This window comes from Bacillus cereus group sp. Bc031 (assembly GCF_027716265.1).
Lineage (GTDB): Bacteria > Bacillota > Bacilli > Bacillales > Bacillaceae_G > Bacillus_A > Bacillus_A paranthracis.
In genome coordinates this window covers 1-104,413 of sequence record NZ_JAQFUL010000008.1, presented here as the reverse complement: position 1 = coordinate 104,413, position 104,413 = coordinate 1, and the positions used below count along the sequence as shown (strand labels likewise).

The window sequence follows — 104,413 nt, the reverse complement described above, 5'->3', positions numbered from 1 at the left end:
CCCAAACAACGATTTAGCCGTTCATAATGGGGAATTTCATTTCGTTGAAATTGGGGAAATTTGAATCGTTGTTGACAACATATTCTTTTCTAACGTAATATAAACAACTGCGTACAAAAGAACAAAAATCGGGATTAATAGTCCAACGATTCCAAACACCATATTTCTTTTTAAAGACATACCATCACCACTTAACAATCCAGTTTATAGCCAACGCCATAAATTGTCTTAATATATTCCCCGCTACTCCCTAACTTCTTCCGCAATCTTTGCACCATAATATCAACCGCTCTCGTATTTCCGATATACTCAAATCCCCATACTTTCTCAAGTAACTCATCTCTCATAAATACACGTTGCGGATTTGAAACAAACAACTGACATAAATTAAACTCTCTGTACGTTAACTGAACCTCTTGTCCACTCACATGCACTTTTCTTTCCTTAGGACAAATCGTTATCTCTCCCGCCCCGATTACTTCATGGCTTACCGTTACCTCTTTCTTCTTCACGCGGCGCGTCATATTCTTAACCCGAAGAATAAGCTCCGCATAATTAAACGGCTTCGTCACATAATCATCTGCACCAAGTTGCAAGCCAAGCAATTTATCATTCATCTGACTCTTCGCAGTTAACATGAGCACTGGAATATCCCGATCCTTCTCCCGGAACAAACGAAGTAACTCATACCCATCTGTATCTGGAAGCATAACATCCAAAATCAAAACATCCGGCCCTTCCTTCCATCTCTCTAAAGCTTCTCTCCCGTCAGCCGCCGTAAGCACTTCATATCCTTCCATCTCAAGCTGCATCCGAATCAAATTACGAATACTCGACTCATCATCCACTACAAGTATTTTCATTGTTCTCCTCCTTCCATCCTGTATTATAGTACAGTTTAGTATAGCAAAAATCTTATAAAAAAAGAGAGGGTATTGTCGAACATATGTTGAACGACAATACCCTCTCCTTCACTTATTAGTCTTACTTATCATACCCATTAGGTTTCTTCTGATGCCAATTCCAAGCATGCTCAATGATTGTCTTCACATTTACATACTGAGGATCCCAACCTAACTTCTCTTTCGCTTTCTGAGAAGAAGCAACTAAACGTGCTGGATCTCCCGCACGGCGCGGTGCTACTTCAGCTGGAATTTCATGATTTGTAACTTCACGAACTGCATCAACGATTTCTTTTACACTGAAACCATTACCATTTCCTAAGTTATAGAAATCACTTTCTCCGCCGTTCTGCAAGTCTTTAAGACCTAAGAAGTGAGCCGCTACTAAATCTTCAACATGAATATAATCACGGATACAAGTACCGTCTGGTGTATGATAATCATCACCAAACATCATAATTTTCTCACGTTGACCTAACGCCACTTGCAATACAAGAGGAATTAAATGCGTCTCTGGACGGTGATCTTCCCCAATAATACCATTTGGAGTTGCACCAGCCACATTAAAGTACCTGAAAATCTTATAACGTAAATTAGAAGCTTGGCTATACCAATGAAGCATCTTCTCGATTGCTAACTTCGTCTCTCCATACGTATTCGTTGGATTTGTCATCGTTTCCTCAGTAATAAGGTCTACATCTACCTCACCATACGTCGCCGCAGTAGAAGAGAAAATAAACTTATCTACCTTAAACTCATCCATTACCTCTAATAAGCAAAGTGCACCATACACGTTATTATTATAATATTGCAGAGGCTTCTCCATACTAACTCCAACTAAAGAATCAGCCGCGAAATGCATAACCGCCTCAATATTTTCTTGTGTAAACACATCTCTTAAAAATGCTTTATCACGAAGGTCGCCATTATAAAACTTTGCACCTTCCGTAATTGCATCTTCATGACCCGTTTGTAAGTTATCTACTACTACTACAGATAAACCTTCGTCTACTAATTTTTTCACAGCGTGAGAACCGATGTATCCAGCTCCGCCGCAAATTAGGATTGAACTCATTGTCTTCCTCCTACTATATATTAGGATTTCTTATTCACTCTCTTATTATAAAAGGTATACGATTGCTCGTATACCTTTTGTGTACCTTTACTTAGCAACGAAATAATCCGTTACATATTGTGCCCAAACTTCGTGGCCTTTAGCACTTGGGAAACCAAACTCTTCTGTTAAGTACGGCAGGATAGCCTTCGTTGATGCATCAGGCCATGCTCCCCAATGATCCACATATGTATAACCATTTTGTGTCGCAAATTGCTTTAACGCCTCAATTGCTTTTGGATAATTCTTCGCACCATACACTGGGTTTGGTGGTTGAATCATAATTGTAGCACCCTTTGCGCTAGTAGAAAGTGCTTGTACAAACTTCTGTGTACTCGCAACAGAGTTTCCATTACCAGTTTTACCATTGTCAGTAATAAACGGTGGCTCAAATAAGATCACATCTGGCTTTTCTTTCGCAATCTCTTTATCACGTTTATTCGCAATCAACTCGTCTGTACTTTCACCCTTATATTCTTTTACCGTCACATTCCATAAACCTTTACCATAAGAAGCATCTAGGTTAGCCGTTAACTTAGCTGCCCAAGCATCTTTTGCAGATGAAGAAGCTTCATCACCAACAATAACAAGGTTTACTGCCTTTTTATCCTCAGCGGCTTTCTTTAACTTCTCTTTCACTTCATCTGGTAAATTCTTCGCATATGCTTCATTAAAAGATGCTTTCGCATCTTGTTTCTTCTCTGATTTCTTCGTTCCACTATCTTTAACTTCAGACTTCGTTTTCGTTACTTCACTCGTCTGTCCTGTTGCATTCGCAACCTTCTTATTCCAGTATAATTTACCGCTCACAACCGAAGCGACAAACAATACAAAAATAACTAGGACAAGTACTGCTTTCTTATTCATCGATTCACCTCATCTATTATTCTCACAACATATAATACTAATATAAATTCACGCAAAAATAAACCCAACTCCTACCAAAGGAGTTGGGTTATTACATATTACTTAGTCACTTCAAGATGCGCTCTTAACTTATTCGTAATATCTTGTTTCGCTGCATCTGGAACATAGTAATACCAAATACCATCAGCGGCTTTGTGGCCGTCACCTGGGATTTGGATTTCTTCACTATTCTCCATGCAGTCTTTATAGTTCTTTTGAATCTCAAACATTTGATCCTGAGTTAAACTTGTTTTAACGTTTTTCTCAATCGCTTTTAACACATCACCGTAACTAGCTAGAGAAGATACACTTGCACCTTTTTTAATTACAGCTTGGATGACTTGGCGTTGGCGCATTTGACGACCAAAGTCACCGCGTGGGTCTTCGTAACGCATACGAGTATATTTTAATGCTGTTTCACCATTTAAATGGATATTACCTTTAGCAAAATGTTGATCTCTCGATGTAAACTCCAAATCGTTATTTACATCAACACCTCCAACAGCATCTACAATATCTTTGAACCCAGCCATGTTTACCTCAATATAATGATCAACTGGTACATTAAGAAAATTCTCTACTGTTTTTACAGACATATCAACGCCACCAAAAGCGTACGCATGATTGATCTTGTCCTTTTTATCCTTACCAATAATCTCTGTATAAGTATCACGAGGAATACTTGTTATCTTCATTGATTTTGTTTTCGGATTCAATGTAAATAACATTAAAGAATCCGATCTAGAAGTTTCACTTTCTCGTTGATCAGTTCCCATTAGTAAAATTGAAATTGGTTTCTGATCAGAAATATCTACCTGTTTATCACGTTTTTCAGATTTATTACGATCCAATGGTTTGTGTACTGCATCTAAAGTATTAGATACATTAGAGTAAACAGTATATGCATAGACACCGCCAGCAATAACAAGAACACCAATGATACCTAGAATCCAAAATAGAATCTTTTTCTTCATCGTTTTTCCTTCTTTCGGGTAACAATTTCAACATTATAAATTTCATTCCATATAATACTATACGGATATACACATAACTTGTAAATGACTTGTAAACTAAATGCTACTCTACTATTTCATTAATAGAAGGCATACATGTTTATATATCAAGAATTTAAAAATAAACTCTCATAATCATTTACTATTTTCTCCCATGAATATTCATGATTAATTCGATCTTTAGCTTTGTTACTTAAATTATCAATTTTATCTCCAGAATAAGCCTCTACTTCTTGAATTAAATTAGCTAAAGAGCCTTCTTCTTTAGAGAAATAAACCGCACCTTCTTCGCCAACTTCTTTATTGAATACTACATCCAAAAGCAGATTCAACTTCGTAGACGCTAACGCCTCTAATAATGATGGGTTTGTCCCACCCACTTCATGTCCATGGAAATAAGCAAATGCATCTTCACGAATTTTTCTTAACAAATCTTGGTCATATACAGTACCAACGAATTTAATGCGAGGATCTTTATTAAAATTCGTTTTTGTTAATAATTCTTGATAAAATTGGTTTTCTTCAACATTAGAAATAATAACAAAATCCTTTTTAGAATTGGATTTCATAAATTCACGAACCATTAACTCATAGTTATTCTCTCGAACAAAACGACCAACTACTAAATAATATTCACCCGCAGCTACATCATGTTTCTTATACCATTCAATTAATGTGCTGTCATCTTCATTTAAAGAAGAAGTTGTAACATCTGCACCATAAGCAATAAATGTTGTCTTTGGTTCATGCTTTTTATAATCCTCTTGAATATAAGACTCAATACCTTTAGAATCACATACCAGTAAATCAGCATGCTTGACCATTAGATTTTCAGATATTTTCCAATAAGCTCTAATAGCTGGACTCCATTTACTTCTTTTCCATTCGTGCCCATCTGGATTTACAAAAACTTGAACACCCATTTTTTCTAATTTCCTTTTATAGAAAGAGAAAAATGGACCAATACGACATGCGAGTATATATACAATACAGTTTTTAAGATTATTTTTTTTTATATAACTAATACACTCTCTTAAACTCAATATATCATATGCTACAGCTTTCGCACTCCCAATTTCAGGTGTCTTCACATTGAAGCATCTCGCCTTATTATGCTCAAATTCTTCATTGTTATCCGCTAAGCAAGACACATGATACTGAATATCCTTACTTTGCCTACGTTCTGTTAAATACTCTACAAATGTTTCAAATCCCCCATACTTAGCTGGGATTCCTTTCGATCCAATAATAAATACGTGTTTCATCTATTCTTCTCCCGCTCTTACCTCTTGATACAGGTTTATTATTTCTTTAGTATGTTGCTTCATTAAATGAGGAAAATCCAATTTCAATAAATTTCTATTTACATAATCTAATAATGAAGTGTCGTCAAGAATCATTGATAATTTATCAATAAAATCGTGCTTATTTACTTTATATATAAAGCCAGTTTCTCCATCTTGTACTAAGTCCTTGAAACCAACATATTCAGAAACCATAATTGGAACACCATACGATTGTGCTTCTAAACCAATAAACCCAAAAGTTTCTTTCCAAATACTAGGGATAATTAATAAATCAACTTCATTAAAAATATCTTTTAACTGACTATAAGTATAACGACCATAAAAAGTATAATATTTAGGATTATATGTGTCTGGATCATTTACAAAATCACCATAAACTCCTAGGTGCCAATTAGTATATCCCTTTTCCTTTAAAGAATCCAATTGATCTTTTAAAGAGTAAAATCCTTTATAGGTATCTATGGGTCCTAAATATCCTAATCTAACTACTTCATTTCCTCTTTGTTTAACATTACGCTCTTGACGATAGTCAGAAATATCTTGATGACTAATAGAGACTATCTTCCCATTTACCTCAAGATATTTTTCAAATTGCTCTTTTGCTATAGAGCTATTGAAATGGAAATAGTCTATCAATCTGAATATTGTTAAATAATAGTCGCGTAATTCTATATAATGCGTTGCTAAATTCACATCTACTTCTTCGATTTCTCGTTCTACACTAGTACCTATAGTATTATTTTTAGTCTGATTTTTTTTAATTTTTCTAAGCGATTTTACGATACTACTATCTTTTAAATAACGATATGGATACGATTGCATCACATGAACCATCGGAAGACTTAATGCATTCACATTACATTCTATACAGCTTTTCCCATCATCAAAATCATTACAAACGTTACCTTTTGAGTCCATCAAATTTACTTTTGGACAAAGACCAAAATAATCATGTGTAGTAAATACAATTTTTATATCTAATTTCTTTGCCGTTTCAAAAAATTCTTTGTGTATCCCCATCAAGGTATGTACATGAATTATCTCTGGTTTTAATTCTATTAAAAATTCCTCATATACCTTATGATCTATTTCCTTCATAAAATGTTCAGGTTGATTAATCCCATTTAATAAAGGAATCGGTAAAGGGTTAACTAATTCATATACCGATATACTTCCATATGGTTTATTTTTCTTAATAGCTGTCTTTTTCGAAAAGGTAAATTTTCCCGGATACAAAAGAAACACTTGATGCTCTTGTCCTTGTGAATGCATTAAATCTACTGAGTATTTCGTTAAGCCACCTGTGCGATAAGGTGGTAAACCCAGTGAAATATGCAATATTTTCAATTTGTTCCCTCCCCATTCTCTATTCGATTTTTTACAATCTTGACAGGGTTCCCCACAGCAACACTAAAAGGTGGAATATCTTTATTTACTAAAGTATTAGCACCTATCACAGAGCCCTCTCCCACTTTAACTCCATCTAAGAAAACTGCCCCGGATCCTATCCAGCAATCATCTCCAACGATTATACCCTTATTAGTAACGCCCTGTTCTTTAATAGGAATATCTAATCTATCAAAATTATGATTTTCTGAATGAAATCTCACATTTTGTCCCATAATAACATTCTTCCCAATTCTAATTCCACCTGCTGCTCCAAAAAAGCTAAAATCTCCAATACCACTATTATCTCCGATAGTCATACCTTTTCCAAGGTGCTTCAGACTCCCTGAGCATGCAATAATTGTATAAGAACCAATATTCACGTTATTACCAATCTTAAGTCCTTCTTTAGATAATCCATCTAAAGATACATAATTACCTAAAGTTACTCCATTCCCTAACTCAATTGCATTTTTATTTTTTAAAATTACCCTTCTCCCTATAAATAACACCTTTCCACACTTCTTTAAGCCAATACGTTTAAAAAAACCGCGCCATAAGCTTATTGTTCTAGAAGAAACAATACCTAGTATATTAATAGTTGTTATACTACTATCTAACTTATATTCTGTTTTCTTTAATTTACTTATGAGAAAATTTAAAAGTGAAATCATACGTAATTATAATCCTCTTATTTCTAATTTTTTAATATCAATATCCCAAAATAGAAACTAACATAAATTTTTACACAATAAAAAAATAAAAGAGATAAGTTATTCAAAACTTATCTCTTTTACTTAATAAACTGTTTAATTCAATTTTTTATAATGATGAATATTGCTTAGCAAAATACCCCTGATACTCACCGGATACAATTGCTTTCCACCATTCTTCATTATCTAAATACCACTGAATTGTTTGAGCAATTCCTGTTTCAAATGTGTAAGTTGGTTTCCAACCTAATTTCTCTAATTTTGTTGGATCAATTGCGTAGCGCTTATCATGACCTAGTCGATCTTGAACAAACTCAATTAGTTCTTCCGATTTGCCAAGTGTACTAATGATAGTTTTGACTACCTCTAAATTTGTACGCTCATTATGTCCACCAACATTATAAACATCTCCATTTGCACCCTCATGCATAACTAAATCAATTGCGGCACAATGATCAATAACGTGTAACCAGTCGCGAATATTTTTACCGTCCCCATATACAGGAACTTTTTCATCATTCAATACACGTGAAATTGTTAATGGAATTAATTTTTCTGGGAAATGGAATGGTCCATAGTTGTTTGAGCAACGTGTAATGTTAACTGGTAAACCAAATGTCTCATGATATGCTCGAACTAATAGGTCAGAAGAAGCCTTACTTGCACTATATGGGCTATTTGGTTGTAAAGGTGTATCTTCTGTGAAGAATGTAGTTGGATCAAAATCTAATTCACCGTATACTTCGTCTGTTGATACGTGAACGAATTTAGTAATACCATATGCCTTTACTGCATCTAATAACACTTGTGTCCCTAATACATTTGTGCTAATAAATACTTCAGGTTCAGTAATTGAACGATCAACATGGCTCTCTGCAGCAAAATGAACAACATAATCGAATTTTTCTTGTTCAAATAGTTGGTTTACCGCTTGACGGTCTACGATATCAACCTTAGCAAATGAATAGTTATCTTTATTCTCAATATCTTTATGCTTTGTTAAATCTCCAGCATATGTCAGTACATCTAAATTAATAATATGATATTGAGGATATTTATTTACCATATATTGAACAAAATTACCCCCAATAAAGCCTGCGCCACCTGTAACTAATACTTTCTTTTTTTCCAACTTATTTCACCTCTTGTTGTAATTGTTTAATATAATGTTTTGTCGCTTTTTTCCAATCTTGTAATGGCTCAAATCCATTATCAATTAATTTCTGCTTAGACATACGTGAATTTTTAGGACGTACTGCACGAGTAGGATATTCTTCTGTTGTAATACTATTTACTTTTACATCTTGTCCTGCAATCTCAAAAATTTCTTGTGCAAATTCAGCCCAACTGCAAAAACCTTCATTTGTAGCATGATATGTACCATATTTCTCTGTTACGACCATATCAACTAACAAACGAGCTAAGTCATATGTGTAAGTTGGTGATCCTATTTGATCGCCCACAACGTTCAGTTCGTTACGTGTTTCACCTAAACGAAGCATTGTTTTAATAAAGTTATTTCCATTAATACCGAATACCCATGAAATACGCACAATAAAGTTTTTATCTATTAGGCTTCTAACTACTTTTTCTCCCTCATACTTTGTTAAACCATAGTATCCAACCGGATTAGGTGTGTCATTTTCTACAAATGCATGAGTTCCTTCTCCATCGAATACATAATCCGTACTAATATAAACAAATTTAGCATTTAATTTTTTTGCTGCTGTAGCAAGGTATTTTGTACCTTCTACATTCACATTCCAACAAAGATACTTATCATCTTCAGATTTATCAACAGCCGTATATGCCGCACAATGAATAATTGCATCTGGTTTTACTTTATCTACAAATTCATAAACCGCAGCTTCGTTTGTAATATCTAAGTCTTCTATTCCAATACCTTGCATTTCTAGTCCTTGCTTCTCTCCACGTTTTACTACGTCATATCCAAGCTGACCATTATAACCGGTTACTAAAATTTTCATTTTTTTTACTCCCCGTATACAAAGTTAGTTTCTGCTTCTTTTAATGAAGGTGCTTTTTCATCTTTTTCAGATAACACTGGTTGAATTTCCATTGGCCAATCAACACCAATTTCAGCGTCGTTCCAAACAATGCCTCGATCACATTCCGGAGCATATAATTCATCAACTTTATACTGAACCTCAACATCGTCTGTTAATGTCATAAATCCATGTGCAAATCCTTTTGGAACTAATAACTGTTTTTTATTTTCTGCACTTAGCTCAATACCGAACCATTGACCGTATGTAGGACTTCCCTTACGAATATCGACCGCTACATCAAAAATTGATCCGCGTGTACAACGTACAAGCTTAGTTTGTGCTTTAGGATTTAACTGATAGTGTAAACCACGAAGTGTTCCTTTTGTTGCAGAAAAGGATTGATTGTCTTGTACAAATTGCAGATCAATTCCAGCTTCTTTCATTGCCTTATCGCTATAAGTTTCCATAAACCAACCACGATGATCTCCAAATACTTTTGGCTCAATTACTTTTACACCTAATAGATTCGTATCTAACACTTTCATTACATTCACTCCAAATTAGTATTTAATGCTACCGTTTGCTACTTTTAATAAATATTGACCATAACCATTTTTAGAGCACTGATCACCTGATTCAATTAAAGTTTCTTTATTAATCCAACCATTAATAAAGCCAATTTCTTCAAGTGCTGCAATTTTAATTCCTTGATGATCTTCAACTGTTTTTACAAAGTTTGTTGCATCCACAAGACTTTGATGTGTACCTGTATCTAACCATGTGTAACCACGGCCTAATAATTCAACTTCTAACTCACCATTATTTAAATATGCTTCATTTATAGATGTAATTTCTAATTCTCCACGTGCCGATGGTTTAACATTTTTCGCAATTTCAACTACGCGATTATCATAGAAATATAAACCAGTAATTGCGTAATTTGATTTCGGCTCTTTCGGTTTTTCTTCTACACTCAATACTTTCCCGTTCTCATCAAATTCAACTACACCAAAACGCTCTGGATCATGTACATGATAACCAAACACTGTAGCTCCACTTTCCTTCTGAGCTGCACGCTGTAACATTTTGCGCATTCCGCTACCATAATAAATGTTGTCCCCTAGTACCATCGCTACAGAATCATCACCAATAAATTCTTCACCAATAATAAATGCTTGTGCTAATCCATCTGGACTTGGTTGTACTTTATATTGAAGAGAAATACCAAATTGAGATCCATCTCCTAACAAAGATTCAAAACGTGGTGTATCCTCTGCTGTTGAAATAATTAAAATTTCACGAATTCCCGCTAACATCAGTGTAGATAGTGGGTAATAAATCATTGGTTTATCGTATATAGGTAACAATTGTTTACTTGTCACCATTGTTAATGGATATAATCTTGTTCCACTTCCACCTGCTAAAATAATGCCTTTCATGTTCACTTTCCTCTCTTAACCAATTTACTATTAATAACATTTACTAATTTACCAATCATTGAATCTCTAATTATCAGTAATCCAGCAAGATAAAATGCCCCACCAACAAGCAATTGTATTACCGTAATTAAAAGAGGTGAGCAACTCATAATATTACCGATTAAGATAACTAAAATATAAACTCCTATACTCAAAACGAAGTATCTACAAAATAATTTCATGAAATAACTCATAATAAAATATTCTCTAGCATAAAACATTAAAATTAGCGCTCCTATTACCTCTGCCACCAATAGGGCTACTACTGTGCCGATACCTCCATAAGAAGGTACTAGTATTAAGTTTACTATTAAACTTAATACAGCTCCGACAGTCACAGCTATAGAATATTTATTTGACTGATTGGTTGGGATTAATATTTGAAGTCCAAAGATATTTGCTAAACCTACAAATAGAATTACTGGGCTCATCAAAATAATTAATGTAGCTACTTCCGAATACCCTTCACCAAAAAACCAATTTACAAAATTAGGTGCTATCGACATCATTCCAAAAGTCATTGGCAGTGTTATCATTAATACAAATTGTAATGTATACTTTGTATACATCTTTATTTGAGATATATTTCCTTTAGAAAATTCTAATGCCATTCTAGGTAATAACACTGTCCCTAACGACGTTATTACACCTAAGGCTAATTTTATGATTTTATTAGCTTGATTATAATAACCCACTTCTGTTTCACCAGATATATTTCCAAGTACAACCTTATTAGCTAGTACATATACTTGAATCAATAATTGTGGTATGAACAAGGTAATTATCGGTAAAATATGAGGCTTTATATTTAAAAAAGTAATTTTCACATACCTAATCTCTTTTAATAATGGAATCCACATTATTAGTTGTCCTGCAAATAATGTTGTAGTATTAATTATTATATACAACGATAAATCATTATAATCTTTTACTAACGCAAAGACTAAAAATATTCCTAGTAATCTAATCAAAATATTTCTTATTGTAATTTTTTTTATTTGTTCTTTCCCAATAAAATACCATGAAATATCTATAGCAGCAGCTACTAAGCTAAAAATATGAATAAAAAATAGTTCCTTATAATCAGTAGTTACACTAATAAATAAAAAATACATAATACAAGTAAATAATGAAACTATTATTTGAATTATATAAATAGACCAGAATTCTTTTGATGTTTCTGTTATATTTTCTTTTGTTGCAACTTGCCTACTCCCATATAAGGGTATACTTAAAATAGCAAATACCAAAAAAAGTTGAACAACCGACATTACATATGCATCAATCCCAATTCCTTGTGGCTTTAAAACCCGTGAAACATATGGTGTCGTAATAAATGGTGTTATCATCAAAAGTAACTGGTACGTTACTGTGAACAAATAATTTGATACAAGTTTACCCATAAACTAATTACAACCCTTTTATAAGATTTTTCATCTTGTATTTTCGATGTTGTAACTCGCATTTAAGATACGCGAAAATTAAGCTTTTACGTTTATTCAAACATTCATATGTCAATTTTTTCCTGATTTTCTTGATTTCATTATCTGACTTTTCGAAGTGGTTCAATTCATTATAAAAATGAGGATACCTCTCCTTTATAATTTTCGTGGCATTTTTTCTTAAAATTTCCTTTTCTGCACCAAATGAAACTCCCCCGATATGAAAGACATATGATTTAGGGGTAACTATTAATTTATACCCCTGCTTTCGCGCACGTCCACACCAATCCGTTTCTTCTCCGTATCCTCTTGGAAAAGATTCTTCATCTAATAATCCGACTTTATTTAATATTTCTCTTTTAAAATACATACAGAATCCGACCAAGCATGGGACTTCTATATAATCTGGAATATTATCCATTAATGCCAATAATTCCACTACATTTTGGTAATCCATCCCTAAATTAAACCCCTCAAACTTAGTGGGTATGGAAGAAAACTGTCCATAATTACTAAATGGATTTACCGCAGCTATCCAATCGTCTTTATATGCTACTTGTTCTAATTTTTCCAACCATCCTAATGTTACAATTGTATCGCTGTTTAAAATCACTACATCATTTTTGGTATTTTTCAATCCAAAATTCACATTTTTAGTGAAACCCATATTCTCTTCTTGGTGATAAGTAATAATATTTTCACTAGCATAACTATCTAATGTCTCTTTTACCAATGAATCCGTGCTACAATCATTTAAAATATGCAATACATATTTATCTTTAGGAGTATTTTTTACAATACTTTCAATACATTGAATTGTTTCTTGTATTGAATTAAATACAGGTAAAAGTATATCTATTTTATTCATTTGAAACTCCTCGAAAAATTTATTTTTCAACTATCTCTAATAATTTTTCAATCTGTCTATTCCAACTAAAATTTTCTAAGCAAAACTCTCTTATTTCAGAGCCCTGACTAGTGATTGAATTATAGAACTTAACCACTTGTTCTAAGTCTATAGGATTCCCATTACTAGGTATATCAAGAACAAACTCCTTACCTAAATAGTATTTCTCATTCTCATCAACTATTATAGGTAGTCCTGCCAACATATACTCTTTTGCTTTTAGAGAATCCCCAGCCCCGCCTTTTTTAAATAACCCTAGGCTTGAAACTCCAATATCAGATTCCCCATAAATTTCTTCTAATTCATCACCGTTTTTATAGCCATAGAAATAGATAAATTCATTCAGTGATAAATCATTGGTTAAATTCTCTAGATTATTTCGTTCTGGCCCCTCCCCCACAAAATGTAGCTTTATAGTATATTCATTAAGTCCCTTATCTTTATATTCATTTAATCCTAGAATCAATCTGTCATATGCATGCCAAGAAACTAACGTAGATACAGCTAGAATATTTATTTCTTTTAAGTTTGATTTTTCCTTTTTAATTAGTGGCATCTGACTTTCACTAATACCATTTACTAATTTAATATTTTCGATACCAAACACCGTATCTTCAAAGTAATTAAATGTAACAATATGATCAATATACTGTGAAATCAACTTACTAAAACAAAATTGATCCAAATAGAAGTTAAGCTTATTCTTCACGCTTTGTGCATTACTTCTTTCTCCGTAATATGGAAAAGTTGGAATTTCGAGAATAACCTTTAAATTCGGGTTCTTTTTGATCCCTCGTAAAAAATTAAAATAAGAAAAACTCATCGGTGGAAGATGTCTGATATAACACAAATCATATTCTGAAAGAAAGCTAGAATTTAAAATATAATTATATATATCTTTATAATTCAAAAAATCTAATACTTTTTCTTGATTTAAATATAAACCATTTGCCCTAACATATAACAAATCGCATTTTCCTAAAAAATTGAGTGCTTCTTTTTGACCCATTACTTTCTTTTTTATGCCTACGAATTCTTTAGCATCTAAATCTACCAATGCTAAATACAGTACTTTTCTAATCGCTACTCAATCCCCTCATGAAACTTATGAATCCACAATTAAAGAGTCATTATTTATAGAGAACTCATTAATCTCCATAATTTTTAAACTATTATCTTCTAAAGCTATTAATTGGATCATAAATATTTTGTAATGATTTTATAAATCATATAGACTTTCGCTTACTGCCATAAAAAATTATATTATAATGCATAATAGTTTTTTATATTATATTCTTGCCATATCCCTTTGACGTCTATGATATTTTGATTAATATCGATTTCATCTTCTTTAAAAATTTCATGTGCCACAGCGTAAATAATTACATCTACATCATCATTATATTCCTTTAGCGCTTCAAATCCGTAATACTGCTTTAAGTCTTTGTTATCCACTATCGGATCAACAACAATGACCTCTGCACCACTTTTCTTCAAGGCTTCAACAATGGTAACAGTTTTACTATTACGAACATCTGGGCAATTCTCCTTAAACGTAATCCCTTTGACTAAAATTTTTGAAGTTGATAGGGCCTTCCCACTCTTATTTAACAATTCCATTGTTTTAACAACAATATGGCGCGGTACTTCTTCATTAATATAACGTGCTTCTTCTAATAATGTGAATTTATTCCCTCTACTACGTGTTTTATGAATTAAATATTGAGGATCTTCAGCAATGCAATGTCCACCAACTAATCCACTTGTAAAGCCTAATGCATTCCATTTTGTATTCATAGCTTTTACAACCGCATTCGTATCAATTTCTGGGTATAACATTGCAAACTGATTAATTAATGCTATATTCAAATCACGCTGCGAGTTTTCCAAAACTTTACAAGCCTCTGCTGCTTCTAATGTATCCACGGGATAAACTTTTTCAATAACACTTCTGTAAAATTCCCCTAACTTATACGTTGTTTCTTCATCATAGCCAGCGACAACTTTTGTAATATTCTTGATTGTATTTTTTTTATCCCCTGGATTGACACGCTCTGGAGAGTAGCCAACAGAAAAGTCTACTCCGCATTCTTTCCCACTATATTTCTCTAGAATTGGAATGCACTCTTCACGTGTGAAGAATGGATATACCGTACTTTCATATACAACTATAGCTCCTTGTTTCATATAAGGTGCTATCATTTCAGATGCTTTTTTAACATAAGATGCATCAATTGTTCCAGCTACTGTTGGTGTTGGTACAGTTACCAAAATAATATCTGCTTCTTGTATATCTTCAATTTTAGTTGTAAAGTCAATTCCTAATTGATTAACCCTTTTTCCAATTTCTTCAGTTCTATCAATGCCTAATTTATATTCTTCAACTTTTTCTTTATTCACATCAAATCCAATAATATGATGCTTCTCTGAAAAATATCCTGCTAAAGAAATACCTACATATCCTAACCCAATTACAGCTACCTTCATTTTCTATTCTCCTTAAGCCTTTTATTCTCTCCCATATTGTTAAAAATAAAATCTCGTATTCCCCATAAAGTGCTCTTTAATTTCGAAATTTTATTTCTTTCAAATAGAATGATAAAAAAGGTTTCTTTTATAAAAGCTTTTAACTCTAAAAAGCAATATTTTTTATCAAAGTCAATATAATCTTTGACCATCCTTAAGCGGTTTCTTGAAATGTAATATCTACGAATATAACTATGATTTGTTGGATATACTATCTGCTTTAAAAATTTTTTAGGCGTTATATTACCTAATTCATGTATTAGATAAATCTTATTTATTTGAACAATTTTATATCCATGTTTTCGAAGTCTCAAACAAAACTCGTGATCAACGTTATCAATAAAATAATCCTCCCTAAAAACACCTACTGACTCTATAACAGATAGTTTGAGAAAGTTTCCCGAAGTCATAACCGCTTTCTTGTACTCGAAATCCTCATCTTTATGCAACAAATCGAACTTTGTCTTATGATAAGGTGTAAAAAGTGCTACATCTGATTTCTTATCCTCAAATTCCCCAATATAATTTATATATTCTTTAAAACTATCTCCTTGAAATAAACTATCCTGATCCATTGTTAATAGCCAATCAGAATTATACTTTTTTGCCAATTTAATTCCTTGATTTAAAGCATGAGCAATTCCAAAGTTCCCATTTTGAAATATATATTGAATATTACAATCTGATTTTTGCTCTTCACAAAAAGAGATTAACGATTGGCTGGGCTTTTCAGAGTTATCTACTAAAAATAAATAATCAAGCTGTCCATAAAAAGTTTTTATATTTTCTACAAGGTTTTCGACATCTGGATTGTATAAAACCACTACCCCTGAATAAATCAATTCTTCACCTCTTTAATTCTTGCAAAAGATAAATAACAAGTAAAATAAATAAAAACTAACATAGCAACAACATAATGATCTCTAAATGGTTGTGTAGCGTACGAAACAATTAGCATTGTTACAAAAACAATTATATACATGACAAATTTTGTAACCCGCTTATTTATAGAAATTAAATCTAATATAATCAATGTATAAAAATTAACTATAGCAAAGAAATACACTAGACCGCCTTGCATCATAATAAACGATGAACTACTAATCCCTAAATGTTGATGAATTGACTGGTTATTTAAATCAATACTATTTAATCCTATACCGGAGGTTGCTGCATTATATACCTCAAATGCCAAGTAATTTAAATACGCTCTCTCATTATGATGATCGGGAATATCGTTAGATATAAAATCTTTTAATAAATTAAAAACATTATTTATTTCGTTTGCTATATTTTCATTTAAAATATACAAAATAAAAAATCCTAAAATTGAGAAACAGACCACCTGAAAAAATCGCCTAAAATGTTTCGCGCCTATCCCTACTCTTACTAATTGAATAAAGAAGAATAACAGTAAATATATAATTACTGTTACAAAAAACATTTTATTTTCATTTACAACAGAAAGCCCCATCATAGTTATCATTTCTACTAAAATTATAATTAGTCTTTTTACAGATTTTTTATCAAAGTAAAAATAAAGATTAAAGAGGAGCGTCGCAATCCATAAAAAATTTAAGATATTGCCCCCACTCATTCCAATAAAACCTGTCATATGATCTTCAATTAACGGATTAATTTTAAAAAATTGTACCATCATAAAACTTCCAGTAAGATACTGTACAACGATAATGCTAGAATTAAATAAAAAATAGATATTTAAAAACTTAGTAAACCGAAATGCTTCTGCGTGAAGTACTTCATATCCATAAACTGTTTTTAAATATATTGCATAAAAAATTATTGTTAATGGCATAAAAGTCATTAGCAAGTTATCTATTGCTACTGCCCCTATCCCAAATTTCATAATATTAATACAAACAATCAAGACTAAAAAATAGAAAGACAACACAATACTTAACTTTAATTTAAATTTAAACTTCAATAATCTCATGCACAGATAAATCATAATCAAGAAATCAATTCTATACCATTCTGGATAAAGAACCTTAAAATATCTCGCAAAAAAAGTCGTAATAATTAGCCCAACTATTATTAATGTGTCTATTTTTTTTAATTTGTTCATTTCAAACCTCTACATTTCTTTTTGAATCCTCTTACATATATTTTTCACTTTTTTATTAAAATACAAAAAGACCCTCACATTAATTGGGTACCACCAATGATTTTTTAAGAGCTTCTTCTTATTTTCAAAAATCAGTTGTGCTTTTTCATCTTTAAATGAAGTACTTCCGTAATGAAAGATGAATGTATCGTCTGCTAAAATATTTTTGTACCCTTTTCTAATTAAACGACAAGAAAAATCCATTTCTTCCCCATATCCCATTCCAAAAGAATCCTCATCAAAAAAACCAATCTCATTAATCATGCTTCTTTTAATGTACATCGCATGCCCCACAGCTGTAGGTATAGTTGGATAAGCCCTTTCCGAGACCCTCTCCACCAAATTTGCAAATCCTTCTATTGTATATCCTTTGGGCAGTTCGTTGTCTTGATTAAAATACGGAACTGAAGCAATCGTGCCATTATTAGTTAATGCCGTCACTGTACCAACTTTTTCATTAGAATAAGCGGCCTTATACATTTTATCAATCCAATTTTCTGTAACAACAGTATCCGAATTTAGGAGAATCACATCATTCTCCGATGCACTCATTCCTCTATTAACTGTTTTAACAAACCCTAAGTTTTCCTCATTATTTAAAAGCGTAACACGGCCATCATCAATACTATTTAATAATTTCAAAATATCCTCATTTGGTGACTTATCATTTATAAAAACAAATCGATGCGCTATCTTATTATTAGATTTCAATAACGCTTCAATGCATTCTCTTGTTTCTTCATACCCATTATATATAGGTATAATCACATCTATCATTCTACACCTCTGGATTATCATTTTAATTTTTTATCCATTATCATTATTTACGATTACATATAAGTTTTATATTGAAAATCTCTTCTATAATGAATAAAATATTTATTAATATGCTTCTTTACTACAAAATACTTCTTTCACTGTCTTGAAAATAATAATAATATCAAATAGGATCGACCTTTTTTTTATATATTGTAAATCTAATTGAACCATCTCTTTAAATCCAAGGTTATTTCTACCACTTACTTGCCATAGCCCCGTACATCCTGGAATTACTAGCAATCTTTGCTTATCATATGTTGTATATTCCTTTACCTCCCGTGGTAAAGGCGGCCTTGGTCCTACAAGACTCATTTCACCTTTTAAAACATTAATTAGCTGAGGTAGTTCGTCTAGGCTTGTTTTCCTAATAAACTTTCCAATTTTTGTGATCCTCGGATCTTCTTTCATTTTAAACATAGCACCGTTCACTTCATTATATTGCAGTAAATCTTTAAGCCTTTCTTCCGCATCTGCAACCATAGAGCGAAATTTATACATATGAAACTCTTTTCCATCTTTACCTACACGAATTTGCTTAAAAAGTACTGTTCCATTTGGATCCTCATATTTAATAATTAACGCTATAATTAAAAAGAGTGGTGATAATAATATCAATCCACATAAAGCTCCTATAAAATCCATGCAACGCTTAGCAAACAAATACCCTTTACGAGCATTTACCGCTTCCCAATCTATTTTTTTCTCATTTACCTCTGTGACATCCCCATCAGATAATTTTACCAAGGTCAAAACCCTTCCACCCCACTTTTATATATGTATATTTTCTTTTTCAACAAGCCCACTCATATATTTCATTAATTCATCTTTCAAATCTTCATTCTGAAGTGCCATTTCAATCGTTGTCTTAATAAAGCCAAACTTCTCACCAACATCATAACGAGTACCTTCAAAATCATAAGCAAATACACGTTGAATTTCATTTAACCTTTGAATTGCATCTGTTAACTGAATTTCCCCACCAGCACCTGTTTGTTGATCTTCCAAGAACATAAAGATTTCTGGTGTTAATACATAGCGTCCCATAATTGCTAAATTAGACGGTGCAGTACCTTCTACTGGCTTTTCAACAAACTGGCGCACTTGATAACGACGTTCATTTTGTTCAACTGGATCGATAATACCGTAACGATGTGTTTCATTTTCAGGCACCGTTTGTACACCAATTACAGATGATTGTGTTCCTTCATATTGATCCATTAGTTGTCGTAAACATGGTGTCTCTGCTTGTACAATATCATCACCAAGTAATACCGCAAATGGTTCATTTCCAATAAACTTACGTGCACACCATACTGCGTGCCCGAGCCCTTTTGGTTCCTTTTGTCTTATGTAATGAATGTTAATTCTTGAAGAAGCTCGTACCTTTTCAAGCATTTCATACTTTCCTTTTTCTAAAAGGTTTTGTTCTAACTCAAAAGAATGATCAAAATGATCTTCAATTGCACGCTTTCCTTTTCCAGTAACAATAATAATATCTTCAATTCCTGATTCTATCGCTTCTTCTATTATGTATTGAATCGTTGGTTTATCGACGATAGGTAACATTTCTTTTGGCATTGCTTTCGTTGCTGGTAAAAACCTCGTCCCAAGACCAGCCGCTGGAATAATCGCTTTTCTTACTTTTTTCAATTGTAGACCCCCAATATCGTTTTATTTATATGTAACAATAACAAAAACCCTACCTATAAAGTCATGTTTATAACTCCATAGGTAGAGTTTCTATTACAAATAAATTATGGGCATCTAACCCATCCTCACGTCATACTCCCGACGACAAGCGTCTAAGGTAGGTTCGAAATAAAAATTTCTACCCACAGCACGACCGAGTGCCTCCGCTGATAACGGTTAGGAGACATCACCAGTTCTTTATTTAAAAAATACCGAACAATTTTTTACGACGGATTTGTTCTGGATCTTCTTTATAAATTGCTTTCCCGCTAATTATTAAATACGGATTCTCTCTTAAATCATACATAACACTTGCGCCGAATTCTTTCTCTATTAGTTCATAACTTTCTGCTAAATGAAATCCTCTTGACGTTGTATTATGTGCATCTGATGCGATCATATGGGTTAAGTTATGTTCGACAAGTTGTAGTGAAAACTTTTTGATTTTTTTACCAAACTTACCTAGTAAACAACATGCCGTTACTTGTGTTAATGCGCCTTTATTTACAAGATTATATAACTTATCTGGCCGCTCGATTAACTCGGCATTACGTTCCGGATGAACGATAATTGGAATCATTCCTTTTACACGTAATTCATAAAATAATTGTTCTGCATAACGAGGTACATGATTAGATGGAAATTCAATAAATATGTATTTGTTTGTTTCATTTAAAGTAACGATTTTATCAGCTTCATAGTCTTCTAATATGTCACCATATAACCTGACCTCTTGCCCCGGTAAAATGGTAAGTGGAATATTATGTTGTTGTAGTTCATCATTTAGTTGTTTTACTTGATGAATAATTGAGGTACGTTCATTTATATATTTTCCATTTTGATGGTGTGGTGTTGCGACAATTGTATGAATACCTTCCTCTATTGCCTTTTGTGCCATTACTAAACTATCTGTTACTGTCTGTGCACCGTCATCGATACCAGGTAAAATGTGACAGTGTAAATCTATCATTTGTTTCATCCTCCCTCTCTCATATAAATCTTTTTTCCCTTGAATATGAGATTTCTCATATTCAAGGGAAAAAAGGAGATATGTTCTTCCCATATCTCACTCTTTCAATTAATTTGCACCGTAGTAATAATATAAGCCCTGTTCACGTTCACGATCATTCAGAACAACGCCTAACAATTTACCTTTTGCTGATTCTAATAAACCCTTTGCTTTTGCTGCTGATTCTTTTTCTGTTGATTCACTACGAACAACTAGAATAGAAGCATCACATACATTTGCCATAATTTGCGCATCTGTAACAGCTAAAATTGGCGGTAAATCAAAAATGACTAAATCGTACATACTGTATGCTTGCGCAAGAAGTTCTTGCATTGATTTTGAGCCTAACAATTCCGCTGGATTCGGCGGGATTGGACCACAAGCTAAAAAGTATAAATTATCAACTGATGTTGTTTGTACACATTTTTCTAAACGCTCACTATGCGTTAACACATTTGTTAATCCAAAAATGTTATCTACTTGAAACATTTGATGCATCGCTGGTTTACGCATATCTGCATCAATTAATAATACTTTCTTTCCTTGTTGGGCAAACACAACTGCCATATTCGCTGTCGTTGTTGTTTTCCCTTCACTTGGGTTCGCAGACGTAACCATTAACGAATGTAAATTCGTATCAACAGCTGCAAATTCGATATTTGTTCGAATATTACGATACTGTTCTGAAATTGGTGATTTCGGCTGTTGATGAGCAATTAATTGACGACGTTGGCGATGATTTTTTTTCTTTTTAAATAAATTAAGAGCCAATTGTTTGTCCCCTCACTTTTCTTGATGATGGAGCATGTGATTTCACACTTGTTGTTTCTTCATCCATACGAGCTACAATACCTAACACCGGTAATCCAAGTAAGTTCTCTACATCTTCTTCTTTTTTTACTGTATTGTCTAAGTACTCTATTAGGAATGCAAGGCCAACTGAAGCCATTAAACCAAAAGCGAAAGCAATTATTACATTTAACATTGGATTCGGTTTAATTGGTGATTGTTTCTCCACAATTTCTGCTTTTGATAATACTGTTACATTATCTACACTCATAATCTTTGCAACTTCACTCTTAAAAACTTCTGCTGTTGTATTTGCAATATCACGAGCTAACTTCGGATTTTTATCTTGTGTAGTTACTGAGACAACCTGCGAATCTTTTTCATTCGTCACTTCAATTTGTTTATTTAATTCTTGCGTTGTTATATTTAAACCTAATTTTTCTTTAACTTGGTCTAAAATAACAGGACTCTTAATAATAACCTTATATGTATTGGTCAATTGAATGTTTGTTTGCACTTCATTAAACTGAATTGCTGCACCTTCTTGCTTCTTCTGATTCACAAGAATTTGCGTCGAAGATTGATAGATTGGTGTCATAAAGAAGAAGCTAATGATAGCACTTACAATAGCTGCACCAAAGGCGATTACGAGGATCATTGCTAAACGTTTTTTTAAAATATGAAATAACTCTTTCAAACTAATTGTTTCTTCCATAAGTTCCTCCAACTTTCTAAATTTTACACATAACAAAAATTATAACATATAATCTTACATTTTTTTATTTTAGTAATATCTATGTACGATTGTTATTTAAAAACATATATAATCTTACAAAATAATCTCAAATATTACAACACATTCCATCGATTTGCCAAAAATTCTATTATATCATTTTTTTTATATAATACGATACTAAATTTCAAAACAATTCAAAAAAGCTAGCAAAAAAATTACTAGCTTTAAAAAGTACTATTTCATACATTATTTTCTAATAATATCCATATTGTTCTTGTTCTTCTCTTTTATCGTTTAATATAACACCAAGTAGTTTTCCAGATGCTTTATCTAATATTTGTTTTGCTTTTATTAGTTTATCTTTTTCTGTTTTTTCACTGCGTGCTACTAATACAATTCCATCACATTTATTAGCGAGTATTTGTGCATCTGTAACGGCCAATATAGGTGGTGTATCGATCAGAACGATATCAAACATCTTATATGCCTCTAGAAGTACTTCATCCATTTTACGATATCCAAGTAGCTCTGCTGGGTTTGGCGGGATTGGACCTGCTGACATAACATATACGTTCTCTATGTCTGTTTTTTGAATACATTGCACAAATGATGCTTGTCCTGATAATAAATTCGTTAATCCATTTGGATTGTGTGCAGCGAATAAATTTTGCAATGTTGGCTTACGTAGGTCAGCTCCAATTAACAATACTTTTTTCCCTTGTTGCCCAAAAACAACTGCTAGATTAGAAATGGTCGTTGTTTTCCCATCACCTGGATCTGCTGAAGTAACAATGATAGAACGAATATGGTTATCTACAGATGTAAATTCAATATTTGTACGGATATTACGGTACTGTTCCGTAATGCGTGATTTAGGCTCTTTATGTGTAATTAATTGTCTTAATGGCTTTCTTTTCTTTCTTCCGAACATGTTATGGTCTCCTTTTTTCAGAATACGATATTTTCCCCTTTTTCTCTTTTATGCTCGATATGCTACGCCAATTTTTTATTTACTTCTACCGTTAAATTTCTCCATTACATCCCTCTACTCTTCATCATAGCGAATCAGAATAATCTTTGTCCTATCCCACACCTTCTATAATGTGACAACGATATCTCTATTTTTATCGTGCTATCATTTATCTTAATTTCAAGATATTTATAGCGCCATTATATACAAATTTCCATTCATTTACAATAAAAATTCTGATTAATCTGCATTTTAATATTTCGAACAAAAAAGAGGAATTAAAAAATCCTTCTGCATTTCACAGAAGGATTTTTTATTACTCTCTATTCTTTTTTATCACCAATCGCAAATGTAATTTCAGCTTCACATGCAACTTCACCATCTACTGTTGCGATTGCTTTTCCTTTTCCGATTGGACCACGTACACGCGTCATTTCTACTTCTAGACGAAGTTGATCACCTGGACGTACTTGTTTTTTGAAACGACAATTGTCGATACCTGCGAAGAAAGCAAGTCTTCCGCGGTTTTCTTCTTTCTTTAATACAGCAACTGCTCCAACTTGTGCTAATGCTTCTACAATAAGTACACCGGGCATAACTGCGTAGTCAGGAAAGTGCCCGTTAAAGAACTCTTCGTTGGCGGATACATTTTTAATTCCAACCGCTCTTTTTCCTTCATCTACTTCTAATATTTTATCAACAAGTAAAAATGGATAGCGGTGAGGAATGATTTCTTTAATTTGTTCTATATTTAGCATATAACAATCGCCCCTTTTGTAATATTGGTCTTACCACTTGGACATATTGTTTATTATCCCATTTTGTTTATTGTTTGTCATTATAAAGTGAAACTTTACTTCCTATTTATAAAAAAATGCATACACTCTATTCTCTTAAAATAGTTGCATATCCTTGCAACTGACACGGAGGTAGAAAAGAGTGTATGCCCAGATTAGGGAAAGGCAATATGTATTTGAACATGATTTGCCTTAATGTCGTATTCGACTCATTATATTACAAACGTTTTCAAATACGGAAATATTAAATTTAACCATATATATGAATATTTTACCTATATTCTTCGTTTTTCTTTATTTTTCTTCTATTTTCTCAAAAAATCGAAATAAAAAAATAAAAATACAAAAAAAGAACTAAGGTTTACACCTTAGTTCCTTTCACTTTATCGTAAAGCACGCTTTGGTAATCTATCGATATTCTCTAACATAATACCTGTACCAACCGCAACGCAGTGCATTGGGTTTTCAGCAATTAATACTGGTACTTTTAGTTCTTCTGCTAGAAGCATGTCGATACCGTGTAGTAAAGCTCCACCGCCTGTTAGAATCACACCGCGGTCGATGATGTCCGCTGATAGTTCTGGTGGTGTGCGCTCTAGTACGCCTTTTGCAGCTTGTACAATAACAGCCGCATTTTCTTTTAATGCTTCTGTAATTTCTTCTGAGCATACTGTAATTGTACGTGGTAAACCTGTTACCATGTCACGTCCGCGAATTTCAAGTTCTTCGCTACGTGCACCTGGGAATACTGTACCAACTTTAATTTTAATATCTTCTGAAGTACGTTCTCCAATTAATAGCTTATACTTACGTTTAATGTAGTTTAAGATCTCCATATCAAACTTATCGCCAGCCATTTTGATAGAGGAAGAGGTAACAATATCACCCATAGATAGTACAGCGATATCTGTTGTACCTCCACCAATATCAACAACCATGTTACCGCTTGGTTGGAAGATTTCCATACCAGCACCAACTGCGGCTACTTTTGGTTCTTCTTCTAAAAATACCGTTTTACCACCTGAACGTTCAGCAGCCTCACGAATTGCTTTTTGTTCTACTGATGTGATATTTGTTGGACAACAAATTAAAATGCGAGGTTTTGAAAAGAAGCTCTTTACGTCCAATTTGTTAATGAAATACTTTAACATCGCTTCTGTAATTTCGAAATCTGCGATTACACCATCTTTTAGTGGACGAATGGCTACAATATTACCAGGCGTACGTCCCACCATACTTCTTGCTTCTTCACCTACTGCTAATACTTTACCTGTGTTACGATCAATAGCAACAACAGATGGCTCATTTAATACAATACCCTTACCTTTAACATGGATTAATACGTTAGCCGTACCTAGGTCAATTCCGATATCTCGCGCAAACATTCCCGTTTTTTCCTCCTCGATATTCAAAATCAGGTTACACCCGAATTCTTTTACACCTAATTTCTGATTTTATCATAAATTTAACAGAAACGTAATATTCGCAAAAAGAATTTTTCTGAAAAATATTACCGAATTGAAACGGAATGTTTGCGATCGCATATTTATTGACGTACCGGCTTTTCTACATCTTCTTTTCTATACTTTTGTTTTGTTGCTTCTCCGCCTCTTAAATGACGAATAGACTTATGATAATCAAGAATTTCTTTCACTTCATTTGCGAGCTCTGGATTAATTTCTGGTAGACGTTCCGTTAAATCTTTATGGACTGTACTCTTTGATACGCCAAATTCCTTTGCAATGACACGCACTGTCTTTCTTGTCTCCACGATATACTTACCAATCTTGATAGTTCTCTCTTTGATGTAATCGTGCACACCACTCGCCTCCCTAAATTGGATGTGAGAAGGGTGAAATGAGCCTCGCTGCATACGACTAAGAAGTAAGTGTGAGTGCTGTTTGTAAGCGTTAAACATTCTTGGATTTATAATGAAATGATTCACGATTTCTCACCTCAAACACTCTCTTTGCTTTGGTTTATACCATTGTATTGCCCGCACTACTGATATATGCTACATGTTCACTATTTTTGCGGACTAAGTTAAGAAAAATTACGTTTTTTTGTGAGAAATACGTTAACAGTGACTATTTTGACAAAAAAATGACACCTTATATAAGGCGTCATTCTTCTCGTTCAAACTCTTCTTCTAACAATTGATGGTGGGGAACCTCTTTCTTACTGGCAATGTAATAATATAAAGTGAATAAAACAAACAATAAAATAATAGCGGTCGACAGAACAAACAAAAATGACACAGTATCCCCTCCCTTTTGTAATATATATTCGAGAATCTCGTCATTTTTCCTTGTTATTGCAACTTTTTTCTCGAAATTGAGTATTTTTATATAAAAATAAAAAAATCAGCTCTCTAGTGAGAACTGATTTTTTCACTTTCTTATTCTTGTGAAGAAGAACTATTAGATGATTCTGTAGAACCATTTGTTGATTTTTCTTCTTTCTTCGGTTCTTCTTTTTTGTCACTAGTCGAACCGCTTGTTGATTTCTCTTCTTTTTGAGACTTATCTTCTGTTTTACTTTCTGGTGTCGTGCTCGTTGACTTCTCTTCTTTTTGAGATTTGTCATCAGCTTTTTTACCAGAAGCATTCGTTGCCTTTGCAGCACCTGCATCAGCTTTAATTTCTGCTACTGATTTATTTAAGTAGCGCTCAGGGTTCACAGCCACGTTGTCTTTACGTACTTCAAAGTGAACGTGAGAACCTGCTTCTTTATTCATTGCACTTAGACCGGATTTTCCTAATACTTCACCTTGTACAACTCGTGCACCTTTTTCTACTTTTACACTGCCTAAGCTTTGATAAGAAGCTGCTACACCATTTCCGCTATCAACTGTTACAACATAACCAAGAAGTGAATCTTTTTCAGCTTTCGTTACTGTACCACTTAAAGCAGCTGTAACATTGAATTCTTTTCCATTCTTCGCAGCAATGTCAATTCCTTTATTTGGGGAATATGTGTTGTTATAAAAGACAAGTGCTTTTTCTTGTTCCGCCTCAGTTGCTGCATCTTCATAGAACTTCTTCTGTACGACTACTTCCGCATTAGCAGGAGCTGGCATTTTCACTACTTCTGAAGACTTCGTTACTGGTACTGCTGGATCTTCCGTTTGTGTATACGGTGTTGCTTGATCTTGGTTCGGAGTCTTCTTCGGATTAGCTCCTTGGAACCATAGCGCAACCATTAAGATTACCGCTGCACAAGCAATGTATAGTGCCGGAAATACCCATCTTTTTTGAAATAAATGTACTACCTTTTGCGACTTTTTATTATTTCTTCCTCGCATTCCATCATCACCTCAGCAATCATTTTGAACAATATTCACGTATCCTATACAACCTATAACTAATTACTTTTCGACAAAATCTGTAAAAATATGTATAGGAATTGTAAAATTTCCGAGGAAATGATAGAAAAAAGAAAAAACTGAGCGTTTTGGCTCAGTTTTTAATCTAATTGTTTCTTTTTATATACGATTAAACATGCAATAAGTGAAACAATAAGCCAAGCTCCAACATTTATCATATGCCCACTAATACTACTAAACCCAGCGCCCTCTACTAAGCTTTTAATTGCCTTTTCAAGATGAGATGTTGGAAGATAACTAATTATTGTCTTAATGACTTTATTTTCAACCATTGGTTCAAATTGCACAGCTAAATACATCGTCATTAATATCGGCATTCCAATTAATGATGTTTGTGGGACAGAATCAGCTAGTAATCCAATCACCGTTCCAATTAAAGTAAATAAAATTGTTCCACATAAGAAAACAAATGCTAGTAATAAGAAATTTCCACTTAATTGATCTAAAATGAATAAGTTTACAATAGAAATACCTAGCGTTAAACATGTTGTTAATATACTTTTTCCAAGAAGGACTTCAACAGAAGAAGCTGGTGATAGTATTAACACACGTAACGTATGTTTTTCTTTCTCTTCCGCAATTACCATTGATTGAACAAACCCTGCAACGAATAGAAAGGCCATTAAAGTAATAATGCCAACCCCTGCACTCCCTTGTCCAAACCTGCTATATATAAATGCAAATATAATTGGTAAAGATGCCATTAGCAGCACTTGTGAATTTGCCTTAAAATCTTGTACTTCTTTTCTAAAAATAGCTGATACACGTCTCATTGAAAATGTCATTATAATCCCCTCCCAGTAACTTCAATAAAGATATCGCCTAGCGTTGGCTCGTGAGAATGGATAGATAATAGCTCTCCTTTTTTCATCCATTCTGAAATGCGTTTTGCACCTAATTCATCTTTTTGTACCGTTTCTTTCTTCTTATCCTTTAACACGACTTGTATTTGATCTTTCGCGTATTGTAAGCGAAGGTTCTCCGGTGTATCAAGCGCTACAATTTCTCCGCCACATAGAAAGGCAATGCGATTACAAAGCGTTTCTGCTTCGTCCATATTGTGAGTCGTTAAGAAAATCGTCGTTCCTTCTTTATTTAAGTCTTTTAAGATTTTATGAATGTTTTGTACGTTAACTGGATCGAGTGCAGATGTTGGTTCGTCTAAGAAGAGAATATCTGGTTTATGAAGGATTGCTCTAGCTAATGTGACGCGCTGCTTCATTCCCTTTGATAGTTTCTTTACTGGTGTTTTTTTATCATCTAATAGATTTACTTGCGCTAGCACTTCATCGATTCGTTCTTTTTTACAATCGTATAAGTCACAAAATAATAGTAAGTTATCATAAATGCTAAGTCTTTCATATAAGCCACTGTTGTCTGTTAAAATACCAATTCGTTTGTAATCGATACTACTTGGCCCTGTAATATCTTTTCCTAGTACTCTTACCGTTCCAACACTATGAAGTAATTGAGAAGTTAAAATTTTTACTGTTGTTGTTTTTCCAGATCCACTCGGTCCGAGGAATCCGAAAATCTCTCCTTGCTTCACCTCAATATTTACATTTCGAAGTGCCGTTTTTTCATTGAAGCTTTTCATTACATCTTTCATTTCAATTGCCAATGTCATCTCGTCATCCCCTTTGTTTTTTTCTTTTATAGATGAAAGTCGCTTTAACGCTTTTCGTTTGCTTGTTTCGCTTTTCTTGACTCCATCATATGAAGAACAAAGGGTTTACGCAGTAAAATACCGGTAAAAGGAGTATTTTTACCGGTGAATGAATCATATTTTGAGCTTATTGGAGCACTTTTTATAGCCCAATTACACCCTTTAACTCATCCATTCGTCCTTTCGAAAGTGGAATTGAACTTTTTCTTTCGTCATCCAAAATTAAACTAAAGCTATTACGAGTCCACGTAATCACTTCTCGTACTCTTTGTAAATTCACAAGGTACGAGCGATGACATCTAAAGAAACCAAAACCTGTTAATCTTGTTTCTAGTTCACTTAATGTTAATGCACATACGAAATCACCTTCACGAACGTGAATATGGGTTACTCCGTTTTGCGTTTCAATAAAATGAATTTCCATCGGGTCTAATAAAATGATTTTATCGTTCACTTTCGCTGGTATTCTTTCTAACTTCATTTGCGGAATCATTTGAACGACTTTTTCTTCATCGACTTCTTCTGCTTCTTCTTGTTCGATTTCTATTTTTTTCACACCATCATTATTTAATATGTATACATCTTCTGTTAACGAAAGGGCATCCGATAGAAATGATGACGTAATAAAAATTGCCTTTCCTTGCTCTTTCATTTTCATAATTGCTTTTCGAATCATAATCGTACTCTCTGTATCTACATTTTGCTCTGGTTCTTCCAAAATAACTAAATCTGGATTATGAATCATTACTCGCCCAATATGAAGACGACGTTTCTCTGAAAATGATAGTTTTTCTATTTTAACGTTTAATTTATCTAGGAGACCGACAGATTGTACTACTTCTTCCATACTTATATTCGATTCATAAAGCCCTATTAAAAACTTAAAGTATTCCTTCACCTTCAAACGATCATATGCCTCATCTTTCAAAAAACAAAAACCGATGCGGGAATAATTTCTCTTTCCAATCGACTCTCCCTCAAATAGCACATTGCCAGTTGAAGCTTCTTCCTCACCAATAATAATACGGTGTAACACTTTAGCTGTATGGTTATTACATTGCAAAACAACACATTGCCCCTTCTCAACCTTCAGTTCAACTGCCGGTAACTGGTTCGTCTTACCTAATTGTTTCAACTCCAGTAACGCCATTTTGTCTCCCCCAAATACTTTTTATCCTATTATACCAAACAATTAATGGAAAATTATGATATTTCAAACAAAAAGCAGGTGCCAGGAGACCCTGACACCTACTTCTTCACCATCAACTTACCTTCATAGTCGTTCATCGTCTTTATTTCAACGCCTTTATAGTAATGAGCGACGATATCTGTATATTTCTTGCCTTCTGCTGCCATGCCGTTCGCTCCGTATTGGCTCATACCAACGCCGTGGCCGAAGCCTTTCGTCGTAACGATGATTTTATCCCCTTGTTGTTTCCACGTGAAGTCGGAAGAACGTAAGTCTAACTTTTCACGAACTTCCTTTCCTGTTAATGTTTTTCCTTGAAATGCTACATCCTTTACGCGCTTTCCTTCCGTAAGATCTTTAATATTTCCAACCTTCCCGTCTGCCAGTACCTTCACACCGAGACGTTTTTGAAAGTCAGCTACGGTAAAGGTTTGCTCGCTCGTAAATTTCGGAGAAGCTTGATCCCACGGACTATCTACACTCTTTAAGTACGGATAATCATTTCCCCAATAATCGGCTGCATTTTCTGTCCGGCCATTACTCGTTGAGAAGAAGGATGCTGAGATTGGTTTTCCCTCATACGTTAAAACTTGTCCTGCGGTTTTCGAAACAGCTTCCTCGATTTTCTTCAAATTATTTTCGTAGTTATTGCCCCATTGTTTTTTCAATTCTTCTTTACTTTTGTACACTTGATCTTTCACCGTATCTGTCACGTCCGCATTGTTTTTCTTACCTCCGCTTAGCATACGCTGGACTACAAATGTTCTCGCTGCTAATGCCTGCGCCTTTAGCGCCTCTATTTCAAAACTGGCATTCATCTCAGAAGCTACTACACCGGTCACATACTCCTCCATAGGTAATGACTCTACCTTTTTCTGTTTCTCGCGATATACAGCAACTTGAACCGCTGTATCCACTTTCCCTGGAGCTGGTATACTTTCTATCGCTGGAGGAGTTTTAGAAGCTGCTTTTTCCTCTACTTTTGCTTTCGCAAACGGAATCACAAGAGCAGCAGGTACAATGATAACGAGCGCTATGAGAAGCGCTACTGTAATAAAAAGTGGCTTTGAAAATTTCATCTTATTTCCCCCAATATGAAAAAGCTTTACTCCATTCATTCTTATGGAACAACTCTTTCTTTTAGAACATACTTAAGGGGAACCATATAAAACAAAAATTTTCTAAATATTTTTACTGGCACGTGCATAAGTATAGAATTTCTTGACTATAACAGTAATAAGCCCAAAAAAATAGCCTCTATGTCAAAAGACATAGAGACTATTTCAATTAAGCGTGAAGATCAGAAACTTCTTGTTCTTTCACTTCTTCTACTTTTTCGTTTACACGTTCAATAGTTGCACCTAATGCAGCTAATTTCTTATGGAAGTTTACATAGCCACGGTCAAGATGTTTTAACTCAGTTACACGAGTGTAACCTTCTGATACTAAACCAGCTAAGATTAATGCAGCTGCAGCACGTAAATCAGTTGCTGCTACTTCAGCACCTTGTAAGCTGTTTGGACCGTTCATAATAACAGAACGACCTTCGATTTTAATATCAGCATTCATACGACGGAATTCTTCAACGTGCATAAAGCGGTTTTCAAATACCGTTTCTGTAATCATACTTGTTCCTTCAGCTTGTAGTAATAATGCCATCATTTGTGATTGCATGTCTGTTGGGAAACCTGGGTGAGGCATAGTTTTAATATCAACCGCTTTTAACTTATCTGGGCCGATAACACGTACACCTTCATTTTCTTCGATAATTTTAACACCCATTTCTTCCATTTTCGCTGTAATTGAGCGTAAATGTTCAGGTACAGCATTTTCAATTAAGATGTCTCCACCAGTAATTGCCGCTGCAACCATGAATGTTCCCGCTTCAATACGGTCAGGAATAATAGAGTGGTTTGCACCATATAATTTATCAACGCCTTCGATACGAATCGTTCCAGTTCCAGCTCCGCGTACTTTCGCTCCCATCGCATTTAAGAAGTTAGCTAAGTCAACGATTTCTGGTTCTTTCGCTGCGTTTTCAAGGATTGTTGTCCCTTTTGCTAATGTAGCTGCAGACATAATGTTTTCTGTCGCGCCCACGCTTGGGAAGTCTAAATAAATTTTAGCTCCTTTTAGTTCTCCCTCAACGTATGCCTCAACAAAACCGTTACCAACCTGTACTTTTGCTCCCATTGCTTCGAAGCCTTTTAAATGTTGGTCAATTGGACGTGAACCAATTGCACATCCACCAGGAAGTGCAATACGAGCACGACCGTTACGTGCTAATAATGGTCCCATTACTTGAACAGATGCACGCATTTTACGTACATATTCAAATGGTGCTTCAATGTTTAGCTCTTTAGAAGCATCGATTGTTACTTGGTTATTTTCAAATACGACTTCAGCATTTAAATGACGTAATACCTCATTAATTGTGTATACATCAGACAAAACTGGTACTTCAGATAGTACATTCTTTCCATCACTCGCTAATAGGGCTGCAGCGATTATAGGTAATACAGCATTTTTTGCGCCCTCAACACGCACTGTGCCGTTTAACCGCTTTCCGCCACGGACGATGATCTTTTCCAAATTATTCCCCTCCGTGTCCTTTTTTCAGTATCTATTCACTCAATACTCAGAAGTTATGATCGGTGTGCCAACCACAATTGTATCTTTGTTGTCTGTAGAACGTATTGCTATTTGCACATTTATTTTCTCTCTATTTGTTGAAAGAGCGTCATCCCACTTTTTATTGTATGCGGAGACTGACACAAATGCTCTTTCTTCTATCTGTTCGATCGCTCTTGCTGAAAGATCTTTCAAAACCTGATTGGTTTTATTTTGCAAAACACCTTCAATCTTATCATTCAGTACACCTTGAACACAAGTGTAAATTATAGGTTTTTCACTAAAAATTTTATTCGTTTTCTGAATATACTTCGGGTCCCATTTTGCCCCGCTTACTTCAAAGATAATGAAAGTGTTTTCTTTAGTATTTTCCTTACTCCAAGTTACTACTACTCGTTCTTCATAGGAAGAAAATTTTTTATAGGATGTAGCTTTATATCCATCTGGAGATTGCTCTAATTCCCACTTTTGAATATTCGCCTTGTCCTTCACATCGTTTAACAACTTTTGAAACGTATGTATATTAGAAATCGTTTTTGTTTCTCGCGCTAGCCATGACCATTTCTCTACTTTAGCATCATTTTTCTCTACAGCTGCGATCATGTTCTCCATCTTCTGTTCATCGCTTATCGGTTTCATCTCTCTATATCCAACCAAAAATAAAACAACACTAAGTGCAACAATAAGAATGGCTTTAAGCTTCAATTTCATCCCCTCCTATCCCCATTGTTAACGGAGATTTGAGGTTCTATACACTTACTTTACTAAATACGTTAAACTCTTTGAATAGCCTAAATAATCAAGGAAAAAGTTACTTACAGATGTCCCAATTGCAATTGTAATTAAGATGAGTAATACTCTCGTCTGCATCACCTTTCCAGGCTTCATTAAACGCTCAATGTGAATACCTTGTAAGGCCCACCACGTAATGGTAATAAACAATAAATGCGAAACGATGGCAATCAGTGCTTGTTGCCCTAAAAGATGTGCCAAAAAACCGACCCCTTTTTACCTAGCTACTACTTACGAAATCTTATAAAAACGATACCATAATAAGTAGAAGCCACACTTTTTCAAATACAAATAAGCATCTTACATGTTACATCGTAATTTTTCTCTTTAAAAGCGTATACTTATATGCATTTTCAATTGTAATTCACACAAAATAAAAAGCGCAGAGTAACGACTCCACACCTTTTATTTTCACTATTGTACCACGTTCCCTAAGAAGAAGAAATCTTTCATTAATGGAAAATATTCATAAAAGAAATTGTATCCAATCATCGGCATAATCCCTAGTATTACAATCGAAATTGCGCAAAGGCTCATCACAACCTTTATATTGAGTGGCAACCGAATTTTCTCTTCTACTTCTCCCGTACGGAAAAACATTTGCTGTAAAATACGGAAATAATATACGAATGAAATGACTGTCGTTCCCATCATAATAGAAGCTAGTACGTAATGAGCTGGCTCTACATGGAGGGCCCCTAAAAAGATGTTAATTTTCCCAATGAAACCAGCTGTTCCTGGTATCCCCGCTAGCGATAAAATAAAAATCGTCATAACGATTGCTGTAAATGGCGACCTTTTATATAATCCGGTGAAAATGGTCATATTTTCTTTGTCGCTTTGTAAGATTAAGGCGTGGATAATTGCAAACGCGCCTATATTCATAAGCATATACGCAAGCATGTAAAACCACATGCTATCCATCGTAAATGGCGATAATGCTACAAGCGGTACGAGTAAATATCCTGCATGCGCAATTCCTGAATAAGCAAATAAGCGTTTTACGTTATATTGCTTTAATGCGACTACATTTCCAATAATCATCGTAATACTAGCTAGCACAGCGATGTATATGCTCATACGTCCGTATAAAGATTGCATGTCTCCTTGCACCGATACACTTGCAAAAACCATGAGGAACAGACGAATAATGAGTAAAAACCCAGCAATTTTAGAAATCGTTCCAAGAAAAGCAGTAACAGGTGTAGCCGCTCCCTCATACACATCAGGCGCCCACATATGAAACGGCACTGTCGCAATTTTGAATGAGAGCCCAACGAGTAAGAGTAGAAATGCGAGAGCTAGCAATAACTGAATACCACCAGCCAGTTCCCCGGCAAATACTTTTTGCATATCCACGATATTGGTTGCCCCTGTAATACCGTACAAATAACTCATTCCAAAGAGCGTGATTGCCGTTCCAATTCCTCCATTAATGACATATTTCATTGCTGCCTCATTTGATGCACGGTTCTTTTTTCGTATCCCAACTAAAATATAAGAAGAAAGTGAAAGCAATTCTAGGCCGACGAAAAGTGTAATGAAGTCGACACTAGAAGCCATAAACATAGCCCCAAGAAGCGCCATTAAAAATAAGTAATAATATTCTCCCTTATCTTCAATTGGATTTTTCTTATCATCGCTCATTGCGGTGCATAAGATGAGAGCCGCTCCGCCTAATAACAACGTTTTAAATCCTTTTGAAAACCCATCTAACACAAACGAGCCATTTAAAATATCTCCCGCTGGTTCACCGTATAGCATAATTAATGATACGATCGCTAATACGATAGCTGCGATTGCACCAAGCGCTACATACCTATGGTTCAGCTTAAAAAACAAATCACATATGGAAAGAAGGATGGCAGCCCCGAGAATGATGAATTCTGGCACCATGAGATGCCATGATAAGCTAAGTAACGTATTCATATCCACCCTACTTCACCCCCAATGTTTTCAATGTATTTTGAAGCGGATCCCCTAGTATTTCTGGCATTACTCCAATTGCAATAATGCAGAAGATAAGTAGTAAAATCGGGACATACTCCCATCCGTGTATATCAGCTTTCACTTCCCACTCTTTCTTACCAAATGTTACTTGAAGGGTTGCTCTTAATACGTATACAGCAGTTAAAATGATGCCAAGTACTCCGGCCGTAGCAATAACTGGCTCCCCTTGGAATAAACCGAGAAAGGCAAGAAACTCGCTAACAAATCCAGACATTCCCGGCAATCCAAGCGATGCCATTCCTCCCGCTAAGAAGAAACCGCTAAGTACTGGTACACTTTTTGCAAGTCCGCCAAGCGCTGTAATATTTGATGTTCCAAAACGCTGTTCTATAACACCAAGTAAGAAAAAGAGTAAGGCTGCAATTAAACCGTGCGAAACAACTTGGAATAAAGCGCCTTGTGTACCTGGTGCATTTAACGCCGCAAGGCCCATTAATACAATACCCATATGCGAAATACTAGAATAAGCAAGCACCTTCCGAAAGTCTGTTTGAATGAGCGCTAAGAAGGCTCCGTACAATAAATTGATAACTCCTAAAATCGCAATGAGCGTTGCAAACTCGCGAAAGTATTCCGGAAATAGTCCCTGTCCGAAGCGGATTATACCGTATGCTCCAATCTTCAGTAAAACACCTGCATGAAGCATAACGACAGCCGGATGTGCTTCAATATGTACATTGACCATCCAGCGATGTAACGGGAAAACGGGTAGTTTAATCGCAAAAGCGATCATTATGCTAAGAAACAAGCCGAACTGTAAGCTATTTGGGACAGCCATTCCTCCGCCAGCACCTACACTCGTTAATATTTCTTTAAGCTCTGTAATATTGGTTGTACCTGTTTTCGCAAATAAAACCGAGAAAACGATAAGCAAAATAGCGGAGCCAATACCGTTATATATTAAATAACTATAAGCAGCCTTTTCACTCGACAATTTCCCCCACTTCCCAATTAATAAAAACATCGGTGGCAATGTAATTTCAAAGAAGATAAAGAACAACATTAAATTTTGAGCAGCGAAGACACCGAGCATCCCTATTTCTAACATGAGTAACAGCATATAAAATGCTTTCAAATTCCTTTTAATCGTAAATGCCGCAATTGCTGCAAGCATCGCTAGAAGGGCCGTCAGTACCATCATAACGAGCGATAAACCATCAATACCAAGTTCGTAATAAATGGAAAACCACCTTTTATCCACCGCTGCAAAATCCCCAAATGTAATCCATTTCACTTTTTCATCAAATAGAGACAAACTCTTTCCGGAAGCATATGTACAAGCGAGGACGAGGGCCATTCCAAATGGAAGCACCGTTCCAAATAAACCAAGTGCTCGCACTGTACGCGATTCTTTTTTCGGTGTGAATGCAAGTAAGAAAATTCCTAAAAGCGGGGAAAAAATGAAGAACGTTAATAACAAATCATTCATCGTAAATCCCCTCCCGTATAGAGCAAAATAATGAAGAGTACTGCAAGTGAAACAGCTGTTACAGTCCCGTACACTTGTACATTTCCGTTTTGGAGTCTAGAGCCAATTGCACTTATCCCTTTCACTAAACTCCCTATTAAAACGGCAATTCCTTCGACTACATACACTTCAAATAGGCGAAGCACATGAGCGATTCCTTTCGTAATAGGAAGCACCGTCATATTGTATAGTTCATCCACATAATATTTTTCTTTCAAAAGTTTATAAAGAGGCGAGTCCTCGCCACCAGCCCAATCTCTAGCAATAGATTTCTTGCCATATATGACATATGCAAGAGCAATCCCTGTCAAAGAAACGAGCGTCGCAACAATCATAATCCAAACTGGTCCGTGTGCCTCTCGCACTTTAAATGCTACATCTTTCGTAAGCCAATCCCCGAGAAACGTTCCAAACCACGGTGTATTTATATAGCCTGCCACGACTGCAAGAACGCCAAGGACAATCATCGGATACGTCATGATGCGGGGCGATTCATGCACATCTTCCTTCGTCTTCGCTTCCCCAGTAAAGACAAGAAAGTATAGGCGGAACATGTAGAACGCTGTTAGGAACGCTACAATTATCGCTAAGACGAATAAAACATAATTGCCGTTCATCCAAGCTGCCGCTAAAATTTCATCTTTACTAAAGAAACCGGAAAGGAGTGGCACACCACTAATTGCAAGAGTACCGATTAAAAATAAGGCACCTGTTACTTTCATCTTCTTCTGTAAACCGCCCATTTTATTAATGTTTTGCGTATGCACGGCATGAATGACACTTCCTGCCACCAAAAATAGCAACGCTTTAAAAAAAGCGTGTGTCGTTAAATGGAACACACCAGCTACATAACCGGCAGATCCTAATGCAAGCATCATATACCCGAGCTGGCTAACTGTAGAATAAGCAAGTACTCTCTTTATATCCGTTTGTACAAGACCGATGGAAGCTGCAAAGATTGCAGTAAAGGCGCCAACAATTGCTACCGTCTGCATCGCCACCGCACTTGCTGAAAATAGCGGAAACATCGTTGCCACTAAATATACGCCAGCTGCGACCATTGTCGCCGCATGAATAAGTGCCGAAACAGGCGTCGGCCCTTCCATCGCATCCGGTAACCACGTATGAAGCGGGAACTGACCTGATTTCCCCATCGCTCCGATAAAAATTAAAATCGCCGTTATTGTAATCATTGTAGGGGTAAGATCACCCGTATGAATCGCCCTAAATATTGCGTCATATTCAAAACTACCTGCATGCCAGAAAATTAAGATCATCCCAATAAATAAACCGACATCGCCAATACGTGTCATAATAAAAGCCTTTTTCGCGGCAGCCTTCGCTTCTTCTTTAAAGAAATAAAAACCGATGAGTAAGAATGAACCGAGGCCGACTAACTCCCAAAATATATAAAGCTGTAATAAATTCGGTGATATAACAAGCCCGAGCATCGCAAATGTAAAGAGTCCTAAATAGGCATAAAAGGTTGGTAATCTTTCCTCACCTTTCATATAACCTTTCGAATACACGTGTACAAGTAAACTCACAAGTGTAACGATAAACAACATTAAAGCCCCTAATGCTGTCACTTCAAAGCCAAATGATATATCAATATCTCCAGCTCTAAGCCATACCCACTTATGCTTCACTGGTACTGTCGTAAATCTTTCTATTAATACAAGTACCGCAAATATAAAGGAGAGAAAGACGAAGAAAATACTAAGTACACTGCTTCCTTCTCTAATTTTCTTCCCGAATATAATTAATAACAAAAACGAAACAAGCGGGAAAAGCGGTATGAGCCATGCATAATCGATCATTGTTTCCTTCCCCCTTTTCGGTCACAATGTTATCCTTTGAGCGTATCCATTTCATCTACATGAACTGTCGTACGATTACGATATAAAGCAATTAAAATGGCGAGTCCTACCGCCGCCTCCGCTGCTGCTACAGCCATCGTAAACAGAGAGAAAATTTGCCCAGTTACATTTGGGAACAAACCTAATTTACTAAACGCTACTAAGTTTAAATTGGCTGCGTTCAGCATTAATTCAATACAAACTAATACAATCACTGTATTGCGCTTCGTTAAAGCTCCAAACAAACCGATGCAAAACAAAATAATCGCAAGCGTTAAATACGCAGAAGCAGGCACGCTACTCATTGGAATCCTCCTCTTTCTCATCCTTCTTCGCAAGAATAATTGCACCGACAAGTGCTACAAGTAAAATAACTGAGGTTAGCTCAAATGGAATGATATATTTTGAATAGAGAAGCGTACCGATTTGAAGTGTGTTTTTTTCATGGAGAGGTAAACTTCCTTGTGTGCTTTCATTTGCGAAATCAATATTGTTAACAGCGAAATACATAACTGCCCCAAATGCTACAACCGCAAAGAAGATAATCCATTTTCGAAGAGTAAGACGCGATTCATTTTCCGCGTTATGTTTCGTTAACATAATGCCAAAAATCATAATAATTGTAATCGCACCCGAGTAAAGTAAAATTTGTGCAACCCCGATAAATTCAGCTGATAAAAGAAAGTACAAACCTGCAATGCTGAGAAATGTTAGAACGAGAGCTAGCATCATATGCATGACCTTCGTTAAATTCAACATAAGAACGCCGCCGATAATTGCAGACAAGGATAGTATAAAGAATGCTATAAACTCGCCATTCATGCTTTATTCTCCTTCCTGACGTTTTCGTCGTTTTCATCAAGCCTCTGCAAATTTTTAAATAAGTCATCCCGTGAATATTCCGCGAGTTCAAAGTTATTTGTCATAACAATCGCCTCTGTCGGACAAACTTCTGTACATAAATCACAAAGAATACAAATTTCAAAATTAATATCGTACGTGTCGATAATTTTTCCTTTTTTCGTAGGATCCGGATGTTTTTTCCCCGTTAACTGAATACAGTCTGTCGGACAAATATTGGAGCACTGGTTACAAACGATACACTTTTCTGGATAAAACTTTTGAATCCCTCGAAAACGATCTGGCAATGGCAACGGTTGATTCGGATAATCATACGTCACTTTCTTTTTACTCAAATTGCTTAATGTATATTTTAATCCTTTAAATAGCCCTTTCATCTCTTACTGGCACCCCCTTCATAGATTAGAAGAATAACTCCTTAATCAATGCCGTTAAGAAAATATTTGCAAGTGCAATTGGCAATAATACTTTCCAGCCAAACTCCATTAACTGATCACCTCTTATACGTGGAAACGTAACGCGGAACCAAATTAATAGAAAAACTACACTGCTAAACTTTAAAGCAAACCATACGGCACCTGGGATAAATCCAAGGAACATAACTGGATTCCATCCGCCTAAAAAGAGCACTGTAATTAAAGATGCCATCCCGAAGAAATATACGTACTCTGAAAGCATAAAGAATGCCCAGCGAAACCCTGAGTATTCCGTATGATATCCAGAAACAAGCTCCGACTCAGCTTCTGGTAAATCAAACGGCGTCCTATTTAACTCTGCTACTGCTGCGATTAAAAATACGATGAAACCGATTGGTTGCACGAAAATGTACCAAACATTTTCCTGCGCTGCTACGATTTCATTTAAATTTAAGCTACCAGCTAACAAAACGATCCCAATTACACTCATTACGAGCGGAATTTCATAAGAAATCATTTGCGCCGCTGCACGCATCCCTCCTAAAAGGGAATATTTATTATTCGATGCCCATCCTCCGGTTACGACACCAATCGTCGTAATGCCAGAAACAGCAATGTAATACAGTAAGCCTACGCCAATATCCGCGAACTGAAATTTATCAGTAAATGGGATGACTGCAAGCACCATAAATGCTGGTGCGAACGCAATGACAGGTGCTAATATAAACAACGGTTTATCTGCCGCCTTCGGAATACTATCTTCTTTCAATAATAGTTTTAAAACATCAGCTACCGTTTGCAACAGACCAAACCGGCCCCCGACTTGGTTTGGCCCAATCCGCCCTTGCATAAAACCCATCACTTTCCGTTCTGCCAAAATACCATATGTAACGAAGCCAAGGACTGCAAATAATAGGAGCACCGCTAATCCGAAAAAAATGAAGAAATTCGTCCAGCTAGAAGGTGATTGTAAGAGCGTTTCAATCATTAGCCATCAACCTCCCCAAGTACAATATCCACTCCACCTAAAATCGTAATTAAATTGGCGATGTTTTCACCTTTCAATAACTTCGGTAAAATTTGCAAATTGTAAAAAGACGGCCTGCGAAACTTCAAGCGGTACGGCTCTTTCTTTCCGTCACTAGCAATATAGCAACCAATCTCTCCTCGCGGCGACTCTATACGGACGAATGCTTCCCCTTTAGGAGCCTTAATAATTTTCGGTACTTTCGCAAGTACTGCTCCTTCTTTCGGGAACTGCTGGACTGCTTGCTCGACAATTTTTAACGACTCCTCAATTTCCTTCATGCGGCAAACGTAGCGATCCCAAGCATCCCCCACGCTCCCAACAGGAATATCGAAATCAAAACGGTCGTAAATGGAGTACGGTTCATCCTTGCGAAGATCCCAGTTTACTCCGGTGCACCGCAAATTCGCTCCGCTTAAAGAATACGAAATCGCTTCCTCCGCGCTATATATACCAACGCCTTTTACACGATTTAAGAAAATCTCATTGCCGCTAACAAGATCATGATACCCTGCCAATTGTTCTCTCATATACGGAACAAATTCTTCCACTTTTTCAATCCAACCATCCGGTGCATCCCACTTTACACCGCCGACTCTCATATAGTTAAAAGTAAGCCGGGCACCGCATAATTCGTTTAATAAATTTATAATCATCTCTCGTTCACGAAACGCGTACAAAAACGGGCTAACCGCTCCTATATCAAGAAGATTTGTCCCCCACCAAACGAGGTGGCTCGCAATCCTTCCAAGCTCCATTGCAAGTACTCGCAAGTATTCGGCACGCTCCGGGATTTCAAGCCCCATCATCGTCTCTACAGCATGGCAAATGACGTAATTATTCGTCATAGCCGATAAATAATCCATCCGATCTGTATAAGGGATAATTTGCGTATACTGTAAGCTCTCTGCAATCTTTTCGGTCCCGCGATGCAAATATCCAATAACCGGTGTAGCTTCTTTAATAATTTCCCCGTCAATTTTAATAACGAGCCTGAACACACCGTGCGTACTCGGATGCTGAGGACCTACATTCAAAAGCATTTCTTCCGTACGGATCATTTAGCTACACCTCCACATCATACGGTTCATAATCTTTCCTAAGCGGGTGCCCTACCCAATCATCAGGCATTAAAATACGTGATAAATTCGGATGCCCCTTAAATACGATACCAAGCAAATCATACGCTTCCCGCTCTGGCCAATCTGCCCCTTTCCAAAGCGCTGTCACCGATTCCACTTGCGGTGCTTCCCTATCCAACTTCACCTTCACCGCTACTGACTGTTTCTTTCCATATGAAAATAAATGAACATACACTTCCATATGTGTCATAAAATCCGTCGCATGTAGCTCTGACATATAATCAAATGCAAGTCCCTCATGGAATCGCAGTAACTCCATTACTTCATAATATTTTGAGGGCTCCACTACAAGAGTTGGTACATCTTTGGAAAGTTTATTAATGTAGCAATCTACTAAAGCATTCTCTCCTACTTTTCCCTTAATAACTTCAACATACTGATTTAAATACGGTTCATTTATGGATGGCTCTTCCTGTTTCGTCTCTTCTTCCTTCTTACCTTCAGCACCCTTCATCTTCGCCCTTGCAGCCGCTGCCGCTTTTGCCTTCGCTGCTGCAATTGCCTTCGCCTTTTCATCTCCCGAATCCCCATCACCTTGCGATACTTTCTGCTTCGCTAGCGCCGCTGCTTTTGCCTTTGCGGCCGCCACAGCCTTCGCTTTCGCCTTGGCCTTTTCTTCTTCCGTCACTTCTTCTGTTCCTTCTCTTTTTTGTTTCGCTAACGCCGCTGCTTTTGCTTTTGCAGCCGCTGCTGCCTTCGCCTTTGCTTTGGCCTTTTCCTCTTCCGTCACTTCTTCTGTTCCTTCTCTTTTTTGCTTTGCTAACGCCGCTGCTTTCGCTTTTGCGGCTGCTGCTGCCTTCGCCTTTGCTTTGGCCTTTTCTTCTTCCGTTACCTCTTCTGTCCCTTCTCTTTTCTGTTTCGCTAACGCCGCCGCTTTTGCTTTTGCCACCGCTGCTGCACGTCGTTTTGTTTCTTCTATAGTCATATCGTCATTTTTTGGTAGCGCTTTCTCTTTTTCGCGATTTTCTTCCTCAAGTTTACTTATTTCCACACCATGTTTCGCAACGAGACGCTTTCTCGCCTCTTCTTTCGCACGCCTAGCCGCTTCACTTTTTAAATCCTCTAAGTCTTTGTTAGGATCACTCATTTATTCGTCACCTGCTTTCCAGTCTTTGCTTCGTAACGAATTTTTTCTTTTAATTTATTAATTCCATAAATTAAAGCTGCAGGATTTGGTGGGCAACCAGGGATATACACGTCAACTGGCACAATTTGATCTACACCTTTCACAACAGCGTACGAATTTACATATGGACCACCTGCTGTCGCACAAGATCCCATTGCAATAACCCATTTCGGTTCAGGCATTTGGTCATATAAGCGCCGAACAATAGGAGCCATCTTCTTCGTTACCGTTCCCGACACAATCATAACGTCCGATTGCCTTGGTGAAGTCCGAAAAAATGACCCAAATCGATCTAAATCATAATGTGATGAACCTACTCCCATCATTTCAATTGCACAGCATGCCAGTCCGAATGTCATCGGCCATAAAGAATTACTTCTCGCCCATCCTTTCAACTGTTCCAATGTAGAAAAAAAGATATTTCGTTCTAATTCCGCTCGCTCATTTGGATGTAATTCCTCAAAATTTATAACCATTGTAACACCTTCTTTTTCCAAGCATACGCTAATCCAACTAGCAACATTACAACAAAGATGAGCATTTCAATCAGTGCAAATAAACCGAGGTTGTCATATGCAACAGCCCATGGATATAAAAATAAAGTTTCTACATCAAAGATGACAAACAATAAAGCAAAAATATAATAACGAGCATGAAACCGAATATTCGCATCATGAAAAGGCTCAATCCCGCTCTCATACGTCGTCGCTTTCGCTGCACTTGGTTTATTTGGGCGCAGCATCCTTCCTAATGTAAGAGCCACTACCGGCAGCAATATACCTAATAGCAAGAAAATCAAAACGATCATATAACTATTTTCATATACACTTGCCATTGTGAAACCCTCCCCCCTAAATTAAGAACAAGTTCACTTAGTAAACAATATGTCCTAGTTGCAGTAATTATTATTTTTTAAATTTTTCTAAATAATGCAACTATTTTAATCATTATAGCAAACTTCAAATTCCTATGTCGATATGTTGGGGACAGAAACGAGAATTATTAAAATCTGTTTTTATAACTTGCTATACTTGCGCAAAATAAGTATATAGGTTATATATGTTTTTTAAGAAACTATAAAAAATACAAAAGAGGAATTTATATGTATATACCGTGGGTGAGATAGATGAAAAAACAAACACATGTAAGTATTCTTATAAGCATTACATTGCTATCTATAGTAATTCATTACGTGGCAATGCCTTTTCTATATGAATACTCATTTCCCTTTCAAATATTAATTGGAATGAGTACTTTATTCATTGATATTATCGCTTGTAGTTATATACTTTATTTTTCAAATATGAAAGAAGGGTTACCTCGTTTATTTTGGACGATATTATGCGTTGGAACTCTCTCTTATTTCATCGGGGATATCGTCGTTGCCTATCAACGTTTAATTTTAAAGGACTACTATACATTCGTTGATCCGTCCGACTTTTTTTATTTACTTTTTTTAATTAGCTTTGCATTCGCCTTTCTATATGAAATCATTTATAACCGAGATTTATTAGAAAAGCTTTTTATGATATGTGATATTTGTATTATTGTTACAGCACAATTCACTTTAAGTTACTACTTACTTATTGAAAGAACCATTCACATTTCTTCAACATCCTATATCGACATATTTGTTCAACTTACTTATCCAATGACCGATTTACTCTTTTTCCTCATAGGAATTAATCTGTTATTCAAGCCTTTATCTTTATTATCCAAAAAGGTTGGCGCACTTCTTGGCAGTGCTTTACTTTTATATGCTACTACAGATGCGATTTATGCTTATATCAAATACTTCATACCCGAGTATTCTATGTTTACAGTTACTCCTCTTTATCAAGTAACTTTAGTACTAGTAGCAATCGCATGTATTATCCATACAAAAGAACCTGAAAAACAAGAACAAGTGCTATTAACACCTAAATTTGGGGAAGCGATCAGATTATCATTACCTTATATTTCTGTCGTAATGCTTATTGTTTTCATATTAGTCGAATATGTTTTCGCGCCTATTGTAGTAATTGGGCTTATGATAACTTTCTCCTTCGTTCTCATACGCCATAGTTTAGTTCGAAAAAAAAATAAAATATTATTATTAGCCCAAATGCAATTCAACTCAGAACTCGAAAAACAAATTGAACTGCGTACAGAAGATTTAGTAGAACAAAAAAATGAACTGTATCATAACCAACAAATGTTTAAATCTTTATACGAGCATCATCCAGATCCAATCTTCACATTAGATTTATACGGTAATTTTCTTAACGTGAATAACGCTGGTACGACTTTACTCGGTTATCAAACGAATGAATTATTAAATCAGCCTTACTATTCACTTACGTATGAAGAAGATTTGGAAGAAATCATTAATGCCTTTCATCGCGTAAAAAAGGGGAAATCTATTTCTTTAGAAATACGGGCATATCATAAAAATAGAGATATTTACTACTTGCATGTGACAGCTGTTCCTATCTTTTTAAAGGATCATATTTCCGGAGTTTATTTAATGATTAAAGATATTACGGAAAGCAAACAACAACAAGAACAAATTAATTTTTTAGCATATCATGATACACTAACAGAGCTTGCAAATCGACGTGCATTTCATCAATATGTAGAACAAGCAATTGCGCGATCCAAAATATCAAAAATGCCTTTTGCTGTTATGTTTCTTGACCTAGATCGCTTTAAAGTTATTAACGATACCCTCGGTCATAGGGTAGGAGACCTTCTATTAATTGCAGTAGCAAAAAGACTCGAAAGTATAGCGACACCAAATATGAAGCTTGCCCGATTAGCTGGAGATGAGTTCACAATCCTTATCGAAAATTATAAAAAGAGGCCAGACGTAAAAAAAATAGCTGATACAATTGTAGCAGCCATGAACGAACCATTCGAAATTGAAAATCAACATTTACAAATCTCACCGAGCATCGGGATTGCAATATATCCTGAAGCAGGTGAAGATCCGTTATCAATTTTACAACATGCTGATATGGCCATGTACGAAGCAAAAAATAAAGGAAAAAATGGTAGCTCTCTGTACACGAAAGAATTGTATAAAAAAACGGAACGAAAAGCCCGAATTGAAAAAGATTTACCACTCGCTTTAGTAAACGAAGAATTTTATCTCGTCTATCAACCACAAATTGATATTACGACGAAAAAGATTATTGGTGCTGAAGCATTACTACGCTGGAAACACCCACTCCTTGGTGACATTCCGCCATGTGAGTTCATTCCAATTGTAGAGGAGACTCCTCAAGTCATTCCACTTGGTCATTGGGTATTAAATGAATCTTGTCGTCAGCTAAAAATATGGCATACTTTTGGCTACAAAGATTTAAAAATAAGTGTTAACTTATCAGCTAAAGAGTTCCAGCAAAATAATTTAACCGAGAATATTTTACAAATAATAACAGACGTTAAAGTCGATCCAAAAGATGTAACACTTGAATTAACAGAACGAATTGCAATGATCGATGAAAAGGAAACGTTATCCAAACTAAAACAATTAAAGGAATATGGTATTCAAACGTCCATTGATGACTTCGGCACCGGCTATTCTTCTCTCGCTTATTTATCTATTTTCCCTATCGATACATTAAAAGTACCGAGAGAATTTACACAACTAGCTGATCATCGACCTGAAGAAAGAGCCATCGTGTCCACTATCCTTTCCCTTGCAAATACGTTAAACCTATCTGTCGTTGCTGAAGGAATTGAAACAGAAAAACAACTTAAGTTTCTACAAAAGAACAACTGTAAATAAATGCAAGGTTACTATTTCAGTAAACCACTTACTAGTCATCAATTTATAAAATTTCTACAAAAAACACCTAGTATGAACCAATAACTCATACTAGGTGTTTTTATCATGCTATTTGCGGACTACACAGCTATTCATCGACGCAGAGTGTCCGACTCACTTTATAATGTCGGAATTTTTTTTTCGTAATATTCCTCTGCAATCTCTTCATAAAAAGCTGCTGACGTCGTATAAAAATATGGAATTAGCCATAAGAATCCAATCCCGAGTGTAATACAACTTAATATAAACCAACCAATAACACTCAAACATAAAATGAAATACTCCATCTTATGTCCATCCATCATACGACGGCTTTCTGTAATCGCTTGATTTATAGAATACTCCGGGTGATCATTTATAATAAAGTACGTCATCGCATAAGAAAATGATTTAATAATGCCTGGGATAATGAACAGTAACGTCCATAAGAAAAGATAAAAATTTACTAATAAATATAATAAAAATGACTTTAAAAATCTCTTTCCCTCTGAAAACCAAATGAACACATTACCGATACTAGCTTGCTTTTCACGAAGGATATTTAAAGCAAGATAATATCCACCTAAAGTTAAAGGCCCAGTAACAAAAAATGTAAGGATATTTATTGAAATTGAATTTTTCGTTTCTTTCCAATCAAAAATTGAAGAAAATCCCCACTCAATACTAAAACTAAAAATCATGATTAGAATTGAAATAAGTAATGTCGCCCCGACAGCTAATCCCCATTTCCCTTCTAATGAATCTAATGCTTCTCCTTTTAAATCACCAATCATACGTAACCTCCTATACACAATAACTCTATTAGTATAGCATGTTCCTACTACAATTCATCTTTTGAAATATAGCGGTAAAAATGCGCTGTCGTTGTACTCACGTACGGACTAAGCCATAGAAAACCTATCCCAAGTGTAAAAATCGCTAAAATAGCCCACCCTATAAAGCTTAGCCATAAAAGAAATAGATCTAATTTATGCCCCTTCATCAGATTCTTACTTTCTTTCATTGCTTGCGAAACACTGTATTCCGGTTTTTCAACCATCACATAATATGTCATCGAATATGAAAAATACAAAATAGCCATTACAATAAACGAAATAGCTAATAAAATAAAGAAAACAATTATAAATGATGGATTTGCATTCTCATCAAGAAAACCTAATAGCCCAAATACAATCGTTCCTAACATCGGAACCCATGTACCTGTATATAACAAAATTGCAAGCATAGCCCACATTGTTTTCATCATTCTTTTAAAGCCACGAAATCCTTCAAATAAATAATCCACTCTAGCATCTTCTCGTTTGCTTATTTGTAGAAACAAATTCGTATGACCATATGTGGTAATGCCATAAGCCGCATAACTTAAAATTATCATAAGGCAGTAAAAAACCCCAAACGTAATAGCAGCTCCAATTGCCATTGTTTCTTCTTCAATTGAACCAGTTAAAATAGATGCTAAAATAAATATTATAACTCCCGGAATTAATACTATAAGCATTACAGCCATTGAAACGACGTAACTTACAATATGATATAAAATCGTTGATCCAACACCTAGTCCCCATTTTCCTTTTAAAGAGTGCAATGCTTCTCGCTTCATTTCACCGATCATTTATTCATCCCCTTTATAAATTGTTGTACATTCTCTACTTATACGAGCACCAATATAATTATACCATTTTTGTAAAATTATCCATTAACTACATAAAAAAATCCGTAAAGGCTTTGCCTTTACGGATTTTTTTATTTCATATCGGAAACGTTTAAACGGTTCACAGCGCGTTGTAATGCCATTTCTGCACGTTTAAAGTCAACATGTGCTTGTTTATCTTGCAGACGTTGCTCAGCACGACGCTTCGCTTCATTTGCACGATGGATATCGATATGGTTTGCTTCTTCAGCAGATGATGATAATACAGTTACTTTATCTGGACGAACTTCGATAAAGCCACCACTTACCGCTACATAATCAGTGTGTCCACCATTTTTCAGACGAACTGCACTAATTTTTAATGGTGCAACAGTTGGAATGTGACCTGGTAAAATCCCCATTTCCCCACTCTCTGCTTTTACACTTACCATTTCTACTTCTTTTTCGTAAACCGGTCCATCAGGAGTTACAATACTGACTGGAAATGTCTTCATACTTCGTCCCTCCTAAGGCCTTACGCCATCATTTTCTTCGCGTTTTCAATAACTTCTTCAATGCCACCAACTAAGCGGAATGCATCTTCTGGAAGGTCATCATATTTTCCTTCTAGAATTTCTTTGAAACCACGAACTGTGTCTTTTACAGGTACGTAAGAACCTTTTTGACCTGTAAACTGCTCCGCTACGTGGAAGTTTTGAGATAAGAAGAATTGAATACGACGAGCACGATGTACAACTAACTTATCTTCTTCAGATAACTCATCCATACCTAAGATAGCAATGATATCTTGAAGCTCTTTGTAACGTTGTAAAGTTTGCTGTACTTGACGAGCCACTTCATAATGCTCTTCTCCTACGATTTCTGGAGAAAGTGCACGAGATGTAGATGCTAATGGATCTACGGCTGGGTAAATACCCATTTGTGTTAAACGACGCTCTAAGTTTGTTGTTGCATCTAAGTGAGCGAACGTTGTAGCTGGTGCTGGGTCAGTATAGTCATCGGCTGGTACATAAACCGCTTGGATAGACGTGATAGACCCTTTATTTGTAGATGTAATACGCTCTTGTAATTGACCCATTTCTGTTGCAAGTGTTGGTTGGTAACCTACCGCAGATGGCATACGGCCAAGAAGGGCAGATACTTCAGAACCTGCTTGCGTGAAACGGAAGATATTATCGATGAACAGAAGTACGTCTTGTCCTTGCTCATCACGGAAATATTCAGCCATTGTTAAGCCTGTTAATGCAACACGTTGACGTGCTCCAGGTGGCTCGTTCATTTGTCCGAATACCATCGCAGTTTTCTTAATTACGCCAGAATCGCTCATTTCGTGGTATAAGTCATTACCCTCACGAGTACGCTCACCTACACCAGCGAATACAGAGATACCACCGTGCTCTTGTGCGATGTTGTTGATTAACTCCTGAATTAATACTGTTTTACCTACACCGGCACCACCGAATAGACCGATCTTACCACCCTTAATGTAAGGAGCAAGTAAGTCTACTACTTTAATACCAGTTTCAAGAATTTCTACTTTAGTAGATAATTCTTCGAATGCAGGTGCTTGACGGTGAATTGGATCACGACGTACATCCGCAGGAACCTCACCATCTAAGTCAATAGCATCACCTAATACGTTAAATACGCGACCAAGTGTTGCATCACCAACTGGTACAGAGATTGCTTTACCAGTATCTTCTACTTCTGTGCCACGAACAAGTCCATCTGTGGAAGACATCGCAACTGTACGAACTGTATCATCACCTAAATGAAGTGCAACTTCAAATGTTAAGTTAAGTTCACCGTTTTCGTTGCTCTGTTTTACCGTAAGGGCGTTGTAGATTTCTGGTAGCTTTCCGCCATCAAACTTAACGTCTACAACCGGACCCATGATTTGCGTAACGCGCCCTTTATTCATCGGGTTCCCTCCTAGCTTTCTTTTAATTAGCTAACTTTCTACGAGCAGCTAGCTTTTCATTTTTTATTAGTTTATAGCTTACGCGACTCTTTTGACAGAGCCGCCTACGCTTTTTATTACTATTCTAACGCTGCTGCTCCACCAACGATTTCCGTAATTTCTTGCGTAATCGCTGCCTGACGCGCACGGTTGAATGAAAGTGTAAGTGAATCGATAACTTCCATTGCGTTGTCTGTAGCACTCTTCATTGCTGTCATACGCGCTGCGTGCTCACTTGCTTTACCGTCTAGTAATGCACCGTACACTAAGCTTTCTGCGTATTGTGGCAATAGTACTTTTAAAATTTCTTCTTCAGAAGGTTCGAATTCATAAGCTGTCGTCGGTTTATCAGACGCCACATCAGTAAGCGGTAAAATTTTATTTTCCGTTACTTCTTGTGAAATTTTACTTACGTAATGGTTGTAGTAAATATACAGCTCATCATAAGCACCATCTGCGAACATCGCAATTGCTCGAGAAGCAAGGTCTTTAATATCAGTAAATGATGGGTGGTCAGATAATCCAACTACTTCATCAATGATATTAAAGCCGCGACGTTTTAAATAATCACGTCCTAGTCGTCCAAGCACAATAATTGAATATTGGTTTGAATCCATATTATGACGTTCACGAATTACGTTACTTACTGTACGTAATACGTTACTGTTATAACCACCTGCTAGTCCGCGATCAGATGTAATAACGATGTATCCTGTACGCTTTACAGGACGCGCATTTAGCATTGGATGATTAATTCCTTTACTTCCTTGCGCAATGCTCGCTACTACTTCTTGAATCTTTTCCATATACGGAACGAAAGATTTAGCATTTTGCTCTGCACGGTTTAACTTAGATGCAGATACCATCTCCATCGCTTTCGTAATTTGACTCGTTTTCTTTGTCGAGTTAATCTTCGCTTTTATATCGCGTAAAGATGCCACAGGTTTTCACCACCTTTTTTCCGGAAGTTGGCACGATTAGTAAGAATCCTCTTCCTAATCTACGTTGCAAGATATTCTTGCTCATGATTGAAGGAAAAGAATAGGTGCACCTACTCTTTTCCTTTACATAACCGTCAGCAATCTCAGAAATTGAGATGCCTTTATATATTATCTAGCTCCAGCGGCTTCCGCTTTTATTAATCTAGTTCCGCCTCTTAGCCGATGGGGCTAAACAGTCGGCTTCACTTTTTATTATTCAGAAGCTACGAATACTTTTTTAAATCCGTTAATTGCTGCTGCAAATTTGTCGTCATCCGCAAGTTTCTTAGTTGTGCGGATTTCTTCTAATAAGTCAGTCGCATTAGAATCTAACCAAGCATGGAATTCTTCTTCGAAACGAGTGATATCTACTACTGGGATATCATCTAGGAATCCACGTGTTAAAGCGTAAAGAATGATAACTTGTTTCTCTACACGTAACGGTTTGTGTAATCCTTGTTTTAATACCTCAACAGTACGAGCGCCACGGTTTAGTTTCGCTTGAGTTGCTTTATCTAGGTCAGAACCGAACTGAGCGAACGCTTCTAACTCACGGTAAGATGCAAGGTCAAGACGAAGTGTACCTGATACTTTACTCATTGCTTTAATCTGAGCAGATCCACCTACACGAGATACAGAAGTACCCGCATCGATCGCTGGACGTACGCCAGAGAAGAATAGGTCAGATTGTAAGAAGATTTGTCCATCCGTAATTGAAATTACGTTTGTTGGGATGTAAGCTGATACGTCCCCTGCTTGTGTTTCGATGAAAGGTAGTGCAGTTAAAGAACCGCCGCCTTTTGCATCACTTAATTTTGCTGCACGCTCTAATAAGCGAGAATGTAAGTAGAATACATCCCCTGGGTAAGCTTCACGACCTGGAGGACGACGTAATAGTAATGACAGCTCACGGTAAGCTGCTGCTTGTTTTGATAAGTCATCATATACTACTAATACGTGTTTACCATTGTACATGAACTCTTCACCCATTGTTACACCAGCGTAAGGAGCTAGGTATAATAATGGAGCTGGTTGAGAAGCAGATGCAGTTACAACGATTGTGTACTCTAATGCACCATGCTTACGTAGTGTTTCTACTACGTTACGTACAGTTGATTCTTTTTGTCCGATAGCTACGTAAATACAAATCATATCTTCATCTTTTTGGTTAATGATTGTATCTAGTGCAACTGCTGTTTTACCTGTTTGACGGTCACCGATGATTAACTCACGTTGACCACGGCCAATTGGTACAAGAGCGTCAATCGCTTTAATACCTGTTTGAAGTGGCTCATGAACAGATTTACGATCCATTACACCTGGTGCTGGACTTTCGATTGGACGAGTGTTTGTTGTATTGATTGGGCCTAAACCATCAACTGGTTGACCTAATGGGTTTACAACACGACCAATTAGTTCTTTTCCTACTGGTACTTGCATGATGCGACCAGTACGACGAACTTCGTCACCTTCACGGATTTCTGTGTAAGGTCCTAAAATGATAATACCTACGTTGTTTTCCTCTAAATTTTGTGCTAGTCCCATAACGCCGTTAGAGAACTCTACAAGTTCACCAGCCATAACGTTATCAAGACCATGAGCACGCGCGATACCGTCACCAACTTGGATAACTGTACCAACATCACTAACTTCGATTTCAGACTGATAGTTCTCGATTTGTTGCTTTATCAGTGCGCTAATTTCTTCAGCTCTGATGCTCATGTGCTTCACCCCTATCTATTCTTCATTAATTCACGCTGAATACGTGCTAATTTTCCTTGTAAACTTCCGTCATAAATGCGATTTCCAATACGTACTTTAATGCCGCCTAGTAAATCTTCATCTACAACATTTTTTACGCGAATTGCATCTTTTCCTGTTCTCTTTGCAAATGCTTCTGCAATGTTAAGCTTCTCTTCTTCTGATAGAAGACGAGTAGAATATACAGTTGCGTCCGCTACGTTACGTTCTTCATTAGCAAGAACAACATATTCATCTGCAATTTCAGGTAAGATATCAATGCGCTTGTTATCAATTAAAATATATAACGTATTTAAAATAGATTCAGAAACAGACCCGAATACGTTTGCAAGAAACGTTTTCTTTTGTTCCTTTGAAATGTTCGGTTGCGTTAAAAAGCTATGTAGTTCTCCGTTCTTTATATAAACGTTTTGTACAAGGCGTAATTCCTCTTCAAACATTTCTAATACGTGTTTTTCTTTAGCAATTTTAAAAAGAGCGACAGCATAACGTTTTGCTACAATCCCATTGCTCATCGCGCTTCTCCTACTTCTTTAATATAATCGCGAATTAACTTCACTTGATCTTCTTCTTTTAATTCTTTTTCAATTACTTTAGAAGCAATTTGAACAGATAAAGAAGCAACTTGTTCTTGTAAAGCAGCAATCGCTTGCTCTTTTTCGCGTTGAATTTCTTGTACAGCAGATGCTTTAATTGATTCTGCTTCTTCTTTCGCAGCAGCAACAATAGCATCTTTTTGATCTACAGCTTGTTTTTTCGCTCTTTCGATTAACTCTTGTGCTTCAACACGTGATTGTTTTAACATTTCACGTTGTTCTTCTACTAACTTCTTCGCTTCAGCGTTACTTCTTTCTGCAGCGTCGATTTCATTAGTAACATGCTCTTCACGTTCTTTCATAATCCCCATTAAAGGACCCCACGCGAATTTGCGTAGCATTACTAATAGAAGTAAGAAAATGAACAATGTATAAGCAATCGTTCCAAATGGAATGGCAGCCCCTAATAATAAAGTTGGCACAAGGATTCACTCCCTTCAAAATATCTAAATTGATCATATGAAAAAAAAAAGACATACGTTTCGTTCATAAAGCAATGGCGAAGAAAGTTCGGAAAAACACTCTTCGCCATCTATGTAAGGGGAGTCTCCCTTATTTGTTCATTACGATGAATGCAATAACTACACCGATGATTGGAAGTGCCTCAACTAAAGCAACCCCGATGAACATAATTGTTTGAAGTGCGCCTTTTAATTCTGGTTGACGAGCAACACCTTCGATTGTACGTGATACGATAAGACCGTTACCAATACCTGCACCTAATGCTGATAAACCAATTGCAATTGCAGCTGCGATTACACCTAAACTCATTTAATTTGTCCTCCTTTGTATTATAAAAAAATAAATTTTTTCTTACTTAAATTATATTAATGGTCATGACTTACTTTATGAGCCATATAAACCATCGTTAACATAACGAAAATAAATGCTTGGATTGATCCAACGAATACACTGAATCCCATCCATGCTAACATCGGCACAAGTGCACCTAATGCTCCAAGGAATGATGCTCCGCCCAGCTTAGCAAGTAATCCTAATAAGATCTCACCTGCATAAATGTTACCAAATAAACGAAGACCTAACGTTAATGTGTTAGCAAACTCCTCAATAACCTTTAATGGGAATAAGAATTTCATAGGTTGGAAATAACCTTTTACGTATTCTTTCGTACCCTTCATCTTAATTCCATAATAATGGGTGAGGGTAACTACCATCACGGCTAATGTTAATGTAACTGCTGGATCAGACGTTGGTGATCTCCACCATGCAATATGTTCGCCAGCTTCAGTTGCTGAATACATGAATGGTAAACCAAGGAAGTTCGATACGATGATAAACATGATAAGCGTAACGCCAAGCGTTAAGAAACGTCCACCTGTTTTCCAGTCCATCGTACTATTGATAATCCCTTTCACGAAGTCAAACACCCATTCCATGAAGTTTTGCATTCCTGTTGGGCGAAGAGCTAAGCTGCGAGTTCCGATAACAGCGATTAAGAAAACAATAACTGCTGCTACAGTAACCATCATAACTGATGACAAATCGAACGTTAAACCTAGAAATTCAACTAATTTACCGTGTTCCACTAGTAATTCACCTCTCTTCCCTGCTCTTATACTCTAAATAAAGAAAATCTATGATCATGACAAGGTATCCTGTCAGCAATCCTACACCTAAGCCCCACATCGCAATTAACTCTTGATATTTGGCTGCAAATAAAATTAATAACCCAATCGTGGCGAATCTTGAATATGTACTTACCGCTGTCGCCTTAAACTTCACGTTTTCTCCATTTGTCACGCGATCCAACAGCTTGTCTGTCCTGCGTGCAATGATGCGCAAACTAAGAAAACTGAAAATCGTTCCGATAATCAGTCCAAGAAATACATCCTTGTAAGAGGTGAATCCCCATCCTAGCACTAGAAGCGCAAGCAAGTAGTACATATATTTCTTTTGTCTTTGGACAAGTCCATGTACGTCTATCATCATTGCTCTCCCGAATAGTAATGTCGAATGAGTCGAATCATTGCGTATACCCCTGTTCCTAATCCGAGTAATAACCCTATAATAAGAAACAATGGAAACGTTCCAACCTTATTATCAATCCACTGCCCACCAAAGATCCCAACAAGAATAGAACCGACTAACTGAGCAAGAATACCTGACATTAAAGCATAAGCTTTTATATGGCTGCGATCGTTTTTTTGCAAGGATTCATCCCTCCAATATGTAACCCTCATTCACGATGTGTTAATAATAACTCATTTTTTTGCATAAATCCTATACAAAATAAAAAGTTTACATTTTCGTCACGGAATAGATGTATTTTTGTCACTGAAAGCCCTACCATCTATCCCCGTTGTTAGCATACAATAGGGTATTAACAGTGTCAACGAGAAATCGTAAAAAATCAAAAAATTTGAGTATTAGTCATTTCCTCCCAAAAATGAAAACGTTCCCCTTCTAAATACTGGTTAGAGATATGCAATTTCTAACAGTTTTCTCTTTATAATAGAAGGAAATGTTCACAAGTTTGTCACTATTATATTTTTACGATATAACGCTTTCCTTCCATAATATAGTTCTCTTTAGACGTAAGACTTCTATATTATATGTGATGTGTATGCAACTTATGTTGTATATACTATGTATATTTATCCTCTCCCCTCCCCTACTTGCTTACGTCAAAAAAAGACGAGCTGAGGAATCCCCCTGCTCGTCAGTTGTCTTACTTCGTTCCGAATAAACGGTCACCAGCATCACCAAGACCTGGTACTACATATCCGTGGTCATTTAATTTCTCATCTAATGCTGCTACATAAATATCAACATCAGGATGTTCTTCTTGTACTACTTTTACTCCTTCTGGAGCTGCAACGATACACATTAATTTAATTTGTTTTGCGCCGCGCTTTTTCAGAGAGTTAATTGCTTCAGCTGCAGAACCACCTGTTGCTAGCATCGGATCTAGTACGATAAAGTCACGCTCTTCTACATCCGTTGGAAGTTTCACATAGTATTCTACCGGTTGCAATGTTTTAGGGTCGCGGTATAAGCCAACGTGTCCTACTTTTGCTGCTGGAATTAATTTCAGAATTCCATCAACCATTCCTAAACCTGCACGTAAAATCGGAATTAAACCAAGTTTTTTACCAGCGATCACTTTTGTTGTCGCTTTGCTTACAGGAGTCTCAATTTCAATGTCTTTAAGTGGAAGGTCGCGAGTAATTTCAAAAGCCATTAAGCTTGCTACTTCGTCCACTAATTCACGAAAATCTTTCGTACCTGTATTCTTGTCGCGAATATATGTAATCTTATGTTGAATTAACGGGTGATCAAATACATACAGTTTTCCCATGTGAATCTCTCCTTTAGATGATATTCATGCGTTTGCACGCTTTTTTACACTATTTACGATTGTAAAGAAAACGCTACTAATATTCAAGGGCAAATTTGGAAAAGTCATGATTTACGATGAATCTATCTAGTATCTTTACCAATTATGGGAGCTGTATCCTTCATTATATCGCCAAAATTTATTCATCATTTGTATACATACTTAAAGAACAATATATGTCCACAAAAAAAACTGCCAAAACAATTATGTCTCAGCAGTCTTCTTCAATCTATTATAGATTTGGATACATTGGAAATTTGCTCGTTAACGCTTCTACACGCTTACGTGCTTCTTCTAATGCAGCTTCATTTTCATGATTTTTTAATGTGTAAGCAATAAGTGACGCAATTTCATCCATTTCTTCTAAACCGAAACCACGAGATGTTACAGCTGCTGTACCGATACGTACACCACTTGTTACAAATGGGCTTGCTGTTTCAAATGGAATTGTATTTTTGTTCACTGTAATACCAACTTCGTCTAATACGTGCTCTGCTACTTTACCTGTGATCTCTAGGTTACGAACATCAATTAGGATTAAGTGATTGTCTGTTCCACCCGAAACAAGTGTAAGTCCTTCTTTTTGAAGACCTTCAGCTAAGCGGTTCGCATTGTTAATGATATTTTGTGCATATGTTTTGAAATCATCTTGAAGTGCCTCACCAAACGCAACAGCTTTTGCAGCGATTACGTGCATAAGTGGACCACCTTGAATACCAGGGAAGATTGATTTATCAATTTGTTTTGCAAATTGCTCTTCACATAAAATCATACCACCACGTGGACCACGTAATGTTTTATGTGTTGTTGTTGTAACGAAATGTGCATGTGGCACTGGATTTGGATGTAAACCAGCCGCTACTAAACCTGCGATATGTGCCATATCAACCATTAAGTATGCGCCCACTTCATCTGCAATCTCACGGAATCGTTTGAAATCGATAACACGAGGGTATGCACTTGCACCTGCAACGATTAATTTTGGTTTATGTTCTTTCGCTTTTGCTAATACATCATCGTAATTAATACGGTGAGATTCAGCATCCACGCCATATTCTACGAAATTATATTGTACTCCACTGAAGTTAACAGGGCTTCCGTGTGTTAAGTGACCACCATGAGATAAATTCATACCAAGTACTGTATCGCCTTGCTCTAAAATCGTGAAGTATACTGCCATGTTCGCTTGTGCACCAGAATGCGGTTGAACATTTACGTGCTCTGCGCCGAAAATTTCTTTTACGCGATCACGTGCGATATCTTCTACTACGTCTACATGTTCACAACCACCATAGTAACGTTTCCCAGGATATCCTTCAGCATACTTATTCGTTAAAACAGAACCTTGCGCCTCCATTACTGCTTCACTTACGAAATTTTCCGAAGCAATTAACTCAATCTTCGAACGCTGTCTTCCTAGTTCTGCCTCAATTGCAGCAAATACCTTTTCATCTTGACGTTTTAAATGATCCACCAAAATCCCCCTTTTCTGAACGAATTACATCGATTCCCAACAGTTTTTTCTTATTTATTCAGAAAAAACGAAAATTCAGGTTGTAATTCTTTCGAACCTTCATGTTTTCAACTACATTCTAACATGACTTTCTATATCATAAAAGAAAAAAAAGACCGAAAATCGGTCTTTTCTTTCTTCCATAATAAAGTCAGACAACATACCTTATTCATAACTTTAACGGCAAGTGATAGTCTCTTCCTTCGCCGCATAAACAGCACGTGCTCCACCAATTAGCTTTCCACGTGTTGTTGCCATCGTTACATGTGCACTTCCAATTTCCTTCACACTAGTACGAACCGGAACAGCTACGTGCTTTAAATGCATACCGATAAATGTATCACCAATATCCATTCCCGCATCTGCTTTAATAAACTCAATTACTACCGGATCTTTCAAATTGTGATAAGCATATGTTGCTAATGCACCACCTGCTGATCTAACAGGCGTAACTGTTACAATTTCAAATTGATATTTCATCGCCAACTCTTTCTCAACTACTAAAGCACGGTTTAAATGCTCACAACATTGAAACGCCAACTCAATACCTGTTTGTTCTTGAAATTGTTTTAACTCAGAAAAAATCGCCTCTGCTACTTCCATCGTTCCTGATGTCCCAATTCTTTCTCCTAGCACTTCGCTCGTACTACACCCCACTACAAAAATTTGACCACTTTGTAATGAAGCTTGTTCTTGGAAATCAGAAAGCGAAATTTGTAGCTGTTCTCTTACCTTTACGATTTCTGTCATTACGCCTCTTCCTTTCACAGGTTGGTTCACCAAATTATATTTCCTACTGCTTCTAGTTAGAATCTATTACTTTGCTTCGTATGTTTTAATTTTTCCTACGCGGTTTTCGTGACGGCCGCCTTCAAATTCAGTTGTTAACCAAATTTTTGCGATGTCGCGTGCTAGACCAGCACCAATTACACGCTCGCCCATTGCTAACATGTTTGTATCGTTATGCTCTCTCGTTGCTCTCGCACTGAAAGTATCATGAACTAACGCACAACGAATACCATTTACTTTGTTTGCAGCAATTGACATACCGATGCCTGTCCCACAAACTAAAATACCACGATCTACTTCGCCATTTGCTACCATTTCCGCTGCTGGAAACGCAAAATCAGGGTAATCAACAGAACCAGCTTCACATTCACAACCTAAATCAATATATTCAATATTTAACTCTTCTAATAAACTTACAAGTTCTTTACGGATATTCATACCGCCGTGATCAGATGCTACTACTACTTTCATTTTTACCCCTCCAAAGTTTCAATCCATTATCTTCATTCTCACTTAATCCTTTAATGGGACGAAGTGATCTCCAATATCGTATTATACACGAAACATCAACCTTCTGAATGTTTTTTCAGTAAAGTTTGTACAAGTTTTTCCATCTCTTCTAATGTTTCTTTATAAATAGAGAGAGATCCGCCGAACGGATCTGAAATATCCTTACTCATCCCCTCAGTTACTCCATATAATGTATCTACTTTCCCTTCAACACTCGGATAATGCCCAAGGATAAGTTCCTTATGGTTTTCCGTCATTGTTACTACAATATCTGCCCAATCAATTAAGGATTCGTTTACCTGCTGCGAAGCATGATCGATTGCAATTCCCTTTTCAGCTAAAGCTTCCTTTGCATGTACCGACGCATCACTTCCAGGATAGGCGAAAACACCAGCAGATTGCACTTCAAACTTACCTTCTCCATAATGGCGCAGTAACGCCTCAGCCATCGGACTACGGCATGTATTTCCAGTGCAAACAAATAATACTCGTTTCATCTAAACCCACCCCTTTTCTCTATTTCCTTCCTTTTATCATAGCGTACATTACAATAGAACAAAAGAAATGTGAATATACGAAAGGCGCATTTCTCTTATATTTTTTCTAAGAAAAATGCGCCTTATCCACATATATGTGAAACCCTATTTCCAAGTGCCCAAAGTATTTTACCATATATAAGGAACAGACTACAAAACAAAATAAGGAATCCATTTCATACGAAACGGATTCCTTTCATGTGATAATTATTTCATTGTAACTTTCATTACCTCTGTTGAACCTTTTGTAGCAGTTACACCTACAGTTGTCTTAATAGACTCAGCTGCATCTGTGTTTGTAATAACGATTGGAGTAATTGTGCTTTTCGCTTTTTCACGAATTAATTCTAAGTCGAATGAGATTAATTTATCTCCAGCTTTTACAGCTTGTCCTTCAGAAACGTGAGCTTCAAAACCTTCGCCTTCCATTTTTACAGTTTCTAATCCAACGTGGATTAAAATTTCTGTACCGTTTTTCGCTTTAATTCCAATTGCATGTTTCGTGTGGAATAATTGTACGATTTCGCCATCAACTGGAGATACAACTACACCTTCAGTAGGATCGATTGCAACACCGTCACCCATCATACGACCAGCGAATACTGGATCTGGTACTTCTTCAATATTTTTCACCGCTCCAGTTAATGGAGCTACAATTGTTTCTTCATTTGTTTTTGAACCAAGACCGAATAATTTTTTAAACATAGGATAGTCCTCCTTATAATTTACCTAAAAGTTTATAGGGCAATCTCTATTAAAGATCAGAATAAACGTAAGACTTCATACTTCGAATATTATACTGTAAAAACGCTTTCGAAATAAATTACGTCATTACTACTAGACTCTTATTGTAGCGTCTCACAAAATTCCAGTCAATTCTGATTGTCTGAATAACAATAAGAAGTTAACTTCTACTTATATTTTCTCTTTTTTTACCTAACTTGTCTAGAGGTCTTTACTACATTTTATTTTTTGTTGTTAATTTGTAAAAATTTTTTCAAACTTTTTTCGAAATCCACTTGACTAAAGTAAGTAACTATTTTATTATTACTTACGTAAGGTAAGTTAATAACTTTTAGGAGGTTTTCAAAAATGATGGATTTCGGTCTTCTTATTATTCGTCTTATTATAGGTATTACATTCATGGGTCATGGTGCTCAAAAATTATTTGGTTGGTTCGGCGGTTACGGTTTAAAAGGAACAGGTGGCTGGATGGAATCAATCGGTTTACGCCCTGGTGTATTTATGGCATTTATGGCTGGTGCAACTGAACTATTAGGTGGTTTCTTATTCGCATCAGGTATTTTCACTGCAATCGGTTCATTATTTATTGTTGGAACAATGTTAATGGCGATCTTCACTGTTCATGGAAAAAACGGTTACTGGGTAACTCAAAATGGATATGAATATAACTTAATGTTAATCGCTGTTGCTATCGGTGTAGCTTTAATCGGTCCTGGCGCATACGTTTTACTATAATTTTTATCTTGAATCCGAGATTATTTAGGTGGAACTTACTTCATTGTGGTTGAAGTAAGTTCTTTTTATGTAATAAAAATATTATTTTCAGCAGGAGTTTTCCACTAACATCTTGTAAACAAACAATAAGTCGTCATATTTAGAAAGGGGATTTCAATCATGTTATCCATTAATCCAAATGAACAATCGGAAAAAGAGAATTACAAATTACTTACAGGAAGTATTATTCCACGCCCTGTCGCATTCGTTACTTCTGTAACAAAAGACGGCGTATTAAATGGAGCACCATATAGTTATTTCAATATTGTTGCTGCAAATCCACCACTTATCTCAGTTTCTGTACAACGAAAAGCTGGAGAAAGAAAAGACACTTCCCGAAACGCAATTGAAAAAGGAGAATTTGTCGTACATATCTCTGATGAATCATATGTAGCGGCAATTAACGAAACAGCAGCAAATCTCCCTCCAAATGAAAGTGAAATTGAATTAGCAAAATTAACACCAATTGAAAGTGATGTCATCTCCGTTCCAGGTGTAAAAGAAGCAAATATTCGAATGGAATGCGTACTAGAACGCGCAATCCCCCTTGGCGGAACAGAAGACTCAGCAGCTTGCGATCTACTAATTGGACGCGTCGTTCGCTTCCACGTCGCAGAACACCTATACGAAAAAGGACGCATTCATGCCGAAGGACTAAAACCAGTAAGCCGCCTAGCAGGACACAACTACGCAAAACTAGGAGAACAATTTGAATTAGTGAGGCCAATCTAAAAGCGGAAGCGGCTCGTTCAGAATCGCAGGGCATTGGAGCTCTCGACCTTGAAGCGTTCTTTGCTTCGAGCGAGAGAGCGAAATGACCGGAGATTCTAGCCGCTGGAGCTGGATAACAACTAAAAGCGGAAGCGGCTCGTTCAGAATGGGAGGAGGATGGAGCTTCTGACGTAGAGGCGCCTTTTGCCTCGCAGGAAGACGCGAAGCCACCGACCATTCTAGCCGCTGGAGCTGGATAACAACTAAAAGCGGAAGCGGCTCGCTCAGAATGGGAGGAGGATGGAGCTTCTGACGTAGAGGCGCTTTTTGCCTCGCAGGAAGACGCGAAGCCACCGACCATTCTAGCCGCTGGAGCTGGATAACAACTAAAAGCGGAAGCGGCTCGCTCAGAATGGGAGGAGGATGGAGCTTCTGACGTAGAGGCGCTTTTTGCCTCGCAGGAAGACGCGAAGCCACCGACCATTCTAGCCGCTGGAGCTGGATAACAACTAAAAGCGAAAACAGCTCGTTCAGAATAGAAGTAACAATAATATAAAAGGGTGTACCAAATTAATTTGGTACACCCTTTTCATAGAAGAAGAAAAATAATTTTTCATTATTGGTCATCGGTAAAAAGTAACAGTGTGATTGGTTATTGGATGATTGGTTGTCCTTTGGCCATCACAAATCTCATTTTTACAAAAGTGGTCTTCTTCTATGCCTTGAAGCGGAGTCTCACCACTTCAAGGTTTAAAAGTATTTTTCACCATCAAAGTCTAGTTCAATGGCGTAGTTTTTCGCATTAATTAAGTTAGATAACCTATTAGCTTGTCTCTCTAACTCTAAACCTTTTACACGATATACTTCAGGATCAAACATAGCTACTTTTACAAGCGACGATGTTTCACCGTACGAATATACATGTTCTTCTTTCTTACTCACGCCAAACTCTTTACACTTTCGAGCTTTTGCACGTAACTGCGTTGCAAGTTCTATCGCTTCAACAATCGTTATATTCTCTCCGTTGAAATTCACTTCATTTCGGATATTTGCTTCATACATTAATTTATCTAAAAGACGAAAATCAGCGCGAACTTCATCTAGCTCCTGTTCAACTTGTACCAATGTACGCGTCTGTTCTGGAAGTGTATCACCTTTTTCAATTTCAACAAATCCAATTTGGTTCATCTCTTCTTCTAATTCATGTATTCTTTTCGATAATACACTTTTTAATTTTACAGCTTCTGCCAAAGAAATGTTAGACATAGTATCCCCCTTATATCTCTTCTTTCTGCTCCTCTAAAGTAGGTACTTTCTCTTTTTTCGGTTTCCCAAGCTTAATTACGAAGAAGTAAAGGGAAAGCAATGTAATAAGAAAAACAATTAAAAACGGGTATGGAGAATAAAAAGCACGCGCTGCCTCCGTTTTCCCCGCAACAAACTTCAATGACTCAATATCTAAAAACTCAGCAAACATTTGTACACCGAGCATACTAAACCAAAAAACAAAAAAACTAATAATAATACCAAAAACTTGCTTCAATCTCGTCATCCATCTCATCCTTTCTATATGTTTAATTTTTTAGCGCAATCAGTATAGTACAAACAAAACTATGCACAGAAAGGAACTATCTTACCATTCGCGAATTAATTTAATCCAACCTAAAATTGAAATTTGTAAAATAATACCCCAAATAACAAGTAGTCGTAACCATCTCGGAAAAAAAGTTACAAATCGAATATACCATTCCAATAATTTGTTCATAACGCCCTCCCCCTAAAATTATATAGGAAAAAGGAGATATAATCCAAATCCAACCAAAATGATACCACCTACTATCTCACCATATGTACCGAGCATACCTTTCGCATGCCTACCAATGAATAAACCAGTCCACGCTAATAACATACTAATAAATCCAAAGAGTAATATCGTAATAACTGTCTGTGCTCCGTAAATACCAAGACTAAGCCCTACTGAAAAACTATCTATACTAACACCAAATGCAAATACGAATAAACTAATTCCAATAGGGGCTGTTCTAGTCTCTTCATTCTCTAAAATAGAGGAATACACAATATAAAATCCTAGTCCTATTAATAAAATAGCACCTGCAAAATGTGCAATGTCTCCATACTGCTCTGATAAAAAACGACCTAATACCATCCCAATAAATGGCATAATAATATGAAATATCCCTATCGTCACACCGATATACAGGATCTGTCTTATCTTTAAGGCCATCATTCCCATACCAAGACTCACCGAAAATGCATCCATCCCTAAGGCGAATGCCATAATTATTAAAGGTATTAGCTGTTCAAACGTCATTCATGTCCCTCCTCGGACGTGCTACTTCACAATATGCTTATCCGAGGAGAAATATTCTGTTTGCTAATCGTACCTTATCATTCAGTAATAATATGATGTCCTGCCGCTTTTGTTAAGCGATTCATAATCGCGTTTCCTATTCCTTCATTCGGGAACGATTCACTAAAAATAACATCCACTTCACTTGCATCAAACGTTCTAAGTACATCATATAATTTAGTCGCAACGCTAGCTAAATCACTTCGAACACCACATGATAATACAACATCCGCATTATATATATGGTGATACTCTTCTGTCGTTAATACACCTACTTTGAATCCTTCTTCCTTCTTCTCATCCACAAGGCGCTGGATAAACTCACGTGATCCTTCAACGATACTGAGCGGCGCTTTCGGTGCATAATGTGTATACTTCATTCCAGGTGATTTCGGTTTTTCCTTCTCATCCTTTAGAGCTGGATCTAAAGAAACCGTGCCAATCACCGCTTCCAATTGTTCTTTCGTAATCCCACCCGGGCGTAAAATCGTTGGAATAGCGCTCGTACAATCAATTACAGTCGATTCAACACCGACTCCTGTTGCACCACCATCTACAATACCTGCGATTTTCTCATTTAAATCTTCATATACGTGAGATGCTAACGTCGGGCTTGGACGACCTGAACGATTCGCACTCGGTGCTGCAACAGGTACATTTGCCTCTTCAATAAGAGCAAGAGCTACCGGATGATCAGGCATCCTCACTCCAACTGTATGAAGTCCTGCCGTCACCTTCTCTGAAATTCCTTCTTTTCTAGGTAAAATAATTGTTAACGGACCTGGCCAAAAATGCTCCATCAACTTCTCTGCAACTGGCGGAATTTCCTTCACAATACCATCTAACTGCGATTTTGTACCGATGTGGACAATAAGTGGATTATCACTCGGTCTTCCTTTCGCCTCAAAAATTTTCGCAATCGCTTCATCATTCATCGCGTTTGCACCTAGTCCATATACCGTTTCTGTAGGGAAGGCAATCGCCTCATTTTCCCTTAATAATTTTGCTGCTTCTTGTAACTGTGGATAATATTTTTTTCTTTCCACAACATTATCCACAACCCACATATTTGTATGCATTTTTTCCCACGTCCTTTTCTACCCTGAAATACTTGTCTATTTTTAGTTTACTATGAGATTTATCCAAAAGACAAACAAGGTTTATCCACAAAATGTGGATAAACCTAATTAATCCGTGGATAACTTTGTGAATAGCTGACAATTTAGTATTATTGCATTTGGCTCTTTTATATTTTTACAAAAGTGTTCTAACTGTCGAATTCCCTCTGGTACGTTCTCTTTCTCTATCGTAACAAAGTCAAAAAACTGAAAGATCGTTATAGATTGTGGATGATTTGTTAGTAAGTACAATTGTCGAATATTTTTTTCTTTCATATACTGCAAAAACATTTCAAAAAAATATAAGAAAGTCTGTTTATCCACATTAGGTGTGAATAAACAAGAACGAATAAGTGCGTTTTCTTCACTTTGTTCATATCCAATGACTGCCCGTATTTCTTCCGCCTCTTCCAAAATCATAAACTGTGCGTACAACTCATTTATTTTATCATCTTTTTTATTAGCTTGTACGAAAAAAGAATGCAATCTTTCCACATCTGCTTTCGTCGCAAAATATACCTTCTTCATAATAAATCCCTCCTCTTTTTTATATATGAGAAGGGATTTACGAATAGTACTATTTAGAGAATAAAGATGTAAAAGCTTCTACAATAAATAACTTAACTTCCGGCTTTTCTTCTTTCTCTTCTACTTTTACATACTCATTTCGCTTTTCTTGTTTTTGTTCCACAGGTTTCTCCACTTTTCCCACAGTTTTTGTTTCCTCTTTACTTGCAGGTTGTTCTTCTACTTTCGTTTCATTTTTTACTACTTTTTTTTCAGAAGCTGTTACTTTTTTTGCGACTTCCTGCTTTACAACTTTCTTTTCTTTCACCTCATCCTCTTTTTTCTCTTCTGCATTTACTACTTCTTCATCATCTATTTGTTTCACTTGCTCCTCTTCAGGAGATTCAGCCTTCACAACATGTTCTTCTTTCCTTACAGCTGTACCACTTGAAAAATCTAAGAAACACATTGGTGGAAATAGTACACACCACCAGTTTGCCCCTTCACCTTCCCCAATTGTAATTAAGACTGCTTCATATTCCCCTGCTGGATAAATAAAATTCCCATATACCTTTGTAGGAAACTTTACATTTTTACTGAATTTCACTTGAAATGAATCTTTACTTCCTTCTTTTTTCAACGTATTTGCTACTGTTTTTTCGATTTCTGGAATATGACTTTGAATGACTTTGCGTGCCTCTTCAAATGAAGTTAAATCAGCTACCCATCCATCAATTTGTGCTTTTACTTCATCACGCACTTTGCGCTTTAACGCCTGGTCTTTATCTGAATCACTATTTGCTAAAATCCGTAATCGAACGGCCTCTTTCGGAATAACTGAAGGCCCTTTCGCATCAGCTTTCATATATCCAAACTGCACAAGTAACTGTGCACCAATTAATAATAGAAGAAGATAAGCAATAACTTGTTTTTTCATTTCCTCCACCGTCCCTTCTACAAACAGTGTGGACAGACTTTCATCTTTCTAAACTATTAAATTCAAAATCTATATGAATTTTTCCACAAAAAAATAGAGTAAGGTGTAAACCTTACTCCATCTCCGCAAATACCATACGATCTTTTCCATTAATATCAAAAACAACCTCAACATGAGCATGTGGAAATGCTTGTTGTAACAGCCCTTTCACATCCTCACCTTGCCCTACTCCAATTTCAAATGCGACAATTGCTTTCTTCTGCAACACATTCGGCAACTCTTCCATAAAGCGGCGATAGAAATCTAAGCCGTCTTCACCGCCAACAAGCGCTCTCTTTGGCTCATGCTCTTTCACCACTGGAGAAAGACCACGCCAATCTTCTTCCGGTATATATGGAGGATTTGAAACAACAACATCTAACTTTTGACCCGTTTCATAAAATGGTGATAATAAATCACCATGATAGAACGTTACTTCTGCGCCCAAAGTTTTCGCATTTTCTTTTGCAACTTCAATCGACTCCTGCGCAATATCTACCGTATACACATGAAGATTTTTATTTTCTAAAGCAAGTGTAATCGAAATTGCTCCGCTACCTGTACCAATATCTGCTACATGTATTTTCTCATCACCAAAATGACGCTCGATTCTTTCTAACACTCCTACTATAAGCTCTTCTGTTTCTGGTCTTGGTATTAATACTTCTTCATTCACAAAGAACGATCTTCCATAAAACATTTCATGACCAATCATATATTGAATAGGAATACCTTCTACATGCTTGTGGATAAACTCTGTAAAACTTTTTTCTTGTTCCGCAGTTATTTCTTCACGCATGTTCATCAATAATCCTGTTCTATTCGTCTTTAATACATGACAAAGGACAATTTCTCCCGCATTTTCATCTCGTCCATTCTCCTGTAAAAAAGAAGAAGCCCATTTCAGGGCTTCATAGACACGCATTACTCAGCTGCCTCCATCCTTTGAGCCTGATCTTCCATTACTAAGGCATTGATGAAATCATCTAACTTACCTTGTAAGATTTGATCTAACTTTTGAATCGTTAAACCGATTCGATGGTCTGTAACACGGTTTTGCGGGAAGTTATACGTACGAATACGCTCTGAACGATCACCCGTACCAACAGCTTGTTTACGGTTTTGATCATACTCAGCTTGTGCTTCTTGTCTAAACTTATCATAAACACGTGCGCGTAATACTTTCATCGCTTTTTCTTTATTCTTAATTTGTGATTTCTCATCCTGACATGATACAACTACACCAGTCGGTAAATGCGTTAAACGTACCGCTGACATCGTTGTATTAACGCTCTGTCCACCAGGTCCACTAGAAGCGAATGTATCAACACGAACATCTTTCTCATGAATATCAATTTCTACTTCTTCTGCCTCTGGTAATACAGCTACAGTTGCTGTAGATGTATGGATACGTCCACCAGATTCCGTTTCAGGAACACGTTGTACACGGTGAGCGCCATTCTCGAATTTCAGCTTCGCGAAAGCACCTTTACCGTTAATCATAAAGATAATCTCTTTATATCCACCTAACTCTGTATAGCTAGCCTCGATAATCTCCGTTTTCCAACCTTGCACCTCAGCATAACGGCTATACATACGATATAAGTCACCAGCAAATAAAGCGGCCTCGTCGCCACCAGCAGCTCCACGAACCTCAACGATAACGTTCTTATCATCGTTAGGGTCTTTTGGTACAAGTAAAATTTTCAGACGCTCTGATAATGTTTTTTCTTGTGATTCTAACTCAGAAACCTCTTCTTTTACCATTTCACGCATTTCTGCGTCTAACTTATCTTCTAACATTGCTTTCGCATCTTTTAATTGCTCACGAACATCCTTATACTCACGATACACCTCTACCGTTTCCTGTATATCAGACTGTTCCTTTGAATATTCACGAAGCTTATTTGAATCACTAATAATTGCTGGGTCGCTTAGTAATTCATTTAACTTCTCATAACGATTTTCTACAGCTTGCAAACGATCTAACACATCATTCACCTCTACATCCTAGTATCTAATACAAATAGTATATGGTACTTACTCAAAAAAACGCAAATTATATTTAAAAGCGTAAGCGGCTTGCTCAGAATCGCAGGCCATTGGAACCCTCGACCTTGAAGCGCTTTTTGCTTCAAGCGAGAGAGTGAAATGGCTGGAGATTCTAGCCGCTGAAGCTAGATAATATATTTAAAAGTGGCGGTGGCTCGTTCAGCTCTGACCAGCTAAAGTTCTTTCGACCTAAAGGTGCTTTTTACCTTTCGGGCGGAAGGTTCTTAGATGCGAAGAGCTAGCCACCAGAACTAGATATATTTAAAAGCGTAAGCGGCTTGCTCAGAATCGCAGGCCATTGGAACTCTCGACCTTGAAGCGCTTTTTGCTTCAAGCGAGAGAGTGAAATGGCCGGAGATTCTAGCCGCTGGAGCTAGATATCACAACTTAAAGCGCAAGTGGCTCACACCACTCACACTCTCTATTCTGAAAAAAACCCGCCTTGCGCAGCGAGTTTTACTTATCTTTGTTTGTAGGAACTGCATGACAATGACGACAGCGTGGTTCATACGATTCTGAAGCACCAACTAAAATAATCGGATCATCAAATGCCGCTGGTTCTCCATCAATTAATCGTTGTGTACGACTTGCCGGAGATCCACATGCAGAACATACTGCTTGTAGTTTTGTTACATGTTCAGCAATCGCCATCAGCTGAGGAACTTGTCCAAATGGTAGACCACGGAAATCTTGGTCTAAACCAGCTACAATGACACGATAGCCACGATTTGCCAATACTTGCACCACTTCCACAATGTCCCCATCAAAGAATTGCACCTCATCGATTGCAATTACATCCATTTCTTCAGTGATATGTTCAAATATATCTTTTGAAGCTGAAACAGGAACTGCTTTTACCTTTAATCCGTTATGTGATACAACGTCTTCTTCACTATAGCGATTATCAATACATGGTTTAAATACAATTGCATGTTGTTTCGCAAATTGCGTACGACGCACACGGCGGATAAGCTCTTCTGATTTACCAGAAAACATACTACCGCAAATCACTTCAATCCAACCGTTCTGATTTATTAAGTACATGAAGCTCTCCTTTCATCTACTTTTTAATTAAAAGTAGGGTAAAGGTATAATATTTTCGCAAAAAAAACAGACAAGCGAATAGATACACTTGCCTGTTTTATGTTTTTATTACTTAAGACCGTATTTCTTATTGAAGCGGTCAACGCGTCCGTCTGCAGTAGCAAACTTCTGACGTCCAGTGTAGAATGGGTGAGAATCAGAACTGATCTCAACTTTTAGTAATGGATAAGTGTTACCATCTTCCCACTCAACAGTTTCGTTAGATCCTCTAGTAGATCCGCTTAAGAATTTGAAGCCTGTGTTTGTGTCCATGAATACAACTTTCTTGTAATCTGGGTGAATTCCTGCTTTCATTCTTTTCATCTCCTTCCGCCCTGAATCATTTTCGAAACAGAGTTTTTCATCTTCAGCTGCATACACAACTATATTGATGAAACACATATGATGAAATTATAACAAGGCTAACTTCATTTTGCAACTACCTGTTTTTGTCTTTTTAATTTTAAAAGCGCAAGCGGCTCGCTCAGCTCTGACCAGCTAAGGTTCTTTCGACCTAAAGGTGCTTTTTACCTTTCGGGCGGAAGGTTCTTAGATGCGAAGAGCTAGCCACCGGAACTGGATATCATTTAAAAGCAGAAGCGGCTCTCTCAGAATCGCAGGCTATTTAGAACTCTCGACCTTGAAGCGCTTTTTGCTTCGAGCGAGAGAGTGAAATGACCGGAGATTCTAGCCGCTGGAGCTGGATATTATCTTAAAATGGAGGCCGCTCATCCAACTAGAACCAACTAATGCCCTTCCACTCATCTCTCTTTAAGATCACCTAAAAAACATAAAAAACTCGCTTACCATAAAATAAGCGAGTCCCAATCTTTTCCCTTTACTTCGTTGTTACATATCTTTTCGAATCTGCAACAATGTTTTGTAAAAATTCTTCATTTGTCTTTGTTTGACGAAGTTTACGTAAGAAACCTTCAACAAAGTCTGGTGTATCACGCATTGTTTTACGAATACCCCATAGCTTGTCTAAATGTTCTTTCGGAATTAATAGATCCTCTTTACGTGTACCAGAACGGCGAATATCAATTGCCGGGAAGATACGACGCTCAGCTAATGAACGATCTAAATGAAGTTCCATATTTCCAGTTCCTTTAAATTCTTCGTAAATTACATCGTCCATACGAGATCCTGTATCAACAAGAGCTGTTGCTAAAATTGTTAAGCTACCGCCTTCTTCGATATTACGTGCAGCCCCAAAGAAACGCTTCGGTCTATGGAAGGCAGCTGGGTCGATACCACCCGATAATGTTCTACCACTTGGCGGAATAACAAGGTTGTAAGCTCGCGCTAAACGGGTAATACTATCCATTAAAATGATAACATCTTTTTTGTGCTCTACAAGACGCATTGCACGTTCTAACACAAGTTCTGCTACTTTAATATGATTTTCTGGTACTTCATCAAAAGTAGAGCTTACAACATCTCCTTTAACAGAACGTTCAATATCTGTTACTTCCTCTGGACGCTCATCAATTAAAAGGACAATTAATTCAGCTTCCGGATGATTTGTTGTAACACTGTGTGCGATTTCTTTTAATAGACTAGTTTTACCAGCCTTTGGAGGCGCGACAATTAAACCACGTTGTCCAAATCCAACTGGTGCAATTAAATCCATGATGCGTGTCGGTAACTTTTTCGGTTCCGTTTCCAATTTCATTTGGCGATCTGGGTATAATGGTGTTAATGCAGGGAAATGCACACGCTCTTTTGCTGACTCTGGATCATCTCCGTTTACAGCTTCAACTTGTAATAACCCAAAGTAGCGTTCATTTTCTTTCGGAGGTCGTACTTTACCAGAAACCTTATCTCCATTACGTAAATCGAAACGACGGATTTGCGAAGCTGAGATATAAATATCTTCTGAGCTTGGAGAGTAGTTGATAGGACGTAGGAATCCAAATCCTTCTGATTGAATAATTTCTAATACGCCTTCCATGAAGAAGAAACCTTCTTTTTCTGCTCGAGCTTTTAAAATGGCGAAGATTAACTCTTTTTTCGTTAATTTGCTATAATACGAAATTTTAAATTCTTTCGCAAGCTCGTATAACTCTTTTAATTTCATGTTTTCTAATGCTGCAATTGACAAATTCATTCAGACACCACACTTTAACGTTATTCTCTTTTCACATGGGTAAAGGGAAAAAATACGGAAGGCAAATAATTAATAATGAAAGGCAATAAGTTCAAGTAGGGTAATATTCACTATTGTAACCCTTTTATCTAGTTTTAATCAATACGTTGAAACACAAATACAAGAAGCGAAGACAAGAAAATTTGTCTTCGCTTTTTATTTAATCCAGCTTCAGCAGCTAGAATGGTCGGTGGCTTCACTTCTTCCTACGAGGCACAAAACGCCTCTTCGTCAGGAGTTCCAATGCCTTCCCCTTCTGAGCAAGCCACCTCCGCTTTTTACTTAATAACCAAGTTCGGTTTTTTATTTAAGCTGTGACGTCCGTCTACGAAGCGTACTGTGCCTGATTTTGCGCGCATAACAAGGGATTGTGTTGTTCCTACGCTACCTTTAAATTGAACGCCGCGTAGTAGTTCTCCGTCTGTTACGCCTGTTGCTGCGAAGATTGCATCGTCACCTTTTACTAAGTCCTCCATGCGAAGGATGCGGTTGATGTCTTCTATGCCCATCTTTTTGCAACGCGCCAATTCAGCTTCGTTTTGTGGTAATAATTTCCCGTGAATTTCTCCACCTAAACATTTTAATGCAACTGCTGCTAACACACCCTCAGGCGCGCCACCAGAGCCGAATAAAATATCTACACCTGTACGATCAAATGCGGTGTTGATTGCACCAGCTACGTCTCCATCATTAATCAATTTAATGCGAGCACCAGCTTTACGAATTTCTTCAATAATTGCTTGATGACGTGGACGGTTTAAAACTGTCGCTACAACATCTTCAATATCTTTGTTTTTCGCTTTCGCAACTGCACGTAAGTTATCGATAATAGGCGCATCAATATCGACCGCCCCAACTGCTTCTGGGCCAACCGCGATTTTATCCATGTACATGTCAGGAGCATGTAACAAATTACCATGATCTGCAATTGCAATAACAGCAAGAGCATTCCATCCACCAGCTGCTACAATGTTTGTCCCTTCTAAAGGATCAACTGCAACGTCTACACGCGGACCATATCCTGTACCTAATTTTTCTCCGATATATAGCATTGGTGCTTCATCCATTTCACCTTCACCAATTACAACTGTACCTTTCATCGGAATTGTATCAAATACATCACGCATAGCTGATGTTGCTGCACCGTCTGCCTCATCCTTTTTCCCGCGTCCCATCCAACGCGCTGATGATAAAGCTGCAGCCTCTGTTACACGTACTAACTCCATAGATAAACTTCTTTCCACGATAATCCCTCTCCTTTAAGTCTTTATATTTCTGCCGTATTTTGTGAACCGTGTTTTTCTATAAAGTGTACTTCCGCAAGTAGTGATGCTTCGCTTCCCCCTCGCGGAAGTATCACTTATGCGTTCTTCATTTCTTCAATTTCTTGCTTTGTCATTTGTTCTCGCCAAATGTTTGCACCAAGCCCTTTAAGCTTGTCTACTATATTTTCATAGCCACGATCAATATGCTCAAGTCCGGTTACTTCTGTAATTCCATCCGCCATCAATCCTGCAATAACAAGAGCTGCTCCAGCTCGCAAATCACTCGCTTTCACTTTTGCACCTTGTAATAAAACAGGACCAGTTACGATAGCTGACCGACCTTCTACTTTAATTTGCGCATTCATGCGACGTAATTCATCAATATGTTTAAAACGTGCGCCATAAATCGTATCCGTTACAACACCCGTTCCATGCGCCTTTGTTAAAAGTGTTGTAAATGGCTGTTGTAAATCTGTTGGGAAACCTGGATATACAAGCGTTTTTATATCAACTACTTTTAATCTTCTATCACCGTTCACTGTAATCTGGTCATCATTCGTTTCAACTTGGACACCAGCTTCTCTTAATTTTGCAGTAACTGACTCCAAATGCTGAGGAATAACATTATCAACTGTTACTTCTCCTCCTGACGCAGCACCTAAAATCATATACGTACCCGCTTCAATACGATCTGGAATGATCGTATGATGACAACCGTGCAATGAATCCACACCATCAATTCGGATTACATCTGTACCAGCACCTTTAATGCGTGCTCCCATGCTAGTTAACAATGTAGCTACATCAATAATCTCTGGTTCTTTCGCTGCGTTTTCAATAACAGTTCTACCTTTCGCTCGTACAGCTGCTAGCATAATATTAATCGTAGCTCCTACACTAACAACATCTAAATAAATACGTGCCCCTCGTAGTTCATCTGCTCTTAAATAGATAGCACCTTGTTCATTCGTAACATGTGCACCTAACGCTTCAAATCCTTTAATGTGCTGATCAATCGGCCTCGGTCCTAAGTGACATCCACCTGGAAGCCCAATAACAGCTTTTTTAAAACGGCCAAGCATCGCACCCATTAAATAATAAGAAGCACGCAATTTTTTCACTTTTCCATTTGGTAAAGGCATTGCAACCATGTTAGAAGGATCGACTACCATCTCTTCCTCCTGTCCATACGTTACTCTTCCTCCAATTTCCTCTAGTAAGTCTCCTAACATTTTCACGTCCGAAATATTAGGGACACCACCAATAGTTACTGGAGTATCTGCTAAAATTGTCGCTGGAATTAGTGCAACGGCGCTGTTCTTTGCACCACTCACACGAATTGTTCCATTTAAAGCTCTTCCGCCCTCAATTAGCAATTTTTCCATATTGAGCTCCCTTCTTGTGAATGTATTTACTTTCTATATTTTTATAGAAAGCTCCCCCTTAAGAATCTCAATCACTCTTTCCACCCTAACACTCAATAAATAGGAAACCATCATCTTCATTTCTCCTGTAATACAAAAAGATAAAGATTAACTATTTATCGAATTTACTTTATCAATTTAGATACATTATCACATTTATTAATAGGACTATGCACATTATTTTCTATTTCAAAAACAAAATGATAAAATCTTTAGACTTGTTCACGCTTTCATTATACAACGAAAGGAAACCGTCTAAAAGAGTAGACGGTTTCCAAAACGGAATTTTATTCTTACGCTTTACCGTTAGAACCGAATTCGCGAATTTTACCAATAACAGTTGCTTTGATAGCGTCGCGGCCAGGTCCGATAAATTTACGAGGATCGTAAACTTCTTGGTCTTTGTTTAATACTTCACGAACAGCTTTTGTAAACTCAATTTGGTTCTCAGTGTTTACGTTGATTTTTGAAGTACCTAAAGAGATAGCTTTTTCGATATCAGCAGTTGGGATACCAGTACCACCGTGTAATACTAAAGGTACGCCAGTGAAGTCACGAACTTGTTCCATTTCAGCGAATCCTAAGTTAGGCTCACCTTTGTAAGGACCGTGTACAGAACCTAAAGCTGGAGCTAGGCAATCGATACCTGTTGCTTCAACAAGGTGCTTACACTCAGCTGGGTCAGCGTAAATTACGCCTTCAGCGATTACGTCGTCTTCTTGTCCGCCAACTGTTCCAAGCTCAGCTTCAACAGATACGTTACGAGCGTGTGCGTATTCTACTACTTTTTTAGTAGTTTCTACGTTTTCTTCGAATGGGTGGTGAGAAGCGTCGATCATTACAGATGTGAAACCTGCATCGATTGCTTCTTTACATTTTTCGAAGCTTGAACCATGGTCAAGGTGAATCGCTACAGGAACAGTGATGTTCATTTCTTCGATTAAAGCTTTAACCATAGCTACAACTGTTTTGAAACCAGTCATATGACGAGCTGCACCCTCAGATACACCTAAGATTACAGGAGATTTTTCTTCTTCCGCAGCAGCTAAGATAGCTTGAGTCCACTCTAAGTTGTTCATGTTGAATTGACCAACTGCGTATTTTCCTTCTAGTGCTTTGTTTAGCATTTCTTTCATAGAAACTAAAGGCATGGTGAATCCTCCTAAAAAACGTTTTTTGTATCCGATAAGTTCTTATCGCTGGTAGTATGACCAGAATAAGGTAAAATATGTATATCTACATACCGGACTTTTTTCTACACTCAATAGGATAACAACTTGTACTCAAAAACTCAACCGTATTCACCTGCACAATAGTCCATGTAAACGCTTTTTTCCATATTTTTTATAAAAAATTCATTTTTAAGCCTCTACAGCGAGTTCATTTCTCACCGCTTGACGAATTTCATCAATATCAAATGGTTTAGCAAAATGCATTAAAGCACCTAAATCTTTTGCTTCTTGGATCATATCAAGCTCTCCATAAGCAGTCATTAAAATCACTTTAATACTCTCATCAATTTCTTTTACATGCTTTAAAATCTCTATACCATCCATACCTGGAATTTTCATATCTAACACAACTAAATCTGGATTATCTTTTTTCACGATATCTAAAGCTTGAAATCCATTCGCTGCTTGGAATGTCTGATAACCTTCTTTTTGGAACACTTCATGTAATAACACACGAATGCCATATTGATCATCAACGATTAAAATTTTCCCTTCCATAACTCCCAACCTTTCTGTGTAAGTACAAGATTTAAAGCTTCTTATATCATAACGATTAATTTTCGCTATTCTTTACCAAATTCCTTCCTATTTCTTTCTTATTTTACCGTTTCCTATTTTGTTATGCCACCTTCGATTTCACCTTTCTAAAAAAATAAACTATAATGAAAGCCGGTAAACACGTACGAAGGGAGTAACATTATGTTAAAAATTTTTTCAACCCAATTAAGCGGTTATTTCTCCAGAGTTTCTCAAAAAGAGGAAATGAATATAGAAGATAGCGCCCGTCTACTTGCTCAAGCATTAGTTGGCGAAGGTTTCATTTATTTACATGGTACAAATGAAATGGAGGGCGTTGTTGCTGAAGCACTATTCGGTGCTGAACCAATGAAGCAAGCAAAACGATTTTTTGAAAATGGTAAAGAAGTAGAAGTAACTTCTGCAGATCGTGTGCTTCTTATTAGCCGTTTTTCAACAGATGAAGAAGTTGTAGCAATAGCAAAAAAACTGCAAGCAGATGGACACTCTATTGTCGGCATCTCTGCTATTCAAGAAGGCAATGAATCACTAGAACAATATACAGATGTACATATTGATACAAAACTGTTAAAAGGGCTTATTCCAGACGATGAAGGTAATCGCTACGGATTCCCAAGCTTAATGATAGCTTTATTTGCATATCACGGAATCAAATTTACAATCGATGAAATGTTAAATGAATATTAAAAAAAGCGCCCTATTTCAGGCGCTTTTTTATTACTTGCTCTCTTTATTCGTAATAGAAGCTTTTACGAAGTCATGGAACAATGGCTGTGGACGGTTTGGACGAGAAACAAGTTCTGGGTGGAACTGTGCTGCCACGAACCAAGGGTGATCTTTTAATTCAATGATTTCAACTAGACGGCCATCTGGGCTTGTACCAGAGAATACAAATCCTTCTTTTTCCATATCCGGACGGAATTGATTGTTGAACTCATAACGATGACGATGACGCTCATATACAACCGGCTCATTGTAAGCATTGTATGCATTTGTTTCTTCAGCAAGCTTACATGGATATAGACCAAGACGAAGTGTACCACCTAAGTCTTCTACATCTTTTTGTTCTGGTAATAAGTCGATGATTGCATAAGGTGTGTCAGGATTGATTTCAGAAGAGTTAGCTCCTTCTAATCCTAATACGTTACGTGCGAATTCGATTGATGCAAGTTGCATACCTAAGCAAATTCCTAGGAATGGAACTTTGTTTTCACGAGCATATTGAATTGCAACGATTTTACCTTCTACACCACGATCACCGAAGCCACCTGGTACAAGGATACCATCTGTGTCTCCTACTAATTCTTGTACGTTCTCTGCTGTTACGTGCTCAGCATTTACCCATTTCACTTCTACATCTGTGTCGAAAGAGTAACCCGCATGACGAAGTGCTTCTACAACAGAAATGTATGCATCTTGAAGCTCTACGTATTTACCAACAAGAGCGATTTTTGTTTTCTTAGAAAGGTTACGCACTTTTTCAACTAGCGCAGTCCACTCTGTCATATCTGCAGCTGGATTGTCTAATTTTAAGTGATCGCAAACGATTTGGTCCATATTTTGCTCTTGAAGAGATAATGGAACTGCATATAAAGTATCTGCATCGCGTGCTTCAATAACTGCTTTTGTATCAATGTCACAGAATAATGCAAGCTTGTCTTTCATATCTTGAGAAACAGGCATTTCTGTACGAACAACGATAATATTTGGTTGAATACCTAAACTGCGAAGCTCTTTAACGCTATGTTGCGTTGGTTTTGTTTTCATTTCACCCGCTGCTTTTAAGTACGGGATTAACGTACAATGAATGTACATTACATTGTCACGACCGATGTCGCTCTTAATTTGACGGATTGCTTCTAAGAATGGTAGAGACTCGATGTCACCAACAGTTCCACCGATTTCTGTAATAACAACGTCCGCGTTTGTTTCGCGACCAGAACGGTATACGCGCTCTTTAATTTCGTTAGTAATGTGAGGAATAACTTGAACTGTTCCTCCTAGGTATTCACCACGACGCTCTTTTTGAAGAACTGAAGAGTAAATTTTACCTGTTGTTACGTTGCTGTATTTGTTTAAGTTGATGTCGATGAAACGCTCATAGTGACCAAGGTCTAAGTCAGTTTCTGCACCATCATCTGTTACGAATACCTCACCGTGTTGGTATGGGCTCATAGTCCCTGGGTCTACGTTAATGTATGGATCAAACTTTTGAATTGTTACGTTTAAACCACGATTTTTTAAAAGTCTTCCAAGAGATGCTGCTGTAATACCTTTACCTAAAGACGATACTACACCGCCTGTTACAAAAATATACTTAGTCATGAAAAAGCTCCCTTCTATTTTGCTGTTATATAATCACCGTTGCAAAGCGCAACGTATGTAGATAACACTGTATCCATCTTATTGTTAGACTCTTTTTATTTTCTAAACAAAAAACAAAAAAGAAAATTGCTCCCCTCATCACATAAAGTAATAAGTAGGGAGCAATTTTCTTTTATATTTACACTTTAAAAGTATTATCGTCCTTTTTTAAAGAGCCCAAAAATGATTCTACATGGACGATAATGAAAAGTCAAGAACTACAGTTCTTCCTCTTCTTCTTCTTCAGTTTCATCATACTCAAGTTCTTCTTCAGCGAAGTCATCTTCATCGTCCTCTAAATCATCAAGATCATCGTCGTCTCCGTCTTCGTCTTCAAGAACCTTGTCCAAATCTTCTACATCATCATCTTCGTCTTCATTTCCGTCTACATCATCAAAGTCATCTTCATCTTCTTCAATGTAGTCGTCAAAACCGTCTTCTTCAACTTTACGTTTCTTCTTCGGTTTTGGTTGAGGCAAGATTTCTTCATCAATTTGCTCATATGGGTACCAGCTACGTAATCCCCAACGATTTTCTCCTAAATTAATGAAACGTCCATCGATGTTTAAGTCTGTATAAAATTGTGCGATCTTCGCATTAACTTGCTCTTGAGATAGTCCCAGCACTTGAGCGATTTCTTGAACCAACTCGTTGAATGTCGTTGCTTGTTTTTTATCCCCTAAAACGCTATGTACAACTTCAATCATTGAACATTCTTTTAGCTCTTCTGGTGAATATTGCTTAAAATCCACTTATGCGGCACTTCCTTTCATCAAATATAACCTTATATATAACGGCCTGCTTAAAAAAATCCATACTATTCATTATAAACAAAAGTCGCACAAATATGCTACAAAAAAAACGGGAAACTTTTATAGGGTAGTAAAATTATAATTTGTGCATTCCTTATTTCGGAAGCATATGGGCCCCTTGTAATACATACCTAATTTGCATGTCTGTATATTCCTCGAGCGTATATAGCTTTTGCAACGCCCAACGTCGAAATCCCCACATCTGTCCTTGTATAAAAATATTATGCGCAAGAAGCTGTATTTCTTTTTTATTTAATGTAAATGTTCCGTTTTCCGTACACTGTTCTAAAATATTCTCAAACATTCCTACCATTTGAAACTCCTTTTCTAATACGTACGGGAGTGATTCTTTCGGTAAAAAGCGTACCTCTTGATACATTATTAATACTTCTTCCTGCAATTCGTCCATCACTTTAAAATAATTCGTTATTGCTATCTTTAAACTTTCTACACTTCCTTTTTCCGTACAAACTACTTCCTCTAACCTTTCTTTTACATGTTCATAAATACTATCACAAACTAAATACAAAACATCATCTTTTGTACGAATGTATTCATAAAGCGTTCCAATACTAAATCCAGCTGCCTTTGCAATCTCTCTCGTTGTTGTACGCGGAAATCCTTTTTGTTTAAACAGTTGTACTGCACCTTTAATCATTTGTTCACGCCTTAACGCAACTAATTTTTCATCTTTCACTGATGCATGCACATTATGTTTAACCATCCCCTTCACCTCTCTATTATTTTTTGGAAGGAAAAAGCGTAGGAAAATACCTACGCCCTTGATCCTACTTCGTTAACATACGAGAAATTACGAGCCTTTGAATCTCTTGTGTTCCTTCATATATCTGTGTAATCTTTGCATCTCGCATGTATCGCTCTACTGGATAATCTTTCGTATAACCGTAACCACCAAATACTTGTACCGCTTCCGTCGTCACCTTCATCGCTGCATCACCTGCAAATACTTTTGACATCGCTGACTCTTTCCCATACGGAAGCCCTTCCGATTCCAGCCAAGCTGCTTGATATGTTAGAAGACGCGCCGCCTCCACATCCGTTGCCATATCTGCAAGTTTAAAGCCAATCCCTTGTTGCGCCGCAATCGGCTTCCCAAACTGATGACGCTCTCTTGCATATTCTACGGAAGCATCTAAAGCCCCTTGTGCAATACCGACCGCTTGCGCCGCAATACCGTTACGGCCACCATCTAATGTTTGCATCGCTATCTTAAACCCTTGTCCTTCTTCCCCTAGTAAATTCTCTACAGGAATACGGCAATCTTCGAACATAATTTCAGTTGTTGGTGAAGAGCGAATCCCTAATTTACTCTCCTTCTTCCCAACTGAAAATCCTGGTGTATCACTTTCCACTATAAATGCACTCGTGCCACGCTGCTTCGATTCAGGATCAGTTAATGCGAAAACAACATAAATATCAGCAATACCACCATTAGTGATAAATATTTTTGATCCATTTAATACATAATGGTCTCCATCTCTTTTGGCGATCGTCTTCATTCCACCAGCATCCGATCCAGACCCTGGCTCCGTTAAGCCGTACGCACCAATTTTCTTTCCTTCAGCCATCGGTCGTAAAAATGTTTGCTTTTGCTCTTCTGTTCCAAATTTAAAAATTGGCCAACCAGCAAGCGAAGTATGTGCAGACAATGTTACACCTGTAGAAGCACATACACGCGATAATTCTTCAATAGCAATTACATACGCTAAGTAATCGCTTCCAATTCCGCCGTATTCTTCAGGCCACGGAATACCAGTTAAACCAAGCTCGGCCATTTGATCAAATATTGCACGATCAAACCTCTCTTCTTCATCACGCTCAGCTGCCGTCGGTGCTACTTCATTCTTAGCAAAGTCTCGAACCATTTTTCTTATCATTTCATGTTCTTCTGATAGTTTAAAATGCATGCCCGTCTCCCCCTTATGCTTTTATAAAGCCCGGCTAATAACAAGTTTCTGTATTTCGCTCGTTCCTTCATATATTTGCGTGATTTTCGCATCACGGAAAAATCTTTCTACTGGATAGTCCTTCGTATAACCGTATCCCCCAAATACTTGCACCGCTTCAATCGCAACTTCAACAGCTGTTTTAGAAGCGAATAATTTCGCAATAGATGCTTCCTTACCACATGGTAATCCTTGCGCTCTTAGCGATGCCGCCCTATATACGAGTAATCGCGCCGCTTCTACACTAGTTGCCATATCTGCAAGTTTGAAGCCAATCCCTTGCTGCGCCGCAATTGGCTTTCCGAATTGCTCACGTTCTTTCGCATAATCAATCGCACATTCAAGCGCCGCTTCAGCAATCCCTAATGCTTGCGCCCCAATCCCAATTCTTCCAACCTCTAAATTCGCCATTGCTACCTTAAATCCTTGTCCTTCTTCACCAAGTAAATTCTCAGCCGGTACCTTCATATCCTCGAACGTAAGTTGTACAGTGCGAGAACCGAGCAGTCCCATTTTATGCTCATCTTTACCGATAATTAAGCCTGGTGTATCTTTCTCTACTATGAATGCAGAAATCCCACTCTTTCCTGCCTCTGGATTTGTAGAAGCGAATACAATATATGTACTTGCTTCACCACCATTTGTAATGAACACCTTCGATCCATTAATAATGTAATGATCGCCTTTCTTCACAGCTCTTGATTTCAAACTTCCTGCATCCGATCCTGCATTTGGTTCTGTTAATGCAAATGCACCTAAATATTCACCAGTCGCAAGTTTAGAAACGTATTTCTCTTTCTGTTCTTCTGTTCCGAAATATAAAATCGGGTTCATTCCAACTGACGTATGTACAGCTAAAATTACACCAACCGTTGCGCTTACCTTTGAAATTTCTTCAATTGCTAAAATGTAAGAAATAAAATCCATTTCTGCCCCGCCGTATTTTGCAGGCGCTGGAATTCCCATTAATCCAAGCTCACCCATCTTCTGCAAAATCTCTTTTGGAAACACCCCTTGTTCCATACTAGGAACAAAGGGAGCAATTTCCTTCTGTGCAAAATCTCGAACCATTTTTCTCATCATTTGTTGCTCTTCATTAAAACGAAAGTTCATATACTCCGCCTCCATTTGCTATAAATCCTTTTAATAATTTGGTAAGACCACTATTTTGTAACAAAGGGGGATTTATTCGTAAACGTAGAAACCACGACCTGTTTTACGTCCTAACCATCCTGCATTTACGTACTTACGCAGTAATGGACATGGGCGGTATTTACTATCACCTAAACCTTCATGCAACACTTCCATAATATATAAACACGTGTCTAAACCGATAAAATCAGCGAGCGTTAAAGGACCCATCGGGTGATTCATACCAAGTTTCATTACTTCATCAATCGCTTCTTTCGTCGCTACACCTTCATATAACGTATAAATTGCTTCGTTAATCATCGGCAATAAAATACGATTCGATACAAATCCTGGGAAATCATTTACTTCAACTGGTACTTTGCCAATTTTCTTCGTAATATCTTCAATTGTTTTGTATACCGCATCATCTGTAGCCAAACCACGAATAATTTCAACAAGTTTCATAACCGGAACCGGATTCATAAAGTGCATACCGATTACTTTTTCCGGACGTTTCGTTACCGCGGCAATTTCTGTAATTGGCAAAGATGACGTATTTGTCGCTAAAATTGCGTGTTCTGGAGCAATTTCATCTAAATTCGCAAAGATTTTCTTTTTAATATCCATTTTCTCGACAGCTGCTTCGATAATAAGATCCGCTTCCTTCACACAATCTAAATCAAGCGTTACTGCAAGACGGTTTAATGTCGCTTCCTTTTCTTCTTCCTTCATGCGCCCCTTTTCTACTTGGCGTGCTAAGTTTTTCGTAATAATAGCCAATCCTCTATCTAATTGCTCCTGTTTTAAATCTTGTACCTTCACATCGTATCCTGCCATTGCACATACTTGTGCAATTCCTGATCCCATTTGTCCTGCACCAATTACAACAATTTTTTGTACACCCATTTCTTCTTCCCCCTTAATTTTTAATAAACTATATATCTTCTAATCTTAATTAGTGAACTTCAATCATCACTGCATCGCCTTGACCGCCACCACTACAAATCGAAGCAATTCCAATTCCACCGCCGCGTTGCTTAAGTGCATGGATTAGTGTAACGATAATGCGCGCTCCGCTTGCTCCAATCGGATGTCCCATCGCTACTGCGCCGCCATTTACATTCAATTTTTCTGGGTCAATTCCTGCGATTTCTGTACTTGCAATTGCTACTGCTGCAAATGCTTCATTAATCTCGAATAAATCGATGTCTTCAATTGTCTTGCCTGTTTTTTCAAGCAATGCGTTAATTGCATAACCTGGCGTTCTCGGGAAATCTTTAGACTCCACTGCAATTGCTGTATGTGCCAAAATTGTCGCTAACGGCTTTCTTCCTTCTTGCTTTGCTCTTTCTTCGCTCATTAATACAAGTGCAGCACCACCATCGTTTAAGCCTGGTGCATTACCAGCTGTCACTGTCGCTGTTTTATCAAATACAGGTTTTAATTTTGCTAACTTTTCAATTGTTGTATCCGCGCGTGGCGCCTCATCCTTTGCAACGACAATAGGATCGCCTTTTCTTTGCGGAATCGTTACTGGCACGATTTCCTCTTCAAAACGTCCTTCATTATGTGCTGAAACCGCACGCTGGTGGCTACAATATGCCCATTCATCTTGCGCTTCGCGAGAAATTCCATCTTCCTTCGCAACTTCTCCGCCATAAACACCCATGTGTATACCTGAAAATGCGCATGTTAAACCATCAGCAACGTTTAAATCAACGACTTCGTTGTTGCCCATTCTATATCCCCATCTTGCTCCTCGTAAAATGTAAGGACTGTTACTCATCGACTCCATACCACCAGCTACAATCAATGATTGATCGCCAGTACGAATAATTTGATCCGCTAACGTAACCGCACGAAGCCCCGATGCACAAACTTTATTCACTGTTTCCGTCTGCACTTCCCAAGGGATTCCAGCAGCCCTCGCCGCTTGGCGCGACGGAATTTGCCCCTGCCCACCTTGAATAACCGTTCCGAATATAACTTCCTCAACATCACTAGCAGAAACATTTGCTCTTTCAAGCGCCGCTTTAATTGCAATCCCTCCAAGTTCTGTTGCTTTTACATCTTTTAAAGATCCTCCAAATTTTCCAACTGGTGTTCTTGCAGCACTTAAAATAACTGTTTTACTCATGTTTCTTTCCCCCATTTCATTTTTTAACACTGAGCGCTCGCTCGGTATCCCTACGTTGAGAAGAGGTGCAATCATTGCACCTCTTTCTAAAGTTGTATGCATTCCTACAAACTAGATTGCTTCTTTCTTCTGTCCAATCACTGAGCGTTCTAAAATCTCTGTTACATCGAGAGTTTGAACTTTCTCTTCAACTTCTTTCGCTTTCGTCCCATCACTAATCATCGTTAAGCAATACGGACATCCTGTACCGATAATGGATGGCTGTACAGCTAATGCTTGTTCTGTACGAGCAACGTTAATGCGTGAACCTGTTGTTTCCTCCATCCACATTAAGCCACCACCTGCTCCACAGCACATTCCCGTTTCACGGTTACGTGCCATTTCTACAAGATTCACACCAGGAATCGCTTTCAAAATGTCACGCGGGGCTTCGTATACTTCGTTGTATCTTCCTAAGTAGCAGGAATCATGGTACGTAACTGTTTCCTCAATAGCGTGAACCGGTTTTAAGCGTCCTTCTTTCACCCACTGAGCTAACAGTTCTGTATGATGATAGACTTCTGCTTGCAAGCCAAAGTCCGGATACTCATTTTTAAATGTGTTATAAGCATGAGGGTCAATCGTAACGATTTTCTTCACTCCTGCTTTTTCAAATTCCTCGATATTTTTTGTCGCCATCTCTTGGAAGACAAATTCATTTCCAAGACGGCGCGGTGTATCCCCAGAGTTCTTTTCCTTATTACCGAGTATCGCAAATGAAATGCCTGCTTCGTTCATCAACTTCGCAAACGATATCGCAATCTTCTGACTACGATTATCATATGATCCCATTGAACCAACCCAGAATAAATATTCGAACTCCTCGCCAGCTTTCGATTTTTCTTTTACAGTTGGAACCGTTACTTCATCATCACCTTGGCGCCAAGTTTCACGCTCTTTACGGTTTAGACCCCACGGATTCCCTTGACGCTCGATGTTTGTCATCGCACGCTGTGCTTCCGCATCCATCTTTCCTTCTGTTAAAACGAGATAGCGGCGTAAATCAATAATTTTATCAACGTGCTCATTCATAACTGGACACTGATCCTCACAGTTACGACACGTTGTACAAGCCCAAATCTCTTCTTCTGTAATAACATCTCCAATTAAACTTGGATCGTAAGCGAGTGTTGCAGCCGCTGATTCTTGTTGCCCTTTCCCAGCTGCCATCATCGCTAACTGATTTCCTTGTGTATTATTAAAAGCAACTACTGGAACCCAAGGCGCTTTTGATGTTACTGCCGCTCCTTTATCAGTTAAATGATCGCGAAGTTTTAAAATTAAATCCATCGGCGATAACATTTTACCTGTTCCTGTTGCCGGACACATATTTGTACAACGACCACACTCTACGCAAGCGTATAAGTCAATAAGCTGATTTTGTCTAAAATCTTCGATTTTACCAACACCAAATGTTTCTTGTGTTTCATCTTCAAAGTCAATCTTTTCAAGTTTCCCTGGATTTGAAAGACGGCCGAAGAAAACGTTAGCTGGTCCCGCAATTAAATGCGCGTGTTTCGATTGTGGAACATAAACTAAAAATGTTAACAAAATTAGTAAATGCACCCACCAAGAGAAATAGAACACAGAAATGGCTACGGTTTCATTTATCCCTGAGAAAACGTAAGCGATTGCAGAAGCGATTGGCTCACTCCATGAAAGCTCCTCGCCATGCCATATAATTCCCATCCCATTACCGAGTAGCACAGAAATCATTAAGCCACCGATAAAGATAAGAACAAGGCCTGATTTGAAATTACGTTTTAAACGAACTAACTTCTCAACATAACGTCGATGAAAAGCCCAAAAGACTGCAATTAAAATAACAAGTGTGACAATTTCCTGGAAGAATGTAAATGCAGGGTATAGTGGTCCAAGTGGAAGATGTGATCCTGGTGCGAGTCCTTTCCAAACGAAGTCAATTGCTCCAAATTGGACAAGAATAAATCCGTAAAAGAACATAACGTGAATAATGCCGCTCTTTTTATCTTTCAGCAGCTTTTTCTGACCGAAAACATTGACCTTAAGGAGATCCCAACGCTCTTTAAAACGACGGTCAAATTCAATCTTTTTTCCTAACTGTATGTAGGCCATCCTCGTTCGTATAAGATACACAAACAAATATCCCGCATAAGCAATAACAGCAATGGCAGCCAGCCAATTCATGATCAGTAAGCTATTCATTTTTATGCTACCCCTCTCTTTGTAAGCCCTCTTTCTTTTTTAGAATCTTCAAAAACATATAATTTTCTGAATTTTATCCCCTACCTTCATTATATAATGAGTGAGCATTCAGTCAACAGTTTTTTGTTATACAACAACATATTTTTTAATAAAGCTGTTTATTTCGGTGAAACTATAAAGTGAAACTTTAATCATTAGAAGTTATTTACTCCCTACTAATTATTAGCCCACAAATAACCGAATAAAATGAATGTTTGATTTATAAAAAACAAATGGTGAAAAGACCGTGAAGGAGGGAATTTACTCATGTTCTTCTTATCTCTCTTATTAATAGGTATTGCTCTCTGGATTGTAATTGATCTTTCTTATGGGAGAATTGTTCATTTAAGGCGTGTACGTTCTCGTTCTTTCCCTTTACGTCAAAGTGATTTTCACCTTTATACATACGGAAAAGATTTGTATGACGCTCTATTTACTGATATAAAACAGGCGAAACACCATGTGCACGTTTTGTTTTTCATTGTAAAAAACGATACAATCAGCCGGGAATTTTTAAAGTTACTTATTGATAAGGCAAAGGAAGGAATTGAAGTAAGACTTCTACTCGATAGATTTGGGGGCCATCATTTATCAAACGAGGCCGTTCGCTCCCTACAAAAACATGGTGTCTCTTTTTCATTTTGTCACAAAGTAAAGTTTCCTTTTCCTTTCTTTTCTGCAAATCAAAGAAACCATAGAAAAATTACAGTTATCGACGGGAAAATTGGTTACATTGGGGGATTTAATATTGGTGAAGAGTATTTGGGACATAATGAGCGGTTAGGATTATGGAGGGACTATCATTTACGTCTTACAGGCGAAGGAGTACAAGATTTACAAAAGCAATTTTTACATGACTGGTTTGATGATACAAACCAAAATTTATTGGACGCTTCTCTTTATTTTCCGAAACAGCAACCCGGTACTATCGAACATCAATTTATTCCAACTGATGGTGCCTATTTACAACATACTTTTTTACATTTAATTGAAGGTGCAAAAAAGGAACTCTTTATCGGTACACCCTATTTCATTCCTGGAAGAAAAATTATGAACGCATTATTAGAAGCACGAAAACGAGGGGTTCAAATCACGATTCTCGTTCCAGAAAAAGCGGATCACCCCCTTGTTCGAGAAGCAAAATTCCCATATTGCCGAAAGTTAATACAAGCTGGCTGTAATATTTACGCATTTCAACAAGGTTTTTTTCACGCTAAAGTTATTATAGTTGATGACTATATCTGTGATATCGGAACTGCAAACTTTGATATGAGAAGTTTATATATTAACCATGAAATCAACTGCCTTTTATATGATGAACATTTTATACAAACAGTAAAAAATAAATTCCACGAAGATCTAGAAAATGCGTCATTACTTTCCTTGAAAGATGTTAGTCCGAATTCTCTCATTAATAGAGGCAAAGAATGGATAGGAACAATACTTGCTTTCTTCCTATAGGAAAGATAATGCATAAAGGAGATGTATTCATTATGATTATGCGTTTCGGATATGTCTCACATGCAATGGCACTCTGGGACTGTTCTCCGGCTAAAACGATGACATTTACAAGCTTTCAAAAGCTTAGTAAACAAGAACGAGAAGATAAATTATACGATGTTACGCGGCAGAATCTTGAGCATACAATACGTATTCTTCATTACAATATAGCGCATGAAATTCCATTATATCGCTTATCTTCTTCCATCGTCCCACTTGCAACACATCCCGAAGTCGAGTTTGATTACATCGGATTGTTCACACCGCTTTGGCGTACAATTGGGGCATTAATTAAAGAACATAATTTACGAGTAAGTTTTCATCCGAATCAATTTACACTATTTACAAGCGACAAACCACACATTACGACTAACGCTATTACAGATATGACCTATCATTATAAAGTATTAGATGCAATAGGCATTGCAGATTCTTCTTATATTAACATCCATGTAGGTGGTGCCTACGGAAATAAAGAAAAAGCGGTTGAACGTTTCCATGACAACATAAAAAAACTTCCTGCACATATAAAGAGGCAAATGACACTTGAAAATGATGATAAAACATATACAACTGCTGAAACTTTATCTATTTGCCAAAAAGAAAAGATCCCATTCGTATTTGATTATCACCATCACATGGCAAATCTTTGCGAAGAACCGTTAGAAGAGTTACTTCCTGCAATTTTTGAAACTTGGTCACATACAAATATCGTTCCTAAAGTTCACATTTCCTCTCCTAAATCAAAAAAAGAATTTAGGGCTCACGCGGAATATATTGATTTAGAGTTTATTAAACCTTTCTTACACGTTGCAAAAAAAATCAATCATAATTTCGATATTATGATTGAAAGTAAACAGAAAGATTTAGCGATGCTGCAATTCATACATGAATTATCCTCTATAAGAGGGGTAAAAAGAATAAGTAGCTCAACATTACAATGGTAAATTGTAATGTTGAGCTATTTTTTTCAAAAAAAGTAATTTTTTTAGTAAAAAACACCCTATTTTATATGCTATGATTGGAATTAGCATTTTCCACCTGTGATTCAACTTTATTGAAACGGAGTCATAATATGATTAATCAAAAAAAATACGTACACTTTGTCACGATGTACATAATTATATTTTCTCTTTGGATATTTCTTATCCCTAAGGACTTAAATATAAAAGAAATTGGAATTCTCTTCTTATTTTTTTTCGCTACACTCTTTTCTTGCTATTGCCTATATAAAGCAATTAAGAAAATGAAGCGCGGTGACAAATTATTTTGGGTTTTAGTACTATGCACTTGCCTATGTGGATTGACAATGGAGATAACTCTATTTCTTCATTCACTTTCTATATATGACCAAGTCATATTCTCGTATAAGGCATTGCCCTTTTTTATCGTACAATATATTTTGCTCTTTTCTGGCTTTGCTATAAAGTTCATAAAGCATTACTCTATTAGAGGACTAGCTCAATTTTCATTCGATAGCATCTTTATCGTTATTATGAATATTTATTTTACCTTAACTTTTATTTTGGACATTTCAAGCTTTCGTATGTTAACAACAGATACCTGGGTTTTAATTGGATATTTTATTGCACAATCATTAGTAATCTACGCCGTAATTAGTCTATATAGAAGAGAAGAATATTCTTCTAGCAGAATTTCATTAATTATCGGCTTTACTATTATACTCGTGTACGGATATATACACCTGTTTCAATTAAACGCAGGGATAAAACCTTCTTCTGAAGTCTCTTACTTAATACATACTGCTTCGATTTTATTAATTGGTTTGTCATCCATACTATATATTTTAGATAAACCAATACAGCATGAAACGAAAACAAAATATTATCGGTTTGATTATGTGCGCTTTATATTACCTTATTTTAGTATAATCATTACTTTTTCTTTTATTATCTTTCAACCTTGGGATGATAAGTTCATGTTGATCGGTCTAGTATTATCTCTTATCTTATTATTCTTACGACAACTTTATATGTGGAAAGATAATCAGGCACTAATCGATACATACGAGCAGTTGACTACACAACTAGAAGATAAAGTAGAAGAAGGTGCATCTGCTTTATCAAAAAGTGAACAACGTTATAAATCTTTATTCGAAGATCACCCGGATGCTGTTTTCTCTTTAAATATGTACGGTATTTTCCAGCAGTCTAATACAGCTTGCGAAAGCTTATTTACTGCCTACTATTGTGAAGTAGAAAGCTATTCCCTTTTACACTTTATTGACTCAAAAGACCATGATTTACTAAAGAAAGCTTTACAACTAACGAAAGAAGGTAGACCACAAACTTTAGAAGTTCGTACAAAGGAAAAAGAAGGTTACTACTATTACCTTCACATTACACTCATCCCTACTTTCATAAACAAGGAAGTTGTCGGGATGTTTGGCATAGCACGTGATATTACAACTTTATATGAAAAACAAAAACAAGTAGAACATTTAGCCTTTCATGATGCACTTACTGGATTACCAAATCGCCGTAAGTTTGAAAAAGATTTAAAAAACATTTTAAATACCGCTCAGGCTAGCGCAAATGATGTTGCCGTCATGTTTCTTGATTTAGATCGATTCAAAAAAATTAACGATAGACTCGGTCATGACGTCGGAGACTTGTTATTAATTGAAGTAGCAAAACGATTACGCAGTTGCCTACGTTCAAAAGATGTCGTTGCTCGCCAAGGTGGAGATGAGTTTACAATTCTATTACCAGATATGTACTCAGAAAAAAGTGCGGCCTTTATAGCTGAACAAATTTTAAATATTTTAAACAAACCATTCTTCATTAAAGATGAAGAACTGTCTATTACACCAAGTATCGGAATTGCAATGTACCCTGATTGTGGAACTGATGTAACAGCATTAATGAAAAATGCTGATATGGCTATGTATCGCGCGAAAGCAAATGGAAAAAACCGATTTGTTTTCTTCTCAAAAGAAATGAGTATCGCTCAAAATGAGAGTAACTTCTTAGAAGGAGAACTTTCAAAAGCATTACAACAAAATGAATTTTTCCTTGAATACCAGCCACAAGTAAGCACAAAAACAAAACAAGTTATTGGTTTTGAAGCATTAATTCGTTGGAAACATCCAAAGCTCGGTATCGTATCCCCAGCCCAATTTATCCCTCTAGCAGAGGAAACTGGATTCATTATTGAACTTGGAAATTGGATTTTACGTACTGCTTGCTTAGAAGCGAAAAGATGGCATAATCAAGGTTTCTCTCACTTAAAAGTCGGTGTAAATTTATCTGTAGTTCAATTTAATCATGCAGATTTAATCCCAACTATTTCAAAAGTTTTAGAAGAAACAGAGTTAAAACCAGAAGCACTAGATATCGAAATTACAGAAAGTATCGCCATTAACCAAAATCAATCTGTAGTTGCAAAACTAGAACAACTTCAAAATCTCGGTATTCAAATTTCAATTGATGACTTTGGAACTGGTTATAGTTCTTTAGCTTATTTAACAAAATATCCAATTAATACATTAAAAATTGCTCGAGAATTTATTTGCGGAATTACAACTAGTCCTTTAGAGGAAGCGATTATTTCTTCCATTATTACACTATCAAAAGAACTAAATTTAGAAGTTATCGCAGAAGGTGTAGAAACCGAAGAACAATGGAAATTTTTATATGAGCAAAACTGTGACCACATTCAAGGATTCTTTATTAGCAAGCCCGTTTCTAGTAAAGACGTTTGGAGGTTACTCCACAAAAAAACAACCGTCTAAGTAAGACGGTTGTTTTTTTAATATTCAAAAGGTAGGTCCGAAGCTAATTGTACCTCTTGATCATTATGAGAAATTACTTGGCTTTTCTCTAAAGCTGTATCTGTTAATGAAATACCCCATGCCATTGCTAACGTTAATAAACTACCAATAAGTAATTTTTTCATATTCCATCACCCACATTTTTTCTTTTAATATATCATGAAAATTTATCCATGCCGTATGCAATTATGCATATCCATTTTTTAGGGTTATTCATTGATTGATTTTATTTACGATTGTCTCTTTATATGCATGCATTTCTAATATATCAAAAAAGAAACTTGCTTTCTTATATGTGTCTTCAATCTCTGCCTCATCATACTCCAACCTTTCTAGACATTCACCTCTTTGATAGTACAGCTGCCCAATTAATGCCATACTATTAATTCGGCAAGATATTTCAATCGCCTTATTCACTTGATATAAGGCTTGTTCATATTGATTATCTAAGTATAATGCTTTTGCATGATTATATCTTACCTTCACGTCGAATTCTTCATTATCATGCAATGACTCTAATTGTTTCAATATACCTTCGAATAACTCAATACTCTTCTTAAAATAGCCATTTTCAGCATAAATATTTGCGATTGCATTTTCTATATAGAGGTTTTGGTATACATCTATTCCAGCTAATTGTTGGTTTAACAATTTTTTCAATTCTAAAATACAATATTCATAATCAATTTTCTTCAACATGTAAGCTGCTACATGATATTGCCATTGAAGAAACTGCTGGAATTCGGGATGATATTCTTCCTTTTTCAGCTCATTCCATACTCTATTATAAATCTCTTTATATTTTTTTTGCTTACATAGCGTAATGACTTGATCTTTAAACTGCTTTTTTCTCTCAATATCTGAATAAATGAGTACCTCATAAAAATGAATAATGGGAACTTGTAACTTTGCTGCAATACCTTGCAATATATCCATACTTGGGTATACTGCGCCTGATTCAATTCGGCTCACTTCCGATTGATGACATATGTTCTCGGATAACTGTTTTTGTGTTAATCCCCGCATTACCCTAATTTTCTTAATTTCACTTCCTAATTTTTCTGCGTGCATACTTACTCACCATCCCATTATAACAATATAATTTGTTAAGTTGTCATACCACTACAATAATGTGAGTTCGACAATTTTTGACATGAAATAATGCATAATATATATAAAATTCGGCAAATTCTTCATACAATTCGTCTCACATATAATAATAGATTAGTGGTTTTATAAATAAATTATAGAAGATTCGTCCGTGCCTTCGTTACATTCGGTCTTCTTTTTCCTTTATTAGCAGTAGCAGAAGTTATTCACACCCAAGAATTAGACAGAAATGAAGTAAAATTTGAAATTACTTAGCCTAATTTAACGCTTAAAAAATTACACAACCTCAAAATGATACGAAAAAAACATACTGAAAAAGTATTTAAAAGGTGAGATAAATGAGGCAGAAGCTCAACAAAAGTGAATGACAACTGAAATGAATATAGATTCCCAACCTACAAATAAAGCAACAAAAGAAAATCAAACCGAAGCTCGCCTTGCACAAACATATAAAAACTATAAAGTATATGGCCAAGATCTCATTGTAAAAGTAGATAAAAATGGAGTAATCACAACTGTTAGTGGTAAAGTTGTCCAAAACTTAGATCAACAACCTAATCTTACTATAACAAATTTTTTGTCGAAAAATGAAGTAAAATCTAAATTACACGATATACTTCAAATCCTGAGCGATGCGACTGTGACGAAACTCTCTATTGAAATACTTGTTTATAAGAAAAAAGAAGTTTACCATTCATAGGTAAACTTCTTTTCATATCCATCCCTTTTCTTCCGCAATTGTAATTGCCTCAATTCTATTTTTCGCATCAAGCTTCGTTAATACTTCAGAAATATAATTACGTACTGTACCTGGCGAAAGATAAAGTGCCTTGGCGATTTCATTTGCCGTCTTTCCCTCTTTCGCAAGTAGCAATACTTCTTTTTCGCGATCTGATAACGGATTTTGCTCCTGCCATAAGCCGAACATTAAATCTTGAGAAATCTCTCGTTTACCTTTCATTACGTTGCGAATCGATGCAGCTAAATCCTCGCTTGGGCTATCTTTTAATAAATATCCGTGCACACCAGCTTTCATTGCTCGTTCAAAATATCCAGGGCGCGCAAATGTTGTTAAAATCATTACTTTACATGCCGATTTTTCTTTCTTCAACGTTTCTGCAACATCTAATCCGCTTTGAATTGGCATTTCAATATCCATAATGCTTATGTCGGGTTTTAATGATTCAATTAGTTTTAGTGCCTCTTCTCCGTTCGCTGCTTGCCCAATTACTTCAATATCATCTTCTAGATCGAGTAGGGCTCCTAACGCACCACGAAGCATTCGCTGATCTTCTGCAATAATAATTCGAATCATGCCTTCACCTCATCTTTTCCTGTTCTAATAACAACTGGAACTTTTACTGTTAATAGTGTTCCTGGATTAATCGTACCCAGTTCAACAAATCCATCAATAAGAGCGATTCGCTCCTTCATACCACGAATACCATTCCCATCGTGATTTTGATCCGCTAAACCAATTCCGTTATCTTCTACTGTCAAAATCAATTCACCTTGTAATTCTCGTACAGAAACTATGCACCGCGTCGCCTTACTATGCTTTACAACATTCGTAACAGCTTCACGTAAACACATTCCTAAAATATTTTGTTCAATGGGTGATAGCGAACTTGCACTCGTTTCTTGTTTGATCTCTAATTCAATATTAGCAGCTTGTAAGATCGCTTTTATTTGCTCAAGCTCTTCTTCTACCGTAATCATGCGCATATCAGAAATTAATTCCCTTAGCTGTTTTAAAGCAGTTCGAGATGTTTGTGTAATCTCCTTCGCTTCCGTACTTGCGCGCTCTGGATTTTTGACGATTAGCTTTTCAACAAGCTGACTTTTTAACGTAATAAGAGATAGCGTATGCCCGAGCGTGTCATGAAGGTCCCTTGCAATACGCTGCCTCTCTTCACGTTTTACTAAGTCCTTAATTTGCTCGTTCGCTTCGTTTAATTGATTTCTTAACATCTTTTTCTGGTTAAAATTGCGCATACCAAATGGTGTAAGAAGCATTAAAATAAACATCGGAACGATATTTACTAAACTTGTCGGTGTTAGTTGATTCATATTTATAAATACAAATACTCCAAGCATTACAACTAACAAACATAGTAATATCCGAAATACTTTCTTACTTGGTGCAAATCCCATTGCACTTGCTGTGAAAAAGCCAAAGAATATCATGAAGGGATTATAAAATAAAGCAAATAAAAGCGTAAGTATCATTTGAATACAAGCCCACAAAATGAACGTCTTCTGAACAAAATAAAGTTGACGGTATGTGATCATGAAAACTATCAACATACCGCTTCCTATTACAAGCTTCCATCCCGATACTTGTGTTAAATTATAAATTGGAAATAACAAATAAACGAGCCACATATACGGAAAGAATCCCATATGTTTCGGAAAAATCTCAATCCTCTTCTTCTCTGTCATTTATACCGCTTCCTGTCTTTTTCTTATATATATTGATACTACAACAAATATAAGGAAATAGCCTCCTAATACCGCGATATTTTCCCAACCAATTGATTTTCCAGCTACAATATCCCATGCACCACTTCCGAAGTGATATGTTGGTGTCCATTCACCGATAGATCTTAGTATTTTCGGGAATACTTCGATTGGCATCCATAGACCGCCAATTACAGCTAAACTCATATTTAAAATATTCGCTAAACCCGCTGCTGCATCCGCCTTCTTAATAGAACCTATTACTGTTCCTAATGCTAAAAATGGTGTTACACCTAACAACAACCATAATCCAGCACCAATCCATTGCCCTACCGTTAACTCAACATGATTAATTAATATTCCTGCAATAAAATTAACTAAGATTGAAAAAGCATTTACTACTGTTTGAGCGATGATTTTTGCTGTTATATACGCTCCCTCTGGAAGTGGTGTAATTTTCAACAAATGTGTCCACCCTTGCCCTTTTTCCTGAGAAATCCTTACACCGAAACTAAAAAGTGCTGTCCCTACAATACTAAACGTCGCCATTGAGATTAAATAATGCGCTTTCCACGCATCTCCGTTTTGTGGCACTTGAATAACATTAGTGAAAATGTAGTAAAACATAACTGGCATTAATAATGAGAAAAAGATAAATAATTTATTGCGGAACGTACGTAAAATTTCTATTTTGCATTGCATCCATAAAGCTTTCATGCGATTTCCCCCTTCTGATTTGCCACAAACTGTTCAAATGCTTCATCAAGACTTCCACGTTCAACTGAAATATTTGTTACAGGTAAGTTCTTTTCATAAATTGCTTTTAAGGTTGCATCCGTATCTTCAGTTATTAAAGTGAAGTGACTTTCGTTTGATTGTACTTCTGTTACGCTTGGTAACTCTTTTAATAATTTTGCAGGAATACGTTCCTTCGAATAAAATGTAATTGTTTTTCGTGAAATCGTCGCTTTCATCTCATCTGGTGTACCATCTGCGATAATCTTTCCATTTGCAAACAATAAAATACGATTCGCCAATGCATCCGCTTCTTCTAAATAGTGCGTCGTTAAAATAATTGTTTTCCCTTCACTTGCTAACTTTCGAATCGTTTCCCAAAACGTTCTTCGAGACGTAATATCCATTCCAATCGTCGGTTCATCTAAAAATAGCAAATCTGGATTTCCTGCAAGTGCGAGTGCAAAATTTAACCTTCTCTTTTGACCTCCTGATAATTTCTCACATCTTTGCTTTCGCTCCGATTCTAAATTTGATAACTGTAGTAACGTTTCTTTCGCTACCGGATTCGTATAATAACTACGGAATAACTCAATTGCCTCTTCCACTGTAATGCTATCAATGACACTTACTTCTTGTAACATCGCGCCGAGTCTATTACGAACATCTCTATGCTTTGGACTCTTTCCAAATATAGAAACCGTTCCTTCCGTCGGATCCTTTAATCCAAGCATCATCGACATCGTCGTCGTTTTCCCTGCACCATTCGGTCCAAGCAATGCTACGATTTCTCCTTTATTCACATGAAATGAAACGTTATTTACTGCTTTTTTATGTTTAAATGTTTTAGAAACACTATTTACTTCAATAATCTTTTCCATCTCTCCACCCCCGCTGTTTCTTATATTTACATTGTATTCTTTGGAAAACTTAGGAAACAGTATGATGCGTCATGACATCGATATGACAATTGTCATGTATTCTTTATGAGAGGAATCAATCCGCCATACTGCAAGCGAGTAGCAGGACGAAAATAAACATGATACAATCGGGTAAGATATATATTCGAGGAAGGACAGTGGTTTTCATGATTATTCGTAATGAACAAGATTTAGAAGGCTTACGAAAAATCGGCCGCATCGTTGCGCTTGCACGTGAAGAAATGAAAAAAGAAGCGAAGCCAGGCATGACAACGAAAGAGCTTGATTTGATCGGTAAAAAAGTATTAGATGAGCATGGTGCTATTTCTGCACCTGAAAAAGAATATGATTTCCCTGGCGTAACTTGCATCAGTGTAAACGAAGAAGTTGCTCACGGTATTCCAGGTGATCGTGTATTAAAAGAAGGCGACCTTGTAAATGTCGACGTATCTGCAGCACTTGATGGTTATTATGCAGATACAGGTATTTCATTTGTACTTGGAGAAGATGAAGCAAAAGAAAAGCTTTGCCAAGCAGCTGTTGATGCCTTTTGGGCAGCAATGAAAAAGGTGAAAGCTGGTTCAAAACAAAACCAAATTGGTCGTGCCGTTTCAAACTTTGCACATAAAAATGGATACAATGTTATTCAAAACTTAACTGGTCACGGTATTGGTCTTAGCTTACATGAAGCACCAAACCACATTTTAAGCTATTTTGATCCAATGGATAATGCGCTTCTAAAAGACGGTCTTGTTATCGCTGTAGAGCCATTCATTTCTATGAAAGCTGATCATATTATCGAACGTGGCGATGATGGTTGGACATTCGTTACACCTGATAAAAGCCTTGTTGCACAATGTGAACATACAGTCGTCGTAACACGCGGCGAACCGATAATTTTAACAGAAATATAAAATTAAAAATGACCGTTTTTTAGAATTTTTCTACTAAAACGGTCATTTTTAATTTTTGGAAAATACTTGTTAAACCGCTGTTGAACTCTTTATCATTTAAGTATATAATCTTTAGCGAAGGTTATTCATAATCATCTTTAAGAGAAGATAACACTATTATCAAAAGGGATACCTTCTTTTTTCTTATGTAAAACAGCTTCAAAAATGACCGCAGTAATGATTTAGCCGAATATTATAAATAACTTATATTCCACTAAATCCGAAAAGGAACTGTACCATCTTAACTTCGGTCCACAAATTGTACAACTCTCTCTAGGCAGAAAGCTAATTTTCATAAATGTAATAAGTGACATTCTCAAGATACAATTATCTCAATTTCATATTACATAAATGAATATTTTCAAAGTGCATATTGTCTTCACCCTAACCAAAATCAACCCTATTCAGATTTTTTCCACATAATTTTAAAGCAAAAAACAAACTTTTAACTTGGGATACATTACTTTGGTTAGCATGTATCGTAAAACCTACCTTTATGACTATCCAGTTCATAACACATTCACAAGAAAATGCTCTTGTATATAAAGGTCTGATATCGTTCCTTTTATCAGCATACTTTCGACATTTTTTGTCGAATTATGTATATTCCAGATTTTTACGTTACTTTATATATGCCTTTAATTAAACATCTATTCTGTCAGAGAACGTACATAGAAACGGAGGGATAGTAGCAACAAATACTTTATAATAACTAACTTTTTTTATATTCCATTTGTTCATGTGGAATATATTCCTCAGTGAACAAATGAATGTTCAAAGGAGGCAAAATGAAAAAACTTTTCAATATATGTTTAATTGTATTTGTACTATTTTCACAGTTTATTAGTTTCCCGTACAATCAGGCAAAAGCTGAGACTTTAAAGGAAACTTCATTATTTGACACTGTTGAGATGAAAGATGGAACGGATCATATTATTGACGAAGCAAAAAATCCTAACAACTTAATAAAGATAGGATCAACCATTCAAGTAGAATATGCTTGGTCAATAAAGGATCAACAAGTTGTACATGCAAACGATACAGCAGTAATTCAAATACCACTTGCATTAAAAGTATCTAAAGATTTACAAGGAGATTTAGTAACAGATCAAAAAAATATTGGTCAATATTTTATAGCAGCTAAAGATAATAAATTAAAACTAATATTTAATGATCAAGTAGAAAATTCGAAAGATGCTAAAGGAAAAATTAAAATCGATACTGTGTTTAACCCAACTTTAAAAGCTGAAGAGAAATCAGTTCAAATCGCTTTTCCTTTAGGAACACTGGTTCAGCCTATAACAGTTCCTATTCAAGTAGAAGATTCTAAAGAAGATGGCACCAAACAGGATACTAATAAACAAGTGCCAGATCAAGTAGCTAAACCTACTACTGATAACCCGGAACAAAACCCAGCAACTAAACCTGCTACTGATAATCCGGAACAAAACCCAGCAACTAGACCTGTTACTGATAATCCGGAACAAAATTCAGCAACTAAACCTGCTACTGACAATCCGGAACAAAATTCAGCAACTAAACCTGCTACCGACAATCCGGAACAAAATCCAGTAACTAAACCTGTTACTGACAATCCGGAACAAAACCCAGCAACTAACCCTGCTACTGATAACCCGGAACAAAATCTAGCAAGCGATCCTGCTGAGAGTACGAATTCAGGTCCAAAGCAAATAACAACAAACATTTTAACGGGTGTAAAGTTGACGGACAAAGACGGAAAACCATTTACAGAGGATAACCGTCCAAGTACAGATTCCCCTGCCAACATTGAGTTTACATGGGAACTTTTAAAATCAATGAATGTGAAAAGCGGAGATTACTATATTTTTGATCTTCCTAAACACTTTAAGATTTACAATACAATTAACAGTCCTTTATACGATAGTGAAAACAATCCAATTGGTAATTTCACTGTTACAAAAGATGGAAAAGTCACGATGACATTCAACGATTATGTTGAAGAACATCCAGATGTTGTTGGTAACCTACAATTAAAGACCGAATTTAATAAAGCTGAAATTAAAGGTACAACAACACAAGAAATTCCTTTCCCAATTAAAGATAAAGATGTTTCTATTACAGTTGACTTTAAGCCTAATATACAAACAACTACGAATAAAAAAGGGTTACCTGATAGACCAATTAATACAAATGAAATTAATTGGACAGTAGAGATGAACAAAACGAAAGACACTCTTAAAAACGCTGTTTTTAAAGATAACATCCCACAAGGTACAAGTTTAAATAAGGATTCTATTAAAGTTTATTATTTAGAAGTTGATGTTAACGGAAACGCAACACGTGGTAAAGAAGCTGATCCAGCAGATTACAAAATTATTTCATCAGATGGTTCAAAATTGGAGATTGCTTTTAAGGAAAATATCAGTAAAGCATACCAAATCGAATATGTCACAAAAATTACTGATGAAAATGTAAAAGACTTCCGAAATAACGTTACGATAACGAGTGATAATCAAAAACAACAAAACGCAAGTGCTACTGTTACTGTCTCTCGTGGTACACATTTAAACAAAACAAGTAAATATGATCCAAAGACGCAAACGATTGAATGGACAATTACTTACAACGGTGATCAAAGAAATATCAAAAAAACAGATGCACTTTTAAAAGATATTTTTGACGATACACATGAACTAGATGCAAATTCTATCGTTGTGAAAAACGCTTCCTACGATGATAATGGAAGGCTTGTAACAGGAGATACTGTTAATAATTACACTGTAAGTAAGAAGAAGAATGGATTCGACTTACAGTTTAATGAGGATATTAATAGCGCTTATGTAATTTCCTATAAAACAAAGCCAACTGGTAATGTCATAAAAGATGGAAAAGTAAAAAATACAGTTACAGCTGATAATGGTTCAAGTAAAGAAAATGAAATTGGCTTCAAGCAGCAAAATATTATTAAATCTAATAATAAAGCTGAAACAAACTATAAAGACAAAACAACAACCTGGACAATTACAGTAAATAATAATAACTATCCATTAAACAACGCGATCATTACGGATACCTTTGGCCATGGTGGATTACAATTAAAAGATAAGAAACTAGAAATTAAAGACGGAGATTATACCCTTCAAGCTGGGACTGACTATGTTTTAGATGTAACGGATAAAGGTTTCAAAATTACCCTTATAGGTACATATCAGTCTAATATGACAAAGACATTAGTCGTAAAATATACGACAGACTTTGATTATACAAAATTAGAAAGTGGTAAAACTTCATTTAAAAATACAGGTAACCTATCTTGGATAGATACGGATTCTAATCCACAATCAAATAAAGTTGAAGCTAATTTTGATCCTGATAATTTTACAAAGGCAAATGGTTATAAATACGGTTCTTATAACGCCCAAACGAAGGAAATTACTTGGGTAATAGGCTTTAAGTATAATAATGTTGAGATTAAAGATCCTTATGTTATAGACGTAATACAAGATAAACAAAAGTTAGTACCAGGATCCATTGAAGTACGCGATATGATTTTAAATGGAAGTCCTGATAATGCACAACCTGGTAATGCTGTACATGCCCATCAACTTAAGAACGAAAACAAAATGAACTTTCGTTCAAACAAACTAAAAAACACGTAATGTACTTTTGG

Annotated in this window: 106 protein-coding genes and 1 pseudogene; 10 read left to right on the top strand and 97 right to left on the bottom strand. The window is 36.5% G+C overall.

Translation table 11 applies throughout. The features are described from left to right. Positions 1-36: 36 nt before the first annotated feature. The 48 genes from PDQ33_RS05510 to nuoA form a co-directional block, all read right to left on the bottom strand. Complete coding sequence (locus PDQ33_RS05510; RefSeq protein ID WP_270755017.1) at positions 37-180, bottom strand: hypothetical protein; 144 nt, start codon at positions 178-180, stop codon at positions 37-39. A gap of 11 nt (positions 181-191) precedes the next feature. Beyond that, on the bottom strand, positions 192-863 hold the full coding sequence (locus PDQ33_RS05505; RefSeq protein ID WP_061131841.1) for a response regulator transcription factor: 672 nt from the start codon (positions 861-863) through the stop codon (positions 192-194). A 121-nt stretch (positions 864-984) separates the two neighbouring features. Next, a complete protein-coding gene (gene galE / locus PDQ33_RS05500; RefSeq protein ID WP_000095012.1) occupies positions 985-1,977 on the bottom strand; it encodes a UDP-glucose 4-epimerase GalE in 993 nt (330 codons plus the stop codon). Positions 1,978-2,064: 87 nt separating this feature from the next. Further along, positions 2,065-2,883: an SGNH/GDSL hydrolase family protein gene (locus tag PDQ33_RS05495; protein WP_061131842.1), complete on the bottom strand. Its 819-nt coding sequence runs from the start codon at positions 2,881-2,883 to the stop codon at positions 2,065-2,067. A 98-nt stretch (positions 2,884-2,981) separates the two neighbouring features. Then, positions 2,982-3,896: a polyisoprenyl-teichoic acid--peptidoglycan teichoic acid transferase TagU gene (tagU, locus tag PDQ33_RS05490; RefSeq protein WP_061131843.1), complete on the bottom strand. Its 915-nt coding sequence runs from the start codon at positions 3,894-3,896 to the stop codon at positions 2,982-2,984. Between the two features lie 146 nt (positions 3,897-4,042). Then, positions 4,043-5,200, bottom strand: a complete 1,158-nt coding sequence (gene cps2T / locus PDQ33_RS05485; RefSeq protein WP_270393325.1) for a beta 1-4 rhamnosyltransferase Cps2T — start codon at positions 5,198-5,200, stop codon at positions 4,043-4,045. Further along, on the bottom strand, positions 5,201-6,589 hold the full coding sequence (locus PDQ33_RS05480) for a glycosyltransferase (protein ID WP_270393327.1): 1,389 nt from the start codon (positions 6,587-6,589) through the stop codon (positions 5,201-5,203). It abuts the gene before it with no gap. Further along, positions 6,586-7,302 carry an acyltransferase gene (locus PDQ33_RS05475; protein WP_061131846.1) on the bottom strand — a complete coding sequence of 239 codons (717 nt, stop codon included), beginning with the start codon at positions 7,300-7,302 and terminating at the stop codon, positions 6,586-6,588. The genes PDQ33_RS05480 and PDQ33_RS05475 overlap by 4 nt, the downstream gene beginning before the upstream one ends. Before the next feature lie 148 nt (positions 7,303-7,450). Continuing rightward, positions 7,451-8,473, bottom strand: coding sequence for a dTDP-glucose 4,6-dehydratase (gene rfbB, locus PDQ33_RS05470; protein ID WP_061131847.1), 1,023 nt, complete (start codon positions 8,471-8,473; stop codon positions 7,451-7,453). A gap of 1 nt (position 8,474) precedes the next feature. Then, a complete protein-coding gene (gene rfbD / locus PDQ33_RS05465; protein ID WP_061131848.1) occupies positions 8,475-9,329 on the bottom strand; it encodes a dTDP-4-dehydrorhamnose reductase in 855 nt (284 codons plus the stop codon). A 5-nt stretch (positions 9,330-9,334) separates the two neighbouring features. Next, positions 9,335-9,895, bottom strand: coding sequence for a dTDP-4-dehydrorhamnose 3,5-epimerase (gene rfbC / locus PDQ33_RS05460; protein WP_061131849.1), 561 nt, complete (start codon positions 9,893-9,895; stop codon positions 9,335-9,337). Positions 9,896-9,910: 15 nt separating this feature from the next. Further along, positions 9,911-10,789: a glucose-1-phosphate thymidylyltransferase RfbA gene (gene rfbA / locus PDQ33_RS05455; RefSeq protein WP_270755013.1), complete on the bottom strand. Its 879-nt coding sequence runs from the start codon at positions 10,787-10,789 to the stop codon at positions 9,911-9,913. Between the two features lie 2 nt (positions 10,790-10,791). Then, positions 10,792-12,231 (bottom strand): oligosaccharide flippase family protein, encoded by a 1,440-nt coding sequence (locus PDQ33_RS05450; protein WP_061131851.1) that lies wholly within the window; start codon positions 12,229-12,231, stop codon positions 10,792-10,794. A 7-nt stretch (positions 12,232-12,238) separates the two neighbouring features. Next, on the bottom strand, positions 12,239-13,138 hold the full coding sequence (locus PDQ33_RS05445) for a glycosyltransferase family 2 protein (RefSeq protein WP_061131852.1): 900 nt from the start codon (positions 13,136-13,138) through the stop codon (positions 12,239-12,241). 19 nt (positions 13,139-13,157) lie between these two features. Then, entirely contained in the window at positions 13,158-14,234 is a 1,077-nt protein-coding gene (locus PDQ33_RS05440; RefSeq protein ID WP_061131853.1) for a glycosyltransferase, read from the bottom strand. 206 nt (positions 14,235-14,440) lie between these two features. After that, on the bottom strand, positions 14,441-15,664 hold the full coding sequence (locus PDQ33_RS05435) for a nucleotide sugar dehydrogenase (protein WP_061131854.1): 1,224 nt from the start codon (positions 15,662-15,664) through the stop codon (positions 14,441-14,443). Then, the gene (locus PDQ33_RS05430; protein ID WP_061131855.1) at positions 15,661-16,545 is read right to left on the bottom strand and encodes a glycosyltransferase family 2 protein; all 885 of its coding nucleotides are present in this window, start codon (positions 16,543-16,545) and stop codon (positions 15,661-15,663) included. The genes PDQ33_RS05435 and PDQ33_RS05430 overlap by 4 nt, the downstream gene beginning before the upstream one ends. Continuing rightward, entirely contained in the window at positions 16,542-17,789 is a 1,248-nt protein-coding gene (locus PDQ33_RS05425) for a hypothetical protein (RefSeq protein WP_061131856.1), read from the bottom strand. Before PDQ33_RS05425 ends, PDQ33_RS05430 begins: the two co-directional genes overlap by 4 nt. Positions 17,790-17,798: 9 nt before the next feature. Continuing rightward, entirely contained in the window at positions 17,799-18,605 is an 807-nt protein-coding gene (locus tag PDQ33_RS05420) for a glycosyltransferase family 2 protein (protein WP_061131857.1), read from the bottom strand. 105 nt (positions 18,606-18,710) lie between these two features. Then, complete coding sequence (locus PDQ33_RS05415) at positions 18,711-19,397, bottom strand: sugar transferase (protein ID WP_061131858.1); 687 nt, start codon at positions 19,395-19,397, stop codon at positions 18,711-18,713. 18 nt (positions 19,398-19,415) lie between these two features. Further along, positions 19,416-20,297 carry a UTP--glucose-1-phosphate uridylyltransferase GalU gene (galU, locus tag PDQ33_RS05410; RefSeq protein ID WP_270755006.1) on the bottom strand — a complete coding sequence of 294 codons (882 nt, stop codon included), beginning with the start codon at positions 20,295-20,297 and terminating at the stop codon, positions 19,416-19,418. Positions 20,298-20,538: 241 nt separating this feature from the next. Next, the gene (locus PDQ33_RS05405) at positions 20,539-21,306 is read right to left on the bottom strand and encodes a tyrosine-protein phosphatase (protein ID WP_061131959.1); all 768 of its coding nucleotides are present in this window, start codon (positions 21,304-21,306) and stop codon (positions 20,539-20,541) included. Positions 21,307-21,414: 108 nt separating this feature from the next. After that, the gene (locus PDQ33_RS05400) at positions 21,415-22,116 is read right to left on the bottom strand and encodes a CpsD/CapB family tyrosine-protein kinase (protein WP_061131860.1); all 702 of its coding nucleotides are present in this window, start codon (positions 22,114-22,116) and stop codon (positions 21,415-21,417) included. After that, on the bottom strand, positions 22,106-22,849 hold the full coding sequence (locus PDQ33_RS05395) for a YveK family protein (protein WP_061131861.1): 744 nt from the start codon (positions 22,847-22,849) through the stop codon (positions 22,106-22,108). The genes PDQ33_RS05400 and PDQ33_RS05395 overlap by 11 nt, the downstream gene beginning before the upstream one ends. 274 nt (positions 22,850-23,123) lie before the next feature. After that, the gene (locus PDQ33_RS05390) at positions 23,124-23,801 is read right to left on the bottom strand and encodes a CpsD/CapB family tyrosine-protein kinase (protein ID WP_061157826.1); all 678 of its coding nucleotides are present in this window, start codon (positions 23,799-23,801) and stop codon (positions 23,124-23,126) included. A 362-nt stretch (positions 23,802-24,163) separates the two neighbouring features. Then, on the bottom strand, positions 24,164-24,598 hold the full coding sequence (gene fabZ / locus PDQ33_RS05385; protein ID WP_000931959.1) for a 3-hydroxyacyl-ACP dehydratase FabZ: 435 nt from the start codon (positions 24,596-24,598) through the stop codon (positions 24,164-24,166). Positions 24,599-25,020: 422 nt separating this feature from the next. Continuing rightward, entirely contained in the window at positions 25,021-26,022 is a 1,002-nt protein-coding gene (locus PDQ33_RS05380) for a rod shape-determining protein (protein ID WP_000457987.1), read from the bottom strand. A gap of 161 nt (positions 26,023-26,183) precedes the next feature. Continuing rightward, positions 26,184-26,456, bottom strand: coding sequence for a sporulation transcriptional regulator SpoIIID (gene spoIIID, locus PDQ33_RS05375; protein ID WP_000544012.1), 273 nt, complete (start codon positions 26,454-26,456; stop codon positions 26,184-26,186). Positions 26,457-26,760: 304 nt separating this feature from the next. Continuing rightward, on the bottom strand, positions 26,761-26,895 hold the full coding sequence (locus tag PDQ33_RS05370) for a hypothetical protein (RefSeq protein ID WP_000008905.1): 135 nt from the start codon (positions 26,893-26,895) through the stop codon (positions 26,761-26,763). A gap of 140 nt (positions 26,896-27,035) precedes the next feature. Beyond that, complete coding sequence (locus PDQ33_RS05365; RefSeq protein ID WP_001214945.1) at positions 27,036-27,941, bottom strand: M23 family metallopeptidase; 906 nt, start codon at positions 27,939-27,941, stop codon at positions 27,036-27,038. Between the two features lie 161 nt (positions 27,942-28,102). Then, a complete protein-coding gene (locus PDQ33_RS05360) occupies positions 28,103-28,807 on the bottom strand; it encodes an ABC transporter permease (RefSeq protein ID WP_270755003.1) in 705 nt (234 codons plus the stop codon). Further along, positions 28,807-29,649: an ABC transporter ATP-binding protein gene (locus PDQ33_RS05355; protein WP_061131864.1), complete on the bottom strand. Its 843-nt coding sequence runs from the start codon at positions 29,647-29,649 to the stop codon at positions 28,807-28,809. The genes PDQ33_RS05360 and PDQ33_RS05355 overlap by 1 nt, the downstream gene beginning before the upstream one ends. 181 nt (positions 29,650-29,830) lie before the next feature. Next, a complete protein-coding gene (locus tag PDQ33_RS05350) occupies positions 29,831-30,838 on the bottom strand; it encodes a LytTR family transcriptional regulator DNA-binding domain-containing protein (protein WP_061131865.1) in 1,008 nt (335 codons plus the stop codon). Between the two features lie 98 nt (positions 30,839-30,936). Beyond that, a complete protein-coding gene (spoIID, locus tag PDQ33_RS05345) occupies positions 30,937-31,956 on the bottom strand; it encodes a stage II sporulation protein D (RefSeq protein WP_044791935.1) in 1,020 nt (339 codons plus the stop codon). A gap of 208 nt (positions 31,957-32,164) precedes the next feature. After that, on the bottom strand, positions 32,165-33,469 hold the full coding sequence (murA, locus tag PDQ33_RS05340) for a UDP-N-acetylglucosamine 1-carboxyvinyltransferase (RefSeq protein WP_061131866.1): 1,305 nt from the start codon (positions 33,467-33,469) through the stop codon (positions 32,165-32,167). Between the two features lie 39 nt (positions 33,470-33,508). Next, the gene (locus tag PDQ33_RS05335) at positions 33,509-34,213 is read right to left on the bottom strand and encodes a YwmB family TATA-box binding protein (protein ID WP_000767902.1); all 705 of its coding nucleotides are present in this window, start codon (positions 34,211-34,213) and stop codon (positions 33,509-33,511) included. 51 nt (positions 34,214-34,264) lie between these two features. Next, on the bottom strand, positions 34,265-34,501 hold the full coding sequence (locus PDQ33_RS05330) for a DUF1146 family protein (RefSeq protein ID WP_000940742.1): 237 nt from the start codon (positions 34,499-34,501) through the stop codon (positions 34,265-34,267). 213 nt (positions 34,502-34,714) lie between these two features. After that, entirely contained in the window at positions 34,715-36,229 is a 1,515-nt protein-coding gene (gene nuoN, locus PDQ33_RS05325) for an NADH-quinone oxidoreductase subunit NuoN (RefSeq protein ID WP_061131960.1), read from the bottom strand. A 7-nt stretch (positions 36,230-36,236) separates the two neighbouring features. Beyond that, positions 36,237-37,739, bottom strand: coding sequence for an NADH-quinone oxidoreductase subunit M (locus tag PDQ33_RS05320; protein WP_061131867.1), 1,503 nt, complete (start codon positions 37,737-37,739; stop codon positions 36,237-36,239). Then, positions 37,736-39,598, bottom strand: coding sequence for an NADH-quinone oxidoreductase subunit L (gene nuoL, locus PDQ33_RS05315; protein WP_061131868.1), 1,863 nt, complete (start codon positions 39,596-39,598; stop codon positions 37,736-37,738). Before nuoL ends, PDQ33_RS05320 begins: the two co-directional genes overlap by 4 nt. Positions 39,599-39,627: 29 nt before the next feature. Next, a complete protein-coding gene (gene nuoK / locus PDQ33_RS05310) occupies positions 39,628-39,942 on the bottom strand; it encodes an NADH-quinone oxidoreductase subunit NuoK (protein ID WP_000100082.1) in 315 nt (104 codons plus the stop codon). After that, positions 39,935-40,459, bottom strand: a complete 525-nt coding sequence (locus tag PDQ33_RS05305; protein ID WP_001012803.1) for an NADH-quinone oxidoreductase subunit J — start codon at positions 40,457-40,459, stop codon at positions 39,935-39,937. The genes nuoK and PDQ33_RS05305 overlap by 8 nt, the downstream gene beginning before the upstream one ends. Further along, positions 40,456-40,875 (bottom strand): NADH-quinone oxidoreductase subunit NuoI, encoded by a 420-nt coding sequence (gene nuoI / locus PDQ33_RS05300; RefSeq protein ID WP_061157823.1) that lies wholly within the window; start codon positions 40,873-40,875, stop codon positions 40,456-40,458. Before nuoI ends, PDQ33_RS05305 begins: the two co-directional genes overlap by 4 nt. A gap of 25 nt (positions 40,876-40,900) precedes the next feature. After that, positions 40,901-41,902 (bottom strand): NADH-quinone oxidoreductase subunit NuoH, encoded by a 1,002-nt coding sequence (gene nuoH / locus PDQ33_RS05295; RefSeq protein WP_000573429.1) that lies wholly within the window; start codon positions 41,900-41,902, stop codon positions 40,901-40,903. Then, positions 41,902-43,002: an NADH-quinone oxidoreductase subunit NuoD gene (gene nuoD / locus PDQ33_RS05290; protein WP_000621432.1), complete on the bottom strand. Its 1,101-nt coding sequence runs from the start codon at positions 43,000-43,002 to the stop codon at positions 41,902-41,904. Before nuoD ends, nuoH begins: the two co-directional genes overlap by 1 nt. Before the next feature lie 4 nt (positions 43,003-43,006). Then, positions 43,007-44,170: an NADH-quinone oxidoreductase subunit C gene (locus tag PDQ33_RS05285; protein ID WP_270754997.1), complete on the bottom strand. Its 1,164-nt coding sequence runs from the start codon at positions 44,168-44,170 to the stop codon at positions 43,007-43,009. Beyond that, positions 44,167-44,685, bottom strand: coding sequence for an NADH-quinone oxidoreductase subunit NuoB (nuoB, locus tag PDQ33_RS05280; protein WP_000236331.1), 519 nt, complete (start codon positions 44,683-44,685; stop codon positions 44,167-44,169). The genes PDQ33_RS05285 and nuoB overlap by 4 nt, the downstream gene beginning before the upstream one ends. Then, on the bottom strand, positions 44,676-45,044 hold the full coding sequence (gene nuoA / locus PDQ33_RS05275; protein WP_000179275.1) for an NADH-quinone oxidoreductase subunit NuoA: 369 nt from the start codon (positions 45,042-45,044) through the stop codon (positions 44,676-44,678). Before nuoA ends, nuoB begins: the two co-directional genes overlap by 10 nt. Positions 45,045-45,335: 291 nt before the next feature. Between nuoA and PDQ33_RS05270 the strand changes: the two are divergent. After that, positions 45,336-48,065, top strand: a pseudogene (locus tag PDQ33_RS05270) (putative bifunctional diguanylate cyclase/phosphodiesterase). A 74-nt stretch (positions 48,066-48,139) separates the two neighbouring features. Here PDQ33_RS05270 and PDQ33_RS05265 read toward each other — a convergent pair. The 19 genes from PDQ33_RS05265 to PDQ33_RS05175 all read right to left on the bottom strand — a co-directional run bounded on the left by PDQ33_RS05265 (position 48,140) and on the right by PDQ33_RS05175 (position 62,379). Beyond that, positions 48,140-48,793, bottom strand: a complete 654-nt coding sequence (locus tag PDQ33_RS05265) for a DUF975 family protein (RefSeq protein ID WP_270394120.1) — start codon at positions 48,791-48,793, stop codon at positions 48,140-48,142. Between the two features lie 47 nt (positions 48,794-48,840). Then, a complete protein-coding gene (locus tag PDQ33_RS05260; RefSeq protein WP_000578799.1) occupies positions 48,841-49,632 on the bottom strand; it encodes a DUF975 family protein in 792 nt (263 codons plus the stop codon). Positions 49,633-49,763: 131 nt separating this feature from the next. Continuing rightward, a complete protein-coding gene (gene atpC, locus PDQ33_RS05255; RefSeq protein ID WP_000847211.1) occupies positions 49,764-50,165 on the bottom strand; it encodes a F0F1 ATP synthase subunit epsilon in 402 nt (133 codons plus the stop codon). Positions 50,166-50,185: 20 nt separating this feature from the next. Then, entirely contained in the window at positions 50,186-51,592 is a 1,407-nt protein-coding gene (gene atpD / locus PDQ33_RS05250; RefSeq protein ID WP_001032591.1) for a F0F1 ATP synthase subunit beta, read from the bottom strand. Between the two features lie 119 nt (positions 51,593-51,711). Beyond that, the gene (atpG, locus tag PDQ33_RS05245) at positions 51,712-52,572 is read right to left on the bottom strand and encodes a F0F1 ATP synthase subunit gamma (RefSeq protein WP_000157696.1); all 861 of its coding nucleotides are present in this window, start codon (positions 52,570-52,572) and stop codon (positions 51,712-51,714) included. Between the two features lie 252 nt (positions 52,573-52,824). Next, entirely contained in the window at positions 52,825-54,333 is a 1,509-nt protein-coding gene (gene atpA / locus PDQ33_RS05240) for a F0F1 ATP synthase subunit alpha (protein WP_000027518.1), read from the bottom strand. 11 nt (positions 54,334-54,344) lie between these two features. Next, entirely contained in the window at positions 54,345-54,887 is a 543-nt protein-coding gene (atpH, locus tag PDQ33_RS05235; protein WP_061131872.1) for a F0F1 ATP synthase subunit delta, read from the bottom strand. Beyond that, positions 54,884-55,390: a F0F1 ATP synthase subunit B gene (atpF, locus tag PDQ33_RS05230; RefSeq protein ID WP_001142617.1), complete on the bottom strand. Its 507-nt coding sequence runs from the start codon at positions 55,388-55,390 to the stop codon at positions 54,884-54,886. Before atpF ends, atpH begins: the two co-directional genes overlap by 4 nt. Before the next feature lie 130 nt (positions 55,391-55,520). Further along, complete coding sequence (gene atpE / locus PDQ33_RS05225; protein ID WP_000052064.1) at positions 55,521-55,739, bottom strand: F0F1 ATP synthase subunit C; 219 nt, start codon at positions 55,737-55,739, stop codon at positions 55,521-55,523. 56 nt (positions 55,740-55,795) lie between these two features. Then, positions 55,796-56,515, bottom strand: coding sequence for a F0F1 ATP synthase subunit A (gene atpB, locus PDQ33_RS05220; RefSeq protein ID WP_000399870.1), 720 nt, complete (start codon positions 56,513-56,515; stop codon positions 55,796-55,798). 7 nt (positions 56,516-56,522) lie between these two features. Further along, positions 56,523-56,915 carry an ATP synthase subunit I gene (locus PDQ33_RS05215; RefSeq protein ID WP_000567600.1) on the bottom strand — a complete coding sequence of 131 codons (393 nt, stop codon included), beginning with the start codon at positions 56,913-56,915 and terminating at the stop codon, positions 56,523-56,525. After that, positions 56,915-57,139, bottom strand: a complete 225-nt coding sequence (locus tag PDQ33_RS05210) for an AtpZ/AtpI family protein (protein WP_001171223.1) — start codon at positions 57,137-57,139, stop codon at positions 56,915-56,917. The genes PDQ33_RS05215 and PDQ33_RS05210 overlap by 1 nt, the downstream gene beginning before the upstream one ends. Positions 57,140-57,165: 26 nt before the next feature. Next, positions 57,166-57,279 (bottom strand): DUF4024 domain-containing protein, encoded by a 114-nt coding sequence (locus PDQ33_RS05205; RefSeq protein WP_000232961.1) that lies wholly within the window; start codon positions 57,277-57,279, stop codon positions 57,166-57,168. A 378-nt stretch (positions 57,280-57,657) separates the two neighbouring features. After that, entirely contained in the window at positions 57,658-58,287 is a 630-nt protein-coding gene (gene upp / locus PDQ33_RS05200) for a uracil phosphoribosyltransferase (protein WP_000517539.1), read from the bottom strand. A 271-nt stretch (positions 58,288-58,558) separates the two neighbouring features. Continuing rightward, complete coding sequence (gene glyA, locus PDQ33_RS05195) at positions 58,559-59,800, bottom strand: serine hydroxymethyltransferase (RefSeq protein ID WP_000349817.1); 1,242 nt, start codon at positions 59,798-59,800, stop codon at positions 58,559-58,561. 216 nt (positions 59,801-60,016) lie between these two features. Then, positions 60,017-60,589, bottom strand: coding sequence for a TIGR01440 family protein (locus PDQ33_RS05190; RefSeq protein ID WP_000136362.1), 573 nt, complete (start codon positions 60,587-60,589; stop codon positions 60,017-60,019). Positions 60,590-60,655: 66 nt separating this feature from the next. After that, a complete protein-coding gene (gene rpiB / locus PDQ33_RS05185; protein WP_000869919.1) occupies positions 60,656-61,099 on the bottom strand; it encodes a ribose 5-phosphate isomerase B in 444 nt (147 codons plus the stop codon). A gap of 95 nt (positions 61,100-61,194) precedes the next feature. Next, the gene (locus PDQ33_RS05180; protein ID WP_061131874.1) at positions 61,195-61,635 is read right to left on the bottom strand and encodes a low molecular weight protein arginine phosphatase; all 441 of its coding nucleotides are present in this window, start codon (positions 61,633-61,635) and stop codon (positions 61,195-61,197) included. A gap of 246 nt (positions 61,636-61,881) precedes the next feature. Continuing rightward, positions 61,882-62,379, bottom strand: coding sequence for a PTS sugar transporter subunit IIA (locus tag PDQ33_RS05175; protein ID WP_000473666.1), 498 nt, complete (start codon positions 62,377-62,379; stop codon positions 61,882-61,884). Positions 62,380-62,766: 387 nt separating this feature from the next. On the opposite strand from PDQ33_RS05175, the gene PDQ33_RS05170 reads away from it, so the two are divergent. Then, positions 62,767-63,153: a DoxX family protein gene (locus PDQ33_RS05170; protein WP_000968618.1), complete on the top strand. Its 387-nt coding sequence runs from the start codon at positions 62,767-62,769 to the stop codon at positions 63,151-63,153. A 159-nt stretch (positions 63,154-63,312) separates the two neighbouring features. Beyond that, positions 63,313-63,924, top strand: a complete 612-nt coding sequence (locus PDQ33_RS05165) for a flavin reductase family protein (protein ID WP_270754982.1) — start codon at positions 63,313-63,315, stop codon at positions 63,922-63,924. A 729-nt stretch (positions 63,925-64,653) separates the two neighbouring features. Here the strand turns inward: PDQ33_RS05165 and PDQ33_RS05160 are convergent. From PDQ33_RS05160 to spo0F, 16 genes are all read right to left on the bottom strand, one after another. After that, complete coding sequence (locus PDQ33_RS05160) at positions 64,654-65,169, bottom strand: hypothetical protein (protein ID WP_061131876.1); 516 nt, start codon at positions 65,167-65,169, stop codon at positions 64,654-64,656. Between the two features lie 10 nt (positions 65,170-65,179). Further along, entirely contained in the window at positions 65,180-65,455 is a 276-nt protein-coding gene (locus PDQ33_RS05155; protein ID WP_000197474.1) for a DUF3935 domain-containing protein, read from the bottom strand. Between the two features lie 81 nt (positions 65,456-65,536). Then, the gene (locus PDQ33_RS05150; RefSeq protein WP_001037628.1) at positions 65,537-65,668 is read right to left on the bottom strand and encodes a hypothetical protein; all 132 of its coding nucleotides are present in this window, start codon (positions 65,666-65,668) and stop codon (positions 65,537-65,539) included. A gap of 18 nt (positions 65,669-65,686) precedes the next feature. Further along, positions 65,687-66,235: a manganese efflux pump MntP gene (locus PDQ33_RS05145; protein WP_000142468.1), complete on the bottom strand. Its 549-nt coding sequence runs from the start codon at positions 66,233-66,235 to the stop codon at positions 65,687-65,689. Between the two features lie 77 nt (positions 66,236-66,312). Then, complete coding sequence (locus PDQ33_RS05140) at positions 66,313-67,353, bottom strand: L-threonylcarbamoyladenylate synthase (protein WP_061131877.1); 1,041 nt, start codon at positions 67,351-67,353, stop codon at positions 66,313-66,315. A 108-nt stretch (positions 67,354-67,461) separates the two neighbouring features. After that, positions 67,462-67,920, bottom strand: coding sequence for a hypothetical protein (locus PDQ33_RS05135; protein ID WP_061131878.1), 459 nt, complete (start codon positions 67,918-67,920; stop codon positions 67,462-67,464). A 49-nt stretch (positions 67,921-67,969) separates the two neighbouring features. Continuing rightward, complete coding sequence (spoIIR, locus tag PDQ33_RS05130; protein ID WP_270754979.1) at positions 67,970-68,836, bottom strand: stage II sporulation protein R; 867 nt, start codon at positions 68,834-68,836, stop codon at positions 67,970-67,972. 112 nt (positions 68,837-68,948) lie between these two features. Beyond that, the gene (prmC, locus tag PDQ33_RS05125) at positions 68,949-69,800 is read right to left on the bottom strand and encodes a peptide chain release factor N(5)-glutamine methyltransferase (RefSeq protein ID WP_001267033.1); all 852 of its coding nucleotides are present in this window, start codon (positions 69,798-69,800) and stop codon (positions 68,949-68,951) included. Then, positions 69,800-70,867 carry a peptide chain release factor 1 gene (prfA, locus tag PDQ33_RS05120; RefSeq protein WP_000887065.1) on the bottom strand — a complete coding sequence of 356 codons (1,068 nt, stop codon included), beginning with the start codon at positions 70,865-70,867 and terminating at the stop codon, positions 69,800-69,802. The genes prmC and prfA overlap by 1 nt, the downstream gene beginning before the upstream one ends. A 516-nt stretch (positions 70,868-71,383) precedes the next feature. After that, complete coding sequence (locus PDQ33_RS05115) at positions 71,384-71,971, bottom strand: thymidine kinase (RefSeq protein WP_000280862.1); 588 nt, start codon at positions 71,969-71,971, stop codon at positions 71,384-71,386. A gap of 108 nt (positions 71,972-72,079) precedes the next feature. Next, entirely contained in the window at positions 72,080-72,325 is a 246-nt protein-coding gene (locus tag PDQ33_RS05110) for a type B 50S ribosomal protein L31 (protein ID WP_000643437.1), read from the bottom strand. A gap of 523 nt (positions 72,326-72,848) precedes the next feature. Further along, complete coding sequence (gene rho, locus PDQ33_RS05105) at positions 72,849-74,120, bottom strand: transcription termination factor Rho (protein ID WP_001053898.1); 1,272 nt, start codon at positions 74,118-74,120, stop codon at positions 72,849-72,851. Positions 74,121-74,437: 317 nt separating this feature from the next. After that, positions 74,438-75,403, bottom strand: coding sequence for a class II fructose-bisphosphatase (gene glpX / locus PDQ33_RS05100; RefSeq protein WP_000442336.1), 966 nt, complete (start codon positions 75,401-75,403; stop codon positions 74,438-74,440). A gap of 116 nt (positions 75,404-75,519) precedes the next feature. Further along, the gene (murA, locus tag PDQ33_RS05095; protein ID WP_000413260.1) at positions 75,520-76,809 is read right to left on the bottom strand and encodes a UDP-N-acetylglucosamine 1-carboxyvinyltransferase; all 1,290 of its coding nucleotides are present in this window, start codon (positions 76,807-76,809) and stop codon (positions 75,520-75,522) included. A gap of 332 nt (positions 76,810-77,141) precedes the next feature. Further along, positions 77,142-77,999 (bottom strand): class II fructose-bisphosphate aldolase, encoded by an 858-nt coding sequence (locus tag PDQ33_RS05090; protein WP_001131850.1) that lies wholly within the window; start codon positions 77,997-77,999, stop codon positions 77,142-77,144. A 210-nt stretch (positions 78,000-78,209) separates the two neighbouring features. Then, the gene (gene spo0F, locus PDQ33_RS05085; RefSeq protein WP_000398594.1) at positions 78,210-78,578 is read right to left on the bottom strand and encodes a sporulation initiation phosphotransferase Spo0F; all 369 of its coding nucleotides are present in this window, start codon (positions 78,576-78,578) and stop codon (positions 78,210-78,212) included. A gap of 201 nt (positions 78,579-78,779) precedes the next feature. On the opposite strand from spo0F, the gene PDQ33_RS05080 reads away from it, so the two are divergent. Further along, on the top strand, positions 78,780-79,304 hold the full coding sequence (locus PDQ33_RS05080; RefSeq protein WP_000912421.1) for a DUF2529 domain-containing protein: 525 nt from the start codon (positions 78,780-78,782) through the stop codon (positions 79,302-79,304). Positions 79,305-79,334: 30 nt separating this feature from the next. On the opposite strand, the gene pyrG is transcribed toward PDQ33_RS05080, so the two are convergent. The 8 genes from pyrG to PDQ33_RS05040 all read right to left on the bottom strand — a co-directional run bounded on the left by pyrG (position 79,335) and on the right by PDQ33_RS05040 (position 89,251). Next, positions 79,335-80,942, bottom strand: coding sequence for a CTP synthase (gene pyrG, locus PDQ33_RS05075; RefSeq protein WP_000170454.1), 1,608 nt, complete (start codon positions 80,940-80,942; stop codon positions 79,335-79,337). A gap of 257 nt (positions 80,943-81,199) precedes the next feature. Next, complete coding sequence (gene rpoE, locus PDQ33_RS05070) at positions 81,200-81,733, bottom strand: DNA-directed RNA polymerase subunit delta (protein ID WP_000346283.1); 534 nt, start codon at positions 81,731-81,733, stop codon at positions 81,200-81,202. 154 nt (positions 81,734-81,887) lie between these two features. Beyond that, on the bottom strand, positions 81,888-82,517 hold the full coding sequence (locus PDQ33_RS05065; RefSeq protein ID WP_000238604.1) for a TetR/AcrR family transcriptional regulator: 630 nt from the start codon (positions 82,515-82,517) through the stop codon (positions 81,888-81,890). Positions 82,518-82,581: 64 nt separating this feature from the next. Further along, positions 82,582-83,721: an acyl-CoA dehydrogenase AcdA gene (gene acdA / locus PDQ33_RS05060; protein WP_000545521.1), complete on the bottom strand. Its 1,140-nt coding sequence runs from the start codon at positions 83,719-83,721 to the stop codon at positions 82,582-82,584. Between the two features lie 21 nt (positions 83,722-83,742). After that, on the bottom strand, positions 83,743-84,873 hold the full coding sequence (locus tag PDQ33_RS05055; protein WP_270754972.1) for an acyl-CoA dehydrogenase: 1,131 nt from the start codon (positions 84,871-84,873) through the stop codon (positions 83,743-83,745). Positions 84,874-84,945: 72 nt separating this feature from the next. Beyond that, positions 84,946-85,797, bottom strand: coding sequence for a 3-hydroxybutyryl-CoA dehydrogenase (locus tag PDQ33_RS05050; protein WP_000538858.1), 852 nt, complete (start codon positions 85,795-85,797; stop codon positions 84,946-84,948). A gap of 49 nt (positions 85,798-85,846) precedes the next feature. Beyond that, complete coding sequence (locus PDQ33_RS05045) at positions 85,847-87,130, bottom strand: acetyl-CoA C-acetyltransferase (protein ID WP_270394716.1); 1,284 nt, start codon at positions 87,128-87,130, stop codon at positions 85,847-85,849. 9 nt (positions 87,131-87,139) lie between these two features. Then, positions 87,140-89,251, bottom strand: coding sequence for a heterodisulfide reductase-related iron-sulfur binding cluster (locus PDQ33_RS05040; RefSeq protein ID WP_001086790.1), 2,112 nt, complete (start codon positions 89,249-89,251; stop codon positions 87,140-87,142). A gap of 306 nt (positions 89,252-89,557) precedes the next feature. On the opposite strand from PDQ33_RS05040, the gene cls reads away from it, so the two are divergent. The 3 genes from cls (at position 89,558) to PDQ33_RS05025 (ending at position 94,544) form a co-directional block, all read left to right on the top strand. Next, entirely contained in the window at positions 89,558-90,751 is a 1,194-nt protein-coding gene (cls, locus tag PDQ33_RS05035) for a cardiolipin synthase (RefSeq protein WP_061131879.1), read from the top strand. A 32-nt stretch (positions 90,752-90,783) separates the two neighbouring features. After that, entirely contained in the window at positions 90,784-91,737 is a 954-nt protein-coding gene (gene uvsE, locus PDQ33_RS05030) for a UV DNA damage repair endonuclease UvsE (protein ID WP_000605890.1), read from the top strand. Positions 91,738-91,865: 128 nt separating this feature from the next. Further along, positions 91,866-94,544 carry a DUF4084 domain-containing protein gene (locus PDQ33_RS05025; RefSeq protein WP_061131880.1) on the top strand — a complete coding sequence of 893 codons (2,679 nt, stop codon included), beginning with the start codon at positions 91,866-91,868 and terminating at the stop codon, positions 94,542-94,544. Positions 94,545-94,561: 17 nt separating this feature from the next. Here the strand turns inward: PDQ33_RS05025 and papR are convergent, their stop codons facing one another. Together papR and plcR are read right to left on the bottom strand one after the other, a co-directional pair. Further along, the gene (gene papR / locus PDQ33_RS05020) at positions 94,562-94,708 is read right to left on the bottom strand and encodes a quorum-sensing peptide PapR (protein ID WP_000734741.1); all 147 of its coding nucleotides are present in this window, start codon (positions 94,706-94,708) and stop codon (positions 94,562-94,564) included. A gap of 88 nt (positions 94,709-94,796) precedes the next feature. Beyond that, positions 94,797-95,654, bottom strand: coding sequence for a transcriptional regulator PlcR (gene plcR / locus PDQ33_RS05015; protein ID WP_270394243.1), 858 nt, complete (start codon positions 95,652-95,654; stop codon positions 94,797-94,799). 415 nt (positions 95,655-96,069) lie between these two features. Between plcR and PDQ33_RS05010 the strand changes: the two genes are divergently transcribed. Beyond that, positions 96,070-96,393, top strand: coding sequence for a bacillolysin (locus PDQ33_RS05010; protein ID WP_012644730.1), 324 nt, complete (start codon positions 96,070-96,072; stop codon positions 96,391-96,393). 12 nt (positions 96,394-96,405) lie between these two features. Here the strand turns inward: PDQ33_RS05010 and PDQ33_RS05005 are convergent, their stop codons facing one another. Genes PDQ33_RS05005 through PDQ33_RS04990 form a run of 4 tightly spaced genes read right to left on the bottom strand, consistent with a single transcriptional unit; the run spans position 96,406 to position 99,769 of the window. Continuing rightward, entirely contained in the window at positions 96,406-97,008 is a 603-nt protein-coding gene (locus tag PDQ33_RS05005) for a response regulator transcription factor (protein ID WP_000619249.1), read from the bottom strand. Beyond that, on the bottom strand, positions 97,005-98,135 hold the full coding sequence (locus PDQ33_RS05000) for a sensor histidine kinase (protein ID WP_000136743.1): 1,131 nt from the start codon (positions 98,133-98,135) through the stop codon (positions 97,005-97,007). The genes PDQ33_RS05005 and PDQ33_RS05000 overlap by 4 nt, the downstream gene beginning before the upstream one ends. Beyond that, entirely contained in the window at positions 98,136-98,870 is a 735-nt protein-coding gene (locus PDQ33_RS04995) for an ABC transporter permease (RefSeq protein WP_270754966.1), read from the bottom strand. After that, positions 98,867-99,769, bottom strand: a complete 903-nt coding sequence (locus PDQ33_RS04990) for an ABC transporter ATP-binding protein (protein ID WP_270394244.1) — start codon at positions 99,767-99,769, stop codon at positions 98,867-98,869. Before PDQ33_RS04990 ends, PDQ33_RS04995 begins: the two co-directional genes overlap by 4 nt. A 158-nt stretch (positions 99,770-99,927) precedes the next feature. Between PDQ33_RS04990 and map the strand changes: the two genes are divergently transcribed. Both map and PDQ33_RS04980 read left to right on the top strand, forming a co-directional pair. Beyond that, on the top strand, positions 99,928-100,722 hold the full coding sequence (gene map, locus PDQ33_RS04985; RefSeq protein ID WP_002096176.1) for a type I methionyl aminopeptidase: 795 nt from the start codon (positions 99,928-99,930) through the stop codon (positions 100,720-100,722). An 827-nt stretch (positions 100,723-101,549) separates the two neighbouring features. Further along, complete coding sequence (locus tag PDQ33_RS04980) at positions 101,550-104,402, top strand: collagen binding domain-containing protein (protein ID WP_270754965.1); 2,853 nt, start codon at positions 101,550-101,552, stop codon at positions 104,400-104,402. The last annotated feature ends 11 nt before the right edge of the window (positions 104,403-104,413 follow it).

Bases quoted from the DNA above. Each gene is read 5' to 3' on its own strand.
- PDQ33_RS05510 (WP_270755017.1), bottom strand. From the start codon at position 180: ATGTCTTTAAAAAGAAATATGGTGTTTGGAATCGTTGGACTATTAATC.
- PDQ33_RS05505 (WP_061131841.1), bottom strand. From the start codon at position 863: ATGAAAATACTTGTAGTGGATGATGAGTCGAGTATTCGTAATTTGATT.
- galE (WP_000095012.1), bottom strand. From the start codon at position 1,977: ATGAGTTCAATCCTAATTTGCGGCGGAGCTGGATACATCGGTTCTCAC.
- PDQ33_RS05495 (WP_061131842.1), bottom strand. From the start codon at position 2,883: ATGAATAAGAAAGCAGTACTTGTCCTAGTTATTTTTGTATTGTTTGTC.
- tagU (WP_061131843.1), bottom strand. From the start codon at position 3,896: ATGAAGAAAAAGATTCTATTTTGGATTCTAGGTATCATTGGTGTTCTT.
- cps2T (WP_270393325.1), bottom strand. From the start codon at position 5,200: ATGAAACACGTATTTATTATTGGATCGAAAGGAATCCCAGCTAAGTAT.
- PDQ33_RS05475 (WP_061131846.1), bottom strand. From the start codon at position 7,302: ATGATTTCACTTTTAAATTTTCTCATAAGTAAATTAAAGAAAACAGAA.
- rfbD (WP_061131848.1), bottom strand. From the start codon at position 9,329: ATGAAAATTTTAGTAACCGGTTATAATGGTCAGCTTGGATATGACGTA.
- rfbC (WP_061131849.1), bottom strand. From the start codon at position 9,895: ATGAAAGTGTTAGATACGAATCTATTAGGTGTAAAAGTAATTGAGCCA.
- rfbA (WP_270755013.1), bottom strand. From the start codon at position 10,789: ATGAAAGGCATTATTTTAGCAGGTGGAAGTGGAACAAGATTATATCCA.
- PDQ33_RS05450 (WP_061131851.1), bottom strand. From the start codon at position 12,231: ATGGGTAAACTTGTATCAAATTATTTGTTCACAGTAACGTACCAGTTA.
- PDQ33_RS05445 (WP_061131852.1), bottom strand. From the start codon at position 13,138: ATGAATAAAATAGATATACTTTTACCTGTATTTAATTCAATACAAGAA.
- PDQ33_RS05435 (WP_061131854.1), bottom strand. From the start codon at position 15,664: ATGAAGGTAGCTGTAATTGGGTTAGGATATGTAGGTATTTCTTTAGCA.
- PDQ33_RS05425 (WP_061131856.1), bottom strand. From the start codon at position 17,789: ATGAACAAATTAAAAAAAATAGACACATTAATAATAGTTGGGCTAATT.
- PDQ33_RS05420 (WP_061131857.1), bottom strand. From the start codon at position 18,605: ATGATAGATGTGATTATACCTATATATAATGGGTATGAAGAAACAAGA.
- PDQ33_RS05405 (WP_061131959.1), bottom strand. From the start codon at position 21,306: ATGATAGATTTACACTGTCACATTTTACCTGGTATCGATGACGGTGCA.
- PDQ33_RS05395 (WP_061131861.1), bottom strand. From the start codon at position 22,849: ATGGAAGAAACAATTAGTTTGAAAGAGTTATTTCATATTTTAAAAAAA.
- PDQ33_RS05390 (WP_061157826.1), bottom strand. From the start codon at position 23,801: ATGTTCGGAAGAAAGAAAAGAAAGCCATTAAGACAATTAATTACACAT.
- fabZ (WP_000931959.1), bottom strand. From the start codon at position 24,598: ATGCTAAATATAGAACAAATTAAAGAAATCATTCCTCACCGCTATCCA.
- PDQ33_RS05380 (WP_000457987.1), bottom strand. From the start codon at position 26,022: ATGTTTGCGCGAGATATCGGAATTGACCTAGGTACGGCTAACGTATTA.
- PDQ33_RS05365 (WP_001214945.1), bottom strand. From the start codon at position 27,941: ATGCGAGGAAGAAATAATAAAAAGTCGCAAAAGGTAGTACATTTATTT.
- PDQ33_RS05360 (WP_270755003.1), bottom strand. From the start codon at position 28,807: ATGACATTTTCAATGAGACGTGTATCAGCTATTTTTAGAAAAGAAGTA.
- PDQ33_RS05355 (WP_061131864.1), bottom strand. From the start codon at position 29,649: ATGACATTGGCAATTGAAATGAAAGATGTAATGAAAAGCTTCAATGAA.
- PDQ33_RS05350 (WP_061131865.1), bottom strand. From the start codon at position 30,838: ATGGCGTTACTGGAGTTGAAACAATTAGGTAAGACGAACCAGTTACCG.
- spoIID (WP_044791935.1), bottom strand. From the start codon at position 31,956: ATGAAATTTTCAAAGCCACTTTTTATTACAGTAGCGCTTCTCATAGCG.
- nuoN (WP_061131960.1), bottom strand. From the start codon at position 36,229: ATGAATACGTTACTTAGCTTATCATGGCATCTCATGGTGCCAGAATTC.
- PDQ33_RS05320 (WP_061131867.1), bottom strand. From the start codon at position 37,739: ATGAATGATTTGTTATTAACGTTCTTCATTTTTTCCCCGCTTTTAGGA.
- nuoL (WP_061131868.1), bottom strand. From the start codon at position 39,598: ATGATCGATTATGCATGGCTCATACCGCTTTTCCCGCTTGTTTCGTTT.
- nuoK (WP_000100082.1), bottom strand. From the start codon at position 39,942: ATGAGTAGCGTGCCTGCTTCTGCGTATTTAACGCTTGCGATTATTTTG.
- PDQ33_RS05305 (WP_001012803.1), bottom strand. From the start codon at position 40,459: ATGAATGGCGAGTTTATAGCATTCTTTATACTATCCTTGTCTGCAATT.
- nuoI (WP_061157823.1), bottom strand. From the start codon at position 40,875: ATGAAAGGGCTATTTAAAGGATTAAAATATACATTAAGCAATTTGAGT.
- nuoH (WP_000573429.1), bottom strand. From the start codon at position 41,902: ATGATTGAAACGCTCTTACAATCACCTTCTAGCTGGACGAATTTCTTC.
- nuoD (WP_000621432.1), bottom strand. From the start codon at position 43,002: ATGATCCGTACGGAAGAAATGCTTTTGAATGTAGGTCCTCAGCATCCG.
- PDQ33_RS05285 (WP_270754997.1), bottom strand. From the start codon at position 44,170: ATGAGTGATCCTAACAAAGACTTAGAGGATTTAAAAAGTGAAGCGGCT.
- nuoB (WP_000236331.1), bottom strand. From the start codon at position 44,685: ATGGTTATAAATTTTGAGGAATTACATCCAAATGAGCGAGCGGAATTA.
- nuoA (WP_000179275.1), bottom strand. From the start codon at position 45,044: ATGGCAAGTGTATATGAAAATAGTTATATGATCGTTTTGATTTTCTTG.
- PDQ33_RS05265 (WP_270394120.1), bottom strand. From the start codon at position 48,793: ATGATTGGTGATTTAAAAGGAGAAGCATTAGATTCATTAGAAGGGAAA.
- PDQ33_RS05260 (WP_000578799.1), bottom strand. From the start codon at position 49,632: ATGATCGGTGAAATGAAGCGAGAAGCATTGCACTCTTTAAAAGGAAAA.
- atpC (WP_000847211.1), bottom strand. From the start codon at position 50,165: ATGAAGACATTTCCAGTCAGTATTGTAACTCCTGATGGACCGGTTTAC.
- atpD (WP_001032591.1), bottom strand. From the start codon at position 51,592: ATGAATAAAGGGCGCGTTACGCAAATCATGGGTCCGGTTGTAGACGTT.
- atpA (WP_000027518.1), bottom strand. From the start codon at position 54,333: ATGAGCATCAGAGCTGAAGAAATTAGCGCACTGATAAAGCAACAAATC.
- atpH (WP_061131872.1), bottom strand. From the start codon at position 54,887: ATGAGCAATGGGATTGTAGCAAAACGTTATGCTGTCGCTCTTTTTAAA.
- atpE (WP_000052064.1), bottom strand. From the start codon at position 55,739: ATGAGTTTAGGTGTAATCGCAGCTGCAATTGCAATTGGTTTATCAGCA.
- PDQ33_RS05215 (WP_000567600.1), bottom strand. From the start codon at position 56,915: ATGATAGACGTACATGGACTTGTCCAAAGACAAAAGAAATATATGTAC.
- PDQ33_RS05205 (WP_000232961.1), bottom strand. From the start codon at position 57,279: ATGGTAGGGCTTTCAGTGACAAAAATACATCTATTCCGTGACGAAAAT.
- upp (WP_000517539.1), bottom strand. From the start codon at position 58,287: ATGGGAAAACTGTATGTATTTGATCACCCGTTAATTCAACATAAGATT.
- PDQ33_RS05190 (WP_000136362.1), bottom strand. From the start codon at position 60,589: ATGACAGAAATCGTAAAGGTAAGAGAACAGCTACAAATTTCGCTTTCT.
- rpiB (WP_000869919.1), bottom strand. From the start codon at position 61,099: ATGAAAGTAGTAGTAGCATCTGATCACGGCGGTATGAATATCCGTAAA.
- PDQ33_RS05180 (WP_061131874.1), bottom strand. From the start codon at position 61,635: ATGAAACGAGTATTATTTGTTTGCACTGGAAATACATGCCGTAGTCCG.
- PDQ33_RS05175 (WP_000473666.1), bottom strand. From the start codon at position 62,379: ATGTTTAAAAAATTATTCGGTCTTGGTTCAAAAACAAATGAAGAAACA.
- PDQ33_RS05170 (WP_000968618.1), top strand. From the start codon at position 62,767: ATGATGGATTTCGGTCTTCTTATTATTCGTCTTATTATAGGTATTACA.
- PDQ33_RS05165 (WP_270754982.1), top strand. From the start codon at position 63,313: ATGTTATCCATTAATCCAAATGAACAATCGGAAAAAGAGAATTACAAA.
- PDQ33_RS05160 (WP_061131876.1), bottom strand. From the start codon at position 65,169: ATGTCTAACATTTCTTTGGCAGAAGCTGTAAAATTAAAAAGTGTATTA.
- PDQ33_RS05155 (WP_000197474.1), bottom strand. From the start codon at position 65,455: ATGACGAGATTGAAGCAAGTTTTTGGTATTATTATTAGTTTTTTTGTT.
- PDQ33_RS05150 (WP_001037628.1), bottom strand. From the start codon at position 65,668: ATGAACAAATTATTGGAATGGTATATTCGATTTGTAACTTTTTTTCCG.
- PDQ33_RS05145 (WP_000142468.1), bottom strand. From the start codon at position 66,235: ATGACGTTTGAACAGCTAATACCTTTAATAATTATGGCATTCGCCTTA.
- PDQ33_RS05140 (WP_061131877.1), bottom strand. From the start codon at position 67,353: ATGCATACAAATATGTGGGTTGTGGATAATGTTGTGGAAAGAAAAAAA.
- PDQ33_RS05135 (WP_061131878.1), bottom strand. From the start codon at position 67,920: ATGAAGAAGGTATATTTTGCGACGAAAGCAGATGTGGAAAGATTGCAT.
- spoIIR (WP_270754979.1), bottom strand. From the start codon at position 68,836: ATGAAAAAACAAGTTATTGCTTATCTTCTTCTATTATTAATTGGTGCA.
- prmC (WP_001267033.1), bottom strand. From the start codon at position 69,800: ATGCGTGTCTATGAAGCCCTGAAATGGGCTTCTTCTTTTTTACAGGAG.
- PDQ33_RS05115 (WP_000280862.1), bottom strand. From the start codon at position 71,971: ATGTACTTAATAAATCAGAACGGTTGGATTGAAGTGATTTGCGGTAGT.
- PDQ33_RS05110 (WP_000643437.1), bottom strand. From the start codon at position 72,325: ATGAAAGCAGGAATTCACCCAGATTACAAGAAAGTTGTATTCATGGAC.
- rho (WP_001053898.1), bottom strand. From the start codon at position 74,120: ATGAATTTGTCAATTGCAGCATTAGAAAACATGAAATTAAAAGAGTTA.
- murA (WP_000413260.1), bottom strand. From the start codon at position 76,809: ATGGAAAAATTGCTAATTGAGGGCGGAAGAGCTTTAAATGGAACAATT.
- PDQ33_RS05090 (WP_001131850.1), bottom strand. From the start codon at position 77,999: ATGCCTTTAGTTTCTATGAAAGAAATGCTAAACAAAGCACTAGAAGGA.
- spo0F (WP_000398594.1), bottom strand. From the start codon at position 78,578: ATGGAAGGGAAAATTTTAATCGTTGATGATCAATATGGCATTCGTGTG.
- PDQ33_RS05080 (WP_000912421.1), top strand. From the start codon at position 78,780: ATGTTAAAAATTTTTTCAACCCAATTAAGCGGTTATTTCTCCAGAGTT.
- pyrG (WP_000170454.1), bottom strand. From the start codon at position 80,942: ATGACTAAGTATATTTTTGTAACAGGCGGTGTAGTATCGTCTTTAGGT.
- PDQ33_RS05065 (WP_000238604.1), bottom strand. From the start codon at position 82,517: ATGGTTAAACATAATGTGCATGCATCAGTGAAAGATGAAAAATTAGTT.
- acdA (WP_000545521.1), bottom strand. From the start codon at position 83,721: ATGCATTTTAAACTATCAGAAGAACATGAAATGATAAGAAAAATGGTT.
- PDQ33_RS05055 (WP_270754972.1), bottom strand. From the start codon at position 84,873: ATGAACTTTCGTTTTAATGAAGAGCAACAAATGATGAGAAAAATGGTT.
- PDQ33_RS05050 (WP_000538858.1), bottom strand. From the start codon at position 85,797: ATGGGTGTACAAAAAATTGTTGTAATTGGTGCAGGACAAATGGGATCA.
- PDQ33_RS05045 (WP_270394716.1), bottom strand. From the start codon at position 87,130: ATGCATACAACTTTAGAAAGAGGTGCAATGATTGCACCTCTTCTCAAC.
- PDQ33_RS05040 (WP_001086790.1), bottom strand. From the start codon at position 89,251: ATGAATAGCTTACTGATCATGAATTGGCTGGCTGCCATTGCTGTTATT.
- cls (WP_061131879.1), top strand. From the start codon at position 89,558: ATGTTCTTCTTATCTCTCTTATTAATAGGTATTGCTCTCTGGATTGTA.
- uvsE (WP_000605890.1), top strand. From the start codon at position 90,784: ATGATTATGCGTTTCGGATATGTCTCACATGCAATGGCACTCTGGGAC.
- PDQ33_RS05025 (WP_061131880.1), top strand. From the start codon at position 91,866: ATGATTAATCAAAAAAAATACGTACACTTTGTCACGATGTACATAATT.
- papR (WP_000734741.1), bottom strand. From the start codon at position 94,708: ATGAAAAAATTACTTATTGGTAGTTTATTAACGTTAGCAATGGCATGG.
- plcR (WP_270394243.1), bottom strand. From the start codon at position 95,654: ATGCACGCAGAAAAATTAGGAAGTGAAATTAAGAAAATTAGGGTAATG.
- PDQ33_RS05010 (WP_012644730.1), top strand. From the start codon at position 96,070: ATGAATATAGATTCCCAACCTACAAATAAAGCAACAAAAGAAAATCAA.
- PDQ33_RS05005 (WP_000619249.1), bottom strand. From the start codon at position 97,008: ATGATTCGAATTATTATTGCAGAAGATCAGCGAATGCTTCGTGGTGCG.
- PDQ33_RS05000 (WP_000136743.1), bottom strand. From the start codon at position 98,135: ATGACAGAGAAGAAGAGGATTGAGATTTTTCCGAAACATATGGGATTC.
- PDQ33_RS04995 (WP_270754966.1), bottom strand. From the start codon at position 98,870: ATGAAAGCTTTATGGATGCAATGCAAAATAGAAATTTTACGTACGTTC.
- PDQ33_RS04990 (WP_270394244.1), bottom strand. From the start codon at position 99,769: ATGGAAAAGATTATTGAAGTAAATAGTGTTTCTAAAACATTTAAACAT.
- map (WP_002096176.1), top strand. From the start codon at position 99,928: ATGATACAATCGGGTAAGATATATATTCGAGGAAGGACAGTGGTTTTC.
- PDQ33_RS04980 (WP_270754965.1), top strand. From the start codon at position 101,550: ATGAAAAAACTTTTCAATATATGTTTAATTGTATTTGTACTATTTTCA.